Genomic DNA, 81,115 nt, shown 5'->3' on the forward strand with positions numbered 1-81,115 from the left:
GTGTGGCGACCGAGGGCATGCCGGGCCGGTCGGTCTCGGAGGTGCTTCCGACGTCGACGACGAGACCGGGTTCGAAGTTCTTCGACCCGTCGGGGTGTGCGCTCCAGGTGTCCCCGCCGTCGTTGGAGACGATGTGGGCGATCACCTGGGCCTGCTCGGGCTGGGTCCGTTCATCGGCGAAGTACATGGCGAGGCGGCCGGCGCCGTCGACGGTCAGGAACGGCTCCCAGATCCCCGACCCGCCGTGCGGTGCACCGTCCTTGCCGCCCCCGGTCTGCAGCCGGGACTGGACGTCCCAGTTCGCTCCGTGATCGGTGCTCCGCCACAGCACGAAGTCGGTCCCGGAGTCGCTGCTCGGCGCCATGTTGCCGGCCAACAGGAGGGTTCCCGCGGGGTACTTGCCCATCTTCTTCGGCAGTTCGAAGAGGAACGGCTGCCAGAGTTGGTCCGAGGGGTGGTCCTCGCCTTCGAGCGGGTCACTGACCGTGGTGAGGGTCCGCCAGGTCGCGCCGTCGTCCTTCGAGGTGCGGATGACGTACTCGGACGGGCCGCCGCCACGGTTCGCATGCTCGAACGTTCCGATCAGGGTCCCGTTGGACGAGCCACTGTGCTCCAGACGGATGATCCGCGAGTAGGCGAGGAACTCGTCGCTCGATTCGCGGGTGTAGAAGCTGTCGCCGGAGCCGTTCGCCAAGGCGCTCGGCGGGGTGGTGATGCCGGCCACGAGAGCCAGCAGCAGGCCGGCGACGAGGCCACCCCACCACCGTGCCTTTCCTCGAATCTTCCATGGCTTACTCAATGCGTTTCCTTCCCTGGTGTGAGGATTGCGCGCAGTGCGTCATGGAGTGCTGGGCCTGCACACCGTGACGAGCAACCGTCGGGGGTGTGCTCGGTCCGACAGATCCGGTGCTCAAGTCGTCGCTGAGCGTGTGCTGTTCGTACGTCGGTGCCGGGTTCGCGACGATGCGGTACGCGTCGACTGCCGCTCGGTCACCGATCGCAGGTCGCCGGGTCGGCGGGGACGGTCACGGTGAACGGGAGCTCGGACAACGGCGGCAGCAAGCGCTTTCTGGTCCAACGTTGTACCTGCCGTGCGATATCGAGGTCAACCCTTCGCGCCCGGTGGGGAATTCGGCTCCGCCGGACCGCTGACATCGGGCGTGGAATGCTGCAGAATCCTGGGACGGACCAGCGGTGGGGGGTGGGTCGGTGGCAGCGGTGACGCTCAAGGACGTAGCAGCGCGTGCCGAGGTGTCGATCAAGACGGTGTCCAACGTTATACGTGGCGAACCACGGATGTCCGAGGCCACTCGGCAGCGTGTACTGCATGCCGTGAAGGAGCTCGGGTACCGGCCCAATGCGACGGCCCGCCGTCTGCGTACCGGGCGCAGCGGTCTGATCGCGCTGGCCGTGCCGGATCTGGCGACGCCGTACTTCGCGGAGCTGGCCCAGCATGTGCGGGCCAGCGCCGAGGAGTTCGGCCTGACGGTCCTCATCGAGGAGACCCTGGGCGACGCGAAAGAGGAGTTGCGTCTGGCGACCGGTTTCGGCGCTTCGCTGCTCGACGGGGTGATCCTCTCGCCACTGCGCATCTCACTCGACGACCTCGCCGCAGCCGCCGACGACTTCCCCCTGGCCCTGCTCGGTGAACGCAGTTACGAAGGTGACCGGATCGCCGCCGACCACGTACTGATCGACAACGTCGCGGCGGCCCGCGACGTGACGTCTCACCTCGCGGGCCTGGGCAGGACACGGATCGCCGCCATCGGCATCAAGTCCCACGCGTCCGCGACCAGCAGGCAGCGCCTGGAGGGCTTTCATGTGGCGCTGCACGAAGCCGGGCTGCCCTTCGACCCCCGGCTCGCGCCCGCATTGGACGACTTCAGTCGCCGTAGCGGCCTTCGGGCAGTGCACGGACTGCTGGAACTGCCGGCCGAGGCCCGCCCCGACGCGATCTTCTGCTTCAGCGACATGCTGGCGGCCGGCGCCCAACGCGCCCTGTACGAGGCCGACTTGCGCATTCCCGAGGACGTGGCCGTGGCCAGTATCGACGGATCCGAAGAAGGTCGGTACGCCCGGCCCTCGCTCACCACGGTGGTTCCGGACAAGGCGGCCATCGCCTCACTCGCCGTACGGTGTCTGGCGAACCGGATCCGCGCGGAGCAGCCACTGCCGTTCGAGGTCCACGTAGTGCCTCACCGCCTCGACGTACGCGAGTCGACGGACGGCATACGGCGCAGACTGCCCTGGTAGGCGTCGGCGCCGGGACCAGTGAAGGGCACGACTCCCGCATCGATCCCGCACCCGGACACCGTGCGCACGTCTGGCCAAGCCGCGACTTCACTTTTACAGAAAGATGAAGGCGTCTACTTCGGGAGGCGCCTGGGCATGGGCAAAGGCCGTTCTCTCGCGCCGTGTTACTCGAAATCTCGAAGCGTGGAGAAGGGCCGCCGCCTCGACGTCCCGGGGATTGCAGGTCAACGTCGCTTGGCCACGGAGGCAGCACCACCGTGGCAGCACCACCGTGGCGCAGCACGACACCTACCGAGCAGGCCTCGACCAGTACGTCGTCGATGTCCCGATCGACTTGTCCGCCCTGCCGCTCGCTGCTGACACGTGGGACTCTGCTGCACTCCCCACGTGCTGGTCACCCCAACTCGGCAGGAGACACCGGCCCGAATGCAGTCTGCGCCCCCACAAGTGCGCGACCCGCCGCACGAAGGGGTTCGAGCGTTGGGACGCACGGTGAGAGCAGCGGCTCGGCGTGCATCCGCAGCGGGAGCGCTTGACCGGAATCTCGGGGACGGCAAGTGCAACCGGCTCTTCTGTCGGGCGTGGCCGACAGAAGAGCCGGTTGGCGGAGGCCGGCCGCAGCCCGTGCTGCGGCGTCGGCTCACATTCCTGAATTCAGTGGTCGAGCGGGTGCAGACCGCCGGTTTCGACGACGCCCGAGCGAGTCGGACTGTCATCCGGGTGGTGGGTGACGGCGGCCTCGATGCGGGCTTCCTCGACTGCCACGGCACCGGACGGGAAGCTGGACGCTGCCGGGAAGGCGTCGGGGACGGGGAGGCTTGACGGCGGCTGCGCGTACAGGTCCCGGAATGCCACGTCGCCGCCGTATTCCAGGATCAACCGCTGCGAGTTCTCCCGGGCATGCAGTACCGCGGCTTCGCGCGCCGAGGTGCCCGCCATGTCCGCGCGGGCGATCAGGTTCTGGACCAGCGGCCGGATCTCCGACGACAGCCGGCTGCAGGCCCCGGAGGCGCTGACCACTTCTCCGAGGATGACCCACCAGGCACCGGCGGCGGCACCGGTGTTGGCGACGAAGTCGGGAATCACCGTGATGCCGCGGCGGTGGAGACGGTGCTCCGCCTCCGGTGTGACCGGCACGTTGGCGGCCTCGACCACGAGACGGCCGCGGATCCGGTCGCAGTTGTCCGGTGTGATCGTGTAGGAGACCGCTGCCGGGACCAGGACGTCCGCGTCCTGGTCCAGCCACTCCTCGCCCGGGCGTTCCACATCGTCCTCACGCAGCACCGCACGGTCGATGACACCCGAAGCAGAACGTGCCGTGAGGAGCAGCTCTACGTCCAGTCCGCGGGCGGTGTTGAGGATCAGGCCCTGGGCGTCGGTGATACCGACGACCCTCACCCCTGCGCGTGCCAGGTAGAGCGCGGTGGATCCGCCCATGGCGCCGAATCCCTGGACCACTGCGCGGGCGCTCGAGGCAGCGATGTCGCGCTGCTCAAGGGCCGCGAGAGCCGCCTCGGCGACACCGTAGCCGCCGACGAGTTCCGAGAACCGGAGACCGTCGGTCCGGGGTGTGAACGCCTGCTGGATACGGGACAGGACCTCTGCCCCGTCGTCGGCCCTGGCCACTGCGGCATGGAACGAACTCTCGCCGAGACCGACCTGTGCGAAGGCCTCGTCGAGGGCGTCCTGCGGTGTTCCGAGGTCACCGGCGGTCACCCAGACGCGCTCGAGCAGTGGCCTGACGCCCCGTAGGAACCGCTCGCGAAGCTTTCCGGCGCGTGGGTCTGCGGGGTCGAAATCGATGCCGCCCTTGGCGCCGCCGACATGAATGCCGAAGGCCGCCATCTTCAGCGTCATCTCCCGGGCGAGTTCGCCCACCTCATGCAGCGTGCACCCAGGCCGCATACGGAGACCGCCGGTGGCAATACCCGATACCAACTGGTCGATCACCACGAAGCCGTGCGCCCCGGTCTCACTGTCACGCCACGTGACCTGCAGATAGGGCTCATGCTCAAAAACCTGCAATTGCGACTCGACGGCATTCTGCGTCATTCGGCACTCACCCTTTCAACTACAGATCGGCGCTTTCAGGAAACGCGCAGCACCGCATTGCCGCGGGACCTGGGGTTTGGCTTCCTCTGTTCCAGTCACGGTCGATGATTTATGGGCAGGTCTCATCGACTGCTCGAGATGCATGTGTGGTGGCGAACCCGCATGGCGTCGCAATTGGGTCCGATAGAGATACGCAGAATGCGTATGGGAATACGGTGCCTCAGCGCCCACTGTGAGGTCACAGTTCAATACCTGTCAAGAGTTGCCCTGGCTCCGCTCGCCCACTCGGGTTTCGGGCCGGGACCAGGCAATTCGAGCGGGGAATCGAACAATTTGTGCCGGTGTCGGTGCAGAGTCTTGAGGACTCGGAGAAACAGCAGCTCAGTGCTGGTATCCGGGGCGGGCCTGCGAGTGTTCCAGGGGGCGGAAAGGCGCGGTGCAGGCGCTCGATTCCACCGCATACGCAGCTATGCGGAAGGGCTGAATCCTCCTCGCACTCCCCCGAGTCGACCTCTGTGTGTGGCGGCGGGTCGTCCGCTCCGTGGAGGTGTCGAGCGCGTCGCGCTTCCGGGAATCCAGGGGTGCCGTCGAGCGTGGCCGCTTTCCCGCCCCGTTCCATGCCCTCGGTCAGGGCGCGTCGCCTGCCGGCGCACTGCGCCGGGCGGTCGCGGACGTCACCGACGAACCGGCGCAGGCGTTCCGCGCTCGGCCAGGTCGGCGCAGGTGTCCCGCTACCGCACGGGGCCAAGACAGCCGCCGTGCGGGATGCGGACGGGTGGGCCCAGCGAGTTACGAGACGTGGCCCAGCGAGCCTGGTGTGGCCGGATGCGGGAGTGCGTCGCTGGGCGACAACCGGTCGGGGCGGAGGCTCGCCACCGCCACCCCGTACTGGGCTGATTCCTGGGACAGCGCTCCTTCGGCGACGATGTCCGCCGTCAGGCGTGCCAACGCCGGCGCCATCTGGATGCCGTAGCCGCCCTGGCCGCCGAGGAAGTGGAAGTCCTCGTGTCCGGTCCGAGCGCCGACTACCGGGTCGTTGTCGGCGACGAAGTTCCGCAGACCCGCCCATGCGCGTTGCACGCTGCGCAGCCCGAGCGTGGTGGTCTCCTCGATCGCTTCGAGAGCGCGGGCGATCTCGAGTTCGTCGGGGCGCGGCCGGCCAGGAGGTACGTCGGTGGCGTCCGCGGGCGAGCCGAGCATCAGCCCCGCCTCGGGTTTGACGTACCAGCGCTCGCAAGCGTCCATGGCCAGCGGAAGTCCGGAGAGGTCACCGGCGTACGGCGTCGGGCTGACGAATGCGGACCGGCGTCTGGGCTGGATACCGATGGGTGGGACGCCGGCTCGTTCGGCCACCTCGTCGACCCATGCACCCGCGGCGTTGACGATCTTCGCGCAGCTGATCACGTGGTCACCGGCGGTGACCTGCCAACCCCGCGCGTCTCGCCGGATCTCGCGCACCGGTGCGTTGAACCGGATGGTGCCGCCGCGCTGGCGCAGCGTCTTGAAGTAGGTCTGGTGGAGGGCTGCGACGTCCACGTCGGCGGCGGAGGAGTCGAGAGCGGCGGACCGGACCCGCTCGGGGCGCAGCGGAGGGTAGATCCGGTGGGCCTGTGCGGCGGTGAGCGTCTCCATGTCGGGGAGCGTTCGTGCCATTGCGGCGAGGGTGTGCTCGCTCTGATCGTCGGTGGCCAGCCAGAGCAGGGGACGTGGTTGTACGAGCGGCACGCCGAATTCGGCGGCCCGGGATTCGTGGAGCGGGCGGCTTGCCCGGGTGAGCGCACGGACGACGGGGCTGCCGTAGGACGGCAGGAGCGCGGCGGCCGACCGGCCGGTGCTGTGCTCCTCCCCTGATGCGGCCGCTTCCACGACCACGACGGAGAGCCGGTCGGACAATTCGGCGGCCACGGACGCACCGGCCATCCCGGCACCGACGACCACGACGTCACTGGTCAGCAAGAGATCTCCTCGGTTGTGCGGCCCCGTGGTCGACGGGGCGTCGGGCGGCGTCCGGCTGTGACGTCCGGCGGTCGGGGCGTGGTTCGCCTGCTCCCGCGTATGAGGACGATCATGCCTGGGCGGCTCGGCCCGTCACGACTCCGGGGCCGTGGTCGGGGCTCCGGGCCCTGATCGGGCAGCAGCCGAGCTTCGACGATCCTGGAACTGGGCGACCATGGCTGCGTCACCCGGTGCCCCGTCCGGTGCCAGGTGTCCGTTGCCACGCGAGCGGGCGGCGACAGCGCCTTGGTGCCAGGGGCGGGCGATCCGGCATTCGTCGGCCCGCGTGGGACGTCATGCCACCGCTCGACTCAGACCGTCTCCGCTCGACCCGTCGGACCCCGCACTACGGCACGTAGTCGCCGGCCTCGGCTCCCAGTACGTTCAGAAGGGCGAGTGCCTCCGCGTCCGGCGATCCGGGCGGCGCGCTGTAGAGCACGAGACGCTGGTCGCGGTCCGTGAGCGTGAGTGCGTCGCAGTCGACGGTGATGTGACCGACCGTCGGGTGGCGGAAAGTCTTCGTGAGGGGCGGCGCGGCCTGGACGTCGTGCCGTTCCCAGAGCCGGGCGAAGTCGGGGCTGGCCTCGTACAGCTCGTCGACGAGTTCGGTCACGGCGGGGTCGGACGGGTATCGGGCGTGGGTGGAGCGGAGCTCCATCACGACGTTTTGCCGGAAGTCCGCTGCGTCGGAGATCCCGTACGGCGTGGTGTCGGTGCGCGACGGTTCGAGGAACGCCTTGCGTGCGAGGTTGCGGTCCTTCGGGGCGAGGTCTGCGAAGTCCTCCAGGAGCGCGGCGGCGAGGTCGTTCCAGGCGAGCACCTCGAAGGCGGCGGACATGACGAATCCGGCCGTCCCAGGCAGCCGCTCGAGGAGCGTGGCGATGCTGGGGCGGACGTCGCGCCGGTGCAGTCCGGTGCGGCTCGGTGCTGTTCCGGCCAGGACGTGGAGGTGATCGGACTCGGTTTCGGTGAGCCGCAGGGCGTCCGAGATCCCGGAGAGGACCTCGCCCGACGGCCGCGGCGCTCTGCCTTGCTCGAGCCGGACGTAGTACTCGGTGGAGATGTGGGCCAGGACGGCGACCTCCTCGCGGCGCAGGCCTGGTGTACGGCGTCGTGGGCCCGAGGGGAGGCCGACGTCCTGCGGCCGGAGCCGCTCCCGACGGCTGCGCAGGAACGCCGCGAGTTCCTGTTTGTCCATGGGCCAAGTCTGCACGCTGCGCGGCGGCGGATCCTGGTACAGCCTGTGCCTGTATCCGGATCGTGGCTCCGCCCACGCTGGTCGGCATGACGAACTCCATGCACCCCAGCCCGATCGGCCTGCTCAACGGCAAGGTCGTGTTCATCACCGGCGCCAGCCGCGGCATCGGAGCAGCCGCGGCCCGGCTCTTCGCCGCCGAGGGCGCCTGCGTGGTTCTCGCCGCCCGCAGCACCGATGCTCTCGATCGCATCGTCACCGAGATCCGCGCCGACGGCGGCGTCGCCGATGCCGTCCCCCTCGACCTCGCCGACCGTACGGGCATCCGTGCCGCGGTCGACCGCGTGCAGGAGCTGCACGGCCGGCTCGACGGCGCCTTCAACAACGCGGCCGCGGTCCAGCAGCCCGGCCCGCTCGACACCACCACCGACGAGGACATCGACGAGCAGTTCGCCGTCAACTTCCGCTCGCACTGGACCGCCATGACCGCCGAGGCAGCGCTGATGCGGCAAGCAGGCGGCGGGGCGATCGTCAACACCTCGAGCATCGGCAGCCGCCGCGCGAACCCGGCCCTCCCCGCCTACGGTGCGATGAAGCGCGCGCTCAACAGCATCACCGAGTCCGCGGCCGTGACCTGGGGCAGCGAGGGCATCCGTGTCAACGGCATCACCCCCGGCGGCACCGCCACGGAGATGATCGACGCGTGGGAGGCCGTGTCTCCGGGCGTCATCGAGCACAACATCGCGGCGACGCCGCTGGGGCGCATGGCCGCACCCCGCGAGGTGGCCGAGGTCGCCGCTTGGCTGCTCAGCGACCGCGCCTCGATGGTGACCGGGGCGATGGTGCCGGTCGACGGTGGCGCGGGCGCCTGAGGCATCGGGCCCGGTGCCGGAGTGGTCCGCCACCGGGTCCATCGGGCGACGTCAAGTTCCGTGCGTGTTACGGGACTTGACTGCGCGGTTAGCTGTAACAGAAGCTGTTGCATCCAGGAGGTGTGATGGCTGCGAACAGTCGGTTGACCATCGCGGTGCATGCCTTGGCCTGGTTGGCGTTGGCACAGCGCCGTGGCCAGGATGTGCTCACGTCGGAGCAGGTCGCGGCCAGCGTGAACACCAACGCCGTGATCATCCGGCGCAGCCTCGGTGATGTGCGGCGGGCCGGTCTGGTGCTGGTCCGTCACGGGGCCGGAGCGGGGTGGAGTCTCGCCCGTGCCCCTGAGGACATCACGCTGCTCGACGTCCATGACGCCGTCGATGCGCGTCCGACGTTCGGCCTGCACCGCACCGAACCCAATCTGGAATGTCCGGTCGGGCGAGGTGTCCGGCCTGCTCTGAGCGAGGTGTACGGCCGCGTAGAGCAGGCCATGCGGCGGGAGTTGGCGGATACGTCGATCGCGGACGTTCTTCGCGAGACGCTGACGACCTAGCCGGGAGGCCAGCCGCCGGACGGCCGCACCGCTTGTCGCGACAAGACCTGTTTCAGCAACTCGAGGAGGAGTAGGGGCCGGTGACAGACCTCAGGTGTCCGATCGTGGAACTGCGGCAGTACACGCTGCACTCAGGGCAGCGTGATGTACTGATCGATCTCTTCGACCGGGAGTTCGTCGAGCCCCAAGAGGCGCTGGGCATGACCGTCCTGGGGCAGTTCCGTGATCTGGACGATCCCGACAGGTTCGTCTGGCTGCGCGGTTTCGACGACATGCCCCGGCGCGCACAGGCTCTGGAGGGTTTCTACGGCGGGCCGGTCTGGCGGGCCCACCGCGACGAGGCCAACGCGACGATGCTCGACTCCGATGACGTGCTGCTGCTCCGGCCGGCCGCAGCGGACGGCGGGTTCCCCTCGCCGGTCGACGCCGAACGCGCCCTCGGAGCGCTGACGCCATGGGCTCCGTCGCTCATCCTCGCCACCGTCTGGCACAGCGACCGCCCGTTCGACGCGGCGTTCGTCGAGTTCTTCGAGCAGCGTGTACGCCCCGTACTGGCCGAGGCCGGCGCCGAGCCGCTGGCGTACCTGCAGTCGGAGCACTCCCCCAACACCTTCCCCGCGCTGCCGGTCAGGACGAACGAGGAGGCCTTCGTTTGGTTCGCGCGATTCTCTGACGAAGACCACCTCGCCGACCACCTGATTCGCCTGCAGAATTCGCAACGCTGGCGCGCGGAGGTGTTGCCGACGCTTTCGCAACGGTGGGCCAGGGCCCCGCAACAGCTACGGCTGGCTCCCACGGAGCGCTCGGTGCTGCGGTGAGCGTCACGGGGCCCTCACCCAGGTGCTGGACGTGACGAGGGAGGACATGCGCCGGCGACGTCGGGGGCCGGCGCCGAAGCTGAAGCGGCACCGCCGGTTGGCACCGCCCTGCCCCCATCCCGTCCCCGTCGTTACTCCTGCCGCAGGCTGGTGACCAGATCGCGTGGCAGCCCGTGGGTGTCGTGGAGGTACCGGAAGTCCTCGTCCTGCAGAGGGCCTTGGAACCTGGAGCGGGCGAGCACCCGCCGACCGCGCTCGAGGAGCCGTCCGAAACGGCGCTCCTCCTCGATCAGCAGCCGACGCAGGTCGTCAGGATCGGCCTCCTGGCGGAAGTGGGTGAGCGTGTGGGCGACCAACTCGCCCGGCACGTCCCCGAGTCCGCGCGACGGATCGTCCCGCCACAGCACGGTGAGCACTCGTCGCAGGAGGCGACGGAGCACGTATCCCCGTCCGGTGTTGGCCGGGCGCACCCCGTCGGCGAGTACCACGATGGCTGAGCGCAGGTGGTCGCAGACCACGCGCAGCGACGATTCGTCGAGTGGCCACAGGGCCGGCACGATTCGGCGCCACGGGTCGAAGACGTCACACTCGAACACCGACGACTTGCCCTGCAGCAGCGAGGCCAGCCGCTCCAGGCCGAGTCCGGTGTCGACGTTGCGTTGCGGAAGCGGCACAAGGGAACCGTCGTCGAGTCGTCGGTACCGCATCGTCACGTGGTTCCATACCTCCACCCAGCGGTCGTCTCGCGTAGGTGTCGACTCCGGCGGCGTACTGCCGCTCCAGAAGAAGATCTCCGAGTCGGGCCCGCATGGGCCGACGGTTCCGTTGGACCACCAGTTGTCGTTCACCGTGAGCTCGACGGGCACGCCCCGGTCCTGCCACATGTGCAGCGAAGCCGTGTCCGGTCCTGTCCGGTCGTCACCGCCGAAGACGGTGGCGTGCAGCAGGCCCGGATCGACGCCGAGTCCATCGGTGAGCAATCCGTACCCCCAGTCGAGACTCAGCGGGCCCTCGTAGTCGCCGAGCGACCAGGTGCCGAGCATCTGGAAGACGGTCAGATGGGTGGCATCACCGACTTCCTCGAGGTCCGTCGTGCGCAGACAGCGCTGCACATTGAGCAGCCGCTGACCCAGCGGGTGCGGGCGTCCCTCCAGGTACGGGGTGAGCGGATGCATGCCGGAGGTGGTGAACAGCACCGAGTCGTCAGAGGGTGGCAGGAGTGTCGAGCCGGTGATCCGGCGGTGACCGCGCTCCTCGAAGTACTCGATGAACGTGCTGATGATGTGTTCCGAGTCCATGGGGTGGCTCCTTCGCTTCCTCGCGGGGAAGGCACCGGTCAACGGACCGTGCTGGTCGTCGCACCGGGGCAGGAAGCCAAGAACGCCACGGAACCACCGACGGGCCGTTTCCGGTCGCCGGTGGGAGGGGGAAATACGTCAGGCGGCGGCAACCGGGGAGCTGGTCGCTCGCGCGGTCGCGATGATGGTTCGGCCGATGACGTTCATACGGGCGAGAATAGCGGGCGTCACTCCGGGCGGCACACGAATTTTCGCGGAGCCGGCAGGCCTGTCCGCGCGGCGCCGGCCTCCATTGCCATGGCGACGACTCACGGTTGCCCGCCGAGACGGAACCTCTGTCCGAGACCGCGGCACTCTCGGCCGGTGCGGCCGTGGGCCAGGTGGCCAGGTGGCTGCTGATCTTTGCGATCAGTGTGCCGCTCTCCCTCGCATGCGTCGTACTCGGCGTGCTGTGGCGGCCCCGCACCCTCGCCGCCGAACCGGCCGCGCCTATCGGCCTGTTGGACCTGCCGCTGTTCGGCACGGCTCTGACCACTCTCATGCTCTTCCTGATGAATCCGGCCGTGCGACTCCGGTCCTCGAGGTCCACCAGCAGCCCTCCTCAGACCGCGAGTCCCCGGTAGCGGGCGAGGCTGCCCGGCGATGGGCGATCACGCTCCTGACGGCAGCGACGAGTGCGCCACCGACCCGGTCCCGACGAACCGGGACAGAAGCAGCCCCGGCCCGACCAGCAGGCGGATCCACGGCGCCGCACGCCGGCTGATGCCGCACTGACGGCTATGCGTCGCCGTCGCCGTCGCCGTCCCGCAGGGAATGAATCATGCTCTGCAGGATCCGGAACGCGCCTGCCTGCTCGGTCTCGTTCATGCCGGTCAGCCGTGGCGCCCTGCGCGACAGCGAACTCGACCGCGGCGCTCCCCACGCCGCCGGCAGCGCCCTCGACAAGCAGGGTGCGTCCCTCGAGGGAACCGAACACCTCGAGCCCGGCCAGAGCGGTCACGGCGGCCAGACCTGCACCGGCGGCCTGCTCGTCGTTCCATGCGGCGGGCGCGGGGGCCCAGGCCGTAAGGACGGCCAGCTCGGCTGTCGCGCCGGTGACGCCGCCCAGTCCGAAGACGCGGTCCCCGATGCGCACCCCACTCACGTCGTCACCGATCTCGTCGACCACGCCGACGGCATCGCGTCCGGGGATCGCGGGCAGTTCCACGGGAAGCACCTCACGCGCCGCGCCGCTGCGTACCTTCCAATCGACGGGATTGACGCCGGCCGCGGTGACGCGGATGCGGATCTCGCCGGACCCGGGACGCGGGTCCGGCGCTTCCTCGATCACGAGGGTCCCCACACCGCCGTACTCGTGATACCGAGCTGCGCGCATGATGTCCTGCCTTACTTGGATCGGTGGGCTCGGCGAGCCCGACGTCAGCTAGGCTAAAACCTCACGTTGACGTCAGATGCAAGTCGGGCGGGCGACCCGGAGTACGGAGGACCTGTGCGTATCGGCGAGGTTGCGGAGAAGGCCTGAGTGAGCGTCCGGGCTCTGCGGTACTACGAGGAGCAGGACCTGCTGCAGTCCGAGCGCAGCGCCGGGGGCCAGCGCCAGTACTCCGATACCGCCGTCGACCGCGTCGGGCTGATCCAGCAGCTCTTTGCCGCCGGCCTGCCGAGCAAGTCCGTCCGTGAGGTACTGCCGTGCGTGGATTCGGGCACCGCGGCCCCGGGGCTTCTTGACCATCTGGAGACCGAGCGTGCCCGGATCAGCCGGCGGATCACCGACCTGAACGCGGCGCGTGACCGTCTCGACGTCGTGATCGCCAACACGCGGAATCCTCCCGCTCACTGCGACCACACCCGGCACTGACCGCCGTTCTCGCGACCGCACGTACGCCGGACCAACGCCGACCACACGGACGCCGGCGCCGCCACCCACGCCACTGACGCCAGATCGACGCCTGCGGCCGCAGGCGCTGGCGCGACGCGGGCGATCCGTTTCGCTTACTCGCGAGTAAGGTGGTCTCTCCGTACCCGCGCTCCCCGGAGGTCCCTTTGCGTCGCGCCACGTCTCCTCAGGTTCTCGCCGGTCTGCTCGCCGGCGCGGGAGTCACGCACTTCCTGCTGCCGAAGCCGTTCGACTCCATCGTGCCGCGCGCCCTGCCGGGTTCACCCCGGATGTGGACCCAGGTCAGCGGCGCGGCCGAGCTCGCGCTCGCCGCAGGTGTCGCGTTCCCGCGCACGCGGGCTCGAGCCGCCTCCGCCGCGGCGGTGTTCTTCGTGGCCGTCGTCCCGGCGAACATGCAGATGGCAGTCGACTGGCGTTCGCGTCCTGCGACACTGCGGCGCGCGGCGCAAGCTCGCGTGCCGCTGCAGGCTGGATTGGTGCTGTGGGCGCGGAAGGTCGCACGCGACGCCACCCGCTGACTTAGGTACGCCACGCAGGCCGGTCCCCGCCAAAGGGGAAGCTGCTGCAGGGCGCAGCCTCAGCCTGGCCGCCGGGCGCCCCGACTGCACAACAGGCTTCACCAGGCGGGCACTTGTGCCTCCCGGCAAGGCGGAACCACGACACGCAACCGACGGTGACGGATCAACTCACCACGACGTCCGGTCGGGGTCGTCCTCACACTCCCGCCACGCACGTTCCCGGCGCGCGGTCCGCAGCGCCCTGCGCCGCCGGTGCGCATCACGCACGCGCACCGCCCGGTCGACGACGAGCGCAGGCCGTGCAGGGCCGCGGTACCGGAGAAACTGCGACCACACAATCCTCGCCCCTCCCCAGATCAGGGCACCTGCGACGACCAGGACGAACGCCCGGGCGAGCCAGAAGAGTTCCTCCTGGTCGTTCCTGATCTCGTAGGGGTCTCCGCCGCTGACGGCGACACACTCGTCGATGTACGGATCGCAGTGCGAAGGCGTGAACACAGCACCGAGCGCATACGACGCCAGGGCAAGTCCGCAGACCACCATCGGCACTACAACGAGGAGCGGCAGCACACCGAAACGCGGAGCCCCCAGAGGACAGAGCGCCGCATAGACGGCGACCACTCCCACCGACAGTGCGGCCCACACCCAACCGACCAGCCAACCCAGCGTCACCCAGGCAGGCGACAGAACGGCCACCGTGCCGACGACGAAAGCCATCCGCCGCAAGACCGCGCCCACCAGATCACCTCAGTTCGAACGACAGCCCCGCGGTGCGCCCATCATGCTGCCACGCCGCCTCTCCCCCAACCGCCCATCCGCCTCGGATCGCGAAGTCCTCGCTCCCACAACTCTCCGACTTCTCACCCGGCCTGCACCGTCCGCAACGAGACCTACGGGACAGGCGGTTCCGCAAGAAGGCGGGAGTGCCCGCGGTCGTGCTCGTACAGGAACTCCAGGCGGAGACCGGCGGCGCTCACGGCTCTGGTCACGTCGCCGATGCCATGCCGCCACTCGACCGTCGGGGTCGCGGTGGGGGCGGGGTACGTCCCGGGTGCGTCCATCACGATCGGGGCCCGCTGGACGTATTCCTCCGCGACGCTGCGCCAGTCGTCGGCAAGGACATCGATGCTTCGCTCCAACGACCGCCACACACCCGGCCGTTGCGCAGTAACCGCTCCCCCGCCGTCCGCCGCGGTCAGCCGTCGCCGTACGAAGGCGTTGAGTAACGTCCGCCTGCCCCACCGCCTGCGGGAGGACGATCACGTACGCGCGGGCCGCGCTCGCGAGTGCGTCAGACCTCCGGGCTCAGCCCCGTCACGGACATGCGGAAGAGGCGTTCCGCCTGGGCGGCGGGGTCGGGGTAGTGCTCGGTGGCCAGGGCGATGCCGACGGCCAGGGTGATGAGATCGCTGACGGTGACGTCGGGGGCCACTGCACCGTCGCGCACCGCGCGGCCCAGGAGAGGGCCCGCGGCTTCTTCCAGGGTCGCCGCGCAGCTGTTCTCGTGCACCGGGGTGTCGTAGGAAAGTGCGGCCGTGAGGCCTCGGGCAGTGACGGAGTAGGCGACGACCTCGCTGAGCCACTGCAGGAGCGCGTCCCGGCTGTCGCCGCTGCCGAACAGGTCGTGGGCGCGGGCGCGCAGGGCTTCGATCTGTTCGTGGGAGACGGCTTCCACCAGGGCGCGGCGCGTGGGGAAGTGCCGGCGCACTGTCGCCGATCCCACGCCTGCGGTGCGGGCGATCTGTTCCAGGGATGCGTGGGCGCCGTGGGTGGCGACCTCTTCCTGGGCCACGGCGAGGATCCGTGTGTAGTTGCGGCGGGCGTCCGCACGCCGGTGCTGTTCCGGCACGGTGTCAGCTCCAGGATTGCTAAGTGGCGGGGTCCGCCGTATCGTACCCGAGCATAAACGGCGGACCCCGCCACTTAACGATTCTCGATACGTCCACGAGGAGCCCCATGCCTACCGACCCCAAGCCCGTACTGGTCACCGGCGCCACCGGCCGACAGGGCGGCGCCACCGCCCGCGCACTGCTCTCGGCCGGCGTTCCCGTCCGCGCACTGGTCCGCGATCCGGACACCACCCGGGCGCAAGCCGTCGAGGCGCTCGGTGCGGAAACGGTCACCGGCGATCTCCACGACCGTGATTCCGTGATCCGTGCCGCCGAGGGCACCCGCGCCGTGTTCTCCGTACAGATGCCGGGCATCACCGAGGCCGGCTTCGACTTCGAGGGCGAGGTGGCCCAGGGCACGAACCTCATCGAGGCCGCGCAGGCCGCCGGCGTACGGCAGTTCGTGCACACGTCCGTGACCGGCGCCGGCCAGCACACGGAGCACCCCGACTGGACCCCCGGCCGCTGGCCGTCGACGGAAGCGAGCCTGGGCGCCAAGAGCACGCTCCAGGACCGCGTCCGCGCCGCGGGCTTTCCCTCGTGGACGATCCTCAAGCCCGGCTTCTTCATGGACAACTTCCTGCCGTCCATGGGGTTCCTGTTCCCGCGCGGCATCGAGGGCGGCCTGGTGAGCGTCCTGAACCCCGGCACCGGGCTGTCCCTCATGGCGACGGACGACATCGGCGCTGCGGCTGCCGCCGCCATCGCCGCTCCCGAGAAGTTCCATGGTGTCGAACTGGAGCTGGCGAGCGAATACCTGTCGATGGCGAAGGTCGCCGAGGTCCTCTCCCGCGCCCTGGGCACGGAGCTGACCGCACCCGACATGACCGAACAGGAGGCGATCGCCGCCGGAATGCCCCCGATGGGGGCCGCTCATGAGTGGCTGAACGTCACCGGCGGCCAGCCCGCGCACCCGCAGTTCGCACGAGACCTGGGCATCCCCCTCACCAGCTTCGAGTCATGGGCACGCGCACACATGGGACCCGACGCCTGAAGCGGAACACTCCGGCACTCCGCCCAGGACGGCCGCCCCCTTGATTCGGGCGGCCGGCTCGTGAGGCACCTCGACCGGACAGCGGTGGCGGCAGGCCTCAGATCTGGTTCAGGCCGCCGTCGACGTACAGGCTCGAACCGGTCATGAAGCTGCTCTGGTCGGAGGCGAGGAAAGCGACGGCGGCCGCGGTCTCCTCGGGACGCCCGAGGCGGCCCAGCGGAACGCGCGCGGCCAGCTGCTTCTTGAAGTGCTCCGGATCGGGAGCGAGTGCGGAGAGTGCGGGCGTATCCGTGGGTCCGGGCGTGACGGTGTTGACGCGTATGCCGCGCCCCTTGAGCTCGTTGGCCCAGGTTCGGGAGAACGATCGAGTGGCGGCCTTGGTCGCCGCGTAGACACCCATGGCCTCATCGCCGGCGTCCACGTTGGTGGAGCCGTTCAGGATGACCGATGCCCCCTCATTGAGCAGCGGCAGCGCCTTTTGAACGGTGAACAGCATGCCCCGGACGTTGATGCCGAACAGGGTGTCGAAGTGCTCCTCGGTCATCTGCTCCAACGGCACGAGTGAGGCGATCGAGGCGTTGGCGAACAGTACGTCCAGACCTCGCCCTCGCTTGCCGATCACTTCGTAGACGCGATCCAGGTCGGCCAGGTTCGCGATGTCCCCGGCGACGGCGGTCGCCGGGGGCCCGATCTCCTCTGCCGCCGCGTCGAGTTCGGCCTTGCGCCGGCCGGTGATGAATACGTGCGCGCCTTCTGCCGCCAGCCGCGCCGCACTGGCGAACCCGATCCCTGCGCTGCCTCCGGTGACCAGAGCCGTCTTGCCCTCGAGCAGTCCCATGTGAACAACCCCTTCGATTTCTGTAGCGATCGCTACAGACGGCAACGCTAGCACTTCCGCATCGATCGATGCGGAAGAGGTAAACTGCGCGAGTGGAGACGAAGAAGAACGGCCCGCGCGGCCGACCGCGGGGATTCGACCCCGACGAAGCTCTCGAGCGCGCCATGCTGGTGTTCTGGGAGCACGGATACGAAGGGGCCAGCCTGGCCAACCTCACTCATGCGATGGGCATCTCCACCACCAGCATGTACGCGGCCTTCGGCAACAAGGAAGGACTGTTCCGCAAGGCCCTCGAGCGCTACACCGACGGCCCCGGCGGCTACATGGCTCGGGCCATGGAAGGGTCGACCGCACTCGGTGTCGTCGCCACGATCCTGTCCGGCGCCATCCGCAGCACCACCCGTCCGGCCAGCCCCCGCGGATGCCTGGGCGTCCACGGCGCACTCAGTACCAGCGACGCGGGACAGGAGGTCCGGGACCTTCTCGCCGACTGGCGCAACGACGGCTACGTCCGCATCCGGGAGCGGTTCCAGCAAGCCGTCGACGACGGTGACCTGCCCGCCGAATCGGACCCCGGTCTGCTGGCCCGCTATGTGACGACACTGGCGAACGGCATCGCGGTGCACGCCGCGAGCGGCGTCAGCCGCAAGGAACTCCAGGCCATGGCGGATGCCGCGCTACGCGCCTGGCCGCCGGTCTGAGAGCCGCGGCGGACCACCGGGCACCACCCGAGGGGAGTGTACGGTCGTACGCTTGGAGTTGTAGGGTCCGGGCATGAGTGATGACGTGCTGGTCGGGCCCGCCGTGGCCGACCGTCGGGCCCGCGGGGCCGTGGCCGTGCTGTTTCTGACCAACGGGGCGCTCTTCGCGAATCTGTTGCCGCGGTATCCCGAGATCAAGTCCGATCTCGGCATGGGCAACGCCGCGTACGGTCTGGCGGTCGCGGCGTTCCCCACGGGCGCGATCGTGGCGGGACTGGCGGCGGGGGCGCTGACCCGCCGGTTCGGCTCCGCACGGGTGGCGGTGGCCGGAACACTGCTCACCGCAGCCGGGATTCTGGTGGCGGGCCTCGCCGAGTCGGTCCTGATCTTCGCCTCGATGCTGTTCCTGGCAGGCGCGATGGACTCGGTCACGGACGTCGGGCAGAACGCGCACGGACTGCGGGTGCAGCGCCGTTACGGGCGCTCCATCATCAACTCGTTCCACGCGATCTGGTCGATCGGCGCTGTCGCGGGAGGGTCGATGGCCGCGGGAGCGATCGCGCTCGGACTGTCACGGGGGCAGCATCTGGTGATATCCGGCGTGCTGTTCGCGGCCCTTGCGTGTGCGGCGCTGCGGTTCTGCCTGCCGGGGCCGGACACGGAGCCGGATGCGAGGGCGGTGCCGGATTCGGAAGCCGGGCGCGCGGACGCGGCCGTCGCGGGCAAGGCGACGGCGGCAGGCCGGCCCGGCGGGCCTCGGTCGGTGTACTACGTGCTGGCCGCGCTCGTCCTCATCGCGATGGCCGGAACTCTGGTGGAGGACGCGGGCAACTCCTGGGCTGCGCTGTACCTTTCGGATTCGCTGGACGCCTCGGTGACGCTGGCCGCCTCGGGCTATATCGCCCTGGTCGGCGCCCAGTTCATCGGCCGGATCCTCGGTGACCGGCTCGTCGACCGGTTCGGGCAGCGTGCGGTGGCTCGGGCGGGCGGACTGATCGCCGCGGCGGGCATGGGCCTCGCGCTGGCGGTTCCCACGGTGCCCGGCACCGTGCTCGGCTTCGCCGCGGCCGGACTCGGGGTGGCCACGCTGGTGCCCGCCGCCATGCACGAGGCGGACGAGCTTCCCGGTCTTCGCCCCGGGTCGGGGCTGACCATCGTCTCCTGGCTGATGCGGCTCGGCTTCCTTCTGTCACCGCCCGCCGTGGGCCTTGTCGCGGACCACACGAGCCTGCGGATGGGCCTGCTCGTCGTGCCTCTCGCGGGGCTCGTCGTGGTCGCGCTCGCCGGAGTACTTCAGACGCGTCGCACGTCAGTGAGTGGGCGGAGCTGAGCAGTTGTGGGATCGGCGTCGCCAACTCTCGTCACGGTGCAGGTGAGTTGACTGCCCGCACAGAGGCTGCCGAGCCGCCGTCACCGTCCGCTCCCCGATGCGCCCAAAGGCGTGCCGGGTGCGTACGTGTGACCCGGAACACCACGTTCATGTGACCAAGAGCATGACCAAAGTCCCTGATCGGGGCGGGTGCGGCCACTTATTCTGGCGACGTGTCCCCACTTGCCCGTATCGATGCCTCGTACACACCGCGCTTCGCCGAGTTCGCCTTCGAGCCCGGCTTCACGGCCGCGGTGGATCAGCATGTCGCCCACCTGCGGGAGCGACTCGCGGCGACCTGCGCGGATCTGGTGCCGCAGCCACCTGACCGCGAGTCGCTGGCCGACTATGCGCTCGGCTTCCTCGACGCACTGACGGAGACGGGCTGGCGCGAGCCGGTCGGGCACGACTACGCGGTGTGCCGCCTCACCGCCATCTCCTGGCTGGTCAAGCGGCACGACCTCGCGTGACCGTGTGCGCCGGCCGGACGCACACGGTCACGTCGCCCGCTGAGCGGACGGGCCTGTCAGGGCCGAGAGGTCACATGGGATCCATCGGCTCACGGTCCCGGGCCGGCTGGTGGGTGAGGGCGTCGTCGCGTCCGGCCTGGTAGGCGGTGGCGCCACCGGTCGATGTACCACGCGCCTTGGCCGTCTCCTTCTCGGCCGTGTCCAGCCAGCGCTCCCAGCGCTGCCGCATCGGGCCGATCATGCCGCCACCGACACCGACGATCAGGATGCCGGCCGCCGCCGCGAGTGCCGCGTACAGGACGGGCTGGGTGACCGTGGTCGCGATACCGGCCTGGCCGAGCGCCGCGATCACACCGAGAGCAACGATGCCCGCCCAGGCGATGGTGCCGACGGTCTTGCCGTACGACATGGAGGACAGCGCGTTGGTGACGATGTCCCGCACCAGGTTGGCCACCGCCATCGCGACGACGATCAGGACGATCGCGACGATGCCGCGCGGCAGCCAGGCAACGATGCCGTTGATCATGTCGCTGACCGGGTTCGGGCCGAAGACACCGAAACCGAGCTGGAGCGTGATCAGGAGCAGAGCCGCATAGACGACCTTGCAGATGATCGCCGTCATGTCGTACTTGGATCCGGCGAGCATGCGGTCGGCGCCGGCCTTCTCGGCCAGTTTCTCCGAGCCGACCTTGCGCAGAACCCGGTCGAGAACGCGGGCGATCAGCTTGGACACGAACCAGCCGATCGCGAGGACGACAAGGAATGCCAGCAGTTTCGGAACGAACTGCGCAACCTTCGACCAAGCATCATTGAGGCCCTGAGTGAAATCCAGGGAAAGGGCAACATTCTGGGTCATGAGTGGTCCTCCACTCGTTGTGGCCCGCGCGCTGCGACGTCCGGGCGTTCGGCCCCCATTCGCGGGTCCTCGCAGGTCACCCGCCGCTCATCTCGTGTATACCACCGTGTGGGGGACGCGGCCCGGCCGAAGCGGGCCATCCGGGCGACATTGCCGATGAAAGCGGTACGGAGCGTCACGTAAAGGCCAGAGAAGTGCCGCATCCTCGTGTGCCGCCAGGAGGCGAGCGGGCCCGGCTCCTGGCCTCCGGTCCGCCCCCGCTGCAACCTCGTCGCAACGTACCGTCGGATGTACTGGTGGCGCCGGGACAGGCGCCTGCTTCGGCCAGGACGGACGGAGGACCCAGCGATGACGGAAGAAGCCGCACGTGTGGAGCTCACCCCGGAGGCCGCCGATCTGCTGCGCCGGCTGCGTGCGATGCACGGTCCGCTGATGTTCCACCAGTCCGGCGGCTGCTGTGACGGCAGTGCCCCGATGTGCTATCAGGAGGGCGAGTTCCGCACCGGGAACTCGGACGTCCTGCTCGCCTCGCTCGAGGTGCCGGGTGTTGCGGAGCCGATCGGTTTCTGGATGTCGACGAGCCAGTACGAGGTGTGGAGCCACACACGTCTGATCGTGGACGTGGTGGAGGGGCGCGGCAGTGGCTTTTCGCTGGAGGCGCCGGAGGGTGTGCGCTTCCTGATCCGCTCCCGAGTGCTCGGTACCTGACCGACGGCTGATCGGTACGCGGGCGCCTCGGCATCCAAGGACGCCGAGGACGTGGCCGCACCTCCGCAGACACAGGCCGCGCGACCGTCAGGCGGTGAAGGCCTCGATCAGAGTCCAGATCGCCAGGCCCGCCATGCACATACCGCCGATACGCTGCACCGTCTTCAGCGGTACGCGCTTGGCGATGAACCGCCCCACGACCAGGGCGAGCGCGGACACGGACATCAGGGCCGCGGCGGATCCGATCGCCGTGGACGCGGCACCGTTGGTGGCGGCGAGGTTCGCGGTGGTGATCTGGGTCAGGTCGCCCCACTCGCTGATGAACACGGCCATGAACGCGGTGGTGAACACGGGCCAGAATCCGGTGACCGTACGGCCGCCCTCGTCCTCGTCGTCGCCCCCGGCGCCGCTGCGCAGCAGGACGATCGCGCCGAAGGCGAAGAGCGCTGCCGAGACGAGCTTCACGGCCACCGTGGGCAGAAGTCCGATCAGGCTGCCGGCGCCGACGGCGATGGCGACGTGCACCACGAAGGCCGTGGAGGTACCGAACCAGACGTAGAGCGGACGCATACGCGTGCCCATCGCCAGGGAGGCGAACATCGTCTTGTCCGGAAGCTCGGCGAGGAAGATCAACCCGAAGGCGGTGAGGATCGTCAGGGGGTCGAGAGACATACCCGGTACTTTCTGCTGGGGCCGGGCCGTGCGCCTGCTCTACCGACACCCTGGGGCGTCCGCGGGGAGGACTCGGCCCGGCACGACGGTGCGCCCGCACAGGGGCGCGGGCGCGATCATGCCTGGCCGAAGGTCTCGTCCACCCTCCCGGTCACTGTGTGACCGAGGGGCCCGATGGCCGGGACATCCGTGGATGTCCAGTATGTCGACCAGCCGGTGTCGCAGGACTACTCCCCTTCGCTCGGCCCAGTGTAGCGGGGCCTCGAACGGTTCAGGGCTGGAGCTTGCTCACAATGTCCGCGGTGGCGGTCAGACCGTTCTGGATGGTCGGGGCCATGCTGGTGCTCGCGAGGTAGAAGCCGAGCAGGACGCAGACGAGCGCGTGTGAGATCTTCAGCGCACCGTTGCGCAGGAACACCACCGCAAGAACGACGAGCAGCAGCACCACGGAAATCGAAATGGCCATCGCCAACCTCCTCCGCCACGCAGATCCCGTGGCATACGGCCGCAAGTCTGGCGTAGCGGAGGGCCCGTCCGGGCGAGTGGCGTGTCCGCCGAAAGTGTGTTGACTGGCTGTGACTGTGGGTGGTCAGGACCGGTCGTAGGCGTCGAGGAAGGCCTCGAGCGCGGGCAGGTCGTCGGTGTTGAGGTGGTCGGCGTCGGCGGCGATGAGTTCGGCCCACACCGCGCCGCGGGCCTCGCCGGGCAGGTCGGGAGTGGCCCAGAAGCGGACTCGCTGCCCGCGGCCGTGGGCGGTGCGGACGACGGTGTGCAGTCTCTCGCGTTCGGCGGTGGGCATCGGGCCGACGCCGTACCAGGTGAACTGCGTTCCCCAGTTGTCGCTGATCAATGGCATGAGCGAGGCGGGGGCCGGGCCGCCGAGGTCGGTGAGGCGTCCGTCGTAGAAGGCGTGCCGGGTGCGCTGGGCCTCCATGGGGGCGCGGACCGCGCGGTCACCGGAGATCACGGCGGTGACCGGGCCGCGGCGCACCCCGCCGTGCGTGTAGGTGGTGAACAGGCCGCGGTATCGGCCGAGTTGGCGGTGGAGTTCGAGGTAGGCGGCCTCGCCGTCCGCCTTGATGTCGATCAGGAGCTGGACGGGCTTGCGGTGGCCTCGGTACACGGAGCCGTGGTTCGCGCGGACGCGGGCGGCCAGCGGGTCGAGGTAGAGGGAGCGCAGCGTGCGGGTGGGGTCGAGGTCCACCACGTCGTGGGCGACGAGGAGTTCGCCGTCGACGAGGTAGACGTCGGCTTCGACGCTGGTGAAGCGGTGGCTCAGGGCGTCGTGCAGGGGCCGGGGGTGCAGATAGTCGTTGTGTGCGTGGGCGCGGCGCAGCGGCTGTGGGGTCGGGGTGCGTTCGCCGGCCGTGGCGTACGAGGGGATGGCGACGGAGCCTGCCAGGGCGGCGCCGATCGTGGTGACTGCTCTGCGGCGGGTGACGAGGGCCATGGTGCCTCCCGGTGTCGGTGGCGGTGACGTGTGCGGCGGGGCCATGGCGAGTATGGGGCCCCTGGCGGGCCATGTGGCAGTGGCACGACGGGAGTTGGAGTGTTCGTCGGCCGGTGTTCACCGTCGCGGAACGCCGGCCGCACGGGCGGCTGTTCGAGGGCGGCAGTAGGGTGCTCGTGTCGCCGACGACGAGGGAGTGGCTGATGACCGGCACTGAACGGCCCGTGATCGACACCAGCAAGCCGCACTCGGCGCGGGTCTACGACTGGTTCCTCGACGGGAAGGACAACTACCCGGTCGACGAGGAGCTGGCGCGTCAGATTCTGGCGATCGAGCCGCAGGCGAAGCGCTCGGCGCAGCACAACCGCTGGTTCATGCACCGCGCGATTCGTCGGCTCGGCCGGGACATGGGGGTGCGTCAGTTTCTGGACGTCGGTACGGGCATCCCCACCGAGCCGAATCTGCACCGGATCGCACAGGACGTGGCACCCGCATCACGCGTGGTGTACGCCGACAACGATCCGATCGTCCTTGCGCACGCCGCGGCTCTGCTGCGGGGCACGTCCGAGGGTGCCACGGAGTATGTGCAGGCCGATGTGCGTGACCCGGAGGCGATTCTCCAACAGGCAGGCACGGTACTGGACTTCGGGCGGCCGATCGCTGTGTCGGTGATCGCGCTGATGCATTTCATCGCGGACGAGGACGGGGCGTTCGAGGTGGTCAAGACCTTGGTGGACGCGCTCGCGCCGGGCAGTTTCCTGGTGCTCAGTCAGCTGACGGCGGAGTTCAACCCGGAGGCGGTGAACCGCTCTGTGCGGACGTACGGGGCGGGTGGTGTCACTCTCGTTCCGCGCTCACGGGCAGAGGTGGGCCGCTTCTTCGACGGGCTCGAGCTGCTTGAGCCGGGGCTTGTGCCGGTCGACGAGTGGCACCGCTCGGACGACGAGGGCGGCGAGGACGGCGAGGACGGCGGCCGGGCGGATTCCGGGGGCCCGGTGCCGTTGTACGCCGCCGTGGGACGTAAGCCCTGACTGCCGCGCAGGGACCGGTCAGAACTGGACCGGGTCCCGGCTGATCGGACAGGTCATGCAGTGGCCGCCGCCGCGGCCGCGGCCGAGTTCGGCGCCGACGATGGTGATGACCTCGATGCCCGCTTCACGGAGCAGGGCGTTGGTCTGGGTGTTGCGGTCGTAGGTGAAGACCACGCCGGGCTCGAGGGCGACGGCGTTGTTGCCGCTGTCCCACTGCTGGCGTTCGGAGGCGTAGACGTCGCCACCGGTCTCGATGACGCGCAGTGTGGGCAGTCCCAATGCCCGGGCCACGACGTCGGTGAACGGGGTGGTGCCTTCGTCGGTGATGTCGAGTCCGGTCGCTTTGTCGCTGGGGCGCAGGGAGAAGGTGTGCACCGATTCCATGATCTTCGGGTAGAGCGTGACGACGTCCCGGTCGGCGAAGGTGAAGACCGTGTCGAGGTGCATGGCGGCCCGGAGTTTCGGCATGCCGGCGACGATGACGTGCTCGGCGGCGCCACGTTCGAAGAGGGCGGCGGCGACCTGGGTGATGGCCTGGCGTGAGGTGCGCTCGCTCATGCCCATCAGGACCACGCCGCCTCCGACGGGCATGATGTCGCCGCCCTCGAAGGTCGACTGGCCCCACTCGGCCTCGGGGTCGCCCCACCACACCGTCGAGCCGACGAAGTCCGGGTGGAAGCGGTAGATCGCCTTCATCAGGAGGGTCTCGTCGCGGCGGGCCGGCCAGTACAGCGGGTTGAGGGTGACGCCGCCGTACAGCCAGCAGGTGGTGTCGCGGGTGTAGAGGGTGTTGGGCAGCGGTGGCATCAGGTATTCGCGTACGCCGCTGGATTCGCGGGCGAGGGCGATATAGCCGGTGCGGTAGTCCTCGGGGAGATCGGCGGTGGCGAGGCCGCCGATGAGGAACTCGGCGAGTGCGCGCGGGTCGAGGGACTCCAGGAAGGCGCGGGTGCCGTCGATGAGTCCGAGTCCCACCTCGTTGGCGACGATCTTGCGGTCGAGGAGCCAGCTGCGGGCGGTGTCGATCGCCATGGTCTGGGTGAGCAGGTCGTGCAGTTCGACGACCTCGACGCCGCGGGCGGTCAGCTTCTCCACGAAGTCGGCGTGGTCGCGCTGCGCGTTCTCCACCCACATGACGTCGTCGAAGAGCAGCTCGGCCGCGTTCGACGGGGTGAGTCTGCGGTGGGCGAGGCCCGGCGAGCAGACGAGCACCTTGCGCAGCCTGCCCACCTCGGAGTGGACGCCGTAGGAGGTGGAGGGCTGGGGGTCCGGAGTCATCGGGTGCCTTTCCTGGTACGCGCCGGGGCTCGTCGGCGATGCTGCTGCGGTCTGCGGGCCGTCGGGGTCACAGGCTGATCCATCCGACGGCCAGGGCCACGACGCCGACCACGGCGCCGGCCACGGAGACGGCGAGGATGACCAGTTCGCGCGGCGAGAAGACGCGGCGGCCCTGTTCCCGTCGTGCCATGACGAACAGGATGGTGGCGGGGGCGTAGATGATCAGGGAGACCAGGAGGTACTTGAAGCCGGCCGCGTAGATCAGGAACACGGTGTAGAGGGTCGCCAGGATGCTGATGGTCAGGTCGCGGCTGCGGCCGCCGATGCCGCCGTCGTCGGGGCTGCGCAGGATCTTCACGGCGTAGGCGGCGGCGAGCAGGAACGGGATCAGGGTCAGCGAACTGGTCAGGTCGAGCGCGAAGTTGAAGGCGTCGTCGGAGAAGTAGGTGACGACGAGGACGACCTGGGTCAGGCAGGTCGTCATGACCAGGGCGGGCACGGGTACGTCGGCGGCGGTGGCGCGGCCGAGGAAGCGGGGCATGTCCTTGTCGCGGGCGGCCACGTAGAGGACCTCGGCGGACATCAGGGTCCAGGCCAGGTAGGCGCCGAGTACCGAGACGATCAGGCCGATGCTGATGAAGACCTTGCCCCAGGTGCCGACCGCTTCCTCGAGTACGCCTGCCATGGAGGGCTGCCGCAGATCGGCGATCTCGCCCATCGGGAGGATGCCGTACGAGACGATCGTGACCGAGGCGAAGATCGCGAAGACGCTCAGGAAGCCGAGGATGGTGGCGCGTCCGACGTCCTCGCGGCGCTTGGCGTGGCGGGAGTAGACGCTGGCGCCCTCGACGCCAAGGAACACGAAGACGGTGACCAGCATGGTGCCCTTGACCTGCTCGAACAGGGATCCTGCGTAGTCGGCCCCGGCGAAGTTGTCGGCGAACACCGAGGGCTCGAAATAGATCACGGCGAGCAGGACGAAGACGAGGATCGGCACGATCTTGGCGACGGTGACGATGCGGTTGATCGCGGCGGCTTCCTTCACTCCGCGGCTGATCAGGTAGAAGAACAGCCACAGGCCGACCGATGAGAGGACGACGGCGAGCACGGTGTCGCCGTCGCCGAGCGCGGGCCAGATCGCGCCGATGGTCGACATGATCAGGACCCAGTAGGTGACGTTGCCGACGCAGGCGCTGGCCCAGTAGCCGAAGGCGGCGAAGAAGCCGAGGTACTCGCCGAAGCCGGCCTTGGCGTAGGCGTAGACACCGGCGTCGAGCTGCGGTCTGCGCAGGGCGAGGGCCTGGAAGACGAAGGCCAGCATCAGCATGCCGAGGCCGGCGATGGCCCAGGCGATGAGGGCGCCGGCCACTCCCGTCTCGGCCGCGAAGCGTCCGGGCAGCGAGAAGACGCCGGCGCCGACCATCGAACCGACGACCATCGCCGTGAGCGTGAGCAGCGTCAGCTTGGCGGCCGTCGGCGTGGAGGCGCTCGCGCCCTTGGTGTCGGCGTCGGCCATGTCACCCCTCGTTGGCGCGACCGGGCCTCGGCTTGCCGGTGCCGCACCCGGTCGTGGGCGTCGCCGGGGGACGGACTCCCCGGTCGGGACAATCAAGGCCACATTAGGGATGTATGGCACATATGCGCGCGCTGGGATGTGCCGATGGACGGACGCGGTGGGCGGCGGCGCTGGGCGGGTGGCCGCGCGGGACCGCGGTTTCGCGGGCCCGGGCGGCCTGCTTGTGCGAGGTGATCGGCCAGGGCGGTCGGGCTCAGGGTGTCTTCTGTGCGGGCCGGCCAGCGGCCTCGAGGTCTCCGGTCAGCTGCGACCAGTGGACGGTACGTCCGCACCAGCGCTCGAGCAGGGTCCGGTCGTGGCCGACGGCGAGGAGGCCCGCACCGCTCTCGCGCCGGTAGTCCTCGACGACCGCGACCAGGGCAGCGGTGGTGGAAGCGTCCAGCATGGCCGTCATCTCGTCGCACACCAGGTAGCGCGGGCGGAGCACCAACGCTCGGGCCAGGCAAGCGCGTTGGAGCTGGCCGTCGCTCACTTCGTGGGGACGGCGGCCGAGGAGGTCGGCGCCGAGTCCGACGGTTTCGGCGAGTTCCGGCAGGCGCTGGGGGATCTCGTCGGCGCGGCCGACGGCCCGCAGGGGTTCGGCGATCAGGGCGGACAGGCGCAGCCGGGGGTCGGCGCTCAGGCGCGGCTGCTGGAAGACGACGCCGAAGGCGGTGCGCAATTCGCGGGACGCGCGGTAGCGCCAGTCGTGCACGGTCACGCCGTCCACGGCCACCCGGCCCGACTCCGGCCGGTGCAGCAGCGCGGCCACCCGGGCGAGGGTGGACTTGCCGCAGCCGCTCGGCCCGAGGAGGCCGACGGACTCGCCCTGGTCGACGTCCAGGTCGATGTCCCGCAGTACGGGGCGGCGTGCCTCGTATCCGGCGGTGATGGCGTGGAGTTCAAGCACGCTGGACCTCCAGGGCGTGGTGGCAGGCCACCGAGTCCTCGAACACGGGCGGTCGGGCGCAGGCCGCGGTCGCCCGTGGGCAGCGTGCCGCGAAGGCGCAGCCGTCGGGCAGAGCGGTCAGTTCCGGCGGCATGCCCGGGATCGGGCTGAACTCCCGCTCGGGCAGGGCGTCCAGGAGCCCCTTGGCATACGGGTGGCGGGGACCGCGAGCGCCGAAGAAGTCCGGGGCGTCGGCGATCTCCACGATGCGGCCCGCGTACATCACCGCGACGCGGTCCGCGATCCGCTCGGCGGCGGCCAGGTCGTGGGTGATCATCAGCAGTGCCCGGCTGTCGCCGGTGTGCCGCTTCAGCTCGTCCACCGTGCGCTCGACCAGGTCGCGGTCGAGGCCGGTGGTGGGTTCGTCGGCGAGCAGCAGCGGGGCGTCGCCGATGAGGGCGAGTGCGGTGGCGGCGCGCTGAGCGAGTCCACCGGAGAGTTCGTGCGGGTAGCGGTCGAGATGGTCGGCGGGGAACGCGGCGCGCTCTGCGGCCTGTTCGGCTGCCGGGCGTACCTCCGCGCGGCGCAGGCCGGTGAGTTCGCGGACGGTCTCCTCGAGTTGGGCGCGCACGGTGCGTACGGGGGTGAGGTGGGCGGCCGGTGACTGAGGCACCAGGCCGATGCGCCGGCCGCGCACGGAGCGTGCGAGTACCTCCTCCCCCGCGGTCAGCAGGTCGGTGTCGCCGAGGTGGGCGGACCCGGCGGTCTCGGCGTTGCCCGGCAGGAGTCCGAGCAGGGCGGAGGCAAGGACGGACTTGCCGCACCCGCTCTCCCCGACCAGGGCGAGGCATTCGCCGAGGCCCAGGTCGAACCGGACGTCCGTGACGGCTCGTACGAGGGTGTCCCCGCGCATCCGGAAGCGCACCGAGAGCCCGCGCACGCGGAGCACGGGTTCGGCGACTGCGGGCTCGGGGGCCACTGTGGTGCCGGGTCCGTCCGGCGGCGTCGCGTCGTCAGGCGTCACAGCATGAGCTCCGATCGGCGGCGTGGGTTGAGGCGTTCGCGCCAGGCGCCCGCGAGGCCGGCGATGGCGAGGGTGGGCACGATGATGAACAGGCCGGGGAAGAGCGTCGGCCACCAGTCCCCCGCGAGCAGTGATCCGCGCGCGCTCTGCACCAGGGTGCCGAGGCTGGCCTGATGGGTGGGAAGCCCGAGTCCGAGGAACGACAGCGCGGACTCGTGCCAGATGGCGTGCGGCACCATCAGCACCGCGGCGAGCCCCGCCTGCGGCAGCACCCCGGGCACCAGGTGGCGTACGGTCACCCGCCAACGCGAGGCTCCGCCGGATATGGCCGCGTCGACGTAAGGCCGTGAGCGCAGGGAGAGCACTTCGGCGCGCACGATCCGGGCGGTGGACAGCCAGTGGGTGAGCCCGACGGAGATCACCACCGGCCACACTCCGGGCCGGAACATCGCCACGATGAAGATGCCGAGCAGCAGGTGCGGAACGGAGGAGAAGAGGTCCACCAGACGCATCACGACCCGGTCGGCCCAACCGCCGAACGCCGCTGCCACCGCCCCGACCGCGGTCCCGATGACGGTCGCCACCACGGCGGCGACCACGCCGACGAGCAGCGAGACCCGTAGACCGTAGACGCAGCGCAGGAGCAGGTCGCGCCCCACGTCGTCGGTGCCGAACGGGTGGGCGAGGGAGGGGGCTTGGAGCTTGGCGCCGAGATCGACGGCCTGTTCGTCGAGGTTCGCCAGGGGTGGTACGACGAGGACGGCGAGGATCACCAGGCCGACGACGACGGCGGAGCCGCGTACCCGCCAGGCGCGAGTGGATCGGCGGGGTGCGGCGGCGGTGCGCCAGGCGAGGTCAGCCATCGAAGCCCACCCTCGGGTCGGCGAGGCCGTAGAGCAGGTCGGCGAGCAGGTTGCCGAGCAGTACGGCCACGGTGGCGAGCACGGTCAGGGCGGCGAGGAGCGGGAAGTCGACGGAGGTGGCGGCCTCGACGGTCGCGGCGGCGATGCCGGGCCAGCTGAAGACGGTCTCCACCAGGAGTGCGCCGGTGATGAGTTCGGGCACCCTGGATCCGATCAGCGTGAGGACGGGCAGCATGCCGGAGCGCAGGGCGTGTCCGACGAGGACGGTGCGGGGTGCCAGTCCGCGCGCCCGTGCGCCGCGTACCGGGTCCTCCTCGAGCGCCTCGGCCACCCCTTGTCGTACGTAGAGCATGAACCAGGGCAGTTGGGATACGGCGAGTACGGCGGCGGGCAGGGCGAGGTGGCTGAGGACCTGGCCGGCGGAGACGGTGGCGCTGCCGGTGTCGGTGAGGCCGCCGGCCGGCAGGACACCGAGCTTGAGGGCGAACAGCCAGACGGCGAGGAGCCCGAGCCAGAACGGCGGGGCGGCCTCCAGGGTGTAGGCGAGGGAGCTGACGGCCCGGTCGAGCCAGCCGCCCTGACGGCGGGCGGCGAGCACACCGAGCGCGGTGCCGACGAGGACGGCGACGACGAAGGCGACCGCGGCGAGCAGCACGGACCAGCCGAGGCGTTCGGTGACGACGTCGGTCACGGGCTGGCGCATGACGCCGGAGTTCCCGAGGTCGCCGTGCAGGGCGGCGGTGAGCCAGTCCCACCAGCGGGTGACCAGCGGCTGGTCGACGCCGAGGTTCTCGCGGAGCTGGTCCAGGTTCTCCTGCGACGCGGTCAGGCCCGCGGTGCCCGCGTAGGCCTTGACCGGGTCGAACGGGGAGGCCTCGGCGATCGCGAAGACCCCGAAGGTCACGGCGATGATCACCGGGACGGCGAACAGCGCCCGCCGCAGGGTCATGCGTCCCATGGCTCCCCAGGGGAGGCCTCGTACGGCGGTCTTCACTTGCTGGGCTGCCAGTCCTCGATGTTCCACCAAGGGCCGGTCGCGAAGCCGTGGTCGTGCGGCTCGACCTGGGTGGTGAGGTCGCCGAACTTCTTGTCGAGGACGTAGACGTGGTCGATGTGGGTGAGGAAGGTGTAGCCGGGGTCCTTCACCAAGGCGCGCTGGATGCTGTCGTAGGCGGACTTGCGCTTGGCGCGGTCGTCCGTGCGGCGGGCCTCGTCGAGGGCCTTGTCGACGGCCGGATTGTCGTAGTACCCCATGTTGTTGAAGCCGTCACCCGCCAGGTCGGACTTGAGCAGGGTGTACTGGTCGAAGTCCGGGTCCGCCGGTGCGCCGCCGCCGGCGAGGACGGCGTCGGACTTCATCCGCGGCTGGATGACCTCCCAGGTGCCCGCCTGGACCTTGATCTGGATGCCGGCCTTCTTGGCGTCGGAGGCGTAGGCGAGGGCGTGGTCCTGGCGGAGCTTGTCACCGGAGAGGTACCAGAGCGGGAAGGTGGCCTTGACGCCGTTCTTGCGGCGGATGCCGTCGGAGCCGGGCTTCCAGCCGGCGTCGTCGAGGATCTTCTCGGCCTCGGCCAGGTCGTGGCTGCGTTCGGTGCCCTTGGTGAACCATTCGCTGTCGGTCGGCACCGGTCCGTAGGCCGCCTTGCCGGCGCCGTAGAGGATGGAGTCGACCATGGCCTTGCGGTCGACGGCGAGGTCGAGGGCGCGGCGCACGTCGGTGTCGCCGGCGACCTTGTTGTCCGTGGGCAGGGTGACGACGCGGTAGTCGAAACTCTTGGCCTCGAGGGTCTGCTTGTCGTCGTCCTTGGCGAAGGTCCCCGCGAGGTTGGGCGGCAGGATCGCGCCGTCCAGGTCGCCGCTGCGCAGGCGGGTGGCGCGGACATCGTCGTCCTTGATGATCGCCATGGTGAAGTCCTTCACCTTCGGCGCTCCGCCCCAGTAGCGGGAGTTGGCCTTGAAGGTGAGCTTCTCGCCCTTGGACCACTTGACCAGCTTGTACGGGCCGGTGCCGACGGGTTTGGTGGTGAAGGCGCCGGTGTTCACGTTCTGCTCGCCGGCGATGTGCTTCGGGGCGATGGGCAGGACGGTCCGCTCGGCGAACGGCGCGTAGGGGTACTTGAGGTGGAAGACCACCGTCCGCTCGCCCTTGGCCTCGACGCTGTCGAGGGCGTCCAGTTCGGTCTTGGAGGCGTTGTTCGTCTTCTTGTCGAGGATGGTGTCGTAGGTGAAGACGACGTCGTCGGCGGTGAAGGGTTTGCCGTCGCTGAACTCGACGCCCTTGCGCAGCCGGTAGGTGTACGTGCGCCCGTCGTCGCTGATCTTCGGGAGTTCGGTGGCGAGTGCCGGCTTCAGCTTCATGTCGGCGTCGTGGGTGAGCAGGCCGTCGAAGATCTTGGAGTTGCCGTCCTTGCCGTAGCCGAGGAGCGGGCTGAGGCTGTCCGGTTCGTAGGCGATGCCGACCACGGCGGAGGTCTTCGCGCCGCCACCCGAACCGGAATCGCCGCCGGGGGCCGAGCACGCCGAGGCGGCTACCGCGAGGGCGGCCGCCGCCGCGGTCGTGCCGGTTGCCCGTATCCAACGGCCCGTCATGGGCGCACCTCTGTTCAAGATCGACAGTTGTTGCGAACGATTCGCAATTATGCCGTACGACCCAGCGGGCCGTGCAGCCCCTGTGTCGACAAAACGACGAGAGACCAACTCCCGCGCCGGTACGGGTCGTTGACAAGGCAACTGGACCTTCGGGACGCTGTGAAAGCATCCTTTCAACGTTGTAAGGGGCATCTCCGCATCAACCCGTCCCTCATCGGACGCGGTGCGGCACAGCCCCGGAGAGGTAAGGGCTCATGTCACTCTGCCGACGATCCTTCGGGCTCGGCATCCTCGTCCTCGGCATCACTCTCGCTCTCGCCCTGTCGATACAGTCGCCGGGATCGGCCCGCGCCTCGGACACCACCGGCATCGCAGAACGGAACGCAATGGAAGCCTCGCAGAGCGCGGCGAAGGTCCCGCGTGGCGCCACCGGCCTGGCCGGCGCCGACCCCAGCGTGCTGCGGGTCGGCAGCACTTACGTGGCGGTGAAGACGGGCGACGGCGGGATCGTCGTACGGCAGGCCTCCTCCCTCGACGGCCTGGCCGCGGCACCCGCACGGACGGTGTGGCGCGACGACGGCGGCCTCGGAGAGGTGTGGGCCCCGGAGATCGTCAGGGACGGCGGCCGCTACTACATCTACTTCGCCGCCGGCACCGGCGCCGCCCACCGGATGTACGTCATCAGCTCGGACAGCCCCGACACCGGGTACAGCGACGAGCAGAAGCTGGCGCTGCCGGACGACAAATGGGCGATCGACGGCGCCCTGTTCACCTTCGAGGGGCAGCGCTGGTTCGTCTGGTCGGGCTGGGAGGGCGACACCAACATCGAGCAGAACCTCTACATCGCCCGCATGAGCGACCCGACCACTCCGACCGGCGCGCGGCACGTCATCTCGCAGCCGCGGGAGAGCTGGGAGCGCGTGGTCGGCGACCCGTACATCAACGAGGCTCCGGAACCCATCAAGGATCCGAACGGCCAACTGCACATCGTCTATTCCGCCAACGGCAGTTGGAGCGACCAGTACTGCATGGCCGACCTGCGGCTGCGGGCCGGTGGCGATCCCACCTATGTGTGGGACTGGTACAAGTCGAACGGCTGCCTCTTCGGCTCGCACGCCGACACGATGATGTCCGGCTGGGATCCGACCGTGAACGTCGACGGGCCGGGCCACCACAGCTTCGTACTCCTCGACGGGGACATCGGCACCAGCCCGCCCGCGGGTGAGCACTTCCCGTCGATGTTCCACGCGGTGGAGAAGGGCACCCCGTACTCCTGGGAGAACCGCCACTGGTACATCGGGTCGTTCCTCTGGTGGGGCGACACGACCTACCAGCGAGCCAATGTGCCGGGGCCTGCCACCGACACCGGGTGGGGGCTCAAGTTCTTCGAGTGACGGACGCCCTCGCGTGACGGCCGCGCCCCGGGTCCCCCAGGAGGAAGCGGGCCCGGGGCGGGTGTCGTCAGGGGGCGGCGAGGTTCACCAGGCCGGCGATCACGTCACGGTGGTGGCCGGCGCTGCCGAGTGCCAGGGAGTCGGACTTGGCCCGCTTCAGGTAGAGGTGGACCGGGTGTTCCCAGGTCATGCCGATTCCGCCGTGCAGCTGCAGGGCCTCCTCCGCGACCCGTACGGCCACGGGTGCGCAGTAGGACTGCGCGAGGGAGACGGCGAGCGCCCTCTCGTCGCCGGCGGTGGCCAGGGCGTCGGCCGCATTGCGGGCGGCGGCACGGGAGTTGACCACCTCGAGCCAGAGTTCCGCCATCCGGTGCTTGAGTGCCTGGAACGAACCGACGGGCCGGTTGAACTGGTGGCGTTCACGGGTGTGACTGACGGTCTCCGTCAAACACCAGTCGGCGAGGCCCAGTTGCTCGGAGGCGAGCAGTCCGGCACCAGCCGACAGGCCTGTACGGACGGCGAGTTCGCTGACCTGCTCGCCGTCGGCGATGACGCGGGCAGGGGCACCGTTCAGTTCGACCACGGCAGTGGGGCGGGTCGGGTCGAGCACGGTCTGCGCGGTGACGGTCACCCCCTCGGCTCCGGTCTCGACGGCGTACAGGGCGCCGTCGGCCGGTATCAGCAGGGTGTCGGCGGCGACGGCGTCCGCGACGCCGGTGATCCTGCCGTGCAGTCGTCCGCCCTGCTGCCGCACCCCGGCGATCCGGGCGCCGGGCGCTGTGGTCCAGGGCAGGGCGAGTACGGCGATCCGGCGGCCTGCGGCGAGCTCGGTGAGCAGCTCGGCGGCCACCTCACCGAGACCCTGATCCGCCGCTCCCCCCTTCGTCCCGCCACTGAGCAGGACCTCGGTGGCGATCACCGCGCTGGTCAGATACGGGACCGGGGCCACGGATCGGCCCAACTCCTCGAGTACGACCGCTGCTTCGCGATGGGTGGCGCCCTGGCCGCCGAGTTCTTCGGGGACCAGGAGTCCGGCCAGGCCCATGTCGGCGCCGAGTGCCTTCCACAGTGCCGGGTCGTACGGTTCGTCCGTCTCGGTACGGGCGATCACGGAAGCAGGGTCGCAGCGATCGGCGAGCAACCCACGCAGAGCCGAACGGAGTTCGTCCTCGGTCTCCGAGTACAACAGGTCGGGCGTGGTACTCATCGGGCGAGGTCCTTCCATGCGACGTCCTTGTCGGTGCGCGGTTCGGACGGCAGTCCGAGGACGCGCTCGGCGACGATGTTGAGGAGCACCTCGCTGGTGCCGCCCTCGATGCTGTTGCCCTTGGACCGCAGGTAGCGGTAGCCCGCATCGCGGCCGGTGAAGTCGACGATCTCGGGTCGGCGCAGCGTCCAGTCGTCGTACAACAGGCCTTCCTCGCCGAGGAGTTCCACCTCGAGTCCGCTGATGCGCTGGTTGAGGCGGGCGAAGCCGAGCTTCATGCCGGAACCCTCGGGGCCGGGCTGCCCGGCGACGAGCTGCTGGCGCAGCCGCTCACCCGTGAGACGTGCCACCTCGGCCTCGACCCAGAGTCCGAGCAGACGCTGGTGGAGGTCGTGGGTGCGCAGTTCGGGGCGCTCTCGCCACAGCGCAACGGTCGGGGCGATCATGCCGCCCTCGCGCGGGATGCGGGATCCGCCGATGGCGACGCGCTCGTTCATCAGCGTGGTCTGGGCGACCTTCCAGCCGTCGCCGATCTCGCCGAGCCGCATCGTGTCAGGGATCCGCACGTCGGTGAGGAAGACCTCGTTGAACTCCGCCTCGCCGGTGATCTGGCGCAGCGGACGCACCTCGACGCCGGGGTCGGTCATGTCGCAGAGAAAGTAGCTGATGCCCCGGTGCTTGGGCAGGGCAGGATCGGTGCGGGCGATGAGGATGGCCCAGCGGGCGTTGTGCGCGTTGGACGTCCATACCTTCTGGCCGTTGACGATCCAGTCGCCGGCGCCCTCGCCCGAGGCGTCGTCGTCACGGACCGCGCGGGTGGCGAGCGCGGCCAGGTCGGACCCGGCGCCCGGCTCACTGAAGAGCTGGCACCACACCTCGTCACCGGTCCACAGCGGACGCAGGAGGCGCTTCTTCTGCTCCTCGGTGCCGAAGGCGAGGATGGTCGGGGCGGCCATGCCGAGGCCGATGCCGATACGGCGCGGATCGTTGTCCGGTGCGGCGGCGGCCTCCAACTCGGCGTCGACGACGGCCTGCAGGGCGCGGGCCGCGCCGAGCCCGCCGAGGCCTTCGGGGTAGTGCACCCATGCGAGCCCGGCGTCGAAGCGGGCCCGCAGGAACTCTTCGGGCGCAGTGGTCGCCGGCGGATACTCGGCGAGGAACTCCCTTGTCCTGGTGCGCAGTTCGGTGGCGTCGGTCATGCGGACGCCTCCCCGGGGACGACGGTGACGCGGCCGGTGGTGATGCCGTCGGCGACGCGCTGCACCGCGCCGGCCGCACCCTCGAGACCGACGCGTTCACTGATCAGCGGCCTGATGGAACCCTTGGCTGCCAGTTCGGTGAGCTCCTGGTGGCAACGGAGCACGGCCCCCGGGTCCTTCGTGTTGTACAGACCCCAATGCAGGCCGACGATCGCGTAGTTCTTCACCAGCGCGTGGTTGAGCGCAGGGGTGGGGATCGCGCCGCTCGCGAAGCCGACGACGATCAGGCGCCCCTCGAAGGCGATGCATTTGACGGACTTGGCGTAGGCGTCGCCACCGACCGGGTCGTAGACCACGTCGGCACCGCGCCCGCCGGTCGCCTCCTTGACGGCGCCGATGACGTCGTCCGAGCGGCGGTCGAGGACCAGGTCGCAGCCGAGTTCGCGGGCGGCCCTGGCCTTGGCCTCGCCGCCGACGACGCCGATGACCTTCGCTCCCGCGGCCTTGCCGAGTTGTACGGCGGCGCTGCCGACGCCGCCGGCCGCGGCGTGCACGAGGAGCGTCTCGCCCTCCTGCAGGTGGGCGCGGCGGTGCAGCCCGAACCATCCCGTCTGGTACCCGATGTGCAGCGCGGCGGCCTCGGAGTCGTCGAGCGAGTCCGGCGCCGGGAAGAGGCCGTTCTCCGGTGCCACCGCGTACTCGGCGAAGCCGCCGTGCGGCAGGGCCGCGGTGGTCATCACGCGGCGGCCGTCCGCGGTCTCGGCGCAGATCTCGACGCCGGGCGTGAACGGCAGCGGCGGACGCACCTGGTACTGGCCGCGGCAGAGCAGGGCGTCGGGGAAGTTGATGTTCGCCGCTCGGACCTTGACCAGGACCTGACCATCGCCCGGTACCGGCTCGGGGGTCCCCTCCAGCCGCATCACCTCGCCCGGCTCGCCGTTCTCGTGCACTCGCCATGCCTGCATGCGGGGCCTCCACGGAGGGATCGGAAGTCGTTGAGCCCGGCTCGGAAGCCTGACTTCTCCGCATACTAAGCGGTCGCTTGTCGGAGCGGAACAGTCTCAGCCGCGCTCTTCCTCACCCTCCTCGCCCGCCTCATCGCCGCCCCCGTCCGCCGTCTTCCGCCGAGCGGGCCGCGCTCGTACGTGCATCCGCTCGCCCTGCGGTCCGAACAGGCTCAGACACTCGACCGTCTCCTCGCCCGCGGCCCCGAACCAGTGCGGCACCCGGGTATCGAACTCGGCCGCCTCGCCGGGCCCGAGCACCACGTCGTGCTCGGCGAGCACGAGCCGCAGCCGGCCGGAGAGGACGTACAGCCATTCGTAGCCCTCGTGAGTACGCGGATCGGGGCTCGCTGCGGTCGGCGGCAGGATCATCTTGTACGCCTGAAGCCCGCCGGGCCGGCGGCTGAGCGGCAGCATGGTCCGGCCACCGCGAACGATGGGGCGGGTTCGGACCCGGGGGTCGTCGACCGGGGGCGCGCCGACCAGTTCGTCGAGCGGAACCTTGTGGGCGCGGGCGATCGGCAGGAGCAGTTCCAGGCTCGGCCTGCGCCCGCCCGACTCGAGGCGGGACAGGGTACTGACCGAGATCCCGGTCGTCTCGGAGAGTCCGGCCAGGGTCGCCCCGCGGTCCTTGCGGAGCCGGCGCAGCCGCGGGCCGACCTCCGCGAGGACCGTGTCGGTGGTGTCTTCGGTGTCCATGAAGACATCGCAGTTCCGGCAAGCGCGTTTGTCAATCCGGCCCTATGGACGTGGGTCGTGCGGTGAGCCGTACCCATGGCGGATTCGGCCCGCAGCGGGTAGGGATGGCGGCCATGACGGACCCTTCACGATCACGAGCCCGCGGGCTTCCCGCTCCTCCCCCGCTCGGCGCCGCCGCGCTCCCGCCCGGCACGTACGACGGATCAGTGGTCCTGGTGACCGGCGGGGGCACGGGACTCGGCAAGGCGATGGCATCGGAGTTCGCGCGGCTCGGGGCCACACTGGTGCTGGTGAGCCGCAAGGCCGGTCATCTCAGCGCAGCCCAGGAGGAGTTGGCGGCACTCGGCAGACGCGTCGTCACCGCAGCCTGCGACATCCGGGATCCCGGGCGTATCGCGGAAGCCTTCGATGTCGCGGAGGCCGAGTGCGGCCTGCCGGGCGTTGTGGTGAACAACGCGGCCGCCAACTTCCCCGTTCCGGCGGAGGAGATGTCGCCCAATGCGTGGCGCACGGTCGTCGACATCACCCTGAACGGCACCTTCCTGATGAGCCGTGAGTTCGCCCGCCGCCATCTCAGGGCCGGCACGCCCGGTTCGATCGTGAACGTCGGGGCCTCCTACGCCTGGACCGGCGGCCCCGGCTTCGCACACAGCGCGGCAGCGAAGGCCGGCGTGCAGAACCTTGTGGAGACACTGGCCGTGGAGTGGGGGCCGCACGGGATCCAGGTCAACGGCCTGGTGCCGGGGCTGATGCCGCACTCCGACATGACGTCGGCCATCAGCACCCAACTCGGGCGCACGGAGCACGACAAGGACGGGCTGCAGCCCGCACTCCGGGTGGGCTCACCACGCGAACTCGGCTGGGCGGCAACCTTCCTGGCTTCACCCTTCGCCCGCTTCATCTCGGGTCACACACTGGTGGTGGACGGCGCGAACTGGCAGCGCCGCCACGTCGTCGCGCCACCCGTGACGACCGTGCGGGAGCAGTTGGGGCTCGATGAGTTCGGCGCGAACGGCGGTTGAGGAGCTGGGAGTTCGAGGTCGGTGCCGGGTCACCGGCCCTCGAACGTCGCGCTGCGACGCGCCGCCTTCGCCGCGTACCCCTCGCGGATGTCGTCGGAGGCGAGGGTGACAGCGGCGGTGGCTGCGGTGTGCCGCAGGGCTTCGTCGAGTCCGGCGTCGACGAAGGCGTCGATGTCGCGCTTGATTCCCTGTACCGCCAAGGGGGCGTTGGCCGCGACCTGCGAGGCTACGACCCGCGCCTGGTGCTCCAGTTCGTCTTCCTCGGTGACCAGTTGCAGGAGTCCGAGCCGGTCGGCGACAGAGGCATCGATACGGCGGCCGGTCAGCGCGAGGAACTTCGCCCAGCCTGCGCCCGCGTCGCGGGCGATCCTCAGGTCGCCGCCCGCGTCGACGGCCACCCCCAACTGCGCCTCGGGCAAAGCGAATACAGCATCCTGTGCGGCGATCCGGATGTCGGCGAGCAACGCGAGCTCGAACCCGAAGCCGAGGCAATAGCCCTGCACGGCAGCCACGACGGGCTGCGGAAGGCGAGCGAAAGCACGGAACCTCTCGTGAGCCCAGCGCAGCCCCTCCTGGTAGTTGCGTATGCGCTCAGCCCCCGAACGGCCGGTGATGTCGCCACCCGGGGCCGTGACGTCGATGCCCGCACAGAACGACCGCCCCTCGGCCCGGAGCAGTACGGCCCGCACCGCGTCGTCGAAGCGGATCCGGTCCGCGACCAGGCCCAGCTGCCTGGTGGACTCCCAACTCCAGCCGTTCAGGGTGCGCGGCCGGCACAGAGTGACCACGGCGAGTCCGTCCTCGACGTCGAGCCGAATACGCTCCTCACCGGGTGCGACCTCGGTGCTCGTGGTGTCGAACATACGGCCCTCTCCCCAATTCTGACGTTGCGTCAGTTTACCGGCAGGGGCGATACACAAGAAGCCCTCAGCGCTCAGCCCTCAGCCCGCACCACGAGGGCGGTACGTGTTGATCAGGACACCCGACGGGGTCGACCGTGAGGCGGTCAGCGTCAGCCGGCACGGACTCGTACCGCCACCGAAGAGCTGCTTTCCGCTGCCCAGGACGAGCGGAAAGACCAGCAACCGGAACTCGTCGACGAGGTCGTACTCCATCAAGGAACCCACCAGCCCCCCACTGCCCAACACCACCGTCTCGCCCTCGGACCCGCCTTTGATCCGGCCGACCTCGCTCGCCAAGTCATCGCCCAGGACTCTGGAGTTCGCCCACCCCGGGTCCCTGAGCGTGCGAGAGGCCACGTACTTGGGCATCGCGTCCATCGCCGCCAGCGCGGGATCGCTCATACCGGCATACCGCCACGTCCCGGCGAAGATCTGGTAGGTCCTTCGCCCCAGGAGCAGCGCCCCGGCACCGGCCGTCGCCTCGCCCATGAACCGCTCCACCGTCTCGTCCACGTAGGGCAGCACCCATCCGCCCTGATCGAACCCACCGTCCCGGTCCTCGCCGGCCGACAGCACCGACTGCATGACCCCGTCCAGCGATACGAAATTGACCACGACCAGCTGTCCCATGCGCTGTTCCCATCCGTGTGCTTGCGCCTCACCGGGAAGGACCCCGCGCGGCGGCGCTACTCATCGGTCACGTACTCCCTCTGCGTTCTCGCATCCGCGGAACTCCGCACAGCACGGCACATCCGGCCGCGAGCGCTGCTGTTGCACACGATCACTTCACGCGGAAGCGGGACGGATGTCGCGCGGGCGGGACGGAGCGCGCGACACGTGTCGCGGGACGAGGAATCTCTGGCGTGCGTAGCGTTTCAACCGAGGCGAACAGCACCTCCGCGTTCTCTTTTCACCTGGGGCGCGAAGGGGCGTTTTCTCTCCGAACCTTGTCCGATACGGGGGCGAGCACGCACATGCCCACGGCCGCGGATGCCAGGGGCGTCGGGGCGTGTTCCAGAGGAGGCACACCGATCCATGAAACGACCACTCGACTATCCCGCCGCCCGCATCGAGGACGAACAGGAGACCGTCTGCGGCGTCAGCTTTCCCGACCCCTATCGGTGGCTGGAAGCCGACTCGGACGAAACGCGGGCCTGGCAGCAGGCGCAGAACCTCCTCACCGATCGGAACATCTCGCACTGGCCGCACTTCCCGCGCTTGCTGGAACTGGTCGACCACTGCACCGCGGACGGCAACGGTTCACCGCACTGGATGGTCGACCCCACCCCGGTCTTCGCCGGCGGACGCTGGTTCCGCCTCGACCGCGCTCCCCTCGAGGACGGCCGTACCTACCCGGAGGCCGCAGTCGTACGCGTCTCCCGTTCCCTCGAGGATGACGGCAGGGTCGTGTACGACCCTCGGCAGGACGGGACCGCGAGCGTCTCCTGGATCGCCCCCTCCCCCGACGGCACCATGGTCGCCCTGGGGGTCTCCCCGGACGGCGGGGAACTCTGCGAACTCCGCTTGTACGCCACCGACTCCGCGGAACGGCTGGCGGACCACATCCCGCATCCCCTCCTCGGCCGGCTGTCAGTCCCGCAGTGGACGCCCGACAGCGCCGGATTCTTCTTCGCCGCGGTGGGCGATGCCTACGCCTTTCCCGTGTACTACCACCGTGTCGGCACCGACACCCCTGACACCCCGGAACCGGTGGACGCCCCCGATGTCCCGCTCGTGCAAGTGGACCCAGCGGGCCGGTACGCCGTCGCCACCAGCGTGTGGGCCCTGCCGCGATACGTCTGCGACCTCCCGGCGCGCACCTGGCGTCCCTTCGTACAGGATGTCGACACCACGATGGTCGGCGTGATCGACGGCGACCGCTACGTCGCCGTCACGAGCCAGGGCGCGCCCCGGGGCCGACTGGTGGCCGTCGACTTCGACAGCCCCACGCCCGGCGACCCGTCCACCTGGCAGGAGGTCGTACCGGAGTCGGAGCGGGTACTGAGCCACGTGCGTCTGGTCGGCGGACGCCTCGTCGTCACCGGGTCCGTGGACACCGAAGCGCGGGCCTGGGTCTTCGACCGCAACGGAGCCGAGCTGGAATCCGTACCCCTGCCCGGGCCGGGCGCCTTCCCCAATGACGCGCTCCCGCACAACGCGCTGACACCCGACGGCCACCCGGACGAGTTCGTCTTCGTCCACTCGACCCCGCAGTCCTCCCCCGGCCTGTACCGCTACCGCCTGGGGTCGCGGCGGTTGGAGACCCTGCAGCCGCCGCGCGCCACCTTGCCGGGGACCTCGGTGTCGCTGCGCTGGGCCGACTCCCGCGACGGCACCCGGGTTCCGTACCACCTCGTCCTGCCCGCGGGAGCGAGCGGCGAGGAACCGTTGCCGACCCTGATCACCGCCTACGGTGGCGGCCAGGTGGCCTGGCCGCCGCAGTACCCGGGCCCGGTGGGTGCCTTCGTCGCCTCCGGCGGAGCCCTCGTCATCTCGCACCAGCGAGGAGGCAGCGATCTGGGAAGCGGCTGGGGCGCCGCCGGACAGGCCGGTGAGAAGCAGACCAGCTACGACGACCTGTACGCCATCGCCGAGCACCTTCTCGCCACCGGCGTGACGACCACCGACCTGCTCGCGGTCACCGGGTGGAGCAACGGGGGCATCATGGCGGGCGCGGCCTTCGCCCAGCGTCCCGATCTGTGGGCAGCCGTCGTCTCGCAGTGCCCGATTCTCGACCTGGTCGGCGGCCACCGTGACCCGTACGGCAAATTCGCCATCTCGCAGGAGTTCGGCAGCTTCGAGAGCCCGGAGGAAGTCCGCCGGTTGGCGGGGATGTCGCCGTATCAACTGGTCGATGACGACGGCCGCTACCCCTGGCTCTACGTCCACGCCGGCGCCATCGATTCGGCATGCCCTCCCGGTCAGATCCGCAAGGCTGTGGCGCGGATCCAGGCCGTGACCGGTCCCGACGCCTGGGCCCTCGTGCGCATCTGGGACGGCGTCGGACACGGCATGGCCTCAGGTCGATCCGAAGCGATCCTGCACACCACCTTCTGGCTGACCTTCCTCATGCAACGACTCGGCATGAGTCCGCCCCGTACGAAGGGAGCAGCGAACGGCTGAAACGGCCCTTCGGAGACACCGAGCGACCCACCCTCGCGACGGCCGGTACCTTCGTCCCCGCCGGGTACGTGGCCGAGCTCATCGGACACGGCCGGGCGGAACGGTCACGCCGCCGGCTCTCGCCGCACGTAACGGCAACCGCGTGTTTCCCCGCCATCGCCGGCCATTACGGTGGACCGACGCGTCGACGACACCACGGAGGCAGCCCTGTGAGCGAGGATCCGAACCCGGGAACCGATGCCGCGCGCCAGATGTTCGCCGCCGACAAGGCTTCGCATGGCATGGGTATCGAGCTCCTGGAGATCGCGGCCGGCACGGCCCTGGTTCGGATGACGGTGACGGCTGACATGACCAACGGTCACGGCACGGCCCACGGCGGCTACATCTTCGCTCTGGCCGACACGGCGTTCGCCTGCGCCTGCAACAGCCACGGCCCGGTCACCGTCGCGGCGGGTGCGGACGTCACCTTCACCGCTCCCGCGAAGGAAGGTGACGTACTGACCGCAGCCGCCGCCGAACGCTCCCGATTCGGCCGCAGCGGAATCTATGACGTGACCGTCCTCCGCGGCACGACAGTCATCGCCGAATTCCGTGGACGCAGCCGCACCATCGGAACCGGCACCGGCACCGGCACCGGCACCGGGCAGTAGCGGAAAGCACGGGGACAGCCGCGCCCGTCCCCGTGCGGACGCCCCTCAGCGGCCGAAGAGTTCGAACGTCACCGCAGGTGTGCCGCCGAACTGTTCCGCCGAGTCCGCCGTGGTCTCGGTGAGGAACTGCCGTACGTAGGCCTCGGGTTGTTCGTCGGTGAGTGCCTCGATGTAGGCGCGGTGCTCGAGCAGGGAGCGGACGGCGCGCTCGAAGCCGGGTTCGGCGGCCACCGCGTGGGTGGGGTTCGAGGAAGCGGCGACAGCTACCCAGCGGACGCCGTTCCAGGGTTCCAGACCCTGTTCGACGAGTTCCGGGAAGATCCACCGATTCCCCGCGTCGGCCGCCGCGTCCAGGGTGGCGCGGCCGACCGCGACGTGGTCGGGGGTGTTCCAGTAGACGCCGCCGAAGGTCTCGCGGTGGTTGAGCGTGATGATCAGTTCCGGGCGGTGGCGGCGGATCGCGGCGGCGATGTCGCGGCGCAGCGCGGGGCCGTACTCGATCACACCGTCGCGGTGGTCGAGGAACTCCACGTTCGACACGCCTACGACGGCCGCGCTGGCGCGTTGTTCGCGTTCCCGCACCGGGGCGCAGGTCTTCGGGTCGATGACGTCGATGCCGGCCTCGCCGCGGGTGGCGAGGAGGTAGGAGACCTCGCGGCCGCCGTCGGTCCAGCCGGCGATGGCGCCTGCGCAGCCGTACTCCAGGTCGTCGGGGTGGGCGACAACCGCGAGCGCGCGGTGCCAGTCCTCTGGCATGGGGGCGAGTTGGTCCGTCATGGGGGCAGATTATGCCGCGTTGCCCTGCTCTGTGGACCCCTCAGGGGCCGGTGGGCAAGCCCCCGGCGCCGGGGCTGAGGCGTAACCGGCCAAGCCCGAAGGGTCAGTTCGGCCCAGCTCGACTCAGATCGGGAGCCACTGCTTGACGAGGGGTTCGTTGTCGCCGATCCAGGTCTCCACCGCGCCGGTTTTGTGGTCCGCGCCGCCGGCGTCCTGGATCGCGGCCTCCAGCCCCTGCAGTTGATCCGGCGTCACGCGGAAGTTCCGCATCCACTCCAGTGCTTCGTTGTCGCGTCGGCCGTGGAACTTCCGGGAGACGACCGTGTGGAGCTTGTCGGGGTCGCCGAAGGCGTCGGCGGGGTCGTCGAGGTAGCGGATGTCGTACTTGGAGAACGCCCAGTGCGGGCGCCACATGCTCACCAGGACCGGGCGCTTCGCGGCGTAGGCGGTGTCCAGGGCCTGCAGCATGGTCCCGGTGTCCTTGGCCTTCTGGCGGTATCTGCCGGTCAGTCCGTACTCCGGGATCACCGACTTGTCGATGGTTCGGGTCTCACCCGCGGTCGGCTCGATGCCGACGATCGTCCCGTCGAAGAGGTCGGCGTGCTCCGGCAGATCGACCAGGGACTCGACCTCATCGACGTAGTCGGGCACGGCCAGGCCCAGATCGCCGGGTTCGTACCACGGGCCGAGGTCCACCATCGAGCCGCCGTACTGCGCCCACTGCTCGGTGTGGACGCTCGGCAGCCAGGCGTCCATGAAGACGTCGAACCGGTCCTCGGCCACGCCGCGGAACAGGTCGGGAACGGCGTCCTTCTGTACGGCGTCGACCTGGTAGCCCTTGGACTCGAGGAGCTGCTTCCACAGCTCGGTGACCGCGATGTCCTCGTCCCAGGCCACGTAACCGATGGTGATGGTTCCCCGGTCCTTCTGCGCCGCGGCCTTCGCCCGGCCCGGTTCCCCGTCGGTGCCGCAAGCGGTCAGGGACGCAGGCACCAAGGCCCCCGCGCCGATGACTCCCAGGAACCTGCGCCGATCCCACACGTGTGCTCTGTCTCCCCCGGTGGACATCCCGTCAGCCTAGTGCCCTTCGGGGTGGACACACTAGTGTTCCCAACTGCAGTACGGGGCGGGGAGCTTGGCGGGAACTGTCAAACAACATGGGGGAGGGCGCCGGTGTGGTGACGCCGACGAAAACGGGGGGCGCGTCCGGACCGGGCGCATCCGTGCAGGTGTCGGAGCCGATGGGGCCGCCCGCGCAGGCTGTTCCGGAACGGCGGCGCGGGAGGATGCGGATCGCGTCCTCCATGGTGTCGGGGGTCGTCGGGACGGGCTCGCCACCGGCCCGGCTACGGCTCGCGGGTCTGATCATGACGCTGGTGACCGTGCTCTTCGGAGCGCTGTTGGCCACGTCGGTGCACGAGCGTCAGACGGCGGCCGGGAATGTGGCGGAGCAGTCCGCGCCGCTGAGCGCGGACGCGGCGGAGATCTACCGTTCGCTGGCGGATGCGGACGCCACGGCGGCGGCGGGCTTCCTGCGGGGCATCGAGGAGTCCCATACGGACCGCGTCACGTACGAGGCCAATATCCGCACCGCTTCCCGGCTGCTCGCCAAGGCGGCGGCCCGCACCGGGGACTCCTTCGCCGCGCAGCGCCAGATCACCATCCTGAACAAGGAACTGCCCGGCTACACAGGCCTGGTGGAGGCGGCACGCTCCGCCAACCGGGAGAACAAGCCGGTCGGCAACTCCTATCTGCGGTACGCCTCGGAGCAGATGCGCTCCACCATGCTCCCGGCAGCCGAGGACATGTACCACGCGGAGACCCGGCGGATGGCCGCGATCCGCGCCGAGGCCACGGAGCCGCCCTGGGCCGCCTACGGTGCAGGGCTGCTCGTCCTGGCGGTGATCGGCTTCTGCTCCTACCGGCTCTTCCTGGCCACCAACCGGCTGCTCAACCTGGGGCTGGTGGCGGCGGCCGGAGCGGTGCTCGTCTCGTTGATCTGGCTGGCGGCAGGTCATGCCATGGCTCGCTCCTCCCTCGAGGACTCCGACGCCCACGGCTCGGCCTCGGTGCAGCTGCTCACCCAGACCCGGATCGCCGGCCTGAAGGCCCGCGGGAACGAGAACATGGCCCTGGTGGCGCGCGGGGAGGGCGCCGCCTACTCCCAGGAATTCGACTACTGGGCGGGGGCCATGGACGACCAGGACAAGGGGCAGCGACTGATGCAGCGCTCCGAGCAGCAGGCCGAGGACGAGGCCGGGCAGGATCTGGTGTCGGACGCCTGGGTGGAGCTGAAGGACTGGAAGAAGCTCCACGACCGGGCCCGCAAGCAGGACGACCGGGGCGACTACGAGGCTGCCCTGGCCCACACCATCGGCGGGAAGGCCGACGGCAGGACCGTCAAGGACACCACCGAGCGCCGCTTCGCCGCCGTGGACCGCAAGTTGGCCGCGGCGCTCGACCACGAGCAGCAGCAGTTCCAGGAGCAGGCCGAGAACGGACGCGGCGCGCTCACCGGGCTGCCTGTCGGTGGTTCGGTGCTGTGCCTGCTCGGCGTGGCCGGCGTGATCCTGGGCGTCGGCAAGCGGCTGTCGGAGTACCGGTGATGGCCGGGGGCGAGGCGGGATGAAGGAGGAGACGGCAGTGGCGAACGCAGGTGCGGGATCCGGCGGTTCGGCACGGGACGACGCGCCGCGGCGCGTACGGCGCCGCCTGGCCGGAGGGTGGGCCGCGGTGTGGCTGGCCGCCGCCGCGCTGGTGACGGTGCCCACGGTCAGCGGCGCCGCACCCCAGCAGGCGTCGACGGCTGGAGCGCGGCCCGCGGCGCCGGCGGGTGCGCCGGACCAGGCACCGCTGCAACCACCGTCCGCCGAGGGAGACTGCGACACCCGAGTGAGCCCGGACCCCGAGAGCGGCAGCCAGAACGGAGCAGCCGTCAAGAGGATCAAGGAACGAGGCGAACTGATCGCCGGGGTGGCGCAGAACAGCAAGCTGTGGAGCCACCGCAACGCCAAGGGCGATCTGGAGGGCTTCGACATCGACCTCGTCAAGCAGTTGGCCGACGCTCTGCTCGGCGACAGCGAGGCGGTGGAGTTCCGCACCGTCCCGATCGACCGCCGCCAACAGGCTCTGGAACACGGCGAGGTGGATGTGCTGGTGCAGGCCATGCCGATCACCTGCCGGTCCCTCGAGGGCACCCCGGAGGAGCCGGCCGTGGACTTCTCGAGCCCCTACTTCGAGACCGGGCAGCGCGTGCTTGTCCCCCAGAACTCCGACATCAGCGGCTTCAACCGCACCCTGAAGGGCAAGACGGTGTGCACCGCCTACGGCTCCACCGGTTACGAGCTGCTGAGCGGCGACGGCCAGGAGAAGTACGGCGCGTGGATGCGGGCACGGCCCGGCGCCCTGGACTGTCTGATGCTGCTTCAGCTCTCCCGGGTGGATGCGGTCCTGACCGACAGCGGGCTCGCCGCGGGTCTGGCCGACCAGGAGGACGGCACCCGCCTTGCCGGGCCGCAGATCGGCAAGGACTCCTACGGCGTCGCCGTCAAGCACGGGACGGACGACCTGCTGCGGGTGGTCAACGCCACCCTGGAGAAGGCCGGCAAGAGCGCCTGGCAGAAGAGCTACGACCGATGGCTGAAGGACCGGCTGGGCCCGGCCGATCCTCCGGCCCCGCAGTACGGGTGAGGCCCTGGCCGGCCGACAGCCGCACCCTCCACGATCTGAGTGGGGGCGCCTTACGCGTCGTGGACCAGGTCGAGGAGGTGGTCCAGGACGTGAGGGCCGCCGGCGCGCAGGCCGTCGTGCTCGTACTCGTTGGTGATCCAGGGGCGCAGGCCCTTGATGGTGTGCGCCGTACGCAGTGAATGGGCGGTGTCGACGTACATGTCGTCGTGGTAGACGGCGGCCGCGGCCGGGACCTCGTTCGCGGCGAGCAGGTCGGCGTCGTAGAGGCGGGGCCAGTCGGTGCGGGCGGCCAGCAGTTCGGCGGCCTCGCGCAGCGGCGCGAGGGACGGGTCGCAGTCGAGGACCCACGGATGCACGGACTCGCCGGTGAACAGCAGTGGTCCGTCGCCCGCCAGGGTCGCGGCGGCGTCGAACTGCGGGAACTCGGCACGTACGCGTTCGGCGGCCCAGGCGGTGGGCCGCTCGTCCTGGCCGTAGATCGCCTCGTGGACCAGGGCGTACAGCGGATTGCCGGCGTACGAGAGCTGGGCGTGGACCGCTTCCTTGAAGCCGTCGGCGAGTTCGGCGCCGGCCGCCGTGCTGACGAAGGCGTTCTCCAGCAGGTAGTGCAGGCGGTGGCTGCCCTCGCCGGAGCCGAGCAGGATACCGAGGGACTGGAAGGCCTCGACGGTCAGCTTGTACCCGCCGCCCAGGACGACGTGGCCGCGCTCCGCGAGGTGTTCGGCGATCCGGCGGGCGCGGGCGATGTCCTGCGGGTAGCGGGCGTAGTGGGCGGCGACCTTGCGTTCGATGCGCGGGTACGCGGCTCGGTAGACGTCGTCCGCGTGGCCGTCGAGTGACGGCAGACCGCCGGTGAACAGGGCGGCGTTCAGGCCCTCGGGCGCCGAGGACAGATAGCGCGTGACGCAGAAGCCGCCGAAGCTCTGGCCGAGCACGGTCCAGGGGCCACCGCCCGTCACCTGCGGCCGGATCGTCTCGCAGTCCCGCACGATGGAGTCCGCGCGGAAGTGGGCGAGGTAGTCGGCCTGTTCACGCGGTCCGCCGCGCAGCGGCAGGGTCTGGCGGTTGGCCGGGGTCGAGCGGCCGGTGCCGCGCTGGTCGAGCAGGAGCACGCGGTACTCCTTCAGGGCGCGGGCGAGCCAGGCCTGCCGGCCGACGAAGCGGCGGGCGCCGAAGCCCGGTCCGCCCTCCAGGTACAGGAGCCACGGGAGTCCGGCGACGGCCGTGTCGCTCTTGTCGCTCGCGACGGCCTCACGGGCGTACAGCTCGATCTGCTCGCCGTCGGGACGCGCGTGGTCGAGGGGCACCGTGAAGTGTCGGTCGGTGAGGACGACCCCTGGCTGCCGGTACGTGGTCAAGGCTGCTCCTGATACGGGCGGATTCGTCGGACGGCCGGCGGCGGTCCAGTCGGCGGACCAGTCCATCACACCGGCCGGGGCGGCCCCCGGGGGCGTCGCGCGGGGCGGTGACTCGTCCAGGTGCGGCCGGTGTGCGCACGGCCGCGGCGCCGCTTAGCTTGAGTGGGTGATCCGGTTCGAGCAGGTCAGCAAGCGGTATCCGGACGGCACCGTGGCCGTGGACGACTTGTCCTTCGAGGTGGGCGAGGGCGAACTCGTCACGCTGGTCGGCCCGTCCGGCTGCGGCAAGACCACCACGATGATGATGGTCAACCGGCTCATCGAGCCGACCGGCGGCCGGATCCTGGTCGACGGTGAGGACATCTCGGGCGTGGACCCGGTGCGGCTGCGCCGGCGCATCGGATACGTCATCCAGCAGGTCGGTCTGTTCCCGCACCGGACGATCCTCGACAACACGGCGACGGTGCCGGCCCTGGTCGGCTGGAAACGCGCGAAGGCGAAGGCCCGGGCGGCAGAACTCCTCGACCTCGTGGGACTCGACCCGAAGACCTACGGTTCCCGCTATCCGGCGCAGTTGTCGGGCGGTCAGCGGCAGCGGGTAGGGGTGGCCCGGGCGTTGGCCGCGGATCCGCCGGTGCTGCTGATGGACGAGCCGTTCGGCGCGGTCGACCCCGTGGTGCGTGAGCAGTTGCAGGACGAGTTCCTGCGCATGCAGGCGGCCGTCCGCAAGACGGTCCTCATGGTCACGCACGACATCGAGGAGGCGGTCCGGCTCGGTGACCGGATCGCGGTGTACGGGCAGGGCAGGATCGAGCAGTTCGACACTCCCGGTGCCGTGCTCGGCAGTCCCGCGACGCCGTACGTGGCCGAGTTCGTGGGAGCGGACCGAGGGCTGAAGCGGCTGTCGGTGACGGCGATCGAGCCGGAGGATCTGGATCAGCCGCCGGTGGCCGGTCAGGACGAACGGGCTTCCGCCGCGGCGGCCCGACTGCGTGCGGAGGGCGCCCGATGGGCGGTCGTACTGGACGCCGGTGGTGAGCTCCACGGCTGGGCGGGCCTCGACGAGCTGGCCCTCGCGGGGCCCGAAGGCACGGTCGGTGAACTGGCGCACCGGATGAACTCGTGGGTGCCCGTGGGTGCACCCCTGAAGCAGGCGTTCGGTGTGATGCTGCAGCACGACGCGGGCTGGGTGGCCGTGCTCGACGGGGCTCGGTTCCTCGGCGTACTGACTCCGGCGAAGCTGCACGAGGCGCTGCGGCGCTCGGTGGACGCGGACGCGCAGGGCGTGGCGCGCGACGAGGTCGACTTCGAGTCGGTCGCGGACGCCTGACGGCCGTGCGACGTCGGAACGTCACCGCCCACGGCAGTCGCCGAGCGGCGGTGGACGTACGCGTATGGCCTCGAGACGGCAGCGCATGGCGGCCTCCCCTGCCCGCTGCTGTACTCGATCTATGACCTACAACACCGCGTACCCGACCCCGCAGCGCGCCGACACCGGCGCGGCGCGGGACGGGATCCTGTTCCTGTCGATCATCGTGACCGGACTGCTCGCGGGTGTCTTCGCCGACTGGTCGAACACGATCATGCCCGGTCTGGGCGACCTCGACGACCGCACCTTCGTGCTGGCGTTCCAGTCGTTGGATGACGCGATCAACAATCCCCTGTTCCTGGGCGCGTTCACCGTGGCGCCGCTGCTGATCGCGCTGTGCGCGGTGCTGCGGTGGCGCACCGGCCGGCGGGCGATGCTGTGGTGGATTCTCGGCGGACTGCTGAGTTATGTGGTGGTCGCCCTGATCACCTTCGGTGTGCATCTGCCTCTGAACGAGGACATCGGCGCGGTCGGCCGGCCGGAGAACGCCGCTGCCGCCGCGGCGGCGCGCGACCAGCTCGACGAGGCGGCCTGGACGACGTGGAACACGGTGCGGGCGCTGGCGGCGACGCTGTCGTTCGGTTGCCTGGTCCTGGCGTTCGGGCTGCGGAATCAGAGCAGGCCCTTGTCCTCCAGGTAGCTGCGGGCCACGTCCTCCGGCAGCCGCCGCCAGCTGTCCACCTGCTCGTTGAGCGAGGCCAGGTCGGTGGTGGTGAGGACCGGGTTGAGGGCGCCGAGCGCGTCGACGACCCGTTGGCCGCCGGCCCGCGAGCGGTTCACGACCGGAACGAGATAGTCGGCGTTCTGCAGCTTCTTGTCGTCCTCGAGCAGGACCAGGCCGAACGCGTCGAGGGTGGCGTCGGTCGTGGTTGTGAGGACCATCTGGTCCTGGCCGCTCTGCACCGCCTTCTTCGCCTGCGTGGTGCCGACGCCCTTGGGGTCCACGCCGCTGACGTCGATGCCGTAGACCTTCCGGAGGCCGGGCAGGCAGTACGGGCGGGCCACGCACTCGTCGCCGGCGGCCAGGCGGACGCGCAGCTTCGCGGCCCCGAGGTCGGAGAGGGTCTTCAGGCCGTGCTTGCGGGCGAAGGCGGCGTCCACGGCGAAGGCGTTCTGGTCGACGGCGCGGCCCGCGTCGAGGACGGTGAGGCCGCGGGGGGCAGCCAGCTCCCGCAGTGCGGACATGGTGGCGGCCAGGTCGGGTGAGCCGACGGGGTCGGCATCGGCTCCGTTGGCCTTGGCGTTCAGCCAGTCGGCGAAGGTGGCGGCGTACTCGGGGACGACGTCGATCTGGCCGGATTCCAGGGCCGGTTCGTACAGCTCGCGGTTGGCGACCGACAGGATCTCGGTGTCGTAACCGGCCTTGCGCAGCAGCAGCGCATACATCTGCGCGAGCAGGTCGCTCTCGGTGAAGCCGGCCGATCCGATGGTCAGGTGGTGGCTGTCGCCGGGCGGGGCGGTGACCTCGCCCTGGTTCTCCAGGGACGGTCCTGTGGTGCAGCCGGCGAGCAGCAGCAGGAGGGCCGCGAGTGCGGCGAGACGCCGTGTCACGGAGTGCTCCTGTCACGCAGACGGCCTGGGGTCAGCCGTTCGCCGATCTCGAAGAGTCCCTCGACGAGGAGTGCGAACGCGGCGACCAGGACGGCTCCGGCGACCACCTGCGGGGTGGAGGCGAGGTTGAAGCCGGCGGTGATGATCCGGCCGAGCCCGCCGCCGCCGGCCAGGGCGGCGATGGTGGCGGTGGCGACGAGCTGTACGGCGGCGATACGTACGCCGTTGAGGATCATCGGCCGTGCGAGCGGGACTTCGACCCGCCACAGCATCTGGCTGCCCGTCATTCCCATGCCGCGCGCGGCCCGCACCACGTCGCGGTCGACGCCGCGCATGCCGACGTAGGCGTTGGTGAGCAACGGAGGTACGGCGAACAGGACGAGGGCCACGACGGTGGGGCCCTCGGCGTACTGCCCGAGCGGGGTGAGCAGGAGCAGGACGAGGACGGCGAAGGTGGGGACGGCTCGGCCGACGTTGGAGATGTTGACGGCCAGTGCGCCGCCCTTGCCGAGGTGGCCCAGGACGAGGGCGATCGGCAGGGCGATCAGGCAGCTCAGGATCAGGCAGACCACGGTGAGGACGAGGTGTTCGACGAGCCGGTGCCAGATTCCGTCGGCACCGGACCAGTGCGCGCCGTCGGTGAGCCATTTCCAGGCGTCGGAGAGGGTCGTCATGCGCGCTGCCAGGGGGTGAGGAGGCGCTGCAGGCCAAGCAGCAGGAGGTCCGCGGCGATGGCGATGACCACACAGAGCACGGATGCGGTGAGGACCTGCGCCTTGAAGTAGGTGTTCATGCCGGTGTAGATCAGGTTGCCGAGTCCGCCGTGACCGACGATCGCACCGATGGTGACTAGCGAGACCGCGGACACGGTGGCGATGCGCAGGCCGGCCATGGCGGAGGGCAGGGCGAGCGGCATCTCGACGGTGAGGAGCAGGCGCAGGGGGCCGTAGCCCATCCCCCTGGCGGCCTGCCGGGTCTCCTCGGGGACGGCACGCAGTCCGGCCAGGATGTTCCGGACGAGCAGGGTGAGCGAGTACAGGACGAGTCCGGCCACGACGAGGGCGGAGGAAAGTCCGTACACGGGCAGGAGCAGCGAGAACATCGCGAGCGAGGGGATCGTGTAGAGCACCGTGGTGAGTGCGAGGACGGGTCCGGCCGCGCCGCTCAGACGGCGGGCGAGTACGGCCAGGGGCACGGCGATGACCAGGGCAATGAGCACCGAGAGGCCCGTCAGCTCGAGGTGTTGCACGACCGCGTCGGTGAGGATCTCGCGGCGGCTGCTGAGGTAGTCGCCACAGATCCATTCGTTGCGCGCGAGGCAGTCGTCCGGGGGCGCCGTCACTCGTCCATTGGAGCCCGGGTCGGTGGTCGGGGCTCGTTCGAGTGGGCCGTACGAGGGTCGGGGGCGGATCCGGCGCGATACGGGTCGTTCATGAACCTCAAGTTGACGTTCAGGTTGATGGTGAGGTCGAGGTCGAGTGTTCGGCCGACCGCGGCCGCAGCGCACTTTATGGTCACAACCTCGGCTCGCGGCGCTCTGCTGGCTAGCGTCACCGCACCAACGGGACGTGAAGACGTGTACGGGCCCGCGCCGCGCCGCCGCAGGGACATGCGGAACGCGGCGCGGGCCCGCCAGGGGGTGGCCGCGCGGGACCGCGGACTCCCCCGGAGCCGCCGAATCGAGGAGCCAGCCGTGCCCGAGCGCACCCCGCACGTGAACCCGCAAGACCGATCCCCGCACCGCAGACCTGGGCCGGTGTCACCGTCCGTCGTCCGCCGCCGCGGATGCCGGACAACGGGGGCCCTGCTCGCCGCCGTCCTCGGCGCCGGTCTGCTCACCGGTCTCACCTCGGCCCCCTCACCGGCCCGGGCCGGTGAGGAGGCGACGGGAGCGCGGCCGGTGGCGGACACACCACCGGTCAAGCCGGCCGAGGGGTCGTCCGCCCGCCCGGCGGCCTGCCCCGACGACCTCCGGGGGCTCGCCTCCTGCTACGCCGGGCAGGACAGGAACGGCGCGCACTACACCGTCGCCGTCCCCGAGAAGTGGAACGGTGACCTCGTCCTGCACGCGCACGGTGGACCCGACCTCGAGGCCCCCGGGCCCGAGCGCAGCGCGGAGGACCTGGAGCGCTGGTCCGTGATGGTCAAGGAGGGCTATGCCTGGGCCGGTTCCTCGTTCCGCCGGGGCGGCTACGGCGCCCGGATGGCCGCCGCGGACACCGAGCGGCTGCGCCGCCTGTTCCGTACGGACTTCGCACGGCCCGGCCGCACGCTGCTGCACGGCCAGTCCTGGGGCGGCGACGTCGCGGCGAAGGCGGCGGAGACCTACGGCGCGCGGAGCGAGCGGCCGGTGTACGACGGCGTGCTGCTCACCAACGGCCTGGTCGCGGGCGCCAGTCGGGGCTACGACTACCGGGTGGATCTGCGGGTGGTCTACCAGTACTTCTGCGGCAACCATCCGCGGCCGTCCGAGCCGCAGTACCCGCTGTGGCAGGGGCTGCCCGCCGACTCCACGATGACCTCGGCCGATCTGAAGGCGCGTGTCCAGGAGTGCACGGGCGTCGAGTCCGAGCCCGAGGATCGCACGGCACGTCAGCAGCGGAACCTGTCGGCCATTCTCGGTGTGGTGCAGGTGCCGGAGCGGACGCTGGTGTCGCATCTGAACTTCGCGACGTTCACGTTCCGGGACATCGTGCACCAGCGCCTCGACGGCCGGAATCCGTTCGGGAATCGCGGGGTGCGCTACTCCGGTTCGCCGGACGACCGCGCGCTCAACGCGGGCGTGCAGCGCTTCTCGGCGGATCCGTCCGCCCGCCGGGATCTGAGTTACGACAGTGATCTCACCGGCCGGATCCGGGTGCCTGTGCTGACCCTGCACGCGATCGACGACCCGACGGTGTTCGTCGAGCACGAGTCGGCGTATCGGGCCTCGGTCGAGGGTGCGGGACGGGGGCGGCACCTGGTGCAGACGTTCACCAAGGAGAGCGAGCACAGTGCGCTGAGCGACTCGGGGTACGCGGCCGCCGTGCGGTCGCTGGCCTCGTGGGTCGACACGGGGCGCAAGCCGGTTCCGGGCCAGGTGGCCGAGCGGTGCACCGATGCGGACGCCACGTACGGCACCGGCTGCTTCTTCGACTCCGGCTACCGGCCCGGCAGTTACGCGTCCCGGGTCGATCCGCGGCCGGGCGGTCTGCGATGGCCGGCGATGACGGCGGCGCAGGAGAGGGTGTGGTCGCGGATCGAGGGTGTCGGTATCGCGCCCTGATCCGAGGGCGCCGGGCCGTGTCCGCGCAGGGCGTCGCGGACACGGCCCCGGGGGCCCGCGGTGGGACGTGTCGGTGACGTCTGCGCTACGTTCGGCTGCGGCCCCCGGCATGCCGAACCCGGCTGTACCGCGCCGTGGGCCCGACATCGGGAGGCAGTCTTGGCCGTCGAATCCGCGGGGCCCGCGTCCGCCCTGGTCCGTACCGAGCGGCGCGGCCACGTACTGGTGATCCGGATGTGCCGCGCGCACAAGCGCAACGCGGTGGACCGGGCGCTCGCCGACGCCCTCGACGAGGCGTTCAACACCCTCGACGACGACCCCGATCTGCGGGCCGGCGTCCTGACCGGATCGGACGGTGTCTTCTCCGCGGGCAGCGATCTGACGGCGAACGGCGACTACGTCACGGAACGGGGCGGCGCGTACGGGCTGATCCGCCGTCGGCGCACCACTCCGCTGATCGCCGCCGTGGAGGGCCCCGCGCTCGGCGGCGGGCTCGAACTGGTCCTGGCCTGCGACCTGGTGGTCGCCTCGGCCACCGCGGTGTTCGGGCTTCCCGAGGTGAGCCGCGGCCTGGTGGCCACCTGTGCCGGACTGTTCCGCGGGCCGCGGGCGCTGCCGGTGAATCTTGCCCGTGAACTCGCCCTGACCGGCGACCCGTTCGATGCGGAACGCGCGCACGCGGCAGGACTGGTGAACCGGCTGACCGCCGAGGGCGCGGCCCTGGACACGGCCGTCGCGCTCGCAACCAGGATCGCCGAGAACGCACCCGTGGCGGTGCGGGCGAGCCTGACCGCCATGGACCGGTGGCTGACCGCGGAGGACGCGCTGGGCTGGCGCGCCACAGCGGAAGCGGTGGCCACGGTGGAGGCCTCCGACGACCTGGCGGAAGGGATCTCCGCGTTCCTCGAGAAGCGGGCTCCGGTCTGGAAGGGACGCTGAGCGTGCGCAGTCGCCCGCAGTGCCGGGCAGGCGGATTTCGCCTCGTGCGGTGACCTTTGCGGTCCGTTCGCGTACGGTGTGCCGGCCGCGGCCCGGGTGGGTCGCGGCGCTGCCCGCCGCACCGGCCCGGACGCAACGGCGCCCCGGCCATTCGCCGAGCCGCGAGGAGCCCGCCGTTGCAGTTCACCGTCGAGTACCCGATCAGCGCGCCCGGCCATGATCCGGCGATCGCCGGCGGCGCGGGAGTTCTGGAGATCGTGCGGGCCGCGGAGCAGTGCGGTTACGACGCGATCGCCTTCACCGAGCATCCGGCTCCGTCCCAGAAGTGGCTGGAGGCGGGCGGGCATGCGACGTTCGACGCCATCGCCGCGCTCGGGTTCTGTGCGGCGGCCACCGAGCGGATCCGCCTGATGACGTACCTCCTGGTGCTGCCCTACCACAATCCGCTGGCGGCGGCGAAGGCGCTCGGGACGGTCGACGTCCTGTCCGGCGGGCGGGTCACCGCGGTGGCCGGCACGGGCTATCTGCGGTCCGAATTCCGGTCGCTCGGTGTGGACTTCGACGAGCGCAACGCCCTGTTCGACGAGGCTGCCGAGGTGCTGCGCGGGGTGTGGTCGACGGCGCCGTACGCGTACCGCGGCAGGCATTTCGAGGCGAGTGGTGTCGCTCAGGTGCCGCCGCCCGTGCAGGCCGGCGGGCCACCCTTGTGGATCGGCGGGAACAGTGCGCTCGCCCGTCGGCGGGCCGCGCGGCACCAGGGCTGGAGTCCGATGATGGTGTCCGAGGAGGTCGCGCGGACGGCGCGTACACCGGCTCTGTCATCGGTCGCCGAGCTGGCCCGTCATATCCGCTCGGTGCGGGAGTCGGCGGTGGCGTCGCGTGGTGAGGGCGCTCGGGTGGATGTCCAGGTGCAGACGCCGGAGGGGGCGTGGCCGGTGGAGGGCGGTCCGGTGGAGCGGCATCGGGACCACCTCGGCCGGCTCGCGGAGGCAGGGGTGACGTCGTTCGTGCTGCGGTTGCCGGGGAGTTCGGTGGGTGCGGCGGTGGAGGGGCTGCGGCGGTACGCGGACACGTTCGGCCCGTGAGCTCGGGGCGTCCGGCGGCGCCTGACGGTCGGGTTCGGGTCATCCCGTGCGGTGCGGCGGGGTCGGGCGCCCTACGTGGTCGGCCGGGGACGGTGGGAGGGCCGCGGTCAGCGTGGTGTGGACGGTGGGCAGTCGGGACGGTCCGGCCGCCGCGATGAGGCGGCGGGTGAGGCGGTGCGGGCAGACGATCCGCAGGTCGCCGTGGCGGTCCGTGATGCGGCGGTGTGCACGATGCAGCATCCGCAGGCCGGAACAGTCGAAGAACGTCGTCGGGGTGAGGTCGAGCACGACGAGTGGTTCGGGGACCGCGGTCATGCGGTCGAGGCGCGGGCCGATGGCGAGCGCGGCGGCGATGTCGATCTCACCCGCCAGCTCGAGGACGGTCCGGCCGTGGGCCCTGTAGGCGACTAAGTGGGGGTGTGCGTACGGGACTTCGGGAAGCGGCATGGCGCGTTCACCTCGGTGTGTCGGCCTGATCGGCACCGGTGCGGGCCGGGGCGGCGCCCTTGGAGCGTAGGAAGAACTGCACGGTCCTTGCCGTGCAGAAACGATCCACGCAAGTCCAAATGCACACCTTGGGGCGAAGTTGCCGGGAACCTCTTGACAGCTAGCGCCCGCGGCGCTCATGTCGCAACACCCTTCCACGCAAGCCCAGTTGGTACTTTGCGTATCTGTCATGTCCGGAACATCGCGGATACCGTTGGCCGCTCCTCTCCCCCCACGGATCAGGAGCCACCATGCTCAAGCGCACCCCGTCGGCGGCCCGAGTCCGCACTTCGGTGCTGGCCACGGTCGTCGTGACCACGCTCTCGGTCACCGGACTGCAGGCCTCCGCAGCGCCCGAGCAGGCCGACGAACCCATGAACCAGGCCTTCGAGCAGGCCGCCGAGGACTACGGCGTCCCGCGGGACCTGCTGACCGCGCTCGGCTACGGCGAGACCCACCTGGACGGTCACGACGGCCGCCCGAGCCAAGCCCGCGGTTACGGCGTCATGCATCTCGTGGACAACCCCACCCACCACTCGCTGCAGCAGGCCGCCGAGATCACCGGCCGCAGCACCACCGAGCTGCGCCGCGACACCGCGGCGAACATCGAGGGCGGCGCGGCGGTCCTGCGCGCGCACGCCGACGCACTCGGCCTCGACCGGTCCGAGCGTGGCGACATCAACGCCTGGTACCCGGCCGTCGCCCGCTACGGCAACACCGAGGGCGCCTCCGCGAAGCTCTACGCGGACGCCGTCTACGACTTCCTGGCCGAAGGCCTGACCACCACCGTCGACGGCGAGGAGATCGCGGTCGACGGCCGCAAGGTGTCGCCCGCGCGAGGCGCACTCGCCGAGGCCGACATGGGCACGAAGAGCGAGGACTACCCGCCCGCGCTCTGGGTCCCGGCCTCGACCAGCAACTACGCGTCCGGCCGTTCGGCCACGATCAGTCAGGTCGTCGTCCACGTGACCCAGGGCTCGTACGCGGGCACGGTGAGCTGGTTCCAGAACCCGGAGGCGGAGACCAGCTCGCACTATGTGGTCCGGTCCTCGGACGGCGAGGTCACCCAGATGGTGCGCGACGCCGACACCGCGTGGCACGCCCGCAGCGCGAACGCCTCGGCGCTCGGCATCGAGCACGAGGGCTACGTCGACGACCCGAGCTGGTTCACCGACTCGATGTACCGGTCGTCCGCGGCGCTCACCAAGCACCTGTGCGACAAGTACGGCATCCCGAAGGACCGCGAGCACATCGTCGGCCACGTCGAGGTGCCGGGCAACGATCACACCGACCCGGGTCCGCACTGGAACTGGGAGTACTACATGGAGCTCGTCGGCGGTGACTCCGGCGGCGGCACCCCGAGCGACGGCCTGAGCTTCACCTCGTACGAGAAGCAGCGCAGCGGCTCGACCGGTGCGCAGGTCAAGGCCGTGCAGTCGCTGCTCAGCACGCACGGGTACGAGGCCGGGGCGGCGGACGGCGACTTCGGCACGTCGACGCTGGCCGCGGTGAAGGCGTTCCAGAAGGACATCGGGCTCGAGGCCGATGGCGTCGTGGGCGCCAAGACCTGGACCGCGCTCCTGGCCGCGGGCTCCAAGAGCAAGGTCAGCAAGGGCAGTTCGGGCGATGCGGTGACGCGGCTGCAGCGGGCGCTGACCGCGGCGCTGGGCTCCACCGTCGGCATCGACGGCACGTTCGGCGCCAAGACGGACACCGCGTTGCGCAGCTACCAGAAGAGCCACGGGCTGACCGTGGACGGTGTGGCAGGCGACGCCACCTGGAAGGCACTGCAGGCGGGCAACTGACGCACTGACACCCCTGCCGCAAGCGAGGCGCCGCGGATCCGTCCTTCCGCGGCGCCTTCGGCGTGCCCGGCGTCCACCTCGTTCCGGAGGAGCACTCGGGCGGACGTGCGTCAGGCCGACGCGCGCCGAGGTGGCGCGATCGTGTACAGCTCCAGGATGTCCGGCAGCGGAGCCACTCCCGGGCCGCCGGCACGCACCCAGCCGATGATGTCCTCGGTCGCGTCGGTGTCGTTGACCAGCCCGAGCCACACCGGCCTGCCGCCCGCGGCCCGTCCTGCGGAGGACGGCTGTACGACGACCACATTCGCCTGCTCGCAGACGTCCAGGCATTCGGAAATACGGACCGGAGCCTCGGCCCGTAGCCGCTCGGTCTGCGCCCGGTGGTCGACGCCCGGCACCTTCGCCGTGCCGCAGCAGCAGTCCCGGCAGACCACGACCCGGCACGGTGCCGGGCTCCGAGCCCCTCCGGTGTCCGTCCCGCTGCTGGTCGCCGGTCCGGTCCGTTCGGGGCCAGGTGTCGTACGCATCGCGTTCCTCCGTCCGGGGAAATCCGCCCCGGTGCTGGTCGAGGTGGCGACTGCGTGAGTCTCCTGGCTCTCGGTTCTTCGCTCGTCCCGGCTCTGCCACCCGTACAGCCGCACGGGCACTGGCCGATCGGAAGTCGCTCGCCGATCACAGTGGCGGGACCGCGCCGGATTCACACCGGCTTCCTCGGACCGCAGTCGCCCGGGGGTGACTGACACCCCCTGGTCGCGGCACATCATTCCATCGACGGCACCCGGGCCGATGCGGTGGTCGGCGGCACCGGCGGTACGCAAGAGCGGCGAAGTCCCTTCCCGTACCCACTCGCTGGGGGAATTGCATCCCCCACCGGGCGAGAAGAAGGTCACAGCCGGTCAGGACCTGCACATCTGCCGCCTTGGCCTACCATCCGAGCATGACGGTCCTGCCAGACGACGACCTCTCCTTGGCGACCGAATTCCCTGACGCGACACGTGAACAGTGGCGGCACCTCGTGCTCGGTGTGCTGCGCAAGTCGGGCAAGGAAGTCGACGAGGCCGAGGCGGAGCAAGCCCTCTCCACACCGCTGGATGACGGGCTGCACACCCTGCCCCTGTACACGGCGCAAGACGCCGCACCCAGTCCCGGGCTGCCGGGCTTCACCCCCTTCGTACGCGGCGGCCGGCCCGAGGGCAACGCCCTGGGCGGCTGGGACGTGCGCCAGCAGCACTCGGTGGCGGACAACGACGCCGTCCTCGCCGACCTGGAGAACGGCGTCACCTCCCTGTGGCTCACGGTCGGCGCCCGGGGCATCCCGGTCGACGCGCTCGGGCGGGTACTCGACGGCGTCTACCTCGACCTCGCGCCGATCGTCCTGGACGCGGCGGACGAGACCGGGCCGGCCGGGCGCCAGTTGCTGCGGCTCTACGAAGAGCGGGGCGTCTCCCCCGGCGCGGCACGCGGCAGCCTGGGCGCCGACCCGCTCGGCCACGAGGCCCGCACCGGCGGAACGTACGACTCCGCTCCGGTGGCCGCTCTGGCCCTGGAGTGCAGCGAGCGGTACCCGGGTGTGCGGGCGCTGACGGTCGATGCGCTGCCGTATCACGAGGCGGGTGGCTCGGCCGCCGAGGAGCTGGGCTGCTCGCTGGCGACCGCGGTGGCCTATCTCCGGGACCTGACCGGGCACGGCCTGAGTGCCGAACAGGCTTGTGGCCAGCTGGAGTTCCGTTACGCGGCGACCGCCGACCAGTTCCTGACCGTGGCCAAGCTGCGCGCGGCGCGGCGGTTGTGGGCGCGGGTGGCTGAGGTGTGCGGGGCGCCGGCCGCGGGTGCGCAGCGCCAGCATGCGGTGACGTCGACGGTGATGATGACGCGTCGTGATCCGTGGGTGAACATGCTGCGCGGCACCGTCGCCACATTGGCCGCCGGGGTGGGCGGTGCGGACGCGGTGACCGTGCTGCCCTTCGATCATGCGATCGGCCGGCCGGACGCGTTCGCGCGGCGGATCGCGCGCAACACGTCGACGATTCTGATCGAGGAGTCGCATCTGTCCCGGGTCGTCGACCCTGCGGGCGGCTCCTGGTACGTGGAGCGACTTACGGACGAACTCGCCCGTGCGGGCTGGGAGTTCTTCCAGGAGATCGAGCGGGCGGGCGGCCAGGCCGCTGCGCTCGCGTCAGGTCTGGTGCGTGAGCGGATCGCCGGCACCTGGGCCGCGCGCAGTGCGAAGCTCGCCAAGCGGCGTGAACCGGTCACCGGTGTCAGTGAGTTCCCGCAGCTGGCCGAGAAGCCGGTCGTACGGGAGCCCGCGCCGGAGCCGCCCCCCGGTGGTCTCCCGCGGGTCCATCGTGACGAGGCGTTCGAGTCGCTGCGCGAACGCTCGGACGCACATCTCGCGGCGACCGGCGCCCGGCCCCGGGTGTATCTGGCCGCCCTCGGCCCGGCAGCCGCACACACGGCGCGGCTCACCTTCGCCGCCAACCTCTTCCAGGCGGGTGGAATCGAGCCGGTCACCGACGGCACGTTCACGCAGAGCGGGGCGCCGGAGGCCTGCCTGTGCTCCAGCGACGCGGTCTACGAGGAGCAGGCCGCAGACACGGTGCGCACCCTGCGCGATTCCGGCGCGCGGCATGTGTTCCTCGCCGGGCGGGGGTCGTACGACGGCGTCGACACCCAGGTCTTCGCCGGCTGCGACGTCGTCGCCGTGCTCACCGCCACGCTCGACCGCATGGGAGTGTCCTGATGTCCATCCCCGACTTCTCCGCGATCGATCTGGGTACCCCTGCCGCTGACCCGGGCACCGACGAGTGGCGTGCGGCGGTCAAGAAGGCCGCAGGCGGGGACGATCTGCTCTGGGAGACGCCCGAGGGCATCACGGTCAAGCCGCTCTACACCGGCCAGGACCTGGAGGGCCTCGACTTCCTCGACACCTACCCGGGTATCGCACCGTATCTGCGCGGCCCGTACCCGTCGATGTACGTCAACCAGCCCTGGACGATCCGCCAGTACGCCGGCTTCTCCACCGCCGAGGAGTCCAACGCCTTCTACCGGCGCAATCTGGCGTCCGGCCAGAAGGGCCTGTCCGTCGCCTTCGACCTGCCCACGCACCGCGGCTACGACAGCGACCACCCCCGCGTGACGGGTGACGTCGGCATGGCCGGAGTGGCGATCGACTCGATCTACGACATGCGGCAGCTCTTCGACGGCATCCCCCTCGACAAGATGTCCGTGTCGATGACGATGAACGGCGCCGTCCTGCCCGTACTCGCCCTCTACATCGTGGCCGCCGAGGAACAGGGCGTATCACCCGAGAAGTTGGCCGGGACCATCCAGAACGACATCCTCAAGGAGTTCATGGTCCGCAACACCTACATCTATCCGCCGAAGCCGTCGATGCGGATTATCTCCGACATCTTCGCCTACACCTCCGAGCGGATGCCCCGGTACAACTCCATCTCCATCTCCGGGTACCACATCCAAGAGGCCGGTGCCACAGCCGACTTGGAGCTGGCCTACACACTCGCCGACGGGGTGGAGTACATCCGGGCGGGCCGGGAGGCGGGCCTGGACGTGGACGCGTTCGCGCCGCGGCTCTCCTTCTTCTGGGCGATCGGCATGAACTTCTTCATGGAGGTCGCCAAGCTGCGCGCCGCCCGGCTCCTGTGGGCCAAACTGGTCGGGCAGTTCGAGCCGAAGAACGCCAAGTCCCTTTCCCTGCGCACCCATTCTCAGACCTCGGGCTGGTCCCTGACCGCGCAGGACGTCTTCAACAACGTGACACGCACCTGCGTGGAGGCAATGGCAGCCACCCAGGGCCACACCCAGTCACTGCACACCAACGCCCTCGACGAGGCACTCGCCCTGCCCACCGACTTCTCGGCCCGCATCGCCCGCAACACCCAACTCCTCATCCAGCAGGAGTCGGGCACCACCCGGGTCATCGACCCGTGGGGCGGCAGCGCCTACGTCGAGAAGCTCACCTACGACCTCGCACGCCGCGCCTGGCAGCACATCCAGGAAGTCGAGCAGGCCGGTGGCATGGCCCAGGCCATCGACGCAGGCATCCCCAAGCTCCGCGTCGAGGAGGCCGCCGCCCGCACCCAGGCCCGTATCGACTCGGGCCGGCAGCCGGTGATCGGCGTCAACAAGTACCGGGTGGACACCGACGAGGAGATCGACGTCCTCAAGGTCGACAACTCCTCCGTGCGCACCCAGCAGATCGAGAAGCTGCGGCGACTGCGTGAGGAGCGCGACGACACCGCCTGCCAGGACGCCCTCGAGGCCCTGACCCGGGCAGCCGACGAGTCGACCGGCAACCTCCTCGACCTCGCCGTGCGTGCGGCCCGGGCCAAGGCCACGGTCGGCGAGATCAGTTACGCCCTGGAGAAGGTCTACGGCCGCCACGCGGGACAGATCCGTACGATCTCCGGTGTGTACCGCAACGAAGCAGGCGAGTCCTCCTCCCTGGACCGCACCCGCGCCGTGGTCGACGCCTTCGCCGAGGCCGAGGGCCGCCGCCCGCGCATCCTGGTCGCCAAGATGGGCCAGGACGGGCACGACCGGGGCCAGAAGGTCATCGCCACCGCCTTCGCCGACCTCGGTTTCGACGTCGACGTCGGCCCGCTCTTCCAGACGCCCGGCGAGGTGGCCCGGCAGGCGGTCGAGGCCGACGTACACATCGTCGGAGTGTCGTCACTCGCCGCCGGACACCTCACCCTGGTACCCGCACTGCGCGAGGCACTGGCCGAGGAGGGCCGCGACGACATCATGGTCGTGGTCGGCGGAGTGATCCCGCCCCAGGACGTGGACACACTCCTCGAGATGGGCGCGGCGGCCGTCTTCCCGCCCGGCACCGTCATCCCGGACGCGGCCCGCGACCTCGTGGCACGGCTCGGGGCCGACCTCGGCCACGACGACCTGTGAGCCGGTGACCGATGGCCATCGACCTCGACACGTACGTCAAGGGTGTACTCGACGGGAAGCGCGCGATCGTCTCCCGGGCGATCACCCTCGTCGAGTCCACCCGGCTGCAACACCGCGTACTGGCACAGGAGTTGCTGACCCGACTGCTGCCGCACAGCGGTGCGGCGCGACGGATCGGCATCAGCGGTGTGCCGGGGGTGGGCAAGTCGACGTTCATCGACGCCTTCGGCACGTTGCTGACCGGGCTCGGACACCGGGTGGCGGTGCTCGCCGTGGACCCGTCCTCGAGCCGCACGGGTGGGTCGATCCTCGGCGACAAGACCCGTATGGAACGGCTCGCGGTCGACCCTGCCGCCTTCGTGCGCCCCTCCCCCACCGCCGGCACGCTCGGCGGGGTCGCCAAGGCGACCCGGGAGTCCATCGTGGTGATGGAGGCGGCCGGTTACGACGTGGTGCTCGTGGAGACGGTGGGCGTGGGTCAGTCCGAGACGACCGTGGCGAACATGGTCGACTCGTTCCTGCTCCTGACGCTCGCCCGCACCGGCGATCAGCTGCAGGGAATCAAAAAGGGCGTCCTCGAACTCGCGGACGTCATCGCCGTCAACAAGGCGGACGGCCCGCACGAGCGCGAGGCACGCGGCGCCGCCCGTGAACTGTCCGGCGCGCTGCGCCTGATGCACGGCAAGGACGCCTTCTGGACGCCGCCCGTGCTCAGTTGCAGCGCCCGCGAGGGGGCGGGACTCGAGGAGGTCCGCGACCGCCTTGAACAGCACCGGTCACTGCTCGACTCGACGGGACGGCTCGCCGCCCGCCGCCGGGACCAGCAGGTCGACTGGACCTGGGCCATGGTGCGGGACGAACTACTCGGCCGGCTGCAGTCCGACCCGACGGTCCGCCGGCTCACTCCGGGTCTCGAACGGCAGGTACGGGACGGCGAGTTGACGGCCACACTGGCCGCGGAACGCATCCTGGAAGCCTTCAAAGACTCCTGACCCGGTCCCGATACCCGGCCCGGCGCGGTGCGGCGCCGCATGAGCGGCACCGCACCGAGCATCCCGTCAAACCCCGCGCGCCCGGGGGCCGTTGAGGCCCAGATCACGATCACCGAGAGGAACGAAGAACCGCGCTACGTCCGCGTCGGTGACCGCGGAGAGGTCGGCGGGCGTCCATCGGGGGTTGCGGTCCTTGTCGATGATCTGCGCGCGTACGCCCTCGACGAGGTCGGGGTGGGCGAGCGCCGCACACGAGACGCGGTACTCCTGGTCGAGCACGGCCTCGAGTGAACCCAGTTCCCGGGCCCGGCGTACCGCGGTCAGGGTGACCTTCAGGGAGGTGGGCGACTTGGCGTGCAGGGTCACCGCGGCTTCCTTCGCCGCCGGGTCGCCGTGCGCGAGCAGGCGCCGCAGGATCTCCTCGACGGTGTCGGCCGCGTAGCAGTCGTCGATCCACTCGCGGTGGCCGGCCAGTTCAGCTCGCGGGGCAGGACGTGTGTGCCGCTTGACGGCCTCGGCGGCCGGACTGGTCTCCAGGTCGGCGACGAAGGCCTCGATCGCGTCCGACGGCAGGAAGTGGTCGGCGAGTCCACCCGACAAGGCGTCTCCTGGGCCGACCTGAGCCCCCGTCAGGGCCAGGTGGGTGCCCATCTCGCCCGGCGCCCGCGCCAGTAGATACGTACCGCCCACGTCCGGGACGAAGCCGATCCCCGTCTCCGGCATGGCGACCCGGGACCGCTCGGTCACCAGACGGACGCTGCCGTGCGCGGAGATGCCGACGCCTCCGCCCATCACGAAGCCGTCCATGACGGCCACGTACGGCTTGGTGTAACGGGCGATGCGCGCGTTGAGGTGGTACTCGTCGCGCCAGAACAGCGCGGATCGAGCTCCGTCGCTGTCACGCGCGTCGTCGTGCACGGCACGGATGTCACCGCCCGCGCACAGACCGCGCTCTCCGGCACCGGTGATCACGACGGTCTCCACGGCCGGGTCGTGCTCCCAGGCGGTGAGGGCCTCGTCGATGCTGCGCACCATGGCGTGATTCAGGGCGTTCAGCGCGCGGGGACGGTTGAGGACGATGTGGGCGGCCCGTCCGCGGGTGTGCAGCAGGATGGGCTCCTCGATGCTGCTCATCGGCAGTGCTCCGCCCGGGTCGGGGCCACGGTGACGCGCATGGTGTCGTTCGTTCCTTCCGGCTCGCGGTGGGTGCGCCCCCACTCTGGCACGCGCGAGTGGATCGTCTGCGGGCGGTACAGCACCGTGGTGGTGGTCCGAGCTGGGCGTTCGCGCCGCGTACGGCGGATTCGGTAGCGTTCGCCGCGTTCGGACGGCGGGGCACGGGGGTACGGCGATGACCGGGTACGAGGCGGAAGGCACATGCCTTCAGCCACTCACGCACGACGACCCCGCCGAGGTCTCCGGATACCGGCTGCGGGCCCGCATCGGCAGCGGTGGCATGGGCCGGGTCTATCTTGCGCACACACCCGGGGGCCGGGCCGTCGCCGTGAAGGTCGTACGGCGTGAGCTGGCCGACGACGAGGGATTCCGGCGCCGGTTCCGGCAGGAGGTGCGGGCGGCCGAGCGGGTGCACGGGTTGTTCACCGCGCCGGTGATCGACAGCGATCCGGAGGCAGCGAGCCCTTGGCTGGCCACCGCCTACGTCCCCGGGCCGTCGCTGTCCGAGGCGGTCGCACGGTGCGGGGCGCTGCCGGCGGACACCGTGCTGCTGCTCCTCGCGGGCGTCGCGGAAGCGCTGCAGTCCGTCCATGCGGCGGGCATCGTGCACCGTGATCTGAAGCCGTCCAATGTGCTGCTCGCGGCCGACGGCCCGCGCGTGATCGACTTCGGCATCGCCCGCGCCACCGAGGCGACGGCGTTGACCGAGGGCGGATACGTCGTCGGGACTCCGGCATACATGTCCCCGGAGCAGGCCACCGGGGCGGGAGACGTCGGGCCGGCGAGCGACGTCTTCGCGCTGGGCCAGATCGCGGCCTTCGCGGTCACCGGTGCTCCGGCCTTCGGCGACGGCAGTGTCCAGGCCGTGCTCTACCGGGTCGTGCACGAGACACCGGATATCGCGCAGGTGCCGGCTCCACTGCACGACCTGGTGGCGCGGTGCCTGCACAAGGATCCGGCCCAACGCCCGGCGCCCACCGACATCATGGCCGCCTGCCGAGCGACGGTGGACGTGGCTACGCAACTGGGCCGGCCCGGGCAGTGGCTGCCGGCGTCTCTCACTGCCGCGTTTCCGGCCTCGCTTCGGCAGGGGGAGACAGGGGCCGCTCCGCAGTCTCGGGGCGCCGACCGGGCGGAGCAGGGGCGGGCCGGATTCGACAAGGAACTCGACGGAGAGCAAGGCGCACGCCAGGCGCGGGAATCAGGGCCGCGGTCGGTCCAGGCCGCGGGGGGCGGAGCCGCGGGGGACGTGGCTGCCGGGCCGGTGGTCGGCAGCTCACCTCCGGCTCCGGCTTCAGGCACGGCCCGGCCAACCCGGCGACGCAGGCCCTGGCTGATCGCCGCCGCGTGCGCGGCGGTGCTGCTCGCGGCCGGAGGCGGATACGTGGTGGAGTCCGGCGACTCGGACGACGGATCCGACCGCGCGGCCGGGTCCAACGATCGCCCGACGCCGAGTCCCACGGCGGGCGAGGACCGTACGAACGACCCGACCACTCCCCCGCCGGACCCCGAGCCGGCGCAGCGCGGCACCGTGCGGCTCCCAGAGGGCTGGCACGTCAATCTCGACAAGTCCCCTCTCGAGTCGTCCCGTTCGGGTGCATGGAACAAGGACGAGATCGATGTCCGCTACCACTCCGACCGGCTCCGCACCCGAGACGGCAACCGTCTGGCCCTGCTCGCCGCGCAGCGCGAGGGCTCGCTGACGGTCTGCCGCAAGCAAGTGACGTTCGCCAAGGACATCTCCCTCGAAGACGTCGAGCCCGGACGGCAGATCTGCGTCTTCACTCAGGAGGGACACGCGGCACTGGTCACGCTGCGCGAGGTCGTGCCCGCCCAGCACGCATCGTTCACCCTCGCTGTCTGGCCGAACGCCGAGACTCGACGGTAGGAACCGGGCAGAGGCGGGGGTGTCCCCGCCCCTGCCCCGGCGCCCGCCGCCGGTCAGGCGGTGCACCGGTCAGGCGGCGTAGCCCTTCGGCGGGATCAGTGAGGCGAGTTGGTCGAAGGACAGCCAGTAGATCTGGTTGCCGCCGAAGGACGCGGGGTCGGCGATGAGGACGGTGCGGTTCGCGTCGTCGTAGCCGATGACGGTGAAGTAGTGGTAGATGGCCTGGTCCGATGGGTAACCGGGCGGCTGGTTACCGGGAGGCGCGACGATGTTCGTCACCAGTGGGTAGTTGTTGTCGATGTCCTGGACGATGTCGTTCCAGAGCAGGTCCTTCTGAGCGTCGCTCGGCGGATCGTCGGGCATCTCCTTGGTCTCGTACCAGCCGGTGCCGAGGTTCGCGTTCAGTACGCCGGTGACCTGGCTGATGTGGTCGGTGCCGGCCTCCGTGGTGCCGAGCTGCGCGGCCAGATCCGTCTGGCTGGGCGGCGCGATGCGTGCCGAGAGCGCGATACGGGTGGCGGCGGGGCCGCACCAGTAGCCGGTCTCCTGGACCTGGTAGTCGACCGGCAGGGTGTGGGCGTCCGCCGTGTGGACACCGTCGATCTGCAGTCGGGTACCGGGTTCGTTCTGGCCGCTGACCACCGCGGTGCCGGACTGGGAGCCGTGGTCGAGGACGGATACTGGGTGCGGGTCGGCGGGTGCCGCTTGGGCTGCCGCTGCCGGGCTGACGAGTGCGCCGACGGCGGTGACGGCCACGGCGGAGGCGAGAAGTCTCTTGCGCATAGGGGCTCCTGACGAGGAGTCGGGACCCAGCGGGTCCGGTTCGGTCACGCGGTCGGAGGAGCGGGGCGGCACGCCGGAGCGGTTCGAGGTGCCGCCTGCGGGCGTCCGCGAAGGGCACCCACAGGCGGGCACATCGAGTCAGGTCGGGTCAGGCCGAGTCAGGTCAGGTCAGGTCAGGTCAGGTCAGGTCAGGTCAGGGGATCGGCGGCACGGTCGGGCCTTCGCTGGCCAGCAGGTCGCGGGCGAACTGCTCCCACTGCGCGTAGCGGTCCGGATAGGCGGAGCGCTGGACCGCCTGGCAGACCTCACCGAGCGGCATGGTCTCCCAGCCGGCGATCTGGATGAGCCCGGGGTTGCTCCCGAACGGGGCCACTCCGTAGAACGACTTGGAGGAGGTCGGCACGTCGGTGATCTGTTCCGGGGTCCCCCACCCCGTGCTGGGCCGCTGCTGGAAGATGCCCAGGGAGTCGTGGTCCACGGGGGTCAGGTAGTTGACGAACTTCGACTCCTGCATCGCCGTCATGAGGGCGATGACCTGACCCTGTTCGGAGATTCCGGCGCCCTTGCCGACACCGATGACGGTGCGTGCGTTGGCGAGTTCCTCCGGTCCGAGGTCGGCAGCGGTACGGAAGGTGCCGCGCAGTTCGGTGTCGGTGGCGCTGTGCAGGGCGGATGCGGTTCTCCCGTCCACCTTGCCGGTCGCGGGCAGTCCGTGGCGCTTCTGGAAGGTCTCCAACCCCTGCCCGGGGGCTGCTTGTTCGGCCTCGGCGGTCTGCGGTGGAGCGGCCTGAGGTGGAGCGGCCTGTGCCAGACCGGGTCCTGCGAACAGGGCGCCGGCGACGCCGAGTACGGCGGCTGCGGCCGCCGGGCGGGTGAAGGCAGTGCGTGCCACTGCGTCATCTCCTTGTCCAGGTCGTTCGTCCTCGCCCGTCCGCCGTTCGGGCTCGGGGTGCACACGTCGATCGCGGGGCCGGGCACGTAGGCACCGGACCGTGGGTCGACGCGCGTAGTTCCACGGAACGTGGGTGAGCGGGCGGAGGGCGTGAACTGTGGGGGGAACGGGGGCGCACAAGTGCCGTACGCAGCACGCTCGTCGGAGGCCTTGCGTGCCGGGCCGGCACGCCCAGCATCACGGCATGGCCATGACACCCACAAGCCCCGAAAGTCCAGGCTTACGGAACCGGCGGCCGGTCCGGAGCTCCGCGGTTAGCTACGGCGCTGCGGCGAAGTCGGCGTCGACCGCATCGGCGCGCCGAGACCCTCCTCCGGACGTCCCCCATGGGTCTCACCCACCGGCCCCCGCTCACAACTGCGCATCAGGGCACGGCCTTCCGCCGTCGCCACGTGCAGCGACCGCCCGTCCTTGCGGACCGTGGCGACCAGACCCGCGCCTCGCAGTACCTTCATGTGCTGGCTGACGGCTGGGTGGGTCACCCCGAGCAGCCGGGCCAGGGCCACCGTCGAGGCGCCGGTGCGTACCGCCCGCAGTACGCGGGCCCTTGTGTGGCCGAGGAGTTGGCCGAGCGCTCCCCCGTCGCCGCGGCCGTCAGCCGCCGGGACGTTCCACTCCATGTCGTGCTCGATGGGATACACCAGGACCGGTGGCAGCGCGTCGTCGGCGAGCGTGATGGCGGTCGGCCAGCAGAAGAACGACGGCTGCAGGGTGAGTCCGCGACCGTCGAGCCGCAGCTCCTGGTCGACCGGGTAGTCGACCTCGAGCACCATCGGCCGCCAGCGGAACCGGGGCCCGAGCCCCGCAAGGAGTCCTTCGGTACCCCCGTCCAGCAGACCCCGCAGCCGCACGATCCGGTCGGCGTCGATATGGGCGTGGATCCGCGGCCAGAACGGCGCCACCGCTTCCTCGTGGTACGCCCGCAGTGCCTGCCCCAGGCGCAGCAGCGCGCTGCCGTCACCGCCCGCCAGCGCCTGCGTCCAGCCCGGCAGCGGGCGCGCGGCGGCCACCCGCTCGAGGTCCTTGCGCAGACGGGGTTCCGGAGTACGTACGAGGGTGTCCACCGCGGCCTGGAAGGTCTCGCCGTCACCGCAGGTGGGGGTGAGGAAGTCGGGTGAGCTGCCGTGCGGCGGCAGCAGCGGCGACAAGTCCCGGCAGTTCGCCGGCAGGCGCGGCCGCACCCAGCGCCGCCAGGGGCCGAACACACCCTCGCCGTCGCGGCGTTGGAGCGTCTGCACGCTGTTGCTGAGCTCCCACAGATGGTCCGGTCCCGCGGCTACCCGTACTCGCCCGAGGTCCTCGGCCGTGAAGTGCACCCGTAACACTGCGACACGTCCCCCCTGCCCGGATCGCCTCCGCCCGGCACGGGTCCGCACCGGCGCTCCCAGGCGACCGTCGCGCGGCCGTCCGTGTCAAGAGGCTGACCTGTCAAGGCTTCTGACGGCTGGTCCGGCGCAGGGAGACACGGGGCAGGGAGACACGGGGCAGGGTCGTGCCAGAGCACACGGCCACACGGCCCCCGGGCCCGGACGTCCGGAACTTCACGGCCTGAGAAGGGTCTTGATCATTCCGTCCTCCTTGTCCTGGAACATCTGGTAGGCCTTCGGCGCATCCTCCAGGGGCAGGCGATGGGTGGCGAAGTCGTCGACACCGAGCGGGTCCTCGTCGGTGAGCAGCGGCAGCAGGTCGTCCACCCAGCGCCTGACGTTGGCCTGCCCCATGCGTACCTGGACCTGCTTGTCGAACATGGTCAGCAGTGGCATCGGGTCGAGCGCGCCGCCGTACACGCCGGACACGGAGACCGTGCCGCCGCGGCGGACGATGTCGAACGCACTGTGCAGGGCGCCGAGTCGGTCGATGCCGGCGCGCTCCATCAGCTTCTCGGCCATGGCGTCGGGCAGCAGGCCGACACCCCACTGGGCGGCCTTGGCCAGCGACGCTCCGTGGGCCTCCATCCCGACGGCGTCGATCACGGCGTCGGTGCCGCGGCCGTCGGTGAGGTCGCGGATGGCGTCGCCGAGGTCCTTGCCGTGGCGGCGCAGGTCCAGGCACTTCACCCCGTCGTGGTGGGAGCGGCTCAGGCGCTCGGGCACCAGGTCGACGCCGACCACGAGTTCCGCCCCTCGGTGCAGGGCGATCCGGGCGGCCATCGCTCCGATCGGGCCGAGGCCGAGCACGGTCACCGATCCGCCGGGCGGGATGTCGGCGTATTCGACGGCCTGCCAGGCGGTCGGCAGTACGTCGGAGAGGTACACGTACCGGTCGTCGGCCGCCGTGTCCGGGACCTTGATCGGCAGCGTGTTGCCGAACGGCACCCGCAGGAACTCGGCCTGCCCACCAGGCACTTGGCCGTACAGCTTGGTGTAGCCGAACAGCGCCGCCCCGGAACCACGCTCGGTGACCTGGGTGGTCTCGCACTGGGAGTGGAGCCCGCGGTCGCACATGTAGCAGGCACCGCAGGAGATGTTGAACGGAACGACGACCCGGTCACCGGGCTTCAGTTCCCGGACCGCGGGGCCCACCTCCTGGACGATGCCCATGGATTCGTGTCCCAGGATGTCGCCCGGATCGATGAAGGGGCCCATGACTTCGTAGAGGTGCAGGTCGGACCCGCAGATGCCCGTCGACGTCACGCGTACGACGATGTCGGTCGGGTCCTCGATACGAGGGTCGGGGACGGTCTCGACGCGGACGTCCCGCTTGCCCTGCCACGTGAGTGCTCGCATGCCTGGTCCTCCTCCGGTACGTGCTCCGCGTGCGGTCGGCGCCGTGACGCCGCACCACTCCACGGGTCTCCCGGCGGGACGCGGCTATGCATCGGCGGGCCGCGTGGCGTTTGACGCCCGCCGTTCCGGGTGACTCGGGGCGCGGAGCCTGTGGAGGTGGAGCATGGCCGGCACCGAAGCCGTTGTACGGGCGCTGCTCGATGTCGCCGGCCGGACGTACGCGCGTGAGGCCGGCATCCGGCCCGGCGACACCCCTCAGCCGCTGTACCGCACGCTCGTCCTCGCCTGCCTGCTGAGCGCCCGGATTCAGGCGTCGATCGCGGTCGCCACCTCGCGGGCCTTGTACGACGCCGGACTGCGCGACCCGCGGCGGATGGCCGATGCCACCTGGCAGCACCGGGTCGACGCCCTCGGCCAGGGCGGATACCGGCGCTACGACGAGCGCACCGCGACACAACTCGGCGACGGTGCACGGCTGTTGCTCGACTCCTGGGGCGGCGATCTGCGCAGGGTGCGCGGGGAGGCGGACGGAGACGTCTCCGAGGTGAAGAAGCGATTGCGGCGGGTTCCGGGGCTGGGTCCGACCGGCGTGGACATCTTCCTGCGGGAGGTTCAGGACGTGTGGCCGGAGTACGCCCCGTACCTCGATGCCAAAGCCCTGCAAGGGGCGGAACGACTCGGTCTCCCCTCGGAGGTGTCCGCGCTGGCGCGAGCTGCCGGCGACACCGGCACCGGTGTGCTCGCCGCTGCGCTGGTCCGCGCGGCGCTGGACAGCTCTGTCGCCGAGGAGTGTCTGCGGCGGGCGAAGGGCGCGGGCTGAGACCGCGGCCTGGACGGGAAGCGCTGGGGTGACTGTGGGTTCGACCGGTCACCGGGCGTGACGCTCCGGGCTGCGCGCCGGGAGGTATGCGTGGACAGTGGAGGGAGAAGTTCAAGGCTTGCGCTTCGGACAACAGGCGCACCCACGCAGCGGGGCCCTTGGCACCGGTCGCTGCCGTCGAGGGCACGGTCCGGTCGGACCCGCCGTGGCCGCACGTGACGACCGAGGAGTGACTCGCCGATGTCCGTCGAGACCCCAGCAGTACGGGTGCGACGCACCCATGACGACACCCCCGAGACGTCGGCAGCCTTCCAGCAGGCCGCAGCGCTCGGCGGTGGATCCGAACGAGACCGGCTCCATGAGCAGTTGGTGTGCGACTGGCTTCCCGTGGCCCATCGCATCGCCGGCAAGTTCCGCGACCGCGGCGAGAACATGGACGACCTGCGCCAGGTCGCGGCCATCGGCCTGGTGAAGGCGGTACGCCGCTACGACCCCCGGCGCGGCCCGTTCATCAGCTACGCGGTCCCCACCATCACCGGCGAGCTGCGCCGGCACTTCCGGGACCACACCTGGGACGTACGGGTGCCGCGGCGTGTGCAGGAACTGCGCAACACGATGCGCCGTGCCCGCCGCGAACTGATGCTGACCCCGGGGAGCCACGAGCCCACGGTCGAGGAGCTCGCCGCCCACACCGGGCGTTCCGAGAAGGAAGTCCGGGAGGGCCTGGAGGCGCTCGCCAGCTACCGCTCCCTCTCCCTTGACGCCGAGTCGAGCGAAGGGTTCCGTATCGCCGACACCCTGGGCTCCCTCGATGCGCGTATCGAGCTCGTCTCGGACCGCCAGGCTGCGAGGGAAGGGCTCCGGCATCTGCCGCTGCGAGAGAAGCGGGTGCTGTATCTGCGGTTCTTCGAGGACATGACACAGAGCCGTATCGCGGAAGAACTGGGCATCTCGCAGATGCACGTCTCCCGTCTGATCTCGCGGTCCTGCAGCCGGGTGCGCGCCGAGGCGCTGGGAGAAGCCGAACCGTCGCCGGCCGAGGCATGACCGGACGAGTGAGCGGCGGCGGCCGGGCTGCAGGATCGAAGACGCCGAAGAGGGGTACTCGGGCGCCATGACTGCCTACGACGCACCTGACGTCACGCATGCCGCCGCGCCGCTGCTGCGCGCGGCGGACGACCCGTCGCTCGGATTCGTTCCGTTCCTCCTGATCGGCTTGGTGGTGGCGGCCGCCCTGGTCTGGGCTGTCTGGCTCGGGATCCGCATCCGCAGGCGCGAACCACGGCCGCCGAACCCGGGCGAGCAGCCGCGGCCGCCGAAGAACGGAGCCGCGGCCGAACTCCCTGAGGAGCCTGCCGCGGACGACTTCGGCGCGGACGGCGAACGCCTCTCGCCCCACGAGATGAGGGGGCACGGCGCTCCGGGCGGACGCCCCCACGCCGGACGGCACCGCAAGAGCGGCGGATCCGGCGGCAACCACGGCACATGAGCCCCGCAGCACCCCCGCTGCACCCCCGCTGCACCCCCGCCGCACCGCAACTCCCCTGGCGACCTCACGGCACGAGCCCCGACAGTACGAGCACGTCACTCTGCGGCCGGTTGCCGCCCCTTCGACGGAAGGAACCAGCCGATGTCGGTACGGGAGGTGCGCGCAGGGACGGGCCCTCGCCTGGTCCGCCTGCCCGGCGTGTACGCGCCGCAGCACGACACCCGTCTGCTCCTCAAGGCGGTCGAGCACGAGGGAGCACTCGACGGTGTGCGGTTGCTCGACCTCGGCTCCGGCAGCGGAGCCCTCGCCCTGGGTGCCGCCCGCCTGGGCGCCGAGGTGACAGCGGTGGACCTCGCCTGGCGTGCCGTCCTGGCGACGCGGATCAACGCCCGCCTGGCGCGGCAGCACGTGCGGGTGCGGCGCGGCGACCTGCTCTCCGCGGTACGCGGCGAGCGCTACGAAATGGTCGTCTGCAACCCGCCCTACGTACCGTCCATGGGCCGTCCGCCGTCGAAGCACAGCCGCGCGCTCGCCTGGGACGCCGGCCAGGACGGGCGGGCCGTGCTCGACCGGGTCTGCGCGACGGCGCCCGAGGCCCTCGCACCCGGTGGCGTACTCCTTCTCGTCCACTCGGCGCTCTGCGAGCCGCAGCGCTCGCTCACGCAACTGCGGAGATCCGGGCTGACTGCCGAGGTGACCGACTGCGAGCGCATCCCGCTGGGGCCGGTACTGCGTTCACGCCGCGACTGGCTCGAAGCGCGTGGCCTGCTGCCCACCGGCTCCCTGAACGCGGCGCCGGCCGACGAGGAACTGGTGGTGATCCGTGCCCGACGACCGTGAGCCGAAGAATCGGACCGACCGAGAACCGCCGAAGGACCAGGCGCCGGCGGCCCGCGCCGCGCGCCGCGTATGGGCCGAGCCGGACGGTCCTCTGCTGGTCGAGGGGCCGGTGGAGTTCTGCCTGCCGGACGGAGGGACCGTCGTCTCCGACCGGTTCATGGTGGCCGTCTGCACCTGTCGCCACAGCGCGACGTACCCGTGGTGCGACACGACCCACCGCCACCTGCGCCGCCCGGGAACCACGCGGATCGGCGCGCAGGAATCCCCGGTCGAGGAGAACGGGACAGAGGCGAACTGAGCGATGGCCGATGCTCTGACACACGCACCGTCACGCGACGGCCGTCCGCGCGAGGATCCTGCGCTGCCCTCGTCACGCGGCCCGCTCTCGCACGCGGTCCACCACGCCCTGCGCACCTCGAGCGAGCTTCGGGACGCGGCCGAAGAGACGGTGGCTGTCGCGGACCCCTGGGGCGAGGACCTGCAGCTGGCCCTTTACCTGCTGTACGAACTGCACTACCGCGGATTCGCCGGTGTCGACGACGAACTCGAGTGGAATCCCGGCCTGTTGCGCCTGCGCCGCTCCCTCGAGAACCGTTACCTGGCAGCACTGCGCGAGTCCGTACCCGGCACGCCCACGGCAGACGCGCTCGACGGCCTGGTGGCAGCGCCCGACCGCCGGGAACCTCCGGGACTCGGCCACCATCTCGCCCATGCGGGGACGCTCGACCAGCTCCGGGAGTACGCGGCCCTGCGCTCGCTGTACCACCTCAAGGAGGCGGACCCGCACGCATGGGTCATCCCCCGCCTCACCGGTACGGCCAAGGCGGCCATGGTGGCCGTCGAGTTCGACGAATTCGGGGCGGGCCGGGCCGACGGGATCCACGCGCGGCTGTTCGCGGACCTGATGGACGACCTGGATCTCGACTCCCGTTACGGCTATTACGTGGACCGTGCCTCGGCCGCCATGCTCGCGAGCGTCAACCTGATGTCCCTGTTCGGCCTGCACCGGTCTCTGCGCGGCGCCCTCGTCGGCCACTTCGCCCACGTGGAGACGACCTCCTCGCCCGCTTCGCGCCGACTCGCCGCTGCGCTGCGAAGGGTCGGTGCCGGAGCGGCCGCCGTGCGGTTCTACACCGAACACGTCGAGGCCGACGCGGTGCACGAACAGGTGGTGCGCCACCAGGTGGTCGAGGGCCTCCTGGCGGACGAGCCGTGGCTGGAGGACGACGTCGGGTTCGGCATCGAGGCGACCTCACTGGTCGAGGAACGCTTCGGCGCCGAGATCCTCGGGCACTGGCGCGCGGGCAGGAGCGCTCTGTGTGACCGTCCGGCTCCGATTGGTGCCGCGGATGAGGGGTACCCGGGGCGCGTACGAAGGCCGCACCGTCGTGCACGGGCGTCCGTCACCGAGGGGAAGGAGCCCGCCGACATGCCTGCCGGATCGAACGCGAAGCGCGAGCGCCAGTACGAGCACATCAGGGAGGGCGCGCAGGAGCACGGGGCGTCGAAGAGCCGGGCCAAGGAGATCGCGGCCCGGACGGTCAACAAGGAACGTGCCCGCTCCGGCGAGTCCCGCACGGCCAGCCGGACCTCCACCAAGGACCCCAAGTCCGCGCCCGAACGCGGCGGACAGCGCTCCCACTCCGGCGCCGAGGGCCCCACCAAGGACCAGCTGTACGCCGAGGCCCGGAAGAAGAACATCGAGGGCCGCTCCGGGATGAACAAGAAGGAGCTGCGCAGGGCGCTCGGCTACTGACTGCTCCGACCGTTCGACCACCAGGATCCCGGCCGCCGCCCGCCCCCCTCCCCCCTGGGCACACCGGCCGGAACACCCCGATTCGCTGGAGAGGAACGCTGGCCGCCATGACCAACCAATCAGAGGTCCTGCGGGCGAAGCTCGCCCGGCTCAAGGCTGCGAAGAAGAAGACGGACGGCGCGGCACTCGGCCGCGACGGCCTCAAGGAAGCGGGCCGCGACGAGGGCGAGGCGGCACGCAGCGCGGAGGAGGCGGCGAAGTCCGCCCGTCGCGGCACGAAGCGCCGCTGACGCACCCGACCGACCTCGACGCTCGGCCGCAGGACCGGCGCCCGCCGCCCCGGTCTTCCTTGCTGCACGGGTACCGGCGTTCCGGTCCCTCGGCACCCCGAGCAGTCGTACGAAAGGAGATGGACGATGCCGTCGATGCGGGAAGGCGGGCGGAACGCGGACGATCGTTCCGAGCCCGTACCCCACGATCTGCCCGACCAGCAGGCAGGCACCGAGGCGGACGGCCCGGACCACTGGGACGTGCCGGACGCCGAGGAGCCCGACCCCAAGACCCCGAACGACGACGTACCCGACACGGACGAGGCCGGCACGCGACGCCGGGGCGAGTCCGCGCCCGAGACGACGGCCCCGGAGCCGCAGGAGTCCCCCGGCTGACCGTGCCCGTCCCCGTGCGCCGTGCGCGAGGTGAGGTGCGACCGATGCCCCGGACCGTGTCCCCCGCGACGGACATCGGAGGCCGTCGGCCTGCACCGCCCGGACAAGACGTTCCGTGGGCCGGGCTGCCGGCTGCGGCCGCTCCCCGGACGCCGCTCGACGATGGCTTCGGCGCCCGAGGTGTCGTACCTCATCCGTGGCCGGCGGACGCTTCGGTGCGGCCCGCAGTCGTTTATCTCTCGCTCGCCGGGGGACCCGCCCAGCGGTATGCACGGCCCGCGGCCCGACGCCGTCGGCCTGCCCGGAAGGAAGTGCCCCATGAACTGCTACGACTGTCACCTCGCCGGCGTCGTCACCCCGGCGCTCGCCACGTGCACCTACTGCGGCGCGGGTGTCTGCCGGCAGCATCTGCACGAAGGCACGAGCGAGGTGCACGAGGTGAGCGGCACGGGGGCCGCCGGGCGCCGAGACCCCGCCCGCCGCATCACCTGCCAGGTCTGCCACTCCGCGGAACTCAGCTGACGTTCCCCGCGGACTTTCCCCGCACGGCCAGGCGGTCACGTCAGACCGTGCCCCAGATCTCCTCGCACATCTCGACGACCACCTCGCCCGCACCGGGGTCGGCGTCGGTCGCGGGACGCACCCGGGCGCCCACATAGACGCGTTGGGGTTCGGTACCGATCACACGGCACCGGTACACAAAACCCTCGGGGAAGCGGACGAGTGACTCGTTGCGCGCGACGGACGTGTAGCGGTGCACGACGTTCGACTCGACCACCACGCCTTCGCCCGTGCTGCGTTCGGCGTCCAGGTCGCTGGACGCGCACACGGGGCACAACAGCCGCCGGAACGAGGGGGTTGCGCACCAACGACAGCGCTGAAAGATGAGACCGGCTTCGTCCTGCGCCGTCGGCGCGGCGCCGGCTTTCGTCTGGGACACGTCTCGACTCCCCTGCACTCGGCCCGGATGCGCGACGCTCAGTGCGTCGGCCCGCCAGCACCATATGGCACTCAGTGCCAGGACGTAAAGGTACCGGGTGCCACTTTGCGGAGTCAGTTCTCCGACAGGGTCGCCTCGATGCTCTGGATGACCCTCCACATCGGGGCGTTGCGCGGCGCCACCATCACGATCACCTCACCGTCCCCGTCGCCCCCGACAGCCTTGCGCACCACACCCGTTCCGGACGCCGACGGCGCCGCGCGTTCGGTGCGCGACGCATCCGCCCACACGTCCCGGACGAACGACAGCGCGCGGTCCACCTCCGCCTCCGGGTCCTCCTCGCCGCCCGAACGCAGCCAGGACCTGAGGCCGTTGTTGTGCGCGGCGACCACCGCGGCGGCGACCACCTCGGCCCGCAGCGAACCGTCGGCACGGTCCGCGAACCGCCGGCGCAGATAGCCGGCCAGGGCGGCCTCGTAGCGGCGCACCACGGAGAGTTCGTACGTCCTGAGTCCCGGAACCTCTCGCGTGAGGCGGTAACGCTGCACCGAGAACGCCGGGTTGGCGGTGTACATCCGCAGCACGATGCGTGCGGCGTCGCACACGGCGGCCACCGGGTCTTCGCCCGGATTGGCCTTCAGGAACTCGGTCATGTCGTCCAGGCAGCGGTCGTGGTCGGGGAAGACCGCGTCCTCCTTCGACGGGAAGTAGCGGAAGAACGAACGCCGTCCCACCCCCGCCCGCGCCACGATGTCGTCGACCGTCGTCTGCTCGTACCCGCGCTCCGTGAACAGCTCGAACGCCGCCTGCGCGAGGGCCTCCCGCATGGGCGGTTTCACCGGTTCCGCACCCGCCTTCCCGATGCCCTTCCCGCGCCGCCTGCGCACCTCAGTCATGCCGGGACCGTAGCATCGCGAGCGCACTTTTGGCACTGCGTACCTTTACAGAGGGTACTGAGTGCCATAGCCTGATCCGGCAAGCCACTCGCACGAGGTGGGACCGTCCAGTGAGC

Annotated in this window: 78 protein-coding genes, 3 pseudogenes and 1 riboswitch; of the genes and pseudogenes, 38 read left to right on the top strand and 43 right to left on the bottom strand. The window is 70.5% G+C overall.

The window, feature by feature from the left end; genetic code table 11:
- Window positions 1–799, bottom strand: a 799-nt coding sequence (locus tag DSC45_RS29620) for a sialidase family protein (RefSeq protein WP_162929384.1), incomplete at its 3' end; no start/stop codon positions are given.
- A gap of 410 nt (window positions 800–1,209) precedes the next feature.
- Here DSC45_RS29620 and DSC45_RS29625 point away from each other — a divergent pair.
- Window positions 1,210–2,253, top strand: a complete 1,044-nt coding sequence (locus tag DSC45_RS29625; RefSeq protein WP_119295065.1) for a LacI family DNA-binding transcriptional regulator — start codon at window positions 1,210–1,212, stop codon at window positions 2,251–2,253.
- Window positions 2,254–2,907: 654 nt separating this feature from the next.
- Here the strand turns inward: DSC45_RS29625 and DSC45_RS29630 are convergent.
- The 3 genes from DSC45_RS29630 to DSC45_RS29640 form a co-directional block, all read right to left on the bottom strand.
- Entirely contained in the window at window positions 2,908–4,305 is a 1,398-nt protein-coding gene (locus DSC45_RS29630) for a Glu/Leu/Phe/Val dehydrogenase dimerization domain-containing protein (protein WP_119295066.1), read from the bottom strand.
- Window positions 4,306–5,094: 789 nt separating this feature from the next.
- Window positions 5,095–6,261 carry an NAD(P)/FAD-dependent oxidoreductase gene (locus DSC45_RS29635; protein ID WP_119295067.1) on the bottom strand — a complete coding sequence of 389 codons (1,167 nt, stop codon included), beginning with the start codon at window positions 6,259–6,261 and terminating at the stop codon, window positions 5,095–5,097.
- A 385-nt stretch (window positions 6,262–6,646) separates the two neighbouring features.
- Window positions 6,647–7,498, bottom strand: coding sequence for a helix-turn-helix transcriptional regulator (locus DSC45_RS29640; RefSeq protein ID WP_119295068.1), 852 nt, complete (start codon window positions 7,496–7,498; stop codon window positions 6,647–6,649).
- Between the two features lie 86 nt (window positions 7,499–7,584).
- Here DSC45_RS29640 and DSC45_RS29645 point away from each other — a divergent pair, with 86 nt between their 5' ends.
- The 3 genes from DSC45_RS29645 (at window position 7,585) to DSC45_RS29655 (ending at window position 9,739) form a co-directional block, all read left to right on the top strand.
- A complete protein-coding gene (locus DSC45_RS29645) occupies window positions 7,585–8,367 on the top strand; it encodes an SDR family NAD(P)-dependent oxidoreductase (protein ID WP_119295069.1) in 783 nt (260 codons plus the stop codon).
- A gap of 125 nt (window positions 8,368–8,492) precedes the next feature.
- The gene (locus tag DSC45_RS29650) at window positions 8,493–8,921 is read left to right on the top strand and encodes an Rrf2 family transcriptional regulator (RefSeq protein WP_119295070.1); all 429 of its coding nucleotides are present in this window, start codon (window positions 8,493–8,495) and stop codon (window positions 8,919–8,921) included.
- A gap of 80 nt (window positions 8,922–9,001) precedes the next feature.
- Window positions 9,002–9,739 carry an NIPSNAP family protein gene (locus tag DSC45_RS29655; RefSeq protein ID WP_119295071.1) on the top strand — a complete coding sequence of 246 codons (738 nt, stop codon included), beginning with the start codon at window positions 9,002–9,004 and terminating at the stop codon, window positions 9,737–9,739.
- 131 nt (window positions 9,740–9,870) lie between these two features.
- Here DSC45_RS29655 and DSC45_RS29660 read toward each other — a convergent pair whose 3' ends face one another.
- The gene (locus tag DSC45_RS29660) at window positions 9,871–11,037 is read right to left on the bottom strand and encodes an alanine--tRNA ligase-related protein (protein ID WP_119295072.1); all 1,167 of its coding nucleotides are present in this window, start codon (window positions 11,035–11,037) and stop codon (window positions 9,871–9,873) included.
- A 314-nt stretch (window positions 11,038–11,351) separates the two neighbouring features.
- Here DSC45_RS29660 and DSC45_RS35915 point away from each other — a divergent pair, with 314 nt between their 5' ends.
- Window positions 11,352–11,660 (top strand): hypothetical protein, encoded by a 309-nt coding sequence (locus DSC45_RS35915; RefSeq protein WP_162929377.1) that lies wholly within the window; start codon window positions 11,352–11,354, stop codon window positions 11,658–11,660.
- Between the two features lie 154 nt (window positions 11,661–11,814).
- On the opposite strand, the pseudogene DSC45_RS36965 reads toward DSC45_RS35915, so the two are convergent.
- Window positions 11,815–11,913: pseudogene (locus DSC45_RS36965) on the bottom strand (MarR family transcriptional regulator); the annotation flags it as partial.
- Window position 11,914: 1 nt separating this feature from the next.
- Window positions 11,915–12,412, bottom strand: a pseudogene (locus DSC45_RS36970) (alcohol dehydrogenase catalytic domain-containing protein); the annotation flags it as partial.
- Window positions 12,413–12,559: 147 nt separating this feature from the next.
- Here DSC45_RS36970 and DSC45_RS29680 point away from each other — a divergent pair.
- Window positions 12,560–12,895 (top strand): MerR family transcriptional regulator, encoded by a 336-nt coding sequence (locus DSC45_RS29680; RefSeq protein WP_119295073.1) that lies wholly within the window; start codon window positions 12,560–12,562, stop codon window positions 12,893–12,895.
- 185 nt (window positions 12,896–13,080) lie between these two features.
- Window positions 13,081–13,452, top strand: a complete 372-nt coding sequence (locus DSC45_RS29685; protein ID WP_119295074.1) for a DoxX family protein — start codon at window positions 13,081–13,083, stop codon at window positions 13,450–13,452.
- A gap of 168 nt (window positions 13,453–13,620) precedes the next feature.
- Here DSC45_RS29685 and DSC45_RS29690 read toward each other — a convergent pair whose 3' ends face one another.
- The 3 genes from DSC45_RS29690 to DSC45_RS29700 all read right to left on the bottom strand — a co-directional run bounded on the left by DSC45_RS29690 (window position 13,621) and on the right by DSC45_RS29700 (window position 15,301).
- The gene (locus DSC45_RS29690) at window positions 13,621–14,190 is read right to left on the bottom strand and encodes a hypothetical protein (protein WP_119295075.1); all 570 of its coding nucleotides are present in this window, start codon (window positions 14,188–14,190) and stop codon (window positions 13,621–13,623) included.
- A gap of 152 nt (window positions 14,191–14,342) precedes the next feature.
- A complete protein-coding gene (locus DSC45_RS29695; RefSeq protein ID WP_162929385.1) occupies window positions 14,343–14,591 on the bottom strand; it encodes a hypothetical protein in 249 nt (82 codons plus the stop codon).
- Between the two features lie 152 nt (window positions 14,592–14,743).
- The gene (locus DSC45_RS29700) at window positions 14,744–15,301 is read right to left on the bottom strand and encodes a TetR/AcrR family transcriptional regulator (RefSeq protein WP_119295077.1); all 558 of its coding nucleotides are present in this window, start codon (window positions 15,299–15,301) and stop codon (window positions 14,744–14,746) included.
- 107 nt (window positions 15,302–15,408) lie between these two features.
- Between DSC45_RS29700 and DSC45_RS29705 the strand changes: the two genes are divergently transcribed.
- On the top strand, window positions 15,409–16,335 hold the full coding sequence (locus DSC45_RS29705) for an NmrA family NAD(P)-binding protein (RefSeq protein WP_119295078.1): 927 nt from the start codon (window positions 15,409–15,411) through the stop codon (window positions 16,333–16,335).
- A gap of 97 nt (window positions 16,336–16,432) precedes the next feature.
- Here the strand turns inward: DSC45_RS29705 and DSC45_RS29710 are convergent, their stop codons facing one another.
- On the bottom strand, window positions 16,433–17,173 hold the full coding sequence (locus tag DSC45_RS29710) for an SDR family NAD(P)-dependent oxidoreductase (RefSeq protein WP_119295079.1): 741 nt from the start codon (window positions 17,171–17,173) through the stop codon (window positions 16,433–16,435).
- A 92-nt stretch (window positions 17,174–17,265) separates the two neighbouring features.
- On the opposite strand from DSC45_RS29710, the gene DSC45_RS29715 reads away from it, so the two are divergent.
- The 3 genes from DSC45_RS29715 (at window position 17,266) to DSC45_RS29725 (ending at window position 19,713) form a co-directional block, all read left to right on the top strand.
- Entirely contained in the window at window positions 17,266–17,874 is a 609-nt protein-coding gene (locus DSC45_RS29715) for a TetR/AcrR family transcriptional regulator (RefSeq protein WP_205571467.1), read from the top strand.
- A gap of 73 nt (window positions 17,875–17,947) precedes the next feature.
- Window positions 17,948–19,204 (top strand): MFS transporter, encoded by a 1,257-nt coding sequence (locus tag DSC45_RS29720; protein WP_119295080.1) that lies wholly within the window; start codon window positions 17,948–17,950, stop codon window positions 19,202–19,204.
- 212 nt (window positions 19,205–19,416) lie between these two features.
- Window positions 19,417–19,713, top strand: a complete 297-nt coding sequence (locus tag DSC45_RS29725; protein WP_119295081.1) for a DUF6401 family natural product biosynthesis protein — start codon at window positions 19,417–19,419, stop codon at window positions 19,711–19,713.
- 70 nt (window positions 19,714–19,783) lie between these two features.
- On the opposite strand, the gene DSC45_RS29730 is transcribed toward DSC45_RS29725, so the two are convergent.
- On the bottom strand, window positions 19,784–20,569 hold the full coding sequence (locus tag DSC45_RS29730; protein WP_119295082.1) for a mechanosensitive ion channel family protein: 786 nt from the start codon (window positions 20,567–20,569) through the stop codon (window positions 19,784–19,786).
- 348 nt (window positions 20,570–20,917) lie between these two features.
- Between DSC45_RS29730 and DSC45_RS29735 the strand changes: the two genes are divergently transcribed.
- Entirely contained in the window at window positions 20,918–21,277 is a 360-nt protein-coding gene (locus DSC45_RS29735) for a DUF779 domain-containing protein (protein WP_119295083.1), read from the top strand.
- Window positions 21,278–21,364: 87 nt separating this feature from the next.
- On the opposite strand, the gene DSC45_RS29740 is transcribed toward DSC45_RS29735, so the two are convergent.
- From DSC45_RS29740 to DSC45_RS29750, 3 genes are all read right to left on the bottom strand, one after another.
- Window positions 21,365–21,949: a TMEM165/GDT1 family protein gene (locus DSC45_RS29740; protein ID WP_119295084.1), complete on the bottom strand. Its 585-nt coding sequence runs from the start codon at window positions 21,947–21,949 to the stop codon at window positions 21,365–21,367.
- A gap of 271 nt (window positions 21,950–22,220) precedes the next feature.
- Window positions 22,221–22,415 carry a hypothetical protein gene (locus DSC45_RS29745; RefSeq protein WP_119295085.1) on the bottom strand — a complete coding sequence of 65 codons (195 nt, stop codon included), beginning with the start codon at window positions 22,413–22,415 and terminating at the stop codon, window positions 22,221–22,223.
- A 123-nt stretch (window positions 22,416–22,538) separates the two neighbouring features.
- A complete protein-coding gene (locus DSC45_RS29750) occupies window positions 22,539–23,399 on the bottom strand; it encodes a phosphatidylinositol-specific phospholipase C/glycerophosphodiester phosphodiesterase family protein (protein ID WP_119295086.1) in 861 nt (286 codons plus the stop codon).
- A gap of 203 nt (window positions 23,400–23,602) precedes the next feature.
- On the opposite strand from DSC45_RS29750, the gene DSC45_RS29755 reads away from it, so the two are divergent.
- Window positions 23,603–24,430, top strand: a complete 828-nt coding sequence (locus tag DSC45_RS29755) for an SAM-dependent methyltransferase (RefSeq protein WP_119295139.1) — start codon at window positions 23,603–23,605, stop codon at window positions 24,428–24,430.
- An 18-nt stretch (window positions 24,431–24,448) separates the two neighbouring features.
- On the opposite strand, the gene DSC45_RS29760 is transcribed toward DSC45_RS29755, so the two are convergent.
- The 7 genes from DSC45_RS29760 to DSC45_RS29790 form a co-directional block, all read right to left on the bottom strand.
- Window positions 24,449–25,708: an arginine deiminase gene (locus DSC45_RS29760; protein WP_119295087.1), complete on the bottom strand. Its 1,260-nt coding sequence runs from the start codon at window positions 25,706–25,708 to the stop codon at window positions 24,449–24,451.
- 67 nt (window positions 25,709–25,775) lie between these two features.
- Window positions 25,776–27,224 carry a basic amino acid/polyamine antiporter gene (locus tag DSC45_RS29765; protein WP_119295088.1) on the bottom strand — a complete coding sequence of 483 codons (1,449 nt, stop codon included), beginning with the start codon at window positions 27,222–27,224 and terminating at the stop codon, window positions 25,776–25,778.
- 253 nt (window positions 27,225–27,477) lie between these two features.
- On the bottom strand, window positions 27,478–28,173 hold the full coding sequence (locus DSC45_RS29770) for an ABC transporter ATP-binding protein (protein WP_119295089.1): 696 nt from the start codon (window positions 28,171–28,173) through the stop codon (window positions 27,478–27,480).
- On the bottom strand, window positions 28,166–29,065 hold the full coding sequence (locus tag DSC45_RS29775; RefSeq protein WP_119295140.1) for an oligopeptide/dipeptide ABC transporter ATP-binding protein: 900 nt from the start codon (window positions 29,063–29,065) through the stop codon (window positions 28,166–28,168). Before DSC45_RS29775 ends, DSC45_RS29770 begins: the two co-directional genes overlap by 8 nt.
- Window positions 29,066–29,172: 107 nt before the next feature.
- Complete coding sequence (locus tag DSC45_RS29780) at window positions 29,173–30,039, bottom strand: ABC transporter permease (RefSeq protein ID WP_119295090.1); 867 nt, start codon at window positions 30,037–30,039, stop codon at window positions 29,173–29,175.
- Window positions 30,032–30,997: an ABC transporter permease gene (locus DSC45_RS29785; RefSeq protein ID WP_119295141.1), complete on the bottom strand. Its 966-nt coding sequence runs from the start codon at window positions 30,995–30,997 to the stop codon at window positions 30,032–30,034. Before DSC45_RS29785 ends, DSC45_RS29780 begins: the two co-directional genes overlap by 8 nt.
- 32 nt (window positions 30,998–31,029) lie before the next feature.
- On the bottom strand, window positions 31,030–32,628 hold the full coding sequence (locus tag DSC45_RS29790) for an ABC transporter substrate-binding protein (RefSeq protein ID WP_119295091.1): 1,599 nt from the start codon (window positions 32,626–32,628) through the stop codon (window positions 31,030–31,032).
- 254 nt (window positions 32,629–32,882) lie between these two features.
- Here DSC45_RS29790 and DSC45_RS29795 point away from each other — a divergent pair, with 254 nt between their 5' ends.
- The gene (locus DSC45_RS29795; RefSeq protein ID WP_119295092.1) at window positions 32,883–34,022 is read left to right on the top strand and encodes a glycoside hydrolase family 43 protein; all 1,140 of its coding nucleotides are present in this window, start codon (window positions 32,883–32,885) and stop codon (window positions 34,020–34,022) included.
- A gap of 67 nt (window positions 34,023–34,089) precedes the next feature.
- Here DSC45_RS29795 and DSC45_RS29800 read toward each other — a convergent pair whose 3' ends face one another.
- The 4 genes from DSC45_RS29800 to DSC45_RS29815 all read right to left on the bottom strand — a co-directional run bounded on the left by DSC45_RS29800 (window position 34,090) and on the right by DSC45_RS29815 (window position 38,131).
- Complete coding sequence (locus DSC45_RS29800) at window positions 34,090–35,229, bottom strand: acyl-CoA dehydrogenase family protein (protein ID WP_119295093.1); 1,140 nt, start codon at window positions 35,227–35,229, stop codon at window positions 34,090–34,092.
- A complete protein-coding gene (locus tag DSC45_RS29805; RefSeq protein ID WP_119295094.1) occupies window positions 35,226–36,428 on the bottom strand; it encodes an acyl-CoA dehydrogenase family protein in 1,203 nt (400 codons plus the stop codon). The genes DSC45_RS29800 and DSC45_RS29805 overlap by 4 nt, the downstream gene beginning before the upstream one ends.
- On the bottom strand, window positions 36,425–37,393 hold the full coding sequence (locus tag DSC45_RS29810; RefSeq protein ID WP_119295095.1) for an NADPH:quinone oxidoreductase family protein: 969 nt from the start codon (window positions 37,391–37,393) through the stop codon (window positions 36,425–36,427). The genes DSC45_RS29805 and DSC45_RS29810 overlap by 4 nt, the downstream gene beginning before the upstream one ends.
- Before the next feature lie 96 nt (window positions 37,394–37,489).
- Window positions 37,490–38,131, bottom strand: coding sequence for a helix-turn-helix domain-containing protein (locus DSC45_RS29815; protein ID WP_119295096.1), 642 nt, complete (start codon window positions 38,129–38,131; stop codon window positions 37,490–37,492).
- A gap of 113 nt (window positions 38,132–38,244) precedes the next feature.
- On the opposite strand from DSC45_RS29815, the gene DSC45_RS29820 reads away from it, so the two are divergent.
- On the top strand, window positions 38,245–39,153 hold the full coding sequence (locus DSC45_RS29820) for an SDR family oxidoreductase (RefSeq protein WP_119295097.1): 909 nt from the start codon (window positions 38,245–38,247) through the stop codon (window positions 39,151–39,153).
- 29 nt (window positions 39,154–39,182) lie between these two features.
- Here DSC45_RS29820 and DSC45_RS29825 read toward each other — a convergent pair whose 3' ends face one another.
- On the bottom strand, window positions 39,183–40,016 hold the full coding sequence (locus tag DSC45_RS29825; protein WP_119295098.1) for an enoyl-CoA hydratase/isomerase family protein: 834 nt from the start codon (window positions 40,014–40,016) through the stop codon (window positions 39,183–39,185).
- A gap of 78 nt (window positions 40,017–40,094) precedes the next feature.
- Window positions 40,095–40,685, bottom strand: coding sequence for a dihydrofolate reductase family protein (locus tag DSC45_RS29830; RefSeq protein ID WP_119295099.1), 591 nt, complete (start codon window positions 40,683–40,685; stop codon window positions 40,095–40,097).
- A 405-nt stretch (window positions 40,686–41,090) separates the two neighbouring features.
- Between DSC45_RS29830 and DSC45_RS29835 the strand changes: the two genes are divergently transcribed.
- Window positions 41,091–43,178 carry a prolyl oligopeptidase family serine peptidase gene (locus DSC45_RS29835; protein ID WP_162929386.1) on the top strand — a complete coding sequence of 696 codons (2,088 nt, stop codon included), beginning with the start codon at window positions 41,091–41,093 and terminating at the stop codon, window positions 43,176–43,178.
- Window positions 43,179–43,429: 251 nt separating this feature from the next.
- Window positions 43,430–43,828 carry a hydroxyphenylacetyl-CoA thioesterase PaaI gene (gene paaI, locus DSC45_RS29840; RefSeq protein WP_119295142.1) on the top strand — a complete coding sequence of 133 codons (399 nt, stop codon included), beginning with the start codon at window positions 43,430–43,432 and terminating at the stop codon, window positions 43,826–43,828.
- A gap of 45 nt (window positions 43,829–43,873) precedes the next feature.
- Here paaI and DSC45_RS29845 read toward each other — a convergent pair whose 3' ends face one another.
- Together DSC45_RS29845 and DSC45_RS29850 are read right to left on the bottom strand one after the other, a co-directional pair.
- Window positions 43,874–44,605 (bottom strand): PIG-L deacetylase family protein, encoded by a 732-nt coding sequence (locus tag DSC45_RS29845; protein WP_119295101.1) that lies wholly within the window; start codon window positions 44,603–44,605, stop codon window positions 43,874–43,876.
- A 123-nt stretch (window positions 44,606–44,728) separates the two neighbouring features.
- Window positions 44,729–45,598 (bottom strand): glycine betaine ABC transporter substrate-binding protein, encoded by an 870-nt coding sequence (locus tag DSC45_RS29850; protein WP_162929387.1) that lies wholly within the window; start codon window positions 45,596–45,598, stop codon window positions 44,729–44,731.
- A gap of 293 nt (window positions 45,599–45,891) precedes the next feature.
- Between DSC45_RS29850 and DSC45_RS29855 the strand changes: the two genes are divergently transcribed.
- On the top strand, window positions 45,892–47,211 hold the full coding sequence (locus DSC45_RS29855) for a hypothetical protein (RefSeq protein WP_119295103.1): 1,320 nt from the start codon (window positions 45,892–45,894) through the stop codon (window positions 47,209–47,211).
- Window positions 47,212–47,248: 37 nt separating this feature from the next.
- The gene (locus tag DSC45_RS29860) at window positions 47,249–48,295 is read left to right on the top strand and encodes a transporter substrate-binding domain-containing protein (RefSeq protein ID WP_162929388.1); all 1,047 of its coding nucleotides are present in this window, start codon (window positions 47,249–47,251) and stop codon (window positions 48,293–48,295) included.
- Window positions 48,296–48,345: 50 nt separating this feature from the next.
- Here DSC45_RS29860 and DSC45_RS29865 read toward each other — a convergent pair whose 3' ends face one another.
- A complete protein-coding gene (locus DSC45_RS29865) occupies window positions 48,346–49,653 on the bottom strand; it encodes an alpha/beta fold hydrolase (protein ID WP_240434922.1) in 1,308 nt (435 codons plus the stop codon).
- 166 nt (window positions 49,654–49,819) lie between these two features.
- Here DSC45_RS29865 and DSC45_RS29870 point away from each other — a divergent pair, with 166 nt between their 5' ends.
- Window positions 49,820–50,983: an ABC transporter ATP-binding protein gene (locus tag DSC45_RS29870; RefSeq protein WP_119295106.1), complete on the top strand. Its 1,164-nt coding sequence runs from the start codon at window positions 49,820–49,822 to the stop codon at window positions 50,981–50,983.
- A gap of 121 nt (window positions 50,984–51,104) precedes the next feature.
- The gene (locus DSC45_RS29875) at window positions 51,105–51,662 is read left to right on the top strand and encodes an anthrone oxygenase family protein (protein WP_162929389.1); all 558 of its coding nucleotides are present in this window, start codon (window positions 51,105–51,107) and stop codon (window positions 51,660–51,662) included.
- Here DSC45_RS29875 and DSC45_RS29880 read toward each other — a convergent pair.
- The 3 genes from DSC45_RS29880 to DSC45_RS29890 are packed head-to-tail and all read right to left on the bottom strand — an operon-like array spanning window position 51,635 to window position 53,915.
- The gene (locus DSC45_RS29880; RefSeq protein WP_119295108.1) at window positions 51,635–52,573 is read right to left on the bottom strand and encodes an ABC transporter substrate-binding protein; all 939 of its coding nucleotides are present in this window, start codon (window positions 52,571–52,573) and stop codon (window positions 51,635–51,637) included. The two genes, DSC45_RS29875 and DSC45_RS29880, sit on opposite strands and share 28 nt — an antisense overlap.
- On the bottom strand, window positions 52,570–53,247 hold the full coding sequence (locus tag DSC45_RS29885; RefSeq protein ID WP_119295109.1) for an ABC transporter permease: 678 nt from the start codon (window positions 53,245–53,247) through the stop codon (window positions 52,570–52,572). The genes DSC45_RS29880 and DSC45_RS29885 overlap by 4 nt, the downstream gene beginning before the upstream one ends.
- Window positions 53,244–53,915 (bottom strand): ABC transporter permease, encoded by a 672-nt coding sequence (locus DSC45_RS29890; protein ID WP_119295110.1) that lies wholly within the window; start codon window positions 53,913–53,915, stop codon window positions 53,244–53,246. The genes DSC45_RS29885 and DSC45_RS29890 overlap by 4 nt, the downstream gene beginning before the upstream one ends.
- 414 nt (window positions 53,916–54,329) lie before the next feature.
- Here DSC45_RS29890 and DSC45_RS29895 point away from each other — a divergent pair, with 414 nt between their 5' ends.
- The 3 genes from DSC45_RS29895 to DSC45_RS29905 all read left to right on the top strand — a co-directional run bounded on the left by DSC45_RS29895 (window position 54,330) and on the right by DSC45_RS29905 (window position 57,862).
- A complete protein-coding gene (locus tag DSC45_RS29895) occupies window positions 54,330–55,838 on the top strand; it encodes an alpha/beta hydrolase (RefSeq protein ID WP_119295111.1) in 1,509 nt (502 codons plus the stop codon).
- 159 nt (window positions 55,839–55,997) lie between these two features.
- Complete coding sequence (locus DSC45_RS29900; RefSeq protein ID WP_240434923.1) at window positions 55,998–56,777, top strand: enoyl-CoA hydratase-related protein; 780 nt, start codon at window positions 55,998–56,000, stop codon at window positions 56,775–56,777.
- Between the two features lie 176 nt (window positions 56,778–56,953).
- Window positions 56,954–57,862, top strand: coding sequence for a TIGR03619 family F420-dependent LLM class oxidoreductase (locus tag DSC45_RS29905; RefSeq protein WP_119295112.1), 909 nt, complete (start codon window positions 56,954–56,956; stop codon window positions 57,860–57,862).
- Between the two features lie 39 nt (window positions 57,863–57,901).
- Here DSC45_RS29905 and DSC45_RS29910 read toward each other — a convergent pair whose 3' ends face one another.
- The gene (locus tag DSC45_RS29910; RefSeq protein WP_119295113.1) at window positions 57,902–58,309 is read right to left on the bottom strand and encodes an STAS domain-containing protein; all 408 of its coding nucleotides are present in this window, start codon (window positions 58,307–58,309) and stop codon (window positions 57,902–57,904) included.
- A gap of 290 nt (window positions 58,310–58,599) precedes the next feature.
- Between DSC45_RS29910 and DSC45_RS29915 the strand changes: the two genes are divergently transcribed.
- On the top strand, window positions 58,600–60,153 hold the full coding sequence (locus tag DSC45_RS29915) for a peptidoglycan-binding protein (RefSeq protein WP_119295114.1): 1,554 nt from the start codon (window positions 58,600–58,602) through the stop codon (window positions 60,151–60,153).
- 110 nt (window positions 60,154–60,263) lie between these two features.
- On the opposite strand, the gene DSC45_RS29920 is transcribed toward DSC45_RS29915, so the two are convergent.
- Window positions 60,264–60,680 carry a (2Fe-2S) ferredoxin domain-containing protein gene (locus DSC45_RS29920; RefSeq protein ID WP_240434924.1) on the bottom strand — a complete coding sequence of 139 codons (417 nt, stop codon included), beginning with the start codon at window positions 60,678–60,680 and terminating at the stop codon, window positions 60,264–60,266.
- Between the two features lie 56 nt (window positions 60,681–60,736).
- A riboswitch (cobalamin riboswitch) is annotated at window positions 60,737–60,866 on the bottom strand.
- Between the two features lie 224 nt (window positions 60,867–61,090).
- Between DSC45_RS29920 and DSC45_RS29925 the strand changes: the two genes are divergently transcribed.
- The 3 genes from DSC45_RS29925 to meaB are packed head-to-tail and all read left to right on the top strand — an operon-like array spanning window position 61,091 to window position 66,068.
- Window positions 61,091–62,896, top strand: a complete 1,806-nt coding sequence (locus DSC45_RS29925; RefSeq protein WP_119295116.1) for a methylmalonyl-CoA mutase subunit beta — start codon at window positions 61,091–61,093, stop codon at window positions 62,894–62,896.
- Complete coding sequence (gene scpA / locus DSC45_RS29930) at window positions 62,896–65,076, top strand: methylmalonyl-CoA mutase (protein ID WP_119295117.1); 2,181 nt, start codon at window positions 62,896–62,898, stop codon at window positions 65,074–65,076. The genes DSC45_RS29925 and scpA overlap by 1 nt, the downstream gene beginning before the upstream one ends.
- A gap of 11 nt (window positions 65,077–65,087) precedes the next feature.
- Window positions 65,088–66,068, top strand: a complete 981-nt coding sequence (gene meaB / locus DSC45_RS29935; RefSeq protein ID WP_119295118.1) for a methylmalonyl Co-A mutase-associated GTPase MeaB — start codon at window positions 65,088–65,090, stop codon at window positions 66,066–66,068.
- A gap of 66 nt (window positions 66,069–66,134) precedes the next feature.
- On the opposite strand, the gene DSC45_RS29940 is transcribed toward meaB, so the two are convergent.
- Window positions 66,135–67,202 (bottom strand): enoyl-CoA hydratase/isomerase family protein, encoded by a 1,068-nt coding sequence (locus DSC45_RS29940; RefSeq protein WP_119295119.1) that lies wholly within the window; start codon window positions 67,200–67,202, stop codon window positions 66,135–66,137.
- 217 nt (window positions 67,203–67,419) lie between these two features.
- On the opposite strand from DSC45_RS29940, the gene DSC45_RS29945 reads away from it, so the two are divergent.
- The gene (locus DSC45_RS29945; RefSeq protein ID WP_119295120.1) at window positions 67,420–69,132 is read left to right on the top strand and encodes a serine/threonine-protein kinase; all 1,713 of its coding nucleotides are present in this window, start codon (window positions 67,420–67,422) and stop codon (window positions 69,130–69,132) included.
- 69 nt (window positions 69,133–69,201) lie between these two features.
- On the opposite strand, the gene DSC45_RS29950 is transcribed toward DSC45_RS29945, so the two are convergent.
- The 4 genes from DSC45_RS29950 to DSC45_RS29965 all read right to left on the bottom strand — a co-directional run bounded on the left by DSC45_RS29950 (window position 69,202) and on the right by DSC45_RS29965 (window position 73,593).
- Window positions 69,202–69,915 carry a C39 family peptidase gene (locus DSC45_RS29950; protein ID WP_119295121.1) on the bottom strand — a complete coding sequence of 238 codons (714 nt, stop codon included), beginning with the start codon at window positions 69,913–69,915 and terminating at the stop codon, window positions 69,202–69,204.
- A 193-nt stretch (window positions 69,916–70,108) separates the two neighbouring features.
- Window positions 70,109–70,807, bottom strand: coding sequence for a peptidoglycan-binding domain-containing protein (locus DSC45_RS29955; RefSeq protein ID WP_119295122.1), 699 nt, complete (start codon window positions 70,805–70,807; stop codon window positions 70,109–70,111).
- Between the two features lie 314 nt (window positions 70,808–71,121).
- A complete protein-coding gene (locus tag DSC45_RS29960) occupies window positions 71,122–72,192 on the bottom strand; it encodes an ArsR/SmtB family transcription factor (RefSeq protein ID WP_119295123.1) in 1,071 nt (356 codons plus the stop codon).
- A 216-nt stretch (window positions 72,193–72,408) separates the two neighbouring features.
- The gene (locus DSC45_RS29965; RefSeq protein WP_119295124.1) at window positions 72,409–73,593 is read right to left on the bottom strand and encodes a zinc-dependent alcohol dehydrogenase; all 1,185 of its coding nucleotides are present in this window, start codon (window positions 73,591–73,593) and stop codon (window positions 72,409–72,411) included.
- A gap of 163 nt (window positions 73,594–73,756) precedes the next feature.
- Here DSC45_RS29965 and DSC45_RS29970 point away from each other — a divergent pair, with 163 nt between their 5' ends.
- From DSC45_RS29970 to DSC45_RS30010, 9 genes and pseudogenes are all read left to right on the top strand, one after another.
- Complete coding sequence (locus DSC45_RS29970) at window positions 73,757–74,413, top strand: endonuclease (protein ID WP_119295125.1); 657 nt, start codon at window positions 73,757–73,759, stop codon at window positions 74,411–74,413.
- 240 nt (window positions 74,414–74,653) lie between these two features.
- A complete protein-coding gene (locus DSC45_RS29975) occupies window positions 74,654–75,460 on the top strand; it encodes a SigB/SigF/SigG family RNA polymerase sigma factor (protein WP_119295126.1) in 807 nt (268 codons plus the stop codon).
- A gap of 67 nt (window positions 75,461–75,527) precedes the next feature.
- Window positions 75,528–75,902, top strand: a complete 375-nt coding sequence (locus DSC45_RS29980; protein ID WP_119295127.1) for a DUF6479 family protein — start codon at window positions 75,528–75,530, stop codon at window positions 75,900–75,902.
- 141 nt (window positions 75,903–76,043) lie between these two features.
- Window positions 76,044–76,742, top strand: a complete 699-nt coding sequence (locus DSC45_RS29985; RefSeq protein ID WP_119295128.1) for a HemK2/MTQ2 family protein methyltransferase — start codon at window positions 76,044–76,046, stop codon at window positions 76,740–76,742.
- On the top strand, window positions 76,726–77,040 hold the full coding sequence (locus DSC45_RS29990) for a CDGSH iron-sulfur domain-containing protein (protein WP_119295129.1): 315 nt from the start codon (window positions 76,726–76,728) through the stop codon (window positions 77,038–77,040). Before DSC45_RS29985 ends, DSC45_RS29990 begins: the two co-directional genes overlap by 17 nt.
- A gap of 3 nt (window positions 77,041–77,043) precedes the next feature.
- Window positions 77,044–78,060: pseudogene (locus tag DSC45_RS29995) on the top strand (iron-containing redox enzyme family protein); the annotation flags it as partial.
- Between the two features lie 545 nt (window positions 78,061–78,605).
- A complete protein-coding gene (locus DSC45_RS30000; RefSeq protein WP_119295130.1) occupies window positions 78,606–78,788 on the top strand; it encodes a hypothetical protein in 183 nt (60 codons plus the stop codon).
- Between the two features lie 126 nt (window positions 78,789–78,914).
- Window positions 78,915–79,163 (top strand): hypothetical protein, encoded by a 249-nt coding sequence (locus DSC45_RS30005; protein ID WP_119295131.1) that lies wholly within the window; start codon window positions 78,915–78,917, stop codon window positions 79,161–79,163.
- A 318-nt stretch (window positions 79,164–79,481) separates the two neighbouring features.
- On the top strand, window positions 79,482–79,685 hold the full coding sequence (locus tag DSC45_RS30010) for a DUF2180 family protein (RefSeq protein WP_119295132.1): 204 nt from the start codon (window positions 79,482–79,484) through the stop codon (window positions 79,683–79,685).
- Between the two features lie 40 nt (window positions 79,686–79,725).
- Here the strand turns inward: DSC45_RS30010 and DSC45_RS30015 are convergent, their stop codons facing one another.
- Both DSC45_RS30015 and DSC45_RS30020 read right to left on the bottom strand, forming a co-directional pair.
- Window positions 79,726–80,103, bottom strand: coding sequence for a Zn-ribbon domain-containing OB-fold protein (locus DSC45_RS30015; protein ID WP_119295133.1), 378 nt, complete (start codon window positions 80,101–80,103; stop codon window positions 79,726–79,728).
- 113 nt (window positions 80,104–80,216) lie between these two features.
- A complete protein-coding gene (locus tag DSC45_RS30020) occupies window positions 80,217–80,930 on the bottom strand; it encodes a TetR family transcriptional regulator (RefSeq protein ID WP_119295144.1) in 714 nt (237 codons plus the stop codon).
- Window positions 80,931–81,115 lie beyond the last annotated feature (185 nt).

Origin of the sequence: Streptomyces sp. YIM 130001 (assembly GCF_003574445.1) — a bacterium.
GTDB lineage: Bacteria > Actinomycetota > Actinomycetes > Streptomycetales > Streptomycetaceae > Streptomyces.

Bases quoted from the DNA above. Each gene is read 5' to 3' on its own strand.
- DSC45_RS29630 (WP_119295066.1), bottom strand. From the start codon at position 4,305: ATGACGCAGAATGCCGTCGAGTCGCAATTGCAGGTTTTTGAGCATGAG.
- DSC45_RS29640 (WP_119295068.1), bottom strand. From the start codon at position 7,498: ATGGACAAACAGGAACTCGCGGCGTTCCTGCGCAGCCGTCGGGAGCGG.
- DSC45_RS29645 (WP_119295069.1), top strand. From the start codon at position 7,585: ATGACGAACTCCATGCACCCCAGCCCGATCGGCCTGCTCAACGGCAAG.
- DSC45_RS29650 (WP_119295070.1), top strand. From the start codon at position 8,493: ATGGCTGCGAACAGTCGGTTGACCATCGCGGTGCATGCCTTGGCCTGG.
- DSC45_RS29660 (WP_119295072.1), bottom strand. From the start codon at position 11,037: ATGGACTCGGAACACATCATCAGCACGTTCATCGAGTACTTCGAGGAG.
- DSC45_RS29705 (WP_119295078.1), top strand. From the start codon at position 15,409: ATGCCTACCGACCCCAAGCCCGTACTGGTCACCGGCGCCACCGGCCGA.
- DSC45_RS29710 (WP_119295079.1), bottom strand. From the start codon at position 17,173: ATGGGACTGCTCGAGGGCAAGACGGCTCTGGTCACCGGAGGCAGCGCA.
- DSC45_RS29720 (WP_119295080.1), top strand. From the start codon at position 17,948: ATGAGTGATGACGTGCTGGTCGGGCCCGCCGTGGCCGACCGTCGGGCC.
- DSC45_RS29730 (WP_119295082.1), bottom strand. From the start codon at position 20,569: ATGACCCAGAATGTTGCCCTTTCCCTGGATTTCACTCAGGGCCTCAAT.
- DSC45_RS29735 (WP_119295083.1), top strand. From the start codon at position 20,918: ATGACGGAAGAAGCCGCACGTGTGGAGCTCACCCCGGAGGCCGCCGAT.
- DSC45_RS29740 (WP_119295084.1), bottom strand. From the start codon at position 21,949: ATGTCTCTCGACCCCCTGACGATCCTCACCGCCTTCGGGTTGATCTTC.
- DSC45_RS29745 (WP_119295085.1), bottom strand. From the start codon at position 22,415: ATGGCCATTTCGATTTCCGTGGTGCTGCTGCTCGTCGTTCTTGCGGTG.
- DSC45_RS29750 (WP_119295086.1), bottom strand. From the start codon at position 23,399: ATGGCCCTCGTCACCCGCCGCAGAGCAGTCACCACGATCGGCGCCGCC.
- DSC45_RS29755 (WP_119295139.1), top strand. From the start codon at position 23,603: ATGACCGGCACTGAACGGCCCGTGATCGACACCAGCAAGCCGCACTCG.
- DSC45_RS29760 (WP_119295087.1), bottom strand. From the start codon at position 25,708: ATGACTCCGGACCCCCAGCCCTCCACCTCCTACGGCGTCCACTCCGAG.
- DSC45_RS29765 (WP_119295088.1), bottom strand. From the start codon at position 27,224: ATGGCCGACGCCGACACCAAGGGCGCGAGCGCCTCCACGCCGACGGCC.
- DSC45_RS29775 (WP_119295140.1), bottom strand. From the start codon at position 29,065: ATGCGCGGGGACACCCTCGTACGAGCCGTCACGGACGTCCGGTTCGAC.
- DSC45_RS29780 (WP_119295090.1), bottom strand. From the start codon at position 30,039: ATGGCTGACCTCGCCTGGCGCACCGCCGCCGCACCCCGCCGATCCACT.
- DSC45_RS29785 (WP_119295141.1), bottom strand. From the start codon at position 30,997: ATGGGACGCATGACCCTGCGGCGGGCGCTGTTCGCCGTCCCGGTGATC.
- DSC45_RS29790 (WP_119295091.1), bottom strand. From the start codon at position 32,628: ATGACGGGCCGTTGGATACGGGCAACCGGCACGACCGCGGCGGCGGCC.
- DSC45_RS29795 (WP_119295092.1), top strand. From the start codon at position 32,883: ATGTCACTCTGCCGACGATCCTTCGGGCTCGGCATCCTCGTCCTCGGC.
- DSC45_RS29800 (WP_119295093.1), bottom strand. From the start codon at position 35,229: ATGAGTACCACGCCCGACCTGTTGTACTCGGAGACCGAGGACGAACTC.
- DSC45_RS29805 (WP_119295094.1), bottom strand. From the start codon at position 36,428: ATGACCGACGCCACCGAACTGCGCACCAGGACAAGGGAGTTCCTCGCC.
- DSC45_RS29810 (WP_119295095.1), bottom strand. From the start codon at position 37,393: ATGCAGGCATGGCGAGTGCACGAGAACGGCGAGCCGGGCGAGGTGATG.
- DSC45_RS29815 (WP_119295096.1), bottom strand. From the start codon at position 38,131: ATGGACACCGAAGACACCACCGACACGGTCCTCGCGGAGGTCGGCCCG.
- DSC45_RS29820 (WP_119295097.1), top strand. From the start codon at position 38,245: ATGACGGACCCTTCACGATCACGAGCCCGCGGGCTTCCCGCTCCTCCC.
- DSC45_RS29825 (WP_119295098.1), bottom strand. From the start codon at position 40,016: ATGTTCGACACCACGAGCACCGAGGTCGCACCCGGTGAGGAGCGTATT.
- DSC45_RS29830 (WP_119295099.1), bottom strand. From the start codon at position 40,685: ATGGGACAGCTGGTCGTGGTCAATTTCGTATCGCTGGACGGGGTCATG.
- DSC45_RS29835 (WP_162929386.1), top strand. From the start codon at position 41,091: ATGAAACGACCACTCGACTATCCCGCCGCCCGCATCGAGGACGAACAG.
- paaI (WP_119295142.1), top strand. From the start codon at position 43,430: ATGTTCGCCGCCGACAAGGCTTCGCATGGCATGGGTATCGAGCTCCTG.
- DSC45_RS29845 (WP_119295101.1), bottom strand. From the start codon at position 44,605: ATGACGGACCAACTCGCCCCCATGCCAGAGGACTGGCACCGCGCGCTC.
- DSC45_RS29855 (WP_119295103.1), top strand. From the start codon at position 45,892: ATGCGGATCGCGTCCTCCATGGTGTCGGGGGTCGTCGGGACGGGCTCG.
- DSC45_RS29875 (WP_162929389.1), top strand. From the start codon at position 51,105: ATGACCTACAACACCGCGTACCCGACCCCGCAGCGCGCCGACACCGGC.
- DSC45_RS29885 (WP_119295109.1), bottom strand. From the start codon at position 53,247: ATGACGACCCTCTCCGACGCCTGGAAATGGCTCACCGACGGCGCGCAC.
- DSC45_RS29910 (WP_119295113.1), bottom strand. From the start codon at position 58,309: ATGCCGCTTCCCGAAGTCCCGTACGCACACCCCCACTTAGTCGCCTAC.
- DSC45_RS29915 (WP_119295114.1), top strand. From the start codon at position 58,600: ATGCTCAAGCGCACCCCGTCGGCGGCCCGAGTCCGCACTTCGGTGCTG.
- DSC45_RS29920 (WP_240434924.1), bottom strand. From the start codon at position 60,680: ATGCGTACGACACCTGGCCCCGAACGGACCGGACCGGCGACCAGCAGC.
- DSC45_RS29925 (WP_119295116.1), top strand. From the start codon at position 61,091: ATGACGGTCCTGCCAGACGACGACCTCTCCTTGGCGACCGAATTCCCT.
- scpA (WP_119295117.1), top strand. From the start codon at position 62,896: ATGTCCATCCCCGACTTCTCCGCGATCGATCTGGGTACCCCTGCCGCT.
- meaB (WP_119295118.1), top strand. From the start codon at position 65,088: ATGGCCATCGACCTCGACACGTACGTCAAGGGTGTACTCGACGGGAAG.
- DSC45_RS29940 (WP_119295119.1), bottom strand. From the start codon at position 67,202: ATGAGCAGCATCGAGGAGCCCATCCTGCTGCACACCCGCGGACGGGCC.
- DSC45_RS29945 (WP_119295120.1), top strand. From the start codon at position 67,420: ATGACCGGGTACGAGGCGGAAGGCACATGCCTTCAGCCACTCACGCAC.
- DSC45_RS29950 (WP_119295121.1), bottom strand. From the start codon at position 69,915: ATGCGCAAGAGACTTCTCGCCTCCGCCGTGGCCGTCACCGCCGTCGGC.
- DSC45_RS29965 (WP_119295124.1), bottom strand. From the start codon at position 73,593: ATGCGAGCACTCACGTGGCAGGGCAAGCGGGACGTCCGCGTCGAGACC.
- DSC45_RS29970 (WP_119295125.1), top strand. From the start codon at position 73,757: ATGGCCGGCACCGAAGCCGTTGTACGGGCGCTGCTCGATGTCGCCGGC.
- DSC45_RS29975 (WP_119295126.1), top strand. From the start codon at position 74,654: ATGTCCGTCGAGACCCCAGCAGTACGGGTGCGACGCACCCATGACGAC.
- DSC45_RS29980 (WP_119295127.1), top strand. From the start codon at position 75,528: ATGACTGCCTACGACGCACCTGACGTCACGCATGCCGCCGCGCCGCTG.
- DSC45_RS29985 (WP_119295128.1), top strand. From the start codon at position 76,044: ATGTCGGTACGGGAGGTGCGCGCAGGGACGGGCCCTCGCCTGGTCCGC.
- DSC45_RS30000 (WP_119295130.1), top strand. From the start codon at position 78,606: ATGACCAACCAATCAGAGGTCCTGCGGGCGAAGCTCGCCCGGCTCAAG.
- DSC45_RS30005 (WP_119295131.1), top strand. From the start codon at position 78,915: ATGCCGTCGATGCGGGAAGGCGGGCGGAACGCGGACGATCGTTCCGAG.
- DSC45_RS30010 (WP_119295132.1), top strand. From the start codon at position 79,482: ATGAACTGCTACGACTGTCACCTCGCCGGCGTCGTCACCCCGGCGCTC.
- DSC45_RS30020 (WP_119295144.1), bottom strand. From the start codon at position 80,930: ATGCGGGAGGCCCTCGCGCAGGCGGCGTTCGAGCTGTTCACGGAGCGC.